This is a genomic window from Intrasporangium calvum DSM 43043, from assembly GCF_000184685.1.
GTDB classification, from domain to species: Bacteria; Actinomycetota; Actinomycetes; order Actinomycetales; family Dermatophilaceae; genus Intrasporangium; species Intrasporangium calvum.
Window position 1 is genome coordinate 508,441 of the sequence record NC_014830.1, and the last position, 115,343, is coordinate 623,783.

At 70.8% G+C, this 115,343-nt stretch carries 103 protein-coding genes and 1 tRNA gene (1 of these 104 running past the window's edge); 47 read left to right on the forward strand and 57 right to left on the reverse strand.

The features are described 5' to 3' along the window. Positions 1–379: 379 nt before the first annotated feature. Positions 380–453, reverse strand: a tRNA-Pro gene (locus tag INTCA_RS02375). Positions 454–641: 188 nt separating this feature from the next. Further along, positions 642–1,574 (reverse strand): metallophosphoesterase, encoded by a 933-nt coding sequence (locus INTCA_RS02380; protein ID WP_013491335.1) that lies wholly within the window; start codon positions 1,572–1,574, stop codon positions 642–644. Between the two features lie 76 nt (positions 1,575–1,650). Here INTCA_RS02380 and INTCA_RS02385 point away from each other — a divergent pair, with 76 nt between their 5' ends. Next, complete coding sequence (locus INTCA_RS02385; RefSeq protein ID WP_013491336.1) at positions 1,651–2,106, forward strand: GatB/YqeY domain-containing protein; 456 nt, start codon at positions 1,651–1,653, stop codon at positions 2,104–2,106. A 76-nt stretch (positions 2,107–2,182) separates the two neighbouring features. Here the strand turns inward: INTCA_RS02385 and INTCA_RS02390 are convergent, their stop codons facing one another. Further along, a complete protein-coding gene (locus INTCA_RS02390; protein ID WP_013491337.1) occupies positions 2,183–4,618 on the reverse strand; it encodes a transglycosylase domain-containing protein in 2,436 nt (811 codons plus the stop codon). Positions 4,619–4,886: 268 nt separating this feature from the next. Here INTCA_RS02390 and INTCA_RS02395 point away from each other — a divergent pair, with 268 nt between their 5' ends. Next, positions 4,887–5,192, forward strand: coding sequence for a WhiB family transcriptional regulator (locus tag INTCA_RS02395; protein WP_013491338.1), 306 nt, complete (start codon positions 4,887–4,889; stop codon positions 5,190–5,192). Between the two features lie 81 nt (positions 5,193–5,273). On the opposite strand, the gene bagB is transcribed toward INTCA_RS02395, so the two are convergent. Next, the gene (gene bagB, locus INTCA_RS02400) at positions 5,274–6,494 is read right to left on the reverse strand and encodes an ArsA family ATPase (RefSeq protein WP_013491339.1); all 1,221 of its coding nucleotides are present in this window, start codon (positions 6,492–6,494) and stop codon (positions 5,274–5,276) included. Further along, the gene (gene bagA, locus INTCA_RS02405) at positions 6,491–7,534 is read right to left on the reverse strand and encodes an ATPase BagA (RefSeq protein WP_013491340.1); all 1,044 of its coding nucleotides are present in this window, start codon (positions 7,532–7,534) and stop codon (positions 6,491–6,493) included. Before bagA ends, bagB begins: the two co-directional genes overlap by 4 nt. Positions 7,535–7,707: 173 nt before the next feature. Between bagA and INTCA_RS02410 the strand changes: the two genes are divergently transcribed. Then, positions 7,708–8,643, forward strand: a complete 936-nt coding sequence (locus tag INTCA_RS02410) for a hypothetical protein (protein ID WP_041308267.1) — start codon at positions 7,708–7,710, stop codon at positions 8,641–8,643. Positions 8,644–8,679: 36 nt separating this feature from the next. Here INTCA_RS02410 and INTCA_RS20055 read toward each other — a convergent pair whose 3' ends face one another. Next, positions 8,680–9,030: an alpha/beta hydrolase family protein gene (locus INTCA_RS20055; RefSeq protein WP_013491342.1), complete on the reverse strand. Its 351-nt coding sequence runs from the start codon at positions 9,028–9,030 to the stop codon at positions 8,680–8,682. Positions 9,031–9,316: 286 nt separating this feature from the next. Here INTCA_RS20055 and sp36 point away from each other — a divergent pair, with 286 nt between their 5' ends. The 4 genes from sp36 to INTCA_RS02430 all read left to right on the forward strand — a co-directional run bounded on the left by sp36 (position 9,317) and on the right by INTCA_RS02430 (position 11,672). Then, positions 9,317–9,475 (forward strand): Sp36 family protein, encoded by a 159-nt coding sequence (gene sp36 / locus INTCA_RS19390; protein ID WP_013491343.1) that lies wholly within the window; start codon positions 9,317–9,319, stop codon positions 9,473–9,475. A gap of 2 nt (positions 9,476–9,477) precedes the next feature. Beyond that, positions 9,478–9,948 carry a RidA family protein gene (locus INTCA_RS02420; RefSeq protein ID WP_013491344.1) on the forward strand — a complete coding sequence of 157 codons (471 nt, stop codon included), beginning with the start codon at positions 9,478–9,480 and terminating at the stop codon, positions 9,946–9,948. A gap of 4 nt (positions 9,949–9,952) precedes the next feature. Beyond that, positions 9,953–10,786, forward strand: a complete 834-nt coding sequence (locus INTCA_RS19395) for an NUDIX hydrolase (protein ID WP_013491345.1) — start codon at positions 9,953–9,955, stop codon at positions 10,784–10,786. A 127-nt stretch (positions 10,787–10,913) separates the two neighbouring features. Next, positions 10,914–11,672, forward strand: a complete 759-nt coding sequence (locus INTCA_RS02430; RefSeq protein ID WP_013491346.1) for an MBL fold metallo-hydrolase — start codon at positions 10,914–10,916, stop codon at positions 11,670–11,672. Positions 11,673–11,781: 109 nt separating this feature from the next. Here INTCA_RS02430 and INTCA_RS02435 read toward each other — a convergent pair whose 3' ends face one another. Then, positions 11,782–12,459, reverse strand: coding sequence for a Crp/Fnr family transcriptional regulator (locus tag INTCA_RS02435; RefSeq protein ID WP_041307175.1), 678 nt, complete (start codon positions 12,457–12,459; stop codon positions 11,782–11,784). A gap of 237 nt (positions 12,460–12,696) precedes the next feature. On the opposite strand from INTCA_RS02435, the gene nth reads away from it, so the two are divergent. From nth to INTCA_RS02450, 3 genes are read left to right on the forward strand one after another with little or no spacing between them, the layout of a single operon-like run. Further along, positions 12,697–13,356, forward strand: coding sequence for an endonuclease III (gene nth, locus INTCA_RS02440; RefSeq protein WP_041307177.1), 660 nt, complete (start codon positions 12,697–12,699; stop codon positions 13,354–13,356). Continuing rightward, complete coding sequence (locus INTCA_RS02445; RefSeq protein WP_013491349.1) at positions 13,353–14,099, forward strand: NUDIX hydrolase; 747 nt, start codon at positions 13,353–13,355, stop codon at positions 14,097–14,099. Before nth ends, INTCA_RS02445 begins: the two co-directional genes overlap by 4 nt. Then, positions 14,096–15,298: a MarP family serine protease gene (locus INTCA_RS02450; RefSeq protein ID WP_013491350.1), complete on the forward strand. Its 1,203-nt coding sequence runs from the start codon at positions 14,096–14,098 to the stop codon at positions 15,296–15,298. The genes INTCA_RS02445 and INTCA_RS02450 overlap by 4 nt, the downstream gene beginning before the upstream one ends. Before the next feature lie 151 nt (positions 15,299–15,449). On the opposite strand, the gene INTCA_RS02455 is transcribed toward INTCA_RS02450, so the two are convergent. From INTCA_RS02455 to INTCA_RS02470, 4 genes are read right to left on the reverse strand one after another with little or no spacing between them, the layout of a single operon-like run. Continuing rightward, positions 15,450–15,842, reverse strand: coding sequence for a universal stress protein (locus tag INTCA_RS02455; protein ID WP_013491351.1), 393 nt, complete (start codon positions 15,840–15,842; stop codon positions 15,450–15,452). Then, positions 15,839–17,362: a tripartite tricarboxylate transporter permease gene (locus INTCA_RS02460; protein ID WP_013491352.1), complete on the reverse strand. Its 1,524-nt coding sequence runs from the start codon at positions 17,360–17,362 to the stop codon at positions 15,839–15,841. The genes INTCA_RS02455 and INTCA_RS02460 overlap by 4 nt, the downstream gene beginning before the upstream one ends. Then, the gene (locus INTCA_RS02465) at positions 17,362–17,889 is read right to left on the reverse strand and encodes a tripartite tricarboxylate transporter TctB family protein (protein WP_013491353.1); all 528 of its coding nucleotides are present in this window, start codon (positions 17,887–17,889) and stop codon (positions 17,362–17,364) included. The genes INTCA_RS02460 and INTCA_RS02465 overlap by 1 nt, the downstream gene beginning before the upstream one ends. Before the next feature lie 2 nt (positions 17,890–17,891). After that, complete coding sequence (locus INTCA_RS02470) at positions 17,892–18,932, reverse strand: Bug family tripartite tricarboxylate transporter substrate binding protein (RefSeq protein WP_013491354.1); 1,041 nt, start codon at positions 18,930–18,932, stop codon at positions 17,892–17,894. An 81-nt stretch (positions 18,933–19,013) separates the two neighbouring features. Here INTCA_RS02470 and INTCA_RS02475 point away from each other — a divergent pair, with 81 nt between their 5' ends. The 3 genes from INTCA_RS02475 (at position 19,014) to INTCA_RS02485 (ending at position 22,781) form a co-directional block, all read left to right on the forward strand. Beyond that, positions 19,014–20,696 (forward strand): sensor histidine kinase, encoded by a 1,683-nt coding sequence (locus tag INTCA_RS02475; RefSeq protein WP_013491355.1) that lies wholly within the window; start codon positions 19,014–19,016, stop codon positions 20,694–20,696. Next, positions 20,693–21,367 (forward strand): response regulator, encoded by a 675-nt coding sequence (locus INTCA_RS02480; protein WP_013491356.1) that lies wholly within the window; start codon positions 20,693–20,695, stop codon positions 21,365–21,367. Before INTCA_RS02475 ends, INTCA_RS02480 begins: the two co-directional genes overlap by 4 nt. Before the next feature lie 178 nt (positions 21,368–21,545). Continuing rightward, positions 21,546–22,781 carry a S8 family peptidase gene (locus tag INTCA_RS02485; RefSeq protein WP_013491357.1) on the forward strand — a complete coding sequence of 412 codons (1,236 nt, stop codon included), beginning with the start codon at positions 21,546–21,548 and terminating at the stop codon, positions 22,779–22,781. A gap of 58 nt (positions 22,782–22,839) precedes the next feature. Here INTCA_RS02485 and INTCA_RS02490 read toward each other — a convergent pair whose 3' ends face one another. The 6 genes from INTCA_RS02490 to rffA form a co-directional block, all read right to left on the reverse strand. Next, positions 22,840–23,610, reverse strand: coding sequence for a serine hydrolase (locus INTCA_RS02490; RefSeq protein ID WP_013491358.1), 771 nt, complete (start codon positions 23,608–23,610; stop codon positions 22,840–22,842). A 71-nt stretch (positions 23,611–23,681) separates the two neighbouring features. Next, positions 23,682–24,593: an alpha/beta fold hydrolase gene (locus INTCA_RS02495; protein ID WP_013491359.1), complete on the reverse strand. Its 912-nt coding sequence runs from the start codon at positions 24,591–24,593 to the stop codon at positions 23,682–23,684. 21 nt (positions 24,594–24,614) lie between these two features. After that, positions 24,615–25,133: a phage holin family protein gene (locus INTCA_RS02500; protein WP_041307181.1), complete on the reverse strand. Its 519-nt coding sequence runs from the start codon at positions 25,131–25,133 to the stop codon at positions 24,615–24,617. Positions 25,134–25,358: 225 nt separating this feature from the next. Continuing rightward, positions 25,359–25,796 carry a YbhB/YbcL family Raf kinase inhibitor-like protein gene (locus INTCA_RS02505; protein WP_013491361.1) on the reverse strand — a complete coding sequence of 146 codons (438 nt, stop codon included), beginning with the start codon at positions 25,794–25,796 and terminating at the stop codon, positions 25,359–25,361. Positions 25,797–26,093: 297 nt separating this feature from the next. Further along, entirely contained in the window at positions 26,094–26,885 is a 792-nt protein-coding gene (locus INTCA_RS02510) for an LbetaH domain-containing protein (RefSeq protein WP_013491362.1), read from the reverse strand. A gap of 123 nt (positions 26,886–27,008) precedes the next feature. Next, positions 27,009–28,151, reverse strand: coding sequence for a dTDP-4-amino-4,6-dideoxygalactose transaminase (gene rffA / locus INTCA_RS02515; RefSeq protein WP_218916285.1), 1,143 nt, complete (start codon positions 28,149–28,151; stop codon positions 27,009–27,011). Between the two features lie 42 nt (positions 28,152–28,193). On the opposite strand from rffA, the gene INTCA_RS18505 reads away from it, so the two are divergent. Next, on the forward strand, positions 28,194–28,616 hold the full coding sequence (locus INTCA_RS18505; protein ID WP_013491364.1) for a GtrA family protein: 423 nt from the start codon (positions 28,194–28,196) through the stop codon (positions 28,614–28,616). 76 nt (positions 28,617–28,692) lie between these two features. Beyond that, a complete protein-coding gene (locus tag INTCA_RS02525) occupies positions 28,693–29,724 on the forward strand; it encodes a glycosyltransferase family 2 protein (RefSeq protein ID WP_148236456.1) in 1,032 nt (343 codons plus the stop codon). A gap of 21 nt (positions 29,725–29,745) precedes the next feature. Here INTCA_RS02525 and nhaA read toward each other — a convergent pair whose 3' ends face one another. Then, complete coding sequence (gene nhaA, locus INTCA_RS02530) at positions 29,746–31,083, reverse strand: Na+/H+ antiporter NhaA (RefSeq protein WP_013491366.1); 1,338 nt, start codon at positions 31,081–31,083, stop codon at positions 29,746–29,748. Positions 31,084–31,324: 241 nt separating this feature from the next. Here nhaA and INTCA_RS02535 point away from each other — a divergent pair, with 241 nt between their 5' ends. From INTCA_RS02535 to INTCA_RS02560, 8 genes are all read left to right on the forward strand, one after another. Further along, positions 31,325–31,504, forward strand: a complete 180-nt coding sequence (locus INTCA_RS02535) for a Flp family type IVb pilin (protein ID WP_013491367.1) — start codon at positions 31,325–31,327, stop codon at positions 31,502–31,504. 84 nt (positions 31,505–31,588) lie between these two features. Further along, positions 31,589–32,047: a TadE family protein gene (locus INTCA_RS18950; RefSeq protein ID WP_083807843.1), complete on the forward strand. Its 459-nt coding sequence runs from the start codon at positions 31,589–31,591 to the stop codon at positions 32,045–32,047. Next, positions 32,037–33,227, forward strand: coding sequence for a pilus assembly protein TadG-related protein (locus tag INTCA_RS18955; RefSeq protein WP_280513530.1), 1,191 nt, complete (start codon positions 32,037–32,039; stop codon positions 33,225–33,227). The genes INTCA_RS18950 and INTCA_RS18955 overlap by 11 nt, the downstream gene beginning before the upstream one ends. 38 nt (positions 33,228–33,265) lie before the next feature. Continuing rightward, on the forward strand, positions 33,266–34,069 hold the full coding sequence (gene cpaB / locus INTCA_RS02540) for a Flp pilus assembly protein CpaB (RefSeq protein WP_013491369.1): 804 nt from the start codon (positions 33,266–33,268) through the stop codon (positions 34,067–34,069). A 71-nt stretch (positions 34,070–34,140) separates the two neighbouring features. Beyond that, complete coding sequence (locus INTCA_RS02545; protein ID WP_244859863.1) at positions 34,141–35,235, forward strand: CpaE/TadZ family protein; 1,095 nt, start codon at positions 34,141–34,143, stop codon at positions 35,233–35,235. Further along, the gene (locus tag INTCA_RS02550; protein WP_013491371.1) at positions 35,232–36,620 is read left to right on the forward strand and encodes a TadA family conjugal transfer-associated ATPase; all 1,389 of its coding nucleotides are present in this window, start codon (positions 35,232–35,234) and stop codon (positions 36,618–36,620) included. The genes INTCA_RS02545 and INTCA_RS02550 overlap by 4 nt, the downstream gene beginning before the upstream one ends. After that, on the forward strand, positions 36,617–38,575 hold the full coding sequence (locus tag INTCA_RS02555) for a type II secretion system F family protein (RefSeq protein ID WP_013491372.1): 1,959 nt from the start codon (positions 36,617–36,619) through the stop codon (positions 38,573–38,575). The genes INTCA_RS02550 and INTCA_RS02555 overlap by 4 nt, the downstream gene beginning before the upstream one ends. Position 38,576: 1 nt before the next feature. After that, on the forward strand, positions 38,577–39,497 hold the full coding sequence (locus INTCA_RS02560; protein ID WP_013491373.1) for a type II secretion system F family protein: 921 nt from the start codon (positions 38,577–38,579) through the stop codon (positions 39,495–39,497). 103 nt (positions 39,498–39,600) lie between these two features. On the opposite strand, the gene INTCA_RS02565 is transcribed toward INTCA_RS02560, so the two are convergent. Both INTCA_RS02565 and INTCA_RS20180 read right to left on the reverse strand, forming a co-directional pair. Then, the gene (locus tag INTCA_RS02565; protein ID WP_013491374.1) at positions 39,601–40,836 is read right to left on the reverse strand and encodes a cupin domain-containing protein; all 1,236 of its coding nucleotides are present in this window, start codon (positions 40,834–40,836) and stop codon (positions 39,601–39,603) included. Next, positions 40,837–41,172 (reverse strand): hypothetical protein, encoded by a 336-nt coding sequence (locus INTCA_RS20180; RefSeq protein WP_013491375.1) that lies wholly within the window; start codon positions 41,170–41,172, stop codon positions 40,837–40,839. It lies immediately after the preceding gene. A gap of 224 nt (positions 41,173–41,396) precedes the next feature. Here INTCA_RS20180 and INTCA_RS02575 point away from each other — a divergent pair, with 224 nt between their 5' ends. Then, positions 41,397–41,651 (forward strand): hypothetical protein, encoded by a 255-nt coding sequence (locus INTCA_RS02575; protein WP_013491376.1) that lies wholly within the window; start codon positions 41,397–41,399, stop codon positions 41,649–41,651. A gap of 87 nt (positions 41,652–41,738) precedes the next feature. Here INTCA_RS02575 and INTCA_RS02580 read toward each other — a convergent pair whose 3' ends face one another. From INTCA_RS02580 to INTCA_RS02600, 5 genes are all read right to left on the reverse strand, one after another. Next, positions 41,739–42,530, reverse strand: a complete 792-nt coding sequence (locus INTCA_RS02580; RefSeq protein ID WP_041307184.1) for an NYN domain-containing protein — start codon at positions 42,528–42,530, stop codon at positions 41,739–41,741. A 51-nt stretch (positions 42,531–42,581) separates the two neighbouring features. Next, positions 42,582–43,127 carry an NADPH-dependent FMN reductase gene (locus INTCA_RS02585; protein ID WP_013491377.1) on the reverse strand — a complete coding sequence of 182 codons (546 nt, stop codon included), beginning with the start codon at positions 43,125–43,127 and terminating at the stop codon, positions 42,582–42,584. A 55-nt stretch (positions 43,128–43,182) separates the two neighbouring features. Continuing rightward, positions 43,183–43,647 carry a hypothetical protein gene (locus tag INTCA_RS02590; protein WP_013491378.1) on the reverse strand — a complete coding sequence of 155 codons (465 nt, stop codon included), beginning with the start codon at positions 43,645–43,647 and terminating at the stop codon, positions 43,183–43,185. Positions 43,648–43,761: 114 nt separating this feature from the next. Next, positions 43,762–45,132 (reverse strand): hemolysin family protein, encoded by a 1,371-nt coding sequence (locus INTCA_RS02595; RefSeq protein WP_013491379.1) that lies wholly within the window; start codon positions 45,130–45,132, stop codon positions 43,762–43,764. A 65-nt stretch (positions 45,133–45,197) separates the two neighbouring features. Continuing rightward, positions 45,198–45,635: an META domain-containing protein gene (locus tag INTCA_RS02600; protein WP_013491380.1), complete on the reverse strand. Its 438-nt coding sequence runs from the start codon at positions 45,633–45,635 to the stop codon at positions 45,198–45,200. 141 nt (positions 45,636–45,776) lie between these two features. Between INTCA_RS02600 and INTCA_RS18510 the strand changes: the two genes are divergently transcribed. Next, positions 45,777–47,093, forward strand: a complete 1,317-nt coding sequence (locus INTCA_RS18510; protein WP_013491381.1) for an HNH endonuclease signature motif containing protein — start codon at positions 45,777–45,779, stop codon at positions 47,091–47,093. A gap of 279 nt (positions 47,094–47,372) precedes the next feature. On the opposite strand, the gene acs is transcribed toward INTCA_RS18510, so the two are convergent. Beyond that, positions 47,373–49,349, reverse strand: coding sequence for an acetate--CoA ligase (acs, locus tag INTCA_RS02610; protein ID WP_013491382.1), 1,977 nt, complete (start codon positions 49,347–49,349; stop codon positions 47,373–47,375). Positions 49,350–50,041: 692 nt separating this feature from the next. Here acs and INTCA_RS02615 point away from each other — a divergent pair. The 8 genes from INTCA_RS02615 to INTCA_RS02650 all read left to right on the forward strand — a co-directional run bounded on the left by INTCA_RS02615 (position 50,042) and on the right by INTCA_RS02650 (position 56,279). Continuing rightward, complete coding sequence (locus INTCA_RS02615) at positions 50,042–50,926, forward strand: Fic family protein (RefSeq protein ID WP_013491383.1); 885 nt, start codon at positions 50,042–50,044, stop codon at positions 50,924–50,926. Positions 50,927–51,488: 562 nt separating this feature from the next. Further along, on the forward strand, positions 51,489–52,544 hold the full coding sequence (locus tag INTCA_RS18515) for a CpaE-like family protein (protein WP_052337952.1): 1,056 nt from the start codon (positions 51,489–51,491) through the stop codon (positions 52,542–52,544). A gap of 59 nt (positions 52,545–52,603) precedes the next feature. After that, complete coding sequence (locus INTCA_RS02625) at positions 52,604–53,713, forward strand: TadA family conjugal transfer-associated ATPase (RefSeq protein WP_234423896.1); 1,110 nt, start codon at positions 52,604–52,606, stop codon at positions 53,711–53,713. Continuing rightward, positions 53,710–54,516 carry a type II secretion system F family protein gene (locus tag INTCA_RS18520; protein WP_114609264.1) on the forward strand — a complete coding sequence of 269 codons (807 nt, stop codon included), beginning with the start codon at positions 53,710–53,712 and terminating at the stop codon, positions 54,514–54,516. Before INTCA_RS02625 ends, INTCA_RS18520 begins: the two co-directional genes overlap by 4 nt. Positions 54,517–54,659: 143 nt before the next feature. Further along, the gene (locus tag INTCA_RS18525; protein ID WP_052337954.1) at positions 54,660–55,148 is read left to right on the forward strand and encodes a type II secretion system F family protein; all 489 of its coding nucleotides are present in this window, start codon (positions 54,660–54,662) and stop codon (positions 55,146–55,148) included. Positions 55,149–55,234: 86 nt separating this feature from the next. Then, positions 55,235–55,423: a DUF4244 domain-containing protein gene (locus INTCA_RS02640; protein ID WP_013491388.1), complete on the forward strand. Its 189-nt coding sequence runs from the start codon at positions 55,235–55,237 to the stop codon at positions 55,421–55,423. 23 nt (positions 55,424–55,446) lie between these two features. Next, positions 55,447–55,824, forward strand: a complete 378-nt coding sequence (locus INTCA_RS02645; protein ID WP_234423898.1) for a TadE family type IV pilus minor pilin — start codon at positions 55,447–55,449, stop codon at positions 55,822–55,824. Beyond that, positions 55,821–56,279: an Rv3654c family TadE-like protein gene (locus INTCA_RS02650; protein ID WP_013491390.1), complete on the forward strand. Its 459-nt coding sequence runs from the start codon at positions 55,821–55,823 to the stop codon at positions 56,277–56,279. The genes INTCA_RS02645 and INTCA_RS02650 overlap by 4 nt, the downstream gene beginning before the upstream one ends. Positions 56,280–56,340: 61 nt before the next feature. Here INTCA_RS02650 and INTCA_RS02655 read toward each other — a convergent pair whose 3' ends face one another. The 8 genes from INTCA_RS02655 to INTCA_RS02690 form a co-directional block, all read right to left on the reverse strand. After that, positions 56,341–56,805: an RrF2 family transcriptional regulator gene (locus tag INTCA_RS02655; RefSeq protein WP_013491391.1), complete on the reverse strand. Its 465-nt coding sequence runs from the start codon at positions 56,803–56,805 to the stop codon at positions 56,341–56,343. Positions 56,806–56,999: 194 nt separating this feature from the next. After that, positions 57,000–58,010, reverse strand: a complete 1,011-nt coding sequence (locus INTCA_RS02660; protein ID WP_013491392.1) for a sulfate/molybdate ABC transporter ATP-binding protein — start codon at positions 58,008–58,010, stop codon at positions 57,000–57,002. After that, on the reverse strand, positions 58,007–58,813 hold the full coding sequence (cysW, locus tag INTCA_RS02665) for a sulfate ABC transporter permease subunit CysW (RefSeq protein ID WP_013491393.1): 807 nt from the start codon (positions 58,811–58,813) through the stop codon (positions 58,007–58,009). Before cysW ends, INTCA_RS02660 begins: the two co-directional genes overlap by 4 nt. After that, complete coding sequence (gene cysT / locus INTCA_RS02670; protein ID WP_244859864.1) at positions 58,810–59,568, reverse strand: sulfate ABC transporter permease subunit CysT; 759 nt, start codon at positions 59,566–59,568, stop codon at positions 58,810–58,812. The genes cysW and cysT overlap by 4 nt, the downstream gene beginning before the upstream one ends. A 266-nt stretch (positions 59,569–59,834) precedes the next feature. Then, complete coding sequence (locus tag INTCA_RS02675; RefSeq protein WP_013491395.1) at positions 59,835–60,890, reverse strand: sulfate ABC transporter substrate-binding protein; 1,056 nt, start codon at positions 60,888–60,890, stop codon at positions 59,835–59,837. A gap of 172 nt (positions 60,891–61,062) precedes the next feature. Next, positions 61,063–61,401 (reverse strand): hypothetical protein, encoded by a 339-nt coding sequence (locus INTCA_RS02680; RefSeq protein WP_041307193.1) that lies wholly within the window; start codon positions 61,399–61,401, stop codon positions 61,063–61,065. Between the two features lie 166 nt (positions 61,402–61,567). Beyond that, positions 61,568–64,561 carry a S8 family peptidase gene (locus tag INTCA_RS02685; protein ID WP_013491397.1) on the reverse strand — a complete coding sequence of 998 codons (2,994 nt, stop codon included), beginning with the start codon at positions 64,559–64,561 and terminating at the stop codon, positions 61,568–61,570. A gap of 171 nt (positions 64,562–64,732) precedes the next feature. Then, the gene (locus INTCA_RS02690) at positions 64,733–66,730 is read right to left on the reverse strand and encodes a DEAD/DEAH box helicase (protein WP_013491398.1); all 1,998 of its coding nucleotides are present in this window, start codon (positions 66,728–66,730) and stop codon (positions 64,733–64,735) included. Positions 66,731–66,852: 122 nt separating this feature from the next. Here INTCA_RS02690 and INTCA_RS02695 point away from each other — a divergent pair, with 122 nt between their 5' ends. From INTCA_RS02695 to INTCA_RS02725, 7 genes are all read left to right on the forward strand, one after another. Continuing rightward, the gene (locus tag INTCA_RS02695) at positions 66,853–67,236 is read left to right on the forward strand and encodes an STAS domain-containing protein (protein WP_013491399.1); all 384 of its coding nucleotides are present in this window, start codon (positions 66,853–66,855) and stop codon (positions 67,234–67,236) included. 29 nt (positions 67,237–67,265) lie between these two features. Beyond that, entirely contained in the window at positions 67,266–68,786 is a 1,521-nt protein-coding gene (locus INTCA_RS02700; protein ID WP_013491400.1) for a DUF7059 domain-containing protein, read from the forward strand. Between the two features lie 213 nt (positions 68,787–68,999). Then, complete coding sequence (locus INTCA_RS18530) at positions 69,000–69,641, forward strand: TetR/AcrR family transcriptional regulator (RefSeq protein ID WP_013491401.1); 642 nt, start codon at positions 69,000–69,002, stop codon at positions 69,639–69,641. A 67-nt stretch (positions 69,642–69,708) separates the two neighbouring features. Then, positions 69,709–71,439, forward strand: coding sequence for an ABC transporter ATP-binding protein (locus tag INTCA_RS02710; RefSeq protein WP_013491402.1), 1,731 nt, complete (start codon positions 69,709–69,711; stop codon positions 71,437–71,439). Then, a complete protein-coding gene (locus INTCA_RS02715) occupies positions 71,439–73,466 on the forward strand; it encodes an ABC transporter ATP-binding protein (protein ID WP_013491403.1) in 2,028 nt (675 codons plus the stop codon). Before INTCA_RS02710 ends, INTCA_RS02715 begins: the two co-directional genes overlap by 1 nt. A gap of 241 nt (positions 73,467–73,707) precedes the next feature. Beyond that, the gene (locus INTCA_RS02720) at positions 73,708–76,770 is read left to right on the forward strand and encodes a glycine--tRNA ligase (protein ID WP_013491404.1); all 3,063 of its coding nucleotides are present in this window, start codon (positions 73,708–73,710) and stop codon (positions 76,768–76,770) included. 142 nt (positions 76,771–76,912) lie between these two features. Beyond that, a complete protein-coding gene (locus INTCA_RS02725; RefSeq protein WP_013491405.1) occupies positions 76,913–77,923 on the forward strand; it encodes a CorA family divalent cation transporter in 1,011 nt (336 codons plus the stop codon). Between the two features lie 204 nt (positions 77,924–78,127). Here the strand turns inward: INTCA_RS02725 and soxR are convergent, their stop codons facing one another. The 13 genes from soxR to INTCA_RS02790 form a co-directional block, all read right to left on the reverse strand. Next, positions 78,128–78,562, reverse strand: a complete 435-nt coding sequence (gene soxR / locus INTCA_RS02730; protein WP_013491406.1) for a redox-sensitive transcriptional activator SoxR — start codon at positions 78,560–78,562, stop codon at positions 78,128–78,130. Position 78,563: 1 nt separating this feature from the next. Next, positions 78,564–79,127: an AAA family ATPase gene (locus tag INTCA_RS02735; RefSeq protein WP_013491407.1), complete on the reverse strand. Its 564-nt coding sequence runs from the start codon at positions 79,125–79,127 to the stop codon at positions 78,564–78,566. Between the two features lie 85 nt (positions 79,128–79,212). After that, complete coding sequence (locus INTCA_RS02740; RefSeq protein ID WP_013491408.1) at positions 79,213–80,031, reverse strand: FHA domain-containing protein; 819 nt, start codon at positions 80,029–80,031, stop codon at positions 79,213–79,215. Next, positions 80,028–81,314 carry a VWA domain-containing protein gene (locus INTCA_RS02745; protein ID WP_013491409.1) on the reverse strand — a complete coding sequence of 429 codons (1,287 nt, stop codon included), beginning with the start codon at positions 81,312–81,314 and terminating at the stop codon, positions 80,028–80,030. Before INTCA_RS02745 ends, INTCA_RS02740 begins: the two co-directional genes overlap by 4 nt. Further along, positions 81,307–82,581, reverse strand: coding sequence for a protein phosphatase 2C domain-containing protein (locus INTCA_RS02750; RefSeq protein ID WP_013491410.1), 1,275 nt, complete (start codon positions 82,579–82,581; stop codon positions 81,307–81,309). Before INTCA_RS02750 ends, INTCA_RS02745 begins: the two co-directional genes overlap by 8 nt. Continuing rightward, the gene (locus INTCA_RS02755) at positions 82,578–85,061 is read right to left on the reverse strand and encodes a serine/threonine-protein kinase (protein ID WP_013491411.1); all 2,484 of its coding nucleotides are present in this window, start codon (positions 85,059–85,061) and stop codon (positions 82,578–82,580) included. The genes INTCA_RS02750 and INTCA_RS02755 overlap by 4 nt, the downstream gene beginning before the upstream one ends. Next, positions 85,058–86,203, reverse strand: a complete 1,146-nt coding sequence (locus tag INTCA_RS02760) for a hypothetical protein (RefSeq protein ID WP_148236459.1) — start codon at positions 86,201–86,203, stop codon at positions 85,058–85,060. The genes INTCA_RS02755 and INTCA_RS02760 overlap by 4 nt, the downstream gene beginning before the upstream one ends. Before the next feature lie 125 nt (positions 86,204–86,328). After that, complete coding sequence (locus tag INTCA_RS02765; protein WP_013491413.1) at positions 86,329–87,333, reverse strand: glutamate ABC transporter substrate-binding protein; 1,005 nt, start codon at positions 87,331–87,333, stop codon at positions 86,329–86,331. Beyond that, positions 87,330–88,601, reverse strand: coding sequence for a hypothetical protein (locus tag INTCA_RS02770; RefSeq protein WP_013491414.1), 1,272 nt, complete (start codon positions 88,599–88,601; stop codon positions 87,330–87,332). Before INTCA_RS02770 ends, INTCA_RS02765 begins: the two co-directional genes overlap by 4 nt. Further along, a complete protein-coding gene (locus INTCA_RS02775; RefSeq protein WP_013491415.1) occupies positions 88,598–90,247 on the reverse strand; it encodes an AAA family ATPase in 1,650 nt (549 codons plus the stop codon). Before INTCA_RS02775 ends, INTCA_RS02770 begins: the two co-directional genes overlap by 4 nt. Before the next feature lie 51 nt (positions 90,248–90,298). Beyond that, positions 90,299–90,922: a hypothetical protein gene (locus tag INTCA_RS02780; protein ID WP_013491416.1), complete on the reverse strand. Its 624-nt coding sequence runs from the start codon at positions 90,920–90,922 to the stop codon at positions 90,299–90,301. 85 nt (positions 90,923–91,007) lie between these two features. Further along, positions 91,008–92,279: a toxic anion resistance protein gene (locus INTCA_RS02785; protein ID WP_013491417.1), complete on the reverse strand. Its 1,272-nt coding sequence runs from the start codon at positions 92,277–92,279 to the stop codon at positions 91,008–91,010. Positions 92,280–92,560: 281 nt separating this feature from the next. Beyond that, positions 92,561–93,352, reverse strand: coding sequence for a dioxygenase family protein (locus INTCA_RS02790; protein WP_013491418.1), 792 nt, complete (start codon positions 93,350–93,352; stop codon positions 92,561–92,563). 182 nt (positions 93,353–93,534) lie between these two features. Between INTCA_RS02790 and topA the strand changes: the two genes are divergently transcribed. The 3 genes from topA to INTCA_RS02805 all read left to right on the forward strand — a co-directional run bounded on the left by topA (position 93,535) and on the right by INTCA_RS02805 (position 97,880). Beyond that, the gene (topA, locus tag INTCA_RS02795; protein ID WP_013491419.1) at positions 93,535–96,327 is read left to right on the forward strand and encodes a type I DNA topoisomerase; all 2,793 of its coding nucleotides are present in this window, start codon (positions 93,535–93,537) and stop codon (positions 96,325–96,327) included. A 142-nt stretch (positions 96,328–96,469) separates the two neighbouring features. Beyond that, entirely contained in the window at positions 96,470–97,285 is an 816-nt protein-coding gene (locus INTCA_RS02800) for a PIG-L deacetylase family protein (protein ID WP_013491420.1), read from the forward strand. A gap of 127 nt (positions 97,286–97,412) precedes the next feature. Further along, positions 97,413–97,880 (forward strand): SCP2 sterol-binding domain-containing protein, encoded by a 468-nt coding sequence (locus INTCA_RS02805; RefSeq protein ID WP_013491421.1) that lies wholly within the window; start codon positions 97,413–97,415, stop codon positions 97,878–97,880. A gap of 153 nt (positions 97,881–98,033) precedes the next feature. On the opposite strand, the gene INTCA_RS02810 is transcribed toward INTCA_RS02805, so the two are convergent. Beyond that, positions 98,034–100,238 carry an NADP-dependent isocitrate dehydrogenase gene (locus tag INTCA_RS02810; RefSeq protein ID WP_013491422.1) on the reverse strand — a complete coding sequence of 735 codons (2,205 nt, stop codon included), beginning with the start codon at positions 100,236–100,238 and terminating at the stop codon, positions 98,034–98,036. 202 nt (positions 100,239–100,440) lie between these two features. Between INTCA_RS02810 and INTCA_RS02815 the strand changes: the two genes are divergently transcribed. Continuing rightward, on the forward strand, positions 100,441–101,802 hold the full coding sequence (locus INTCA_RS02815; protein ID WP_013491423.1) for a serine hydrolase domain-containing protein: 1,362 nt from the start codon (positions 100,441–100,443) through the stop codon (positions 101,800–101,802). Positions 101,803–102,028: 226 nt separating this feature from the next. Here INTCA_RS02815 and INTCA_RS20185 read toward each other — a convergent pair whose 3' ends face one another. Continuing rightward, the gene (locus INTCA_RS20185) at positions 102,029–102,826 is read right to left on the reverse strand and encodes a helix-turn-helix transcriptional regulator (RefSeq protein WP_013491424.1); all 798 of its coding nucleotides are present in this window, start codon (positions 102,824–102,826) and stop codon (positions 102,029–102,031) included. 229 nt (positions 102,827–103,055) lie between these two features. Continuing rightward, positions 103,056–104,318, reverse strand: coding sequence for an ISL3 family transposase (locus INTCA_RS02825; protein WP_013491425.1), 1,263 nt, complete (start codon positions 104,316–104,318; stop codon positions 103,056–103,058). A 137-nt stretch (positions 104,319–104,455) separates the two neighbouring features. Between INTCA_RS02825 and INTCA_RS02830 the strand changes: the two genes are divergently transcribed. Then, complete coding sequence (locus tag INTCA_RS02830; protein ID WP_041307197.1) at positions 104,456–104,644, forward strand: hypothetical protein; 189 nt, start codon at positions 104,456–104,458, stop codon at positions 104,642–104,644. Between the two features lie 97 nt (positions 104,645–104,741). Here the strand turns inward: INTCA_RS02830 and ddaH are convergent, their stop codons facing one another. Together ddaH and INTCA_RS02840 are read right to left on the reverse strand one after the other, a co-directional pair. Further along, positions 104,742–105,512 carry a dimethylargininase gene (ddaH, locus tag INTCA_RS02835; protein WP_013491427.1) on the reverse strand — a complete coding sequence of 257 codons (771 nt, stop codon included), beginning with the start codon at positions 105,510–105,512 and terminating at the stop codon, positions 104,742–104,744. Positions 105,513–105,531: 19 nt separating this feature from the next. Beyond that, positions 105,532–106,491, reverse strand: coding sequence for a LysR family transcriptional regulator (locus INTCA_RS02840; protein ID WP_013491428.1), 960 nt, complete (start codon positions 106,489–106,491; stop codon positions 105,532–105,534). A 90-nt stretch (positions 106,492–106,581) separates the two neighbouring features. Here INTCA_RS02840 and INTCA_RS02845 point away from each other — a divergent pair, with 90 nt between their 5' ends. Then, entirely contained in the window at positions 106,582–109,992 is a 3,411-nt protein-coding gene (locus tag INTCA_RS02845) for a M28 family peptidase (RefSeq protein ID WP_013491429.1), read from the forward strand. 214 nt (positions 109,993–110,206) lie between these two features. On the opposite strand, the gene INTCA_RS18535 is transcribed toward INTCA_RS02845, so the two are convergent. The 5 genes from INTCA_RS18535 to INTCA_RS02870 form a co-directional block, all read right to left on the reverse strand. Next, complete coding sequence (locus INTCA_RS18535; protein ID WP_013491430.1) at positions 110,207–110,986, reverse strand: anti-sigma factor; 780 nt, start codon at positions 110,984–110,986, stop codon at positions 110,207–110,209. Continuing rightward, complete coding sequence (locus INTCA_RS02855; protein ID WP_052338072.1) at positions 110,973–111,542, reverse strand: RNA polymerase sigma factor; 570 nt, start codon at positions 111,540–111,542, stop codon at positions 110,973–110,975. Before INTCA_RS02855 ends, INTCA_RS18535 begins: the two co-directional genes overlap by 14 nt. Positions 111,543–111,583: 41 nt before the next feature. Then, on the reverse strand, positions 111,584–112,234 hold the full coding sequence (locus INTCA_RS18540; protein WP_169312900.1) for a class F sortase: 651 nt from the start codon (positions 112,232–112,234) through the stop codon (positions 111,584–111,586). Between the two features lie 40 nt (positions 112,235–112,274). Further along, positions 112,275–113,078 (reverse strand): DUF4397 domain-containing protein, encoded by an 804-nt coding sequence (locus tag INTCA_RS02865; RefSeq protein WP_013491433.1) that lies wholly within the window; start codon positions 113,076–113,078, stop codon positions 112,275–112,277. 167 nt (positions 113,079–113,245) lie between these two features. After that, a complete protein-coding gene (locus INTCA_RS02870; RefSeq protein WP_013491434.1) occupies positions 113,246–114,589 on the reverse strand; it encodes an NAD(P)/FAD-dependent oxidoreductase in 1,344 nt (447 codons plus the stop codon). A 121-nt stretch (positions 114,590–114,710) separates the two neighbouring features. Here INTCA_RS02870 and INTCA_RS02875 point away from each other — a divergent pair, with 121 nt between their 5' ends. Then, positions 114,711–115,343, forward strand: the 5' portion of a protein-coding gene (locus INTCA_RS02875; RefSeq protein WP_013491435.1) for a phosphoribosyltransferase family protein. The gene runs 702 nt beyond the window's last position; the window shows 633 of its 1,335 coding nt (coding positions 1–633); it begins with the start codon at positions 114,711–114,713; its stop codon lies off the right edge, out of view.

A 115,343-nucleotide genomic window follows, 5' to 3' on the forward strand; every position in this document is an offset into this window, starting at 1 on the left:
AGGAGCTGGGACCGCTTGGCCGGCTTGGGCCGGAGGCTCCGCCCTCGACGCGCTCGGCCAGGAGCGTGACCGCCGCGGGCGGCGCAGTGCATCGGCAGCCCTCGTCTTGGCGTTGAACACTCCCTTCAAGGCCTTGTCGGCGCCCGACGCGTCCGGTGGCAGCAGACCAACTTGACGGGCGAAAGCCATCTGGTCGAAGACGACGGTGTTCGTCAGCGCCCGGCCGTCGCGAAGCACGAAGGGTTCACACCCGTCGATCTCGAGGTCCCTCCCGGTCCCGGCTGACGTCGGGGAAGCGCTCCACCGTCTCCTCCGTCAGGCACGGCGAAGGCCCTTCACCCGGACTGGGTAAAGGGCCTTTGACCTGCTGAAACGTGAGTCGGGGTGACAGGATTTGAACCTGCGACCTCTTCGTCCCGAACGAAGCGCGCTACCAAGCTGCGCCACACCCCGTCTTGCATCTGCCGGCGGCAACACGCTTGCGGCGCGTGCCTGAGGCAGCAAGGAGAGACTTTAGCGCAGCACCCCAGCGAACTCCGAATCGGCCGTGGACCGGACGCGGGTTGACGTCAGATCGGCAACCCCGTGGTTACCGATGTGACGTCAACCGAATCCGGAGGTGGCCCGAAGTCATCCCGGAGCTACCCTCGCGCCACCAGGGTGAGGAGGACGGCCTCGGGTCGGCAGGCGAGCCGCACGGGCGCGGTGGGCGACGTTCCGAGGCCGGCGCACACCTCGAGCCACGCTGCACCATCCGGTGCCGCGGACGACGGCTGGTGTGCGGCCCCCGGCCACCACCGCGACACCCCCTTCACCCGGGACGTGTCGAGATCGCAGTTGGTGACGAGCGCGCCGTAACCGGGCACGCACACCTGCCCCCCGTGGGTGTGACCGGCGATGACGAGGCCGGCGCCGTCCTCGACGAACGCGTCGAGCACCCGCTGGTAGGGCGCGTGCGTCACGCCGATCGTCAGCTCCGCCGAGGGATGTGGTGGCCGCCGCACCAGGTCGAGGCGGTCGTAGCCGAGGTGGGGGTCGTCCACGCCGACGAAGTCGAACCGCCGCCCTCGGATGACGAGCTTGTCGTGCCGGTTCGTCAGGTCGACCCAGCCACGTGACGTGAAGCCGTGCACGAGGTCGGACGTGGGCAGCCGCGACGTGTCGCCGGTGCCCTTGGCGTGGTGGCGGGTCAGGTAGCGGAACGGGTTCTTCACCTTCGGCGCGAAGTAGTCGTTGGACCCGAGGACGAAGACGCCGGGCCGGTCGAGCAGCGACCCGAACGCGTCGAGCACGGCCGGCACGGCGTCGTGGGCCGCGATGTTGTCGCCGGTGTTGACGATGAGGTCGGGGTCGAGCGACTCGAGGTGGCGCAGCCACTGCGCCTTGCGACCCTGGCGTGGGACGAGGTGGATGTCCGAGAGGTGCAGCACCCGCAACGGCTCGGCCCCCTGAGGGAGGACCGGCAGCTCGAACCGCCTGAGCACGAAGGCGTTGCGCTCGACGAGCGACGCCCACGCGAGGACGCCGGCGCCCGCAGCGCCGACGCCGAGGACGGTCTTGGTCAGGGCGCGCATGTCGCCCATCCTCGCATCCGCGGTGGCGCGAAAAGCAATTCCGGCTCGTCGGGTGCGACCTGAGAGACTGGGCCGCATGAGCACTCTCAAGGACCAGCTGAAGGCGGACCTCACGGCGGCGATGCGATCCCGCGACCAGGTGCGGGCCGGCACGATCCGCATGGCCCTGACCGCGGTCACGACCGAGGAGGTCGCGGGGACGCAGCACCGCGAGCTGACCGATGACGACGTCCTCAAGGTGCTCGCCAAGGAAGCGAAGAAGCGTCGAGAGGCCGCGGAGGCCTACACGACCGCCGGCCGCACCGAGCTGGCCGACACGGAGCAGGCTGAGCTCGCCGTCCTCGAGGGCTACCTGCCGAAGCAGCTCGACGAGTCCGAGCTCGAGGCGATCGTCCGGGAGGCCGTGGCCGGATCCGGTGCGAGCGGCATGCAGCAGATGGGCCTGGCGATGAAGGCCGCCAACGCCGCCGTCGCGGGACGAGCCGAGGGTGGCCGGGTCGCTGCGATCGTCCGCAGGGTGCTCGCCGGCTGAGCTCATGAGGAGGGCCCCGACACGCTCGTGTCGGGGCCCTCCTCATCGGCCGTATGCCGCTGGGCTCGCGCCCGCGTCAGCCTGCCCTCAGGCGCTGGGCTGGTCCGCGGTCGCCGTGGAGTTGGGCTTGGGGGGCGGTGGCTTCGTCGGCTTCTGGTCGGGGGGCGGCTCGATCGTGATGGTCGGCTTCGGATCGGGCTTGCCCTTGTTCGTCGGCTGGCTCGGGCCCTCGGACGTGTAGATCGTGACGACGCTGCCCTGGGGTGCCCGGGCGAACGGTGACGTGCCGGCGACGAGGCCCTTGGGGATGCTCGACCCCATCGAGCCGCCGACGTCGACGGTGAAAGCCGGCCTCCTCGAGGATCTTCGTGGCGTCGGCGACGGTCCGACCGGTGACGCTCGGGATGTCGACGAGCTCGCCGTTGAGGACCTTGTCCGACGGCTCCTTGAACCTCAGGACCGGCTCGCCCTCGAGGGCCCGGTTCATGATGCCCTTCCAGATCGGCGCCGCGATCGACGCACCGTGCATGACGGGGTAGAACTGCCCGCCGACCCGCACGTTCTTCATGAGGCGCTTGTTGCCGTCGTCGGGGGTGCCGACCCAGACGGACGTGACGAGGTTCGGCGTGTAGCCGACGAACCACGACTCGTTGTTCTTGTCGGACGTACCCGTCTTGCCGGCCGACTCTCGCCCGTCGAGCTGGTTGCGCACGCCCGAGCCGTTGGTCATGTTGTACTCGAGGAACTTGTCGGTCCCGCGGACGTAGTCGGCCTTCGCGACCTGGTCGCACTTGGTCTTCGGCGCCGCGAGGGTCTTGGAGCCCTGCGTCACCTTGGTGACGACGACCATCGAGCACTTCTTGCCGTCCGCAGCGAGGGTGGCGTAGGCGTGGGCCACGCCCTGGGGCGAGACCTCGGCAGCGCCCAGGATATAGGCCGGCGCGTACTTCGGCACGGGCTGGCCGCTCGCCGTGCGCAGGCCGAGGCGGTTCATCGTGTCCCACACCTTGCAGCCGCCGAGCTGCTGGGCGAGGGCCACGAACGCGGTGTTGGTGGACAGCGCGGTCGCCTTCATCAGGGAGATCGACCCGCCTTTGAACGGGGTGTCGTTGAGGACCTTCCACTCGGTCCCGGGCCCGCAGCCCTTTGCGAACTCGCTCGGCTGGTAGGTGGCCGGCTTGTCGCCCGCGGCCTTGGCCTTGACGCTGGCCTTGGTGCTCATCCCGGACTCCATCGCGGTCAGCAGGGAGAACGCCTTGGCCGTGGAGCCGAACTGGAAGCCCCCGGACCCGCCCCACCGCTTGTCGAGTGCCCACGACACGCCGGTCTTCCCGCGGCTCTGCTTGCCCACGGTGTACTTCGTGTTCTGGGCGAAGGCGAGGACGCGGCCCGTGCCGGGCTCGGTGACGTACGCCGCCGCGCCGACACCGGACGGGTCACCGATGGGGACCTTGCGGGTGACCTCCTCCTGGACGATCCTCTGGATCTTCGGGTCGAGGGTCGTCTGCACCGTGATGCCGCCGGTGCGGAGCAGCCGCCGCCGCGCCTCGACCGTCTTGCCGAGCTCCGGCATGGTCTCGACGTAGTTGATGACGAACTCGCACCAGTAGGGGTACGGCGAGGCGAGGCAGGTGCTCTTCGGCTGCGAGACCTTGAGGTCCTGCTTGAGCGTGCGCTTCTTGGCGTCGGTCCACTCCTTGTCGGAGATCCTGCCGAGCTCGTGCATCCGGTCGAGGACGACGTTGCGCCGCGCGAGGGCGCGCTCCGGGTAGTTCACCGGGTCGGTCGTGCCGGGGTTCTGCGTCAGACCCGCGAGGAGTGCCGCCTGCGACAGGCTGAGCTTGCTGGCCGGGATCGAGAAGTAGTGGCGGGAGGCGGCCTCGACGCCGTAGGCCTGGTCGCCGTAGTAGACGAGGTTGAGGTAGCCCTGGAGGATCTCGTCCTTCGTCATCTTCTTCTCGAGGGTGATGGCGTACTTCAGCTCCTTGAGCTTGCGCATGTAGTCCTTGCGGACCGCGGCCTGCGCCGCCGCCTTGTCGCCCTGGTTGAGCGCGGAGTACTGGAGCGAGATCTTGACGTACTGCTGCGTCAGGGAGGATGCGCCGGAGGTGGTCTGACCGGTGCGGAGGTTGGCGATCGCAGCCCGGACGACACCCTGCAGGTCGAAGCCGCCGTGATCGTAGAAGCGGTGGTCCTCGATCGCGACCTGCGCCTCGCGCATGATCGGTGCGACGTTCTTCAGCGGCACGATGATGCGGTTCTGTTCCGCCGGGGTCGCGATGACCCTCCCGTCCGCGGCGAGGATGCGCGACTGTTGGCTCAGCGGGTCGGTCTTGAACTCGCCCGGCAGCTCGTTGAAGATGTCGACGCCGCTGCGAGCGATGGCGCCGGTCGCACCGACCGCAGGCATGAAGAGACCGGCCGCGAGGAGGCCGAGCACCAGGGCTGCCGCGAGGAACGCGCCGAGCAGGCTGATGACGCCGCCGATGGACGTGGTGCGGGAGGACGACATGGGGCCAAGGGTAACCGCTGGCCCTGTGGTATCAGGCGCCGCCGCCGGCGACTCTGAGGTGCGTCCCGGTTGATCACTGCTGGTCAGCGGTGGTCTGGCGGTGACTAGTCACCGACCGGCACAAATGATGCATTCGGCCTATGTCCCCGTTCGGGGCATCGCTCGTAATGTCTCATTTGGGCCGAAGGGGGCTCGGTCAGGACCGGTGGGACGGTCTTGGTCCACCCCGGTGTCGTGGGAGGTGCCGGGCGGGGAGGGGTAGAACAGAATGAGTGTCGCCACCATTTCGACAACATGGTTCGACGAGTGGGCCAGCCAGGCGGCGTGTACGGGTAAGGACCCGGATGCGCTCTTCGTCCGAGGCAAGGCCCAGCACGAGGCGAAAGCGGTCTGCAAGACCTGCCCCGTGCTGGCGCAGTGCCTCGCTGAGGCTCTCGACAACCGGACCGAGTTCGGCGTCTGGGGTGGGATGACCGAGCGCGAGCGGCGCGCACTGCTCCGCAAGCGGCCGGACATCACATCGTGGAAGCTCGCACTGCGGGCCGGCATGGAAGCCCAGGCGAAGTCCGCCTGAGCGGCAACGGCAGGACCGGTCAGCCGGTCCCGCCACGGCAACACCACAGAGAAGACCACTTGCTGGGTCGTGAGGCGGGGCTCACGGCCCAGCAAGCGCGTTCCCGATCTCTCGGAGACTCTCCAGGTCGTGGACGTCCCGGTTCAGCGCCGGGATCTGGCGGACGGGCACGTCCGGGTGCGAGCGGGAGAACCGTTCGGCCAGCTCGCGTTGGCGCTGCGCGATGGTGACCACGGCAGCGTGCAGGCGCAGCAGCCCCGCCGCGTTCTCGGCCGACTTCGGCCCACCGCGGTCCTCGAGCGCCTCGGCGACGGACAGCGCGCGGGAGGGCGTCAGCGCCCCAGCCGACACCCGACCCATGCGGTTGACGACGAGCCCGCTCAGCGGCATACGGTCCGCTTGGAGCCGGTCGACGAAATAGGACGCCTCGCGGAGGGCGTCTCGCTCGGGGGCGGCGACGACGAGGAACGACGTGCCCGCGCGGGACAGCAGCCGGTAGGTCTCGTCGGCGCGCTCGCGGAAGCCGCCGAACATCGTGTCGAGCGCCGCGACGAACGTCTGGACGTCGGTGAGGAACTGTCCACCGAGGATCTTCGTCATGGTGCTGCTCACGAGCTGCACGCCGAGGCCGAAGACCTTCACCCCGGCGCGGCCGCTCGCCTTGGCCGGGGCGCTGAGCAGCCGGATGAACCGTCCGTCGAGGAAGCTGCCGAGCCGGTTCGGGGCGTCGAGGAAGTCGAGGGCCGAGCGGGACGGCGGGGTGTCGACGATGATGAGGTCCCACCCGTCCGGGGAGGAGCCGGCCGCGGCCTTGAGCTGGCCGAGCTTCTCCATCGCCATGTACTCCTGCGTGCCGGCGAACGACGAGCTGACCGCCTGGTAGAACGGGTTGGCGAGGATCTGCTCGGCCTTGCCGGGGTCGGCGTGAGCGAGGACCACCTCGTCGAAGGTCCGCTTCATGTCGAGCATCATCGCGTCGAGGCTGCCGCCCGCGGACGCGTCGAAGCCGACGACGGGCCGCGGCGTGTTGTCCAGCTCGCTCAGCCCCAGGGCCTGGGCGAGCCGGCGCGCGGGGTCGATCGTCAGCACGACGACCCGCCGCCCGGCCTCCGCGGCCCGCAGCCCAAGTGCGGCCGCGGTCGTCGTCTTGCCGACCCCACCGGCACCGCAGCAGACGACGACCTCGACCGACCGGTCGGCGATCATCGCGTCGATGTCGAGTCGCGGGGCGGCCTGGGCAGCCCGGACGTGTGCCGGCGAGTGGGCGGGCGGGTGGGCCGGGGTGTGCGGGGTCTGGGTCATCGCGCCAGTCCCACCTCCTCGAGCTCGTCGAGCAGGATGTCGGCGAGCTCGCGGACCGAGCCGGAGTCGACGCCCTCGGGCAGCGCCGGGAGGATCACCAGCGGGAGGCCGGTCTCCTCGAGGAGCGCGAGCTGCTCGGTCTCGAGGTCGACCCGGTGCGCGTGGTCGTAGGCCTCCTCGAGCAGCCCGTCGACGAGCTCGGGGGTGGCCGTGACTCCGGCGTCGGCGAGCTGGCTGCTGATGGACGGCTTGTGCAGCCTTCCGGTGCGGGCCTGCTCGAGCGCCACGTCGTCGAGGAGGGGGTCGCGGACCATGTTGACGAAGATGAGACCGACGCGCAGGTCCTTGGACCGCAGCTCCCGGACCGCCTCGAGGGTCTCCTGCACCGGCATCTCCTCGAGCAGGGTGACGATGTGCACGAGGGTCTGCTCGCTCTCGAGCAGGTCGGTGATCGACTCGGCCTGGCTGTGGATCGGGCCGACGCGGGCGAGGTCGGCGACCTCCGAGTTGACGCTGAGGAAGCGTCCGATGCGTCCCGTGGGCGGGGCGTCCATGACGATCGCGTCGTATGCCGCTGGGCTCGCTCCTCGGTGCCGGCCGTCCCTCCGGCGTCGGTTGGCTTCGTAGAGCCTGCCGATGAGCAGGACGTCCCGGACGCCGGGTGCGATGGTCGTGGCGAAGTCGATGGCCCCGAACTTCTCGAGGAGCTTGCCGGCGCGGCCGAGCTTGTAGAACAGCTGGAGGTACTCGAGGAGCGCCGCCTTGGCGTCGACGGAGAGGCCGAGGATCTCGCCGCCGGACCTGGTCCGGGCGATCCGCGTCTCGTCGGTGCCCAGCGGTGGGACGTCGAAGGTCTGGCTGATCCCCTGACGCCCCTCGACCTCGGCGAGCAGGACGCGTCTGGGGGTGCCGGACCCGGAGGCGAGGGCCAGCGCGAGGGCCGAGGCGGCGGTCGTCTTGCCGGTGCCGCCCTTGCCGGTGACGACGTGCAGGCGGGCGCGCTGCCACTCGGGCGCGCCGATCGCGTGGGCATCCGTCACACGGGCACTCTACGGCGCGCCCCGTGCCATCACGGGTTGATGCCACATCGGGAACCCCGGGGTTGCCGTTCTGGCATCAACCCGTTGTCCCCATCCTCTGGGCCTCGGTGCTGATGTCCACTGCGCTGCGTCGACGGGTGGCTCTGAGCCCCCGCCGCCCCGAGAGTGCCGTGGTGGACGAGAGAGTGGTGCTCGACAAGGCGCAGGGGGTCGCTGCCGACCGGGGCGGCGTGGCCTCGCGTGCCCTGCTGGCCGACGTCGGGGTGCACCGGCACCACATCCGCCAGGAGGTGCTCCGAGGGCGCTGGGCGCTGCACGGCCGGCACACCGTCGCTGTCCACACCCGCGTGCTGACGCAGGAGGAGCTGTTCTGGCGAGCCGTTTGGGAGGTCAGCGCATCCGCTGCGGTCCTCGACGGGGTCAGTGCGTTGATCGCTGCGGGGCTCAGGGGGTTCGACGAGGAAGCGGTGCACGTGTCGGTGGTGCACAACCGGCGCTCAGCGAAGGCGCCTGGCGTGCGGGTGCACCACCTCCCGCGGCGGTGCTCGGACGAAGTGATCGGTGCGGGTGTGCCGCGCGTGCGGCCGGCCCTGGCAGCCGTCAGGGCCGCCCACTGGGCCGTCTCTGATCGCCAAGCTGCCCTCATCCTCGCCATGACGGTGCAGCAGCGGTTGTGCTCGTCCGCCCAGCTGCTGGCTGCTGTCGAGGTGATCCGGGGCCGTCGCCGGCGCGCCCTGGTCAAGGGTGTGGTCCTGGACGTCGCGGGAGGCGCCCAGTCCCTCGGTGAGCTGGACCTCGCCGGGATGTGCCGTCGACACGGCCTCCCGGAGCCCGATCGACAGGTGATCCGAGAGGATCCGACGGGGCGCCGCTACCTCGACTGCCGCTGGAGATGCGGGCTCGTCGCCGAGATCGACGGTGCGGGTCACCGTTGGGGTCTGGCCGTCACCGACGACAACCTGCGCCTCAACGAGGTCGTCGTCGGTGGCGAGCAGGTGTTGCGCTTCGACACCCTCGGGTTGCGGCTTCGAGAGGGACAGTTCATGACGCAGCTCCGCGCTGGGCTGCACGCGCTCGGGGAGCCGGGTGTCGAGGCCCCCTCGGGTTGATGCCACAACGGGAACCCCGGGGTCACCGCTGTGGCATCAAACCAGACCGTCCAGGGTGACCAGGATGTGCGGCCAGGCCGGGCTCTGCGGGTCGCTGAGGCTGTAGTGGCCGGCGCCGGGGACCACGTGGAGCGTCACGTCGGCCCCGAGACGTCGCGCCTCGCGGACGTAGGCGTCGGTCACGGACACCGGCACCTCGTGGTCGAGCTCACCGTGCACGAGCCGGACCGGGACGCGGGGCGGCAGGCCCCGCACCGGATCCGCTGCCCGCCACGCCGCGGGCGCCGAGTCCGGACTGCCGAGGAAGTCCCGCACCCTGATGTCGTCGAAGGTCCCCGGCCAGCCACCGCCCGGTATCCCCGCCCGGCGGTACTCGGCGACCGCCACGTGCCAGCCGGCCGCGGCCAGCCCCGCAGCCTGCGCCGCCGCGTGCGTCGGTCGTACGCCGCCCGCCAGAACCCGCCGTGCACGACCAGCACCGTCCCGCGAGGGGCGCCGGGACCGCTCGGTCCGGCAGGGCGGGAGGAGGGGAACCGCACGTCATAGACCTGGGCGGGCTCAGCGGCATACGGCCTGGTGTCGTCCGGTGGGGGTGCCGCCCTCGCGAGGACGCCCTCGTCGTGCGGGTCCATGCCGTCATCGTGCCGGCGACCGCATGGGTAGGGTGACGAGCATGACCACGTGGGAGTACCTGACCGCCCCTCTGCTGATCCACAACACGAAGCAGATCCTCGACAACTTCGGCGCCGACGGGTGGGAGCTCGTCCAGGTCGTCCCCGGCCCGGACGGGACCAGCCTCGTCGCCTACTTCAAGCGCCCGAAGGGAGCCTGAGCATGGCCACCGTGGAGGAGCGCCTCGCCGAGCTCGGACTCACCGTGCCCGAGGTCGTCCCGCCGGTCGCCGCCTATGTGCCGGCGCTGCGCAACGGGAACCTCGTCTTCACCTCCGGGCAGCTGCCGATGAAGGACGGCGCGATGTCGGCCACCGGCAAGGTCGGGTCCGCTGACGGTCCCGATGCCGACGCCGCGAAGGAGCTCGCCGCCCTGTGCGCGCTCAACGCCATCGCCGCGATCAAGTCCGTCGTCGGCGACCTCGAGAAGGTCACCCAGGTGGTCAAGGTCGTCGGCTTCGTCGCGAGCGACCCGTCGTTCACCGGGCAGCCGGGTGTCATCAACGGCGCGAGCGAGCTGCTCGGCACCGCGTTCGGCGATCGGGGCAAGCACGCCCGCAGCGCCGTCGGTGTCGCCGCCCTCCCGCTCGACGCGGCGGTCGAGGTCGAGGTCGTCGTCGCCGTCGCGGACTGAGGTCATGACGCCGCCCCGGGACTTCCCCCTGACGCAGGTCCGCGGCCTGGGCGACGTCGCCCTGCGCTGGCTTCGCGGCGAGCGGTGGGACGAGGCGGCCCCGCGGCAGGCGAGCACCGTCATGCTCGTGCGTGACGGTGAGCGGGGCACCGAGGTGTTCATGCTCAAGCGGGTGTCGCAGATGGCGTTCGCGCCGAGCATGCACGTCTTCCCGGGCGGTGGCGTCGACCCGCGCGACGGGGACGCCGGGCTGCCGTGGGCCGGTCCATCGCCGGCCGAGTGGGCGAGCCGTCTGAGGTGCACCGCGGCCGAGGCGCAGATGTTCGTCGCCGCCGCGGTCCGGGAGGTCTTCGAGGAGGTCGGCGTCCTCCTGGCCGGGCCGTCTCCGAGCAGTCCCCTCGTCGACCCCCACGACGGGAGCTGGGCGGGGGTGCGCGACAGGCTGGTCTCGCGTGACCTCTCGCTGGCCGGGGTGCTGCGAGAGCGTGACCTCGTGCTCCGCTCGGACCTCATCGTCGCGAAGGCGCACTGGCTGACCCCGGCGTTCGAGCCGCGGCGGTTCGACACGTGGTTCTTCGCCGCGGTGATGCCGGAGCACCAGGTCGCCGACGGTGAGACGAGCGAGGCCGAGACCGCGGAGTGGGTCGTCCCCCAGGAGCTTCTCGAGGCGTATGCCGCTGGGCTCGCCTCCCTGCTCCCGCCGACGGTCATGTGCGTGGAGGAGATCGCAGACGCGCCCAGTGCGGTGGCGTTCGTCCGGCACAGCGACGACCTCCCGCTCATCATGCCGGTGGTCGTCGACACGCCCGAGGGGCCGGCGATGCGGATCGACGTCTGACCGGACAGGCGGCGACCGGGACGAGGGGTGACGAGGGGTGACGAGGGGTGACGAGGGGTGACGAGGGGTGACGAGGGGTGGCGGCGTGAAGGGTGCTGACGCGGATCCGGCGTGGGCCGGTGGACCGATGACCGCTCGGGCGGCGTGCGTGCTCTGCCCGAACCCGTCGCCGATGACCCTGGATGGGACGAACACGTGGGTCGTCGCGGAGCCGGGGTCCACCGAGGCGGTCGTCATCGACCCGGGGCCACTTGACGAGGGGCACCTGGCCCGGGTCGTCTCCGAGGTCGAGCAGGCGGACCGGCGGGTGGTGCTGACGTTGCTGACGCACGGGCACCTCGACCACGCGGAGTCGGCCGAACGGTTCCACGAGCTGACCGGTGCGCCCGTGCGGGCGTTCGGCCGCGGCCACGACGACGTGGCGCCGGGCGAGGTGATCCGTGTCGGGGGCCTCGAGATCGTCGCCGTCGCGACACCCGGGCACACGAGCGACTCCTACTCCTACCTCCTGCCCGCTGAAACGGCCCTGCTCACCGGCGACACGATCCTGGGCCGGGGCACGACCGTGGTCGCGTGGCCAGACGGCCACCTCGAGTCCTACCTCGAGTCCCTGCACCGGATCGAGGCGATGACCCGCACCGGCGACGTGGCCCGCATCCTGCCCGGGCACGGCCCCTACGTCGCCGATGCCGCGGCGGCGACGACGTTCTACCTCGCGCACCGCGCCGAGCGCCTCAACCAGGTCCGCGCGGCGCTCGCGGCGGGGGACCGGACAGCCCGAGAGGTGGTCGAGCGCGTCTACGCCGACGTCCCCCGCAACGTGTGGGGCGCGGCCGAGATGTCCGTGCAGGCCCAGCTCGAGTACCTTCGCCGGCAGCCGAGCTGACCCCCTCCCCTGATCGAAAGAGCAGTTCGTCCGCGCCGGGGACGAAGTGCTCTTTCGATGGACTGAGGGACGAAGTGCTCTTTCGATGGCCTGCGGGAGGCGCTTTTGACTACTTGGCGCGGCGCCTGAGGCGCTCGACGTCCTGGAGCAGGACGGCCCGGGCCTCGAGGCGCAGCCAGCCGCGGGACTGGAAGTCGGCGAGCGCCTTGTTGACCGTCTCGCGGGAGGCGCCGACGAGCTGCGCGAGCTCTTCCTGAGTCAGGTCGTGCGCGACCAGGAGGCCGCCCTCGACGTGTCGGCCGAACCGCTCGGACAGGTCGATCAGGGCCTTGGCCACGCGGCCGGGCACGTCGGTGAAGACGAGGTCGGCGAGGTGGGCGTTGGTCCGCCGCAGGCGCTGGGCGAGGGCGGCGAGGAGCGACTTGGCGACCTCGGGCCGGCCGGTGAGCAGCCCCGTCAGGGAGTCGTTGCCGAGGCCGAGCAGCTGGGTCTCGGCAACCGCGGTGGCGGTCATCGTGCGAGGGCCCGGGTCGAAGAGGCTGAGCTCGCCGAACATCTCGCCGGGGCCGAGGATGGCGACGAGGTTCTCGCGGCCATCGGCGCTCGTGCGACCGAGCTTCACCTTGCCTTCGGCGATGACGTAGAGCGTGTCGCCGCGGTCTCCCTCGTGGAAGAGCACATCGCCGCGCTCCATGCGCGACAGCGTCATCTGCGACTGCAGGGCAGCCGCGGCCTCGTCGTCGAGTGCTTTGAACAGCGGAGCACGCCGCACCACATCTGGGTCCACGGGGGTCAGTCTGCCATGAGACGTATGCCGCTGGGCTCGCTCTCGCCGCCACGGCGAGTTTCGGCGGGGCCGGCGCCGTCGATGATGGGGCCGCGCAGGGAGCGCGAGGGCGGGAGGGCACCCGTGGAAGCGGCTGCGCGGGAGCCAGCTGCGCGGCATACAGTGTCGTCTGTGTCTGCCCGTGCCGTCGTGACCGCCGACGAGAGCCCTGTCGCACGGACCCGGCGCGCGCGCGCGATGTACCGGGCGCTCCACGACCGCTACCCGTACGCGCACTGCGAGCTCGACTTCACCACGCCTCTCGAGCTGCTCGTCGCGACGATCCTCTCGGCGCAGACCACGGACGTCGGCGTCAACAAGGTGACCCCGATCGTCTTCGCGAAGTACCGCACCGCGGCGGACTACGCGGCGGCTGACCGGACCGAGCTCGAGACGATCATCCAGCCGACCGGCTTCTTCCGCGCCAAGTCCGACAGCCTGATCAAGCTCGGCCAGGCCCTCGTCGAGCGGTTCGACGGGGAGGTCCCGGGGCGGCTCAAGGACCTCGTCACGCTTCCCGGCGTGGGCCGCAAGACCGCCAACGTCGTCCTCGGCAACGCCTTCAACGTGCCGGGCATCACCGTGGACACGCACTTCGGCCGTCTCGTGCGCCGCTTCGGCTGGACTGCCGAGGAGGACCCGGTCAAGGTCGAGCACGCGGTCGGCGCGCTGTTCCTGCGCCGCGACTGGACGATGCTCAGCCACGTCGTCATCTTCCACGGCCGGCGCACCTGCCACGCCAAGAAGCCCGCCTGCGGAGCCTGCCCGGTCGCGCGGTGGTGCCCCAGCTACGGCATCGGCGAGACCGACCCGGAGCGCGCCGCACGGCTGCTCAAGTTCGAGCTGGCCCCGAAGTGACCGCCCCCCTGACCCCGGCACCGAGGGGAGCCCGCGTCGTCCACTCCGGAGCGACCGGGGCGATCCCGCCCGGGCCGGCGGGGCTGCCGCGGCCGCGGTGGCTCGACGAGGTGGCCGAGCGGGTGCCGTCCGTGGACGCCCACTGGTTCTCCCGCTTCCAGCCCCCGGAGGAGGGCGGGCGCGAGTCTGCGGTCCTCATGCTCTTCGGGCCACCCCCGGCGGGCGAGCCGTCCGAGGGCGAGCACGTCATCCTCATCGAGCGCTCGCACACCATGCGCACCCAGCCGGCCCAGATCGCGTTCCCCGGAGGCTCGCGCGACCCCGAGGACGAGGACAGCGTCCACACGGCCCTGCGCGAGGCGGAGGAGGAGACCGGCATCGTCCCGGCCGGCGTCGACGTCGTCGACGTCCTGCCGAGCCTCTACCTGCCGCCCGCCAACTTCGTCGTCGCGCCGGTCCTGGGCTGGTGGGCCGAGCCCGCGCCGCTCACGGTCCGTGACCCGGCCGAGGTCCAGGAGGTGCTCTCCGTCCCGATCTCCCACCTCATCCACCCGGAGACCCGGTTCACCGTGACCCATCCCAGCGGCTACGTCGGGCCGGCGTTCGAGCTCGACCACCTGCTGCTCTGGGGTTTCACCGCCGGACTGCTGAGCCGCGTCCTCGACCTGGCCGGGCTCGCCGTCGAGTGGGACGAGGCGCGCCGGCGCCCGCTCCCCGAGATCTACCTCAGGGACCGCCGATGAGCGGCGGCCTCATCCTCGACATCGCGCTCGCCCTCATCCTCGTGGCCTACGGCATCTCGGGATACCGCAACGGCCTGGTGGCCAGCGTCTTCTCCCTGCTCGGCTTCTTCGCCGGGGCGGTCATCGCGATCTGGGCGCTGCCGGTGATGCTCGCCGACCTCGACGCGGTGGCCAACGACTCGCGACTGCGCGTCCTCGTCCTCATCGTCGGCGTCGTCGTCATCGGCTGGGTCGGGCAGGTCCTCGGCAGCCTGCTCGGCGCGCAGGTGCGTCGCCGGATGGGCCAGCCCGGGGTCCGTCAGGTCGACTCGGTGCTCGGCGCGGCCGTCGTCGTCGTCGCGGCGTCGCTCATCATCTGGTTCCTCGGCGGGTCGCTCCGCACGGCGGGAAACCCGAGCGTCGCCCGGTCGATCTCCGAGTCGCGGGTCCTGCGGGCCGTCAACAGCGTGGTGCCGGAGGACGCGGGCCAGATCTTCGCCGGCTTCCGGGGCTTCCTGTCGAGCCAGGGCTTCCCGCAGGTCTTCGGCGACCTCGTGCCCGAGCCGATCACGCCGGTCGAGGCGCCAGACCCGCGGATCGGCGACTCCGGCGCCATCACCCGGGCCGCCTCCTCGGTCGTCAAGGTGACCACCGCCTCCGAGAGCTGCGGGCGCGGCCAGGAGGGGACCGGCTGGGTGCTGAGCCCCAACCGCATCGTCACCAACGCCCACGTCGTCGCAGGGGCCGACCGGCTGCAGGTGACCAGCCGCGAGCAGACGGTCGCCGGTCGCGTCGTCCTCTTCGACCCCGACCGCGACCTCGCCGTCATCAGCACCGAGGGCCTCGATGCGCCGGCTCTCGAGCTCGGCTCCGACCTGCCCCGCGGGGCGGCCGCCGCGGTGCCGGGCTTCCCGCTCGACGGCCCCTACACCGTCGTCGCGGCCCGGGTCCGACAGGTCCTCGACGCGCGGGGTCGCGACATCTACGGCGGCGACCCCGTCGTCCGGGAGATCTACTCGCTCTACACGCGCGTCCAGCCCGGCAACTCCGGGGGGCCGCTGCTCGACGCGAACGGTCGGGTCGCCGGCGTCATCTTCGCCAAGTCCCTCGACGACGACAACACGGGGTACGCGCTGACGCTCGACGAGGCGATGCCGGTCCTCGACGCGGCGCTGCAGGCCGACCGAGCGGTCGGCACCGGGGCCTGCATCCCCGGCTGACCCGCCACCGGCGCGCCGCGCGATCGCGCTGGGAGCCAGCCCAGCGGCATACGAAAAATGGGGTATGCCGCTGGGCTCGCTTCCCGGGGCAGCCGCGACTACGACACTGACCCGTCAGACGAGTCAGTGTCGTAGTCGCGGCTCCACGACTTCAGTGGGCCTTGACCGCGAGGACCGGACAGTCGGCGTCGAGGAGGAGGCGCTGCGCCGTCGACCCGAGCAGCAGCTTGCCCACGGGAGTGCGGGGGCGCAGGCCGATGACGAGCATCCGCGCATCGACTTCCCCGATGATCCGGAGGATGGCGTCGGCCGGGTCGGTCCCGTGCTCGACGCGGCGCACCTCGTGCGGGACGCCGGACTCGGTCAGCTCGGCGTCGAGCCGGCTCAGCTCGGTCGAGGCGGCGCGGTGGGCGTCGACGAGCTTGTCGTCCCGCGACATGTTGACGACGAGGAGGGAGTCGCCGTGCGCGCGGGCCTCGGTGATGGCCGCGGTGATGGCCGCCTCGCCCTGGGTGGTCGGGATGTAGCCGACGACGATCGTCATGCGGAGACCTCCGTGGGGGTGTGGTCGCGGTCGGACGGGCGCTTGCCCGGAAGCAGCCGGCCGATGAGGGGCCAGAGGATGACGCCGGCGATGATCGCGTAGCAGACCCACGCCACCGGCCCGCCGATGAGGCCGCTGATGTCGCCGCCGGAGAGCTGGAGCGAACGGCGGCCGTGCTTCTCGGCGAGCGGGCCGAGGATGACGCCGATGATGAGCGGCAGCACCGGCAGCCCGAAGCGACGCAGGGCGAAGCCGACGAGGCCCAGCGCGAGGAGGAGGAACAGGTCGAACGGCTGGGCGTTGACGGCGTAGGCGCCCATGGTGGCGAAGAAGAGGATGCCGGCGTAGAGGTACGGCCGGGGGATCTGGAGCAGTTTCGCCCAGGTGGGCGCCAGAGGCAGGTTGAGCAGGAGCAGCATCGTGTTGCCGACGAAAAGGCTCGCGACGAGGGTCCAGACGAGGACCGGCTGCTTCTCGATGAGGAAGGGCCCCGGCTCGAAGCCCCAGCCCTGGAGGGCGGAGAGCATGATGGCCGCGGTCGCGTTGGTGGGCAGGCCGATCGCCAGGAGGGGGACGAGCGTGCCGGCGGCCGACGCGTTGTTCGCGGCCTCGGGTCCGGCGACGCCCTCGATGGCGCCGTGGCCGAACTCCTCGGGGTGCTTGGCGAGGCGGCGCTCGGCGAGGTAGGACAGGAAGGTCGGCACCTCGGCGCCCCCCGCCGGAATCGCACCGAACGGGAAGCCGAGGGCGGTGCCGCGCAGCCACGGCTTCCACGACCGGGCCCAGTCCTCCCGACCCATCCACGGTCGGCCGACCGGGATGACCGTCGCGGCCTTGCGACGCAGGTGGGCCGCCACCCATAGGGCCTCGCCGACGGCGAAGATGCCGACGGCGACGACGACGACGTCGATCCCGTCCGCGAGCATCGGCTGCCCGAAGGTCAGCCGCTGCTGGCCAGTGACGAAGTCGATCCCGACGACGCCGATGGTCAGGCCGACGAGCAGCGCCGCGAAACCGCGCACCCGCGACGACCCGAGGACGGCGCTCGCCCCGACGAAGGCCACGAGGAGGATGGCAAGCAGCTCCGGCGAGCCGAGGTTGATCGCGAAGGCGACGACCTGCGGCATGACGAGCACGAGCAGGGCGGTGCCGATCGTCCCGGCGACGAAGGAGCCGATCGCGGCGGTGGCCAGGGCCTGCGCCGCCCGGCCCGACTTGGCCATCTTGTTGCCCTCGAGCGCCGTGACGACCGAGGCCGACTCGCCGGGCGTGTTGAGCAGGATCGACGTCGTCGACCCGCCGTACATGCCCCCGTAGAAGATTCCGGCGAACATGATGAGCGCCTGGGTCGGCTCGAGGCCGTAGGTGATGGGGAGGAGCAACGCGACCGTCATGGCCGGCCCGATGCCGGGCAGGACGCCGACGGCGGTGCCGACGGTGACCCCGATGAGCGCGAAGAGCAGGTTCATCGGGGTCAGGACGTGCCCGAACCCCTCGATGAGGTGGTTGAGGTTGTCCATCAGAGGATTCCCTTGAGGATGCCGGCCGGGAGGTTGACGCCGAGGCCGATGGCGAAGCCGTAGAAGGTGGTCAGCGCGAGGGCGATCCCAAAGGCCAGGCCGCGGACGTGGTGCTCGTTGCCGAGGGCGTAGGCGCAGCCCCAGAAGAGGAGGCTGCCGGTGATGACCCAGCCGAGCGGCTGGATGAGCAGGGCGCTCGCGCCGAAGACGACGATGAGGAGGCCGACGGTCTTCCAGTCGGCCCGGCTGCCGAGGTCGACGTCCTCGCCGCCCTCGGCCTGGCCGACTCCACCGCGCCAGACGTCGATGGCGTAGGAGACGGCGGTGATGAGCAGGAGCACGCCGAGGACGATGGGGACCGGCCGCGGACCGAGCGGGTCGTTGCTGCTCGTGACGTGGCGGATGTTCGCGGCGTCGACGAGCAGCAGCACGCCGAGGCCCGCGAGGGCCGCGCACACCCCGTACTGTGCGCGGTCCTCGCGGGGCTTCGCGGCGGCACCGGTGGTGTCCACCTGGGGGTCAGACATGGTCAGCTGACCAGCCCGAGGCTCGTCAGGATCTCGGCGACGGCGGTGTCCTGCTCCTTGAGGAAGGTGCCGAACTCGTCCCCGGTGACGAAGGCGTCGGTCCAGCCGCGCTTCTTCATCTCGTCCTTCCAGGCCTGCGAGTCGTGCATCTTCGTCAGGGCGTCGACCCAGACGGCCTGGTCGGCGTCGGAGATCTCCGGCGGAGCCACGATGCCGCGCCAGTTGGTGAAGAGGAAGTCGACGCCGGACTCCTTGAGCGTCGGCACGTCGGGCAGCGCCTCGATGCGCTCCTCGCTCGTCACCGCGAGAACCTTCACCTGGCCGGCCTTGACCTGGTCGAGGAACTCGCCGAAGCCGCTCGCCCCGAAGGCGATCTTGTTGCCGATGATCGCGGGGAGCAGCTCGCCGCCCCCGTCGTAGGAGATGAAGGAGACGGACTTGGGCTCGATGCCGACCGCCTTGGCCAGCCGCATCGGGAGCAGGTGGTCCGGGCCGCCGGGCGACGAGCCGCCGCCGACGTTGACCTTCGACGGGTCCTTCTTCCACGCGTCGATGAGCGAGGTGATGTCCTTGTACGGAGAGTCCTTGGAGACGACGATGGCGCCGGCCTCCTCGATCAGCTTGGCGATCGGCGTCGTGTCGTTGAGGGTGGCCTGGGACTTCTGCGTGTAGGCCGCACCGACGACGCCGAGGCCCATCTGCATGGCGAGCTTGCCGTTGCCCTTCTCGTTGACCGTGCGCTGCAGGCCGACGGTTCCGCCCGCGCCGGGGAGGTTGAAGACCTGGACGGTGCCGGTGATCTGCTCGGTCTCCATCACCTTGGCGACGGTGCGGGCCGTCGTGTCGTAGCCGCCACCGGGGGAGTTGGGGACCATGATCTGCAGGCCGGACGCGGGGGCGGCGCTGCCGCCGGTGGCGCCGCTCGCACCGGCGTTGGTGTTGGTGTCGTCCGCGGTGGCGCCGCACGCCGAGAGCGTGAGGGCTGCCGTGGCGATCCCCGCGGTGAGCAGGGACGCCTTGCGGGCGGTGGGATGTGCTCTCATCGTTGAGGCCTCTTTCGGTTCTGGGGCTGGAACGGCATGATCGTGCCCGCGCCACGAGGCCGTGTCGCTCTTGTGTCATCAATGAAGGTTGAGTTCTTTGTGGTCATGCGTCGACTGCGCCGATTCACGCTCGCCGGGCAGCTCCTGGTCGCCCAGGTGGCGATCCTGCTGACCGTGCTGATCGCGGTCGCGTTCGTCTCGCTCGCGCAGTCGGAGGCGACGTTCACCCGCACCGAGGGTCGGCGCCTCTTCGCCATCGCCGAGCAGCTCGCGAGCCACCCGCTCGTGCGTCAGGAGCTGGCGCCGCCGCAGGTCATCAACGCCCTGCCGACGGTCGTCCAGGGCACCATCACGCAGTACGGCCTGGCACTCGTGTCGGTCGCGGACTCGAGGGGCGTCGTCAAGGACTCGTCGGACCCGACGACGGAGGAGCGGCAGCTGCCGCTCGGGTCAGAGCGGGTGCGCCAGGGTGCGAGCTGGACCGGCCCGATGGAGCTCGCCGGTCGGCGGATGCTCGCGGCCCAGACGCCGGTCCTCTACTCGCCGGGCACGAACGTGCCGGCAGCCGGGGGCCTGTCGCCCGGGACCCGGCTCGGCACCGTCATGGTCGCCGTCGAGATGCCGTCGGTCATCGACCGCCTCCAGGGTGCCTCCTCCTACCTGCTGACCTACCTCGGCCTCGCTCTCGCCCTGGGTGGCCTCGGGTCCTGGCTCCTCGCCCGGCGCCTCAAGCGGCAGACCCTCGGCCTCGAGCCGCACGAGATCACCGGGCTGGCCGAGAGCCGCGAGGCGATGCTGTTCGGCCTCGCCGAGGGGGTGGTCGCCCTGGACACGTCGAACCGGATCACCTTGGTCAACAACGTCGCCCAGCGCCTCCTCGACCTGCCGGAGCGGGCGGTCGGGATGTCCGTGTCGGACCTTGCCATCGGGCCGCGGCTGCGCGAGGTGCTCCTCGGGCAGACCGGCGACGAGCCCGACCAGGTCGTCCTGCGTCGGGGGAGGGTGCTGGTCATGAACCGGATGGAGGTCGCCAAGGACGGCCGGCCGCTCGGCTCCGTGACGACGCTCCGCGACCGCACCGAGCTGGCCGCGCTCGAGCGGGAGATCGGCTCGTTCCGCAGCTCGACCGAGCTGCTCCGGGCCCAGGCGCACGAGTTCGCCAACCAACTGCACACCATCTCCGGGCTGATCCAGCTGGGGGAGTACGACGAGGTCGTTCGGTTCGTCGACTCGGTGAGCCAGCACCGGGCCCAGCTCGACCTGACGGTGGCGCGACGGATCCAGGACACGGCCGTGTCGGCGCTCGTCATGGCCAAGGCCGCCCAGGCGACCGAGCGGCGCGTGGAGCTGCGGGTCTCGGACGACACGGCGCTCGGCCGGATGTCGTCGGTGGACTCCGCCGACCTGGCCGCGGTCGTCGGCAACCTCGTCGACAACGCGGTCGACGCCGCGGCGACGGCCGGCGGCGACGAGCGGTGGGTCGAGCTGGCGATCCACCAGGATGCGAGCAGCCCGAGGAGCACGGTGGAGGTGATGGTCTCCGACTCGGGGCCGGGGGTCGCGCCCGAGCTCGTCACCGAGGTCTTCACCCACGGCTTCACGACGAAGGCCGCCGAGGCGGGGGAGCGCGGCATCGGCCTCGCCCTGACTCGGCTCATCTGCCAACGGCGGGGCGGCGAGGTCGAGGTGGAGCGGACCGAGGAGGGGGCCACCTTCATCGCGCGCCTCACGGTCGACTCCCCTGCCCTGCAGGAGTCCCGATGATCAGCGTGCTCGTCGTCGACGACGACTTCATGGTCGCTCGGATCCACCGTGGGTTCGTCTCGCAGACAGAGGGTTTCGAGGTGGTCGGGACGGCGAGCTCGGGCGGGGAGGCGCTGGAGCTGGTGGGTCGGCTCAAGCCGGACCTCGTCCTCCTCGACCTCTACCTGCCCGACATCTTCGGCCTCGACGTCGTCACGCGGCTCCGCGCGGCGGGGGAGACCTGCGACGTCCTCGTCATCACCGCGGCCAAGGAGGCCGACTCCGTCCGCGCCGCCGTGCGGCACGGAGTGGTCGGTTACCTGCTCAAGCCGTTCTCGCGCGCCGACCTCGAGCAGCGCCTCATGTCGTATGCCGCTGAGCGCGCTCGCGCTGTCGACGCCGGGGAACTGACCCAGCAGGAGATCGACGCCGCCTTCGCGTCGGGCGCGGGAGGGCGTCCGGCTGCCGTATCGCTGCCGAAGGGCCTGTCGGTGGAGACGGCCGAGGCGGTGCTGCGAGCGCTCCGCGAGGCCGACGACACGATGTCGGCGACCGAGTGCGCCGAGGCCGTGGGTATCTCCCGTGTGAGCGCCCGGCGCTACCTGGAGCACTTCGTCGCGACTGGGGCGGCCGAGGTGTCGCTGCGGTACGGCGCGACGGGCCGCCCGGAGCGCCGCTACCGCCCCCGCTGACCATCCGCTTCGCCCTCCTTCGCCCCCTGCCTCGCGGTTCGAGGTATCCATCGACTCCTGGTTGTCGTCTGTTACCTCGAATGACCAGGTTTCGTTTCAACAGGACAGGCGCCTGAGTCGAACGTAGATTTCCCTCATTCCCATCTCGACCGGGATGGGCCGTTCCAAGGGAGTCCCCATGCGCAGAACCACACTCGGCAGCGTTGCCGCTGCGGGCCTTTTGCTCGGTGGCCTGGCCGTCGCGCCCACCAGCGCCCAGGCCGTCAACACCTCCGCGGAGGCCGGCGTCATCCCGGGTTCGTACATCGTCGTCCTCGCCGATTCCGCCTCACCGCGGGCCGTCGCCGCGGAGCACGCCCGCACACAGGGCGCCACCGTCGACCACCTCTACCAGTACTCCATCAAGGGCTATGCCGCGCACATGTCGGCGACGGCGGCCGCCCGGGTGGCTCGTGACTCGCGCGTCGTCTCGGTCGTGCCGGACCGCGAGATGTCCATCGACGCACAGACCCTGCCCACGGGCATCAACCGGATCGACGGTGAGCTCAGCTCGGCGCGGGCCGGGGACGGGGCGGGCTCCGTCAACGTCGACGTCGCGGTCATCGACACCGGCGTCGACCTCGACCACCCGGACCTCAACGTCGTCGGCGGCACCAACTGCTCGACCGGCCGCAGCTACGACGACGGCAACGGGCACGGCACCCACGTCGCCGGGACGATCGGCGCCAAGGACGACGCCAACGGTGTCGTCGGAGTCGCCCCCGGCGCGCGCATCTGGGCCGTCCGGGTGCTCAACAACCAGGGCAGCGGCTCGTGGTCGTCGATCATCTGCGGTGTCGACTGGGTGACCGCTCGCGCCGGGACCATCGAGGTCGCCAACATGAGCCTCGGTGGCAGCGGCAGCGAGCCGGCCGGCAGTGGCTGCTCGACCGGTGACGCCCTGCACGACGCGATCTGCCGGTCCGTCGGGGCCGGCGTCACCTACGCGGTTGCCGCTGGGAACTCTGCCGTCGACTCGAAGGGCGCGGTTCCGGCGGCCTACGACGAGGTCATCACCGTGAGCGCGCTCGCCGACTTCGACGGCCAGCCGGGTGGACTCGGCGCGGCGACGTGCCGCAGCGACGTCGACGACACGTTCGCGAACTTCTCGAACTACGGGGCCGACGTCGACATCATCGCTCCTGGTGTCTGCATCAACTCGACGTGGAAGGGCGGCGGCTACAACACCATCTCCGGCACGTCGATGGCCTCCCCGCACGTCGCCGGTGCTGCGGCGCTCTACAAGTCAACGCACCCGACGGCCTCACCGTCCGCCGTGCAGACCGCGCTGGTCAACGCGGGCAACCTGAACTGGAACAACGTCGACGACAAGGACAAGATCAAGGAGCCCCTCCTCAACGTCGCCGGCTTCTGATCACGTAGCTCCACAACGTCGAGTGGCCCCGAAGGCACCCAGTGCATTCGGGGCCACTTTACTCGGAGGGTCCCGTCCGGGTCAGGAAGTCGATCACCGAGTCACCGACCGACCGCATCCCGGCGAGCACCTCGGCCCCCAGTTTGTCGTCGAGCTCGGGAGCCCAGTTCGCGATCGCCGTCCACGCGACGGTCCGGCCTGCCCACGTCGCCGCCCCGATGTCGGCGCGCACGCCGGGCTCGGTGCCCGTCGTGTTCCAGTAGGCCAGCTCCCCGCCGAGCGAGGCGTGGTGCGCGAGCGGGTCCACCCCGAACCGTTCGACGAAGGCAGCCCCGACCATCGACTGGTCGACGTTCGCCGAGAGCCAGCCTCGCACCAGCCGGTCCGCCGACCCACCCATCGCCGACCCACGCATGAGGCGCTCGGCGAGCCAGCACAGCTCGAGCGCCGTCCCGGAGGACGCCGACTCGGGGTCGGCCGCCCCTCGCGCCGCCCGCACCCGGTCGTGCAGCCCCGTGCGCATCAGCCCCATCGAGGCCGTGGAGTCGGCGACGCCGGAGAGCCCGACGTGGCGGAGCAGCACGTTGGTGGCGAGGTTGTCGCGCACCGCCCCGACGAGCGCGGCCACGTCGACCAGGGGCAGGGCCTCCACCGCCAGCGTCCGCCAGATCCCCGAGCCCCCCGCGACGTCCTCCGGCGTGCGCCGCAGCAGCATTCCCCCGTCGACGGCACCGTCAGCCACCCGCCGAGCCGCCGCGAGCAGCAGGAGGAGCGTGCCGACCGCGCCGGTGCGCAAGGGAACGTGCGCGTGGGGCGAGCTCAGCGGCATACGCCTGCCTTGGATGCGGAGGGCCACCGCCCAGCGAACGTCAGACGACAACGAGAAGCCGAGATCCATTGCTACCGAACGGACTTCAGCCAGCGGAGCAACTCAGCCGACACGGCGTCCGGTGCCTCCTCGGTCAGGAAGTGACCGGCGCGCGGGATCGTCACCGAACGGAAGTCCCCCGCCGCGTACTTCTCGGACCCGCGGATCGAGCTGACCAGGACGCACCCGTCGTCGGCGCCGTGCAGCTCGAGCACGGGCACGTGGATGGCGTGGCGGATCCGCCGCATGAAGAACGGCCCGTCGGGGCGCAGCTGCGACCGCCCCAGCCAGCGGTAGTGCTCCGCCGCGGAGTGCGCGACGAACGGGATCATCATCGCGTCGCCGTAGCGGGCGACGTCCTCGGGCGTGGGAAAGTCCCCACCTGGCGCCGACCAGTCGCGGAGCAGCCCGCCCACGTAGTCATGCGACCGCGTCATCGCCCGCTCCGGCCCGAACGGCCGCTGCAGCGAGACGATCCACGAGGAGGCGGCCCGCTGCTTCCGGTTGAGCCACGACGCACGCCGCATGACGCGGGGGTGCGGCATCGAGAGCGACGCGACGGCGGTCGTCTCGTCGGGCCGCAGCGCCGGCATCGCCCAAGCGATCCAGCCGCCGAGCCCCTGCCCGACGATCGTGGCCTCGGCCTCGCCGAGGGCGCGGATCACCGACGCCGCATCGAGCGTCGCCGTGTAGGTGTCGTAGCCGCGGGGTGGCTTGTCGGAGCCGCCGTAACCGCGCAGGTCCATCGCGGCGACCCGGTACCCCGCCTCGGCGAGCGAGACCATCTGGTGGCGCCACGTGTACCAGAACTGCGGGTAGCCGTGCAGCATGAGGACGAGCGGTCCGTCCCCCAGCTCGGCGACGTGGAAGCGCGCGCCGTTCGCAGCGACGTGTCGGTGCTGCCACGGTCCGTCGATCTCGACGAAGGCAGCGTCGACCGGCATGAGTGGAGGGTAGCGGTCCGATCAGGGATTGGTCGTATCGGACCTCGTCCCGTCGCTGGCTGCAGTGACGGGCGTGCCCGAGGGGAGGGTCGCGGTCGACGGCCGGTCCCACTCAGGTCGGGGTGCGGCGGCCATCGTGCCGGGGTTGGCGGTGGCGGCCTTGAGCGCGGCGACCGTCTGCTGGGCCTCGGCGACGGCCTTCTTGGGGGTCGGCTCGACGGTCTTCATCTTGCGGATGCCCGCCATCGCGAGGATGCCGGCGACGAGGAGCATGAGGACGGTGATGATGAGCCACGCCGCCCAGCGGGGGAGCCAGATGTCGAGGACCTCGACGAGCGTCGTGAAGACGAAGTAGACGGCGTAGAAGCCGAGCACGGCCGCAGCGGCGAGGAGCCCCCCGCCCTTCCCGGCCTTCTTCAGCTGGCCGGACACCTCCGCCTTGGCCAGGGCGATCTCCCCTCGGACCAGCGTCGACATGTCCTGGGTCGCGGCGGCGACCAGCTGCCCGAGCGTCCGCTCCTGCCGGGGGTCCGTGCTCATCGGTTCACTCCTCCACGTGATCGGCTGCGCGCGCGGCGCTTGCTCCTGCCACCCTACTGTGCGGTGCACAGGGGTGCTTCGGGCGACGCGCGTGCGGCCGCCCGGTGGGACCCGTACCCACAACCGGGCGTATGCCGCTGAGCTCGCTCCGCGCGCCCGTGCCGTCGGGCGCCTCCCGCCCTGGGGAGGGCCGGGCGGGCTGGCGGGCTGGCGCGGCTGGCGCCGCTAGCGGCGCGTGAAGTGGCCGGTCAGCGTGGCCGTGGCGAGCGTGTGCGAGCTGACTGCCGCGTTGAACTCGTCGAGCGTGGCGCCCGGAGGGATGTTCGGGGCCGCGATGTCCAGGGCGTGGAGCGTGAACACGTAGTCGTGCGTGCCCGACGGCGGGAAGGGGCCGGCGTAGGCCCGCACCTGGCGGGTGCCCTCCGGCAGACCACGGGCGGCGGCCCCCTCCATGAAGGTCGTCGTCGTCGGACGGATGTCGCAGACCATCCAGTGGACGTAGCCCCGGGCGACGGGATGCCAGTCCACGACGGTGAGGGCGAAGGACCGGGTGCCGGCGGGCTCATCGGACCACGTGAGGTGCGGGGAGACGTTCTGCGCTCGCTTGCCGCACTTCTCGGGGATCTCCTGGCCCTCGGCGAAGGTGGACGAGGTGAGCTTCATCGGTTCTCCCGGAGTCAGTGGCGAGTCGCCGGGTCGTGGATCGGCGACCATCTCATCTTGGCCCCTCAGCGGTGCGTGGGCCACCTGGCGCGGGGGTGCAGGAGAGTGGCCTCCACCTGCGAATACGTGCGGGCCTGCGTTACCCCCCGCATCCACGAAGGTAAGAGGACAGTGAGGCAGAGTCGGCTGCGACTCCCTCAGCCCCGGGCTAGCAGCTCATCCTGCGCGTCGGTGTTTGAGCAAGGCCGATCGGCGCGGGGGACTCGCAATTGCGTCGTGCGCTCAGCCCGCGCGCGACTACAGTGTGCTGATAGGCGTGAACTTACCGCGTTCAGGCAATAGAAACTTCATGAATTCGACTTCACTGGCAGTGCCACGCTTCGTGTAAGTGCGTGATTCGACGACGAACCAAGTGGAATTGACGTCCGATATGTCGTTGACTGTTCGCGCGATCCTCAGGTCGCTGCGGTCGCCACCATAGGCCTTGAGGTACTCCTCCATCTTGAGGAATTTCTCCTCCACGTTGACTGGCGAAAAGGCTGGGCCCGTCTTGTCAGTTATGTCGGCGGCGGGAGTTCCGGCATAAACCCGATTCTCTTTCATGTCTCGGGTGACCACGCTACCAACCATGGCAACAGAGCGGTCTTCGGCGGTAATTGGGGACACTATGCAGTGCCCAACAAACCAGACATCCTTGCCGATGCGCAAAGGCTTCTCGGACAAGAAGCGGCAGCCTTCTAGGGTGTCGCCATACTTGATATGGCTCCATAGCTGGGAGTGAGCGCCAATGCCACAGTTGTCCCCAATCGTGACCCCACCGATGGAGTCGATGATGGTGAACTGCCCGATCCACGCGTTGTGTCCGATGAGGCAAGGACTGTATCCATGAACGTTGGTGTCATGATGAATTTTGCCGTAGTCACCCAAGGAAAACTCTGGGCAACGGATTTGGACGCGCTCGCCGATATAGCAGTTGTCTCCAATTGTCACCACGTCTGCGGGCCCTCCATCCGCGCCGCAGATGACCGCAGACGGATCGATGAACGTTCCCTTGCCAATCGTGAGTTTGTTGGCCTTGATATTGTGCATCGTCGAGCCTCCCGTGATACTTCTCGTCCATGTGCGCAGTGAGGTTGATAGATCTATTGAGGTCGGTGCCCTGGCCTTCTCGGATGTTCTTTAAGTCACACGATGTCCGGTGACGATCTGGCGTCACCCATGGATCGGCACAAAGCTAGAAATTGCCGAGACGACGCGGTCGAGGTCCGACTCGGTGAGGTTGGCGTGGAGCGGGAGCCGGACGAGGCGGTGCGCGCGGTCGTCGGCGACGTCGCACGGGAAGGGGGTGCGGCCGAGGGCCTTGCCCGCCGGCGAGGCGTGCAGCGGCTGGTAGTGGAACGGGGCGACGATGCTCTCGGCAGCGAGGCTCGCGATGAAGGCCTGCTGGTCCTCGTGCGTCGGCAGGAGCAGGTAGTAGAGGTGCGCCGGGTGCTGCCGGCGCTCGGGAACGGTCATCAGGGAGACGCCGTGGTCGGCGGCCCACGCCTTGAGGTCCGTGGCGTAACGGTCCCAGACGGCGTGGCGCTTGCCCTGGATCTCCGAGTAGTGCTCGAACTGCGCCATGAGCACGGCTGCTTGCAGCTCGCTGGGCAGGTAGGAGGAGCCCTGGTCGACCCAGGTGTACTTGTCGACCTGGCCGCGCAGGAACTGCGAGCGGTTGGTGCCCTTCTCGCGGATGATCTCCGCGCGGCTGAGCAGCGACGCGTCGTTGATCAGCAGCGCGCCACCCTCGCCGCACGTGAAGTTCTTCGTGTCGTGCCAGCTCTGCGCCCCGAAGGTGCCGAAGGTGCCGAGGTGCTGCCCGTCGTAGTACGCGCCGAGACCGTGCGCGTTGTCCTCGACGATGGCGACGTCGTTGGCTGCTGCGAGCTCGGTGAGTCGGTCGAGGTCGGCCGCGACTCCGCCGTAGTGGACGACGAAGATGGCCCTGGTCCGGTCGGTGAGGGCCGCGGCGGTGGCGTCGATGTCGAGGTTGAGGGTCTCGGGGAGGACGTCGACGAAGACCGGAGTGGCGCCCCGCAGGGCGATGGCGGTCGCGGTCGACGGGAAGGTGAACGTCGGCACGATGACCTCGTCACCGGGGCCCAGGCCGAGCGCGACCGCTGCGAGCTCCAGGGCGTGGGTCCCGCTCGTCGTGAGCAGCGTCGACGTGGCCCCCGTCAGCTCGGTGAGAAAGTCACTGGCCCGCTTGGTGAACTGTCCGTCCCCGTGCCAGACGCTGGACTTCAGAGCCTCAGCGATGTAGGGCTCCTCGAGCCCGGTGCGGTATGGCGTGGAGAAGGAGATCTGGCGCACGCCCCGTAGCATCCCACGAACGCTGTGGTTAGCCTAACGACCGTGAATCGCTGGTTGTCGTCCTCGAAGCTGTCCTCGACGCTGCGCTGGACACACCAGCCGGCGCGGTATCTCGTCGTCGCCGGGACGACGAGCCTGGTGTATCTCGGGCTGGTCGCAGGGGGCCTCGCGCTCGGGCTGCACTACATCGCGGCCATCCTCGTGGCCCAGGTCATCACGATCTCCTTCGCCTTCCCCGCGTACCGGCACTGGGTCTTCGCCCCGGGCGCCGAGTGGACCAAGGACCTGGCGCGCTTCGTGTCGGTGTGGTCCTCGGGCGCCGTTGCCGGGCTGGTGATGACGCCGCTGCTCGTCGAGCTCGCTGGGTGGCCGCCGATGCTGGCCCAGGTGGTCGCGCTGGTCGTCGTGTCGGTCGGCTCCTACCTCAGCCACCGGTTCTTCACCTTCCGGCACGTCTCGCCCTGAGGGGCGCTGGAGCGGGTGTCGCCGCGGGTGTGCGGGCGGGTGACCGGAGGGTGTGGTGACTGGGCATACTGACGACGTGAAGATCTCGGTCGTCGTCCCCTGTTATCGGTCCCGAGCCACGCTTCCGGAGCTGGTGCGGCGCCTGCACGAGAGCCTCCCGGCCATCGCGGACGCCTTCGAGATCATCCTCGTCGTGGACGGCTCCCCGGACGACACCTATGCCGTCGCCCGCGGCCTCGAGCGCGACAACCCGGCCACGATGCGGACGGTGCTCCTGCGCCGCAACTACGGGCAGCACAACGCCCTGCTCGCCGGGATCATGCGGGCCAAGCACCCGATCACGGTGACCATGGACGACGACCTCCAGCACCGTCCCGAGGAGGTCGGCACGCTCGTCGCGGCCCTCGACGACCCGCTGGTCGACCTCGCCTACGGCGTGGCCGCCGAGGAGGAGCACGGGTTCACCCGCTCGTTCGCCTCGCGGATCGTCAAGGCGGGGCTGGCGGCGTCGGGGGTGCCCAACGCGAAGGACGTCAGCGCCTTCCGGGCGTTCCGGACTGATCTCCGGGAGGGGTTCGAGCACGTCGCCGACCCCTTCGCCTCGCTCGACGTGCTGCTCAGCTGGACGACGAACTCCGTGCGCCGGGTCACCGTGCAGATGGACGAGCGCGAGACGGGCCGGTCGAACTACTCGTTGCGGGGCCTCGCGCGCCATGCGATGAACATGGTCACCGGCTACGGCACCGCCCCGTTGAAGCTCGTCACCTGGATGGGCCTGCTCACCTCGGTGCTCGGGTTTGCCCTGCTCGTCTCGGTCCTCGTCCGGTACTGGGTCGGCGCGGTGGAGGTCGCCGGCTTCACGACGCTGGCCTCGATGCTCGCGATCCTCAGCGGGGCGCTCATGCTGTCGATCGGCATCCTCGGTGAGTACATCGGTCGACTGCATTTCCGGTCCATGCAGAAGCCCACCTTCCTCGTGAAGGAAGACAGCCACCGGTCGTCGACGTGGGGTGAGGTCAAGCCGGTGGAGCTGCACCCCGCTCGGGCGGACGTCGGCCCTGACGAGGTCGCCGAGGCTCTCGAGGAGCGCTACCGCCGCCAGTCCTGAGAGCCCCTCCGGCGGGACGACTCAGTCCGGGTGACCGGGCGAGGCGTCGTACACGTCGGGGATCCCGTCGCGGTCCGAGTCGCGGAGCTCCTGCTCGTGGATGCGTCGGTAGACGCGGTTGCGGAGCCGAAGGACGACCGCCGCGAACAGTGAGGCGATCAGGCTGCCGAAGAGGATCGCGAACTTCACGTGCTCGTCCCGCTCCGAGCCGAGCCCGAAGGCGAGGTCGCCGATGAGCAGGCTGACGGTGAAGCCGACCCCGGCGAGCATCGACAGACCGAGCACGTCTGTCCAGGCGAGGCCGCTGTCGAGTTCGGCACGGGTGAACCGCGACATCGCCCACGTGCTGCCGAAGATGCCGATCGGCTTGCCGAGCACGAGCCCGACGATGACCCCGAGGGCCGCCGGGTCGGAGAGCGCCGCGGAGAAGCCGCCGCCGATCACGGTGACGCCGGCCGCGAAGAACGCGAAGACGGGCACCGCGAACCCGGCGGAGAACGGCCGGATCTTGTGCTCGATCCGCTCCGCGAGCGAGTGCCGGTCCGGGTCGTCCTCGATCGCCCGGTTCACCGGCACGAGGAGTCCGAGCAGCACACCGGCGACCGTGGCGTGGATGCCGCTGGAGTGCACGAACCCCCACGCGAGAATCCCCGGGATGGCGAGGACGAACGGGTTGGTGATCTTGCGCTGCAGCAGGAACCGCCAGGCGGCGAGCGGGACGATCGCCGCGGCGAGCCAGAGCAGGTTGAGCGACTGTGTGTAGAAGATCGCGATGATCGTGATCGCGATGAGGTCGTCGACGACCGCGAGGGTCAGCAGGAAGGACCGGAGCGCGCTCGGCAGGTGGGTGCCGATGACAGCGAGGACCGCGAGCGCGAACGCGATGTCCGTGGCCGTCGGGATCGCCCAACCACGGAGTATGCCGCTGAGCTGGGTCGCGTCGTCACCGCTCGCCACCAGCGTGGCCGTGATGACGAACAGGATCGCAGGTACTGCGACGCCGGCGGCCGCGGCGACGATGGGCAGCGCCGCCTTGCGGCGGTCGGCGAGGTCGCCCGCGACGAACTCGCGCTTCAGCTCGATGCCGGCGACGAGGAAGAAGACCGCGAGGAGCCCGTCCGCAGCCCACTCCCCGAGCGAGAGGTCCAGGTGCAGGGACTGCGGGCCGACCGTGGTGTCCCTCAGCGCCGAGTAGGCCTCCCGCCACGGCGAGTTCGCCCAGACGATCGCTGCCACCGCAGCGATGAGCAGGAGAGTGCCTCCGACGGTCTCCTGCCGCAGGATGTCTGCGACGTAGCGGGACTCACGCCAGGATCCTCGTCCGAGGAGCCGGCTGGTCGGGCGGGGCGGGAGTGTCATGTCGTCCTCATGGGCAGATGGGTCATCGGACGCCGACCAGACTTCCCGGCACACCATGGCTCACGGATCATCGGAAGCCGCAGCCAGTCTACCGACGCACCCTTCGAGGGCGTGTGACGCCCGTCACCCGGACACTGTCCGGCAATTTCTTCGATTCTCGGGACAGGGGTGCGATCCGGGACATACGTTCCTCGCCGTAGGGCGACACATCGGGTGGGCCCTTCAGTCTTGTGGAGGAAACATGACCAAGCTTGCTGCCAAGCTGCAGACCCTTCGCTCTCGTGAAGAGGGCGCCACCGCCGTCGAGTACGGCCTCATGGTCGCTCTCATCGCCGTCGCCATTATGGTGACGGTCGGCCTTCTCGGCGATGCCCTCGACGGCCTGTTCGCGCGGGTCTTGGCGGCGGTAAACGCCGCCTGAGTGGTGGATGGGTAGCGCCTTCAGCAAGTGTGTCGATCGAAGCGCTACCCAACACCCCGCTCCAACGAGGAAACCCGAGGGGATATGGCGCTGACGACCCGTGCAAGTTTCTTAAGACAGAGGATTGTTGAAGGGTTCGAAGGGACGACCGAAGGGTCCGAGCGGGGGGCTTCAGCGGTCGAATTCGCTTTGGTCCTTCCCTTGCTCTTCCTCATCTTGGCGGGGATCGTGGACTTCGGGCGATTCATGTTCACCGCCTCTACGCTGACCAATGCCGCGCGGGAGGGAGCTCGTGTCGCAGTCGTCAGCGATCCCTACAGCGGCGCTGCAGTGACCACGCGAGCGAGGGCGGCCTCACAGGGCATGGACCCGGAACTGGTCAATGTAATCCCCCCTGCAGCATGTCCAGCAGATAGCGACATCGTTGTGCGCGTTACCTATCCGTTTGAGTGGATCATTCTGGGGCCGGCAGTGAGTCTATTCGGTGGGCCTGGCCCTACTGACGGCATTGAGGCGTCGGCCTCAATGCGTTGTGGAGGTTGAGTTGCCTAAGAACGTCCACCCTGAGCGGGGCGGAGTCGCAGTCATCGCTGCGGTCGTGGTTGCCTTCGTGATGCTCGGCGCTTTGGCGATCAGCGTCGACGTTGGATTCTTCAAACTGGAGCGAGGTCAACTTCAAAATGCGGCCGATGCCACCGCCCTCGCCTTGGCTCAGGAATGTGCGTCTGGCGATGACTGTGGCCCAGCGGAGGTGGACGAGGTCGCCAACCTCCTAGGGGACAATTCATGGACCGATGGGGAGACTCGGTACGACACCAATCCTGGTCGTCCCGACGGGGCGTGTGGTCGGGGCGTCGGCCTTCCGGGCTGCGCGACAGTACTTAGTCTTGACAACTTGGCGCAGTGCCCACCCCTGCCAAACTGGCTCACATTCGGGGCCGGGGCGAACATTCCCTATGTCGAGACGTATACAAATACACGAACGCGAGACGGTGGAGACGGCCTCCTTCCTTGGTTTGGAGAAGCTGACGCGGAGGTGACACAAAGCACCTGCGCGCGTGCGGCTTGGGGACCGCCCGCCGGGACCGGTCCAACGCTTCCCCTAACAATGAATCTCTGCGACTGGAATACCACAACCGAAAACGGGACTAAGTTCGCCCCTCCACCTCAATACAGCACGTCACCAGGGACGTCTCCGCTCGAGGAGGTTCCAAGCGAAGTTCTTGCCCACGTCGTTGGTCTTTTCACGCACGATTCGAAAGGGACAAAATGTTCCGGGTCGCCGGGCCAGGAGTATCCGGGCGGGTTTGCATGGCTTGACCCTGAGGGCGACTGCGTAGCTGACATCGACGACAACTCAATTGTTCCGGGTGACACGGGAGCGCCTCCGCCGGGAAATTGCAAGGACTTGCTGCAGACCTACCTCGGGTCTGAAGTATTAGTCCCAATCTTTGACTCTGTCAGTGGTACGGGCGCCAACGGCGAGTTCCACATATCCGGCGTTGCATCCTTCTATTTGGCGGGTTTCGGCAACGTTCCATCGGCGCAGCCAAGCAAGAGCACAGCGGTTTATGTAGAACCAAGCACCATTTGTGCAAACCCCTGCAATTCCTCGTCCACGTATGTTTGGGGTTGGTTCACTTCCGGCCTAGCCAAGGCCGGGTCGGGAGGCGTCGGTAGCGGCCCATCCCGCGGCGTTACGGTCGTGGTCCCCGCGGGCTGAATTGAACACTGCTGATCATCGTAACGTGAGGGATTTGAATGAACCGCCGACTCGTCGCAGTCTTGCTCGCCGTCTTGCTCGCCATTGCCGGTGCTTTACTCGTTGTCAACTATGTGCGGGGCGCCGACGCGCGGGCGATCGCTGATCAGCAGCCGGCCAAGGTCTACCTGGCTGAGAAGCTGATCCCAGCAGGCACAACGCTCAAGGATGCCCAGCGCACGGAGCTCATCGTGGAGACGCGCGTGGCTACCGTCGCCCGACCCCAAGGGGCGCTCGACGACATCAACCCGGAAAACAGCGCTCTCCTCGCACTTTCGGACATTCAGCCCGGCGAGTTCGTCATGGCCTCCCGTTTTGGAACACGCCCAGTCGGCGAGAAGGCCATCGAGGTGCCCGCAGGCATGCTCGCGATGTCGGTTGAACTCTCCGACCCTGCCCGAATCGGAAAGTTCGTGACGCCGGGAAGCGACATCGCGATCTTTGCGACTCACGGCATGAAGCTGATAGGGGAGGACGATGCGACCAAGGCCTTCAATGAACTGAACTTGAAAGGCACGACAGTGCTTCTGGACAAGGTTCAGGTCATCGCCATGGGCGATACGCCCTTGGCCGCCCCAAAGAAGGCCGAGGCAGGCAAGGCGGACGAACAGACGCCAAGTTTCTTGGTAACGGTCGCCGTCACACCGGAGCAGTCCCTGCGGCTGGCGCACGGCATCAACGAGTACACGCTGTATGCCGGTTTGCGCGGTTCGGACGTCAAGATTCCCGCGGATGGCCACACCGATGACAGCGATATCTTCAGTTACGACATGAGGCAGCTGCTCAAGCAGGTGCGCCGGTGACCATTTTGTGGGATTTGGATCCCCGCGCTCCCCAGACCTACGGGTTTGCGCTAGGTCCCGACGCGCTGCAGATGCACGCGGCCGGTCAGGTCGGTAAGGCCCTACAAGAGGGCAAACACGCCCTCGTAGTCATAGGTCCGGACATTGCTCTGGACGCAGCCTGTTCGCTGGCGGAGCTCGAGCGCGTCGACCGGCCGGAGCTCGGGGTGATCCTTCTCAGACATCGCGTGGATGTCACGACGCTAGCCCAAGCCCTTCGCTCCGGTGTGCGGGAGGTCGTGCAAGCCGGCGACCAAACCTCGCTCAGTGATGCCATCAAACGGAGCTTGGAGCTAACAGCCCAGCTGTCCGGCCATGCACACGGGCCAAGTGCAGGCGCGGGTAAGGTCATCACTATCTTTTCGGCAAAGGGAGGCGTCGGTAAGACCACGCTGGCCACGAATCTTGCGGCCTATCTTGCCTCGACCGGGGCGGAGACGCTGCTTATCGACCTTGACCTCATGTTCGGCGATGTCGCGATCAGCCTCCAAGTAGTCCCCGCCCACGACATCGGTCACCTGATCAGCATGCGGGGCCATCTCGATGAACAAGGTGTGCATTCCGTGGTGAGTCGGCACGAGGACAGCGGCCTTGCTGTCATCGCCGCTCCCTCGGACCCTGAAGTAGCCGACCGCGTTCCGGCAGCGGTTGTCGAAGAGCTCCTCCGCGTCGCCCGGGGAATGTTCGCCTATGTCATTGTCGACACCCCTCCGAACCTGACCGAGCACGTCCTTACGGCATGCGACCTCAGCGATCTGACCATGCTGGTGGCTACCCTGGACATCCCTGCGGTCAAGAACCTACGGGTTGCCATGAACGCCTTGGACACTCTCGGGGCGTCCAAGGACGGGCGTGTCATCGTGTTGAACCGATCCGACGCGAAGGTTGGGCTCAAGGCCGACGACGTGGAGGTGGCACTGCAACATGAGATCCGTGGGCAGGTGCCGACAAGCCAGTCGGTGCCGTCCTCCGTCAACCGAGGGGTGGCCCTCGTCCTCGACGAACCGCGGTCTCCGGTCGCCGTCGCGATTCGGGAGATCGCTGACCGGGAGATCCGTTCTCGATTTGGCGAGCAGGTCGAGAACGGGTCGAGACGCGGATTCGCATTGTTGAGGAGCCGGAAGTGAGCAGTCTCGCCGACCGTCTGGAAGCAGCCCGCCGTGCGCAGGTCTTCACTGTGCAGGACCAAGGGCCCGCCTTCGAGTCCGAGCGGGCACAACGTCGCGCACGTCGCGGTGTTGATCCGTTTGCCGGAGTCAAGGACCGCGTGCATCAAGCGCTGGTGGACTCTTTGGGGCCGCGCCTCTACGATCCGCACCTGTCCGAAGCAGAGCTCGCGTCCCAGGTCCGGGTGACCCTTCAGGATGTCATCGACTCAGAGCAGACCCCCCTCTCCTTGGCCGACCGAACCCGCATTGCCCAAGACGTCTCGGACGACATCCTCGGACATGGTCCTCTCGAACCGTTCCTCCGGGACCAGGACGTCACGGAAATCATGGTCAACGGTCCGGACGACATCTTCATCGAGCGGGAAGGAAAGATCTTCCCGGTCGACGCGCGGTTTTCCGACGATGCGCACCTGCGTCGCACGATCGACAAGATTGTCTCGCGAGTTGGTCGGCGCGTTGATGAGTCGAGCCCAATGGTCGATGCCCGCCTCCCTGATGGGTCACGCGTGAACGCAGTCCTCCCACCCATCGCGCTCGACGGCTCAATACTCACCATCCGCAAGTTCGCAGCTGACCCTTTCACCGACCGCGACCTCATCTCCTTCGGAACCATGTCCCCCCCAGTCAGGGACTTCTTGGAGGCATGCGTTCGCGGTCGGAGAAACATTGTCATCTCAGGCGGAACTGGCTCGGGAAAGACGACAACCCTCAACGTCCTGAGTTCCTTCTTACCGGACGACGAGCGCATCATCACCATCGAAGACGCGGCAGAACTGCAGCTGCATCAAGATCACGTGCTCCGGCTGGAGTCGCGGCCACCGAACATCGAGGGTAGAGGCGCCATCGCGATTCGCGAGCTGGTGCGCAACTCGCTGCGTATGCGTCCAGACCGCATCATCGTGGGTGAGGTGCGCGACGGCGCCGCGCTGGACATGCTCCAAGCCATGAATACCGGCCATGATGGTTCTCTTACGACCGTTCACGCGAACAGCCCGCGCGACAGTCTCTCTCGGCTGGAGACGATGGTGCTCATGGCGGGCGTGGAACTGCCGGTCCGGGCAATCCGAGAACAAGTCGCCAGTGCCATCGACCTGATTGTCCAGCAAAGCCGCCTGAAGGATGGGTCTCGACGCATCGTGGCCATCACTGAGGTTGTCGGTATGGAATCGGACATCGTCACGCTCCAAGACATCTACACGTTCGACTACTCCGCGGGTCGCGATGAGTCCGGCAGATACCGGGGACAACTGGTTCCGACCGGGATCCGGCCGAAGTTCACCACCGACTTGGCCGACGTAGGGGTCGAGCTGCCGAACCACCTCTTTGCGAGGTTCGGACTGTGACCCGTTCGCTCCGCAGGCTCTGGATTGGGCTGGCCGCGCTTCTCCTGCTCCTGTTTCTGGCTCGACCAGCGGCGGCGGCATCCATTGACGCAGTCATGAGTGACGTCAAGTCCTCTTCAGGCACAGTCACCGGGGTTCTCACAGTCAGGAGCGCCAACCCCGTCCAAGTGGACCCGGGGAGTGTGAAGGCATCCGTGGATGGAGTGATCGTCAAATCCTTCGTCTCCGAAATGACGCACACAAAGCGCACGGCGATGCTCGTCATAGACACCAGCGGGTCGATGGGGACGGACGGCATGGCCACCGTTCGTGCCGCAACTCGCGCCTACCTCAAGGAGGCCCCCGAAGACGTCTTGATCGGGGTCGTCACCTTTGCCAACACCGCCGGCGTCGACCTCAAACCCACTGTTGATCGTGCGGCCGCGCAGCGAGTCGTAAATGGCTTGGACGCCCGCGGAGATACGAGCCTGTATGCGGCAGTCCGTTCGGCGGCGCGCGCCATGCCCGGTGATGGAGATCGAAGCATGGTCTTGCTGAGCGACGGCGCAGATACGGTGAGCGACGACCGGCAGGGTGATCTCGCTGAAGCGAACAGAGAGTTGAAGCGGCGCGGTGTCCGAGTGGATGTCGTGCGTTTCAACACTGATGACCCGGATGCCGTCGTCGCACTCCGGAGCTTCGCCAGTGCGAGCGGCGGCTCGGTCATCCCGGCCACCAACGCATCGGACGTGGGAGCTGCGTTCAAGTCGGCGGCTCGCGCCCTCAGGTCCCAAGCCCAGTTCACCTTGACGCCCAGTTCCCCTCTCCAGGGCAACCACACCATCACGATCTCGGGTACGGCTGCTGGCGAGCCATTCAAGACAACTCAAACCGTGAATTTCGGAGAAGTTGCCGCAGTGATGACACCAGCCGCGCCGCCGCCGGCTGGCCCCGCTGGAGCGGCTCTACCACCCCTGCACGCTCTTACGATGCAGGCGTCGTTGATGCCGTGGATCGCGGCCGGCACCATCGGGGTGGCCATCCTGCTCCTTGCCATCGGTATCCTGACGCCTAGCTTTGCGACCCGGCGTGAGCAACGACTTGCTTCGCTCGAAAGCTACATGGGGCAGACGAGAGTCGCGTCTCGATCGGAGGGCAAGCACCATTCCGCGCCCATTGCGGAGCAGCTCGTCAACTTTGGCGAGCGCGCTATGAAGGGCCGCTCGTCAACTGCGCGAACGATGGAGCTGATCAACCGGGCCGATCTGCCGCTTCGACCGGGTGAATGGTGGGTCCTCCGCAGCGTGGCTGTGCTGAGCGGCGTAGCGATCGGCATGCTGCTGTTCGGTGGATCGGCCTTGCTCGGTGCTGCTCTGGGATTCATGCTCGGCTACTTCCTTCCAGCTTTCGTGCTTCGCTTCCTCGCGGCGCGGCGGGCGGCAGCATTCGAGCGCCTCCTGCCGCAGTCCCTGATGCTTGTCTCGACGAGTCTGCGGAGCGGTTTTGGACTGCCCCAGGCCCTTGACTCGATCGCCAAAGACGCCCCAGATCCCCTCGCAAAGGAATTCTCTAGAGGCCTGGCAGAGACCAGGATCGGCACCGACATCGCCGATGCCTTGGAACGCATGGCGGACCGCATGGGCAGCAGGTCGATGCGGATGGCAGTGATGGCGATCCGCATCCAGCGAGAGGTGGGCGGCAACCTCGCCGAGACCCTGGAGACCACGGCGAGAACCCTCCGTGAGCGGGAGTCCCTCCATCGCCAAGTGCGAGCCCTTTCTGCTGAGGGCCGTCTGTCTGCCTACATCCTGATCGCTCTCCCGATCGGCCTCTTCTTCTACATGATGTGGGTCAATTATGGCTACATCTCGCTGCTCTGGACCCACCCGTTGGGCCTGATGATGCTCGTTGGAGGAATCGTTCTTCTCATTGGAGGAATCTTCTGGATGCGGCAAGTCGTAAAGATCGAGGTGTGACGTGGCGAGTGTTTACATCGGCGTCGGCTTGATCGCCGTCGCAGTCTTCGGCCTTGTGCTGGCTCTCAGCTTCGGCTCAGGCGGACCAACCGGGGTGGCTAAGTCTTTGGCCATGATCGAGGGAGTCGTCACCCAGCGCTCCGCCGTCAAGACCGAGCTTGATGCGAAAGACCGCCTGGTCGAGCCGATCTTCAACCGGGCGCAACGGATCGCCACGGTCCTCTCGCCACAAGGGACGAGCGATCGGCTGGCTCGTGGGCTCGAGCGGGCGGGCAACCCCTCGCCCTGGACTGCCGAACGCGTCATGGGAGCTAAGGGCGTCGCATTGCTCATAGGCCTGCTGCTAGGTGTGGCTTATGGCGGATTTTCCCTGAGAGGCTTCGTCTTTGCACTGGGGTTCGGTGGAGCGGCGTTCTGGCTGCCCAATCTTCTCGTGTACAACGCCGCTTTGCGGCGGCAGGAGCAGGTGGCCACCGGCTTGGCAGAGGCGCTGGACATGCTCACGGTCTGTGTGGAGGCCGGTCAAGGCTTTGACGCCGCGCTCGTCCAGGTTGCCAGGTCGACTGATGGGCCGATCTCCGGCGAATTCGCGCGCGTCCTGTCCGAGGTCCAGATCGGCAAGTCGCGTTCTGAGGCCTTCGCCGGCTTGGGTGACCGCGTGTCCCTATCAGACGTCAAGAACTTCGTGTCGGCCATCATCCAAGCAGACAAGCTGGGCATCCCGATCGCGTCTGTGCTTCGCGAGCAGACGGCTGCGATGCGTCTCTCACGTCGTCAGAGGGCGGAGGAGAAGGCGCAGAAAGTCACGGTGAAGATCCTCTTTCCCCTGCTGCTGTGCATCTTCCCAGCGATGTTCGTTGTGATTCTCGGGCCCGGTATCATTCGAATGATCACTACACTCTTTGGCGGCAACCTCTTGTAAAGAGTTGGCCATTCAGCCGACCGGAAGCGGCCCGCAGAACCGTCCGGACTGCAGGGTAACAAGGGGCCGCGCCGACGGTCGCACCGCATGCCGCTGGGCTCGGTTACAGGGCCAAGCCGGCGGTGAGGAGGCGGCGGGCCAGGTCGAGGCCGAGGGTCGAGACAGGAGCCTCGCCCTGCGCGAGCAGCGTCTCTATCGCAGGCCGCTCGTCGGCAGTGACGGTCAGGGACCCGGCCCGGCTCTGGACCACTGCACCGCCGTCCGGACCGTCGATGACCTCCGGCCGGACGAAGCCGCGCAGCCGGATCACGTCGTCGGGGCCGAGCTGCAGGGCCCGACGTGCCTGTGCCACCGGGCTGAGAGGACCGGGTCTGGCCGCCGCACGGGCCTGCCGTCCGAGCCGGGCGGCGACGCGGTCGGGATCGATGCCCTCGACCAGGCCGGCGAGCACCTCACGCAGGCGGGTGACCTCGTCCGCAACGCCAGCCGGATTGCCCACGTCCACGCCGAGCGGCAGGGGAGCGCGCTCCGACTCGGCGTCCACGAGAGCGTGCATCGCCTCGGCGACCAGAGCCTCGGCCAGGTGCGCCCGCGTCCAGGTGTGCACGCCGAGCGTGAGGTGGGCGCTCACCTCCTCCGTGGCCGTGGCGGAGTGCAGGAAGCCGCGGGGCAGGTAGAGGCAGTCGCCGGCCCGCAGCGTGACGTCGAGCAGCGGAGGCTCAGCAGCAGCCTGACCCACCCGCTCGCGATACGCGGTCCACGGCTGGTCCCGCGTGGGCCAGAGGTGGACGGGCAGCCTGATCCGCCAGTGTTTCTCGCCCGCGACCTGCAGGACGAACACGTCGTGCACGTCGTAGTGGTCGTTGAAGCCCTGGCTCTGTCGCGGTGTCACATAGGCATTGGCCTGAACGGGGTGCCCGAGGTCCTCGGCCAGCGCTGCGACGAAGTCGCTGACCGGTGCCCAGGTGCGGTGCAGGCCCTGGAGGACGATGGTCGCACCGTCGGCGAAGAGCCGGAGCAGCTTGTCGTCACTGACCTGGTCGGCGATCCCGGCCCCGACGCCCCCACCCGCGGTGAAGGCCGAGTCCGGCAGGGTCTGCCCGTTCTTCGCCACCCGGACGAACGGAGTCCGCAGCCCGCGCCGCGACACGAGCTCGTCGACCGCCTCCAGGGAGAAGAGGTCCTCGAACCCTCCGGCGAGGTCGGCCCCGAGCGACACGAGCGGCTGTCGGCCCCAGTGGTCAGAGGCGAACTCGTCGACCGGGACCGAGACGAGCCGCGGCAGGGCCGAAGGTCGACGCGTCGGCGCCGACCCCCGGCTCTGCGTGGTCAGGGACATTCAGCGCCCGGCACCTTCGTCCGCCCCGCCGTCAGCGCCACCATCGGCCCCGCCGTCGTGCGAGCTCGTGTCCGCGCCGCCGTCGGCCGGGCCCTCGGAGCCGCCGGCCCCACCGTCCGCTCCGCCGTCGACCGCGGTGGCGTCGGCTCCGCCGTCGGCCGGGCCCTCGCCCTGCTCCGACATCGAGCCGGTCGGGCCGGCGCTCATGCCGGCGTTGTCGACGCTGCCCGAGTCGACGCCTCCGAGGCCCTGCGAGTCCGTTCCGGTGTCCGCCCGGCTGCCCATCCCCGTCGTCTCGTCCGTCTCGCCCGAGGTCATGTCGTTCGTGTCACTCATGGGTGGAGCTCCTCTCGTCGAGCGGGCACCTCGTCGTGCCCGTCCAACGGAGGAGTACCCACGCCCCGACCCCCTACGTCAACGCGGCGGTAAGAAACTGCGGTCGAGCCGTCATGAAATGGGTACTCGTTCGTCTACAAGGCAGTGGCCGCCCCCGTTGACCCCCGAATGCGGGGGCGGTCACCCGCCTTCTCCCCCCTCCACGTCAACCGAGAGAGCGAGCCATGGACGTCCTGATGCTGACCACCCCGATCGTCGTCATGGTCGGACTCCTCGCCCTCATGCAACGCATCGAGGGACACATGACCGAGCACGCCCCTGTCCGGATCACCACCGAGGACGCCCCGCGTCCGATGACCCGCGCCGACGTGGTGGCCCCCCGCACCGAGACGTCCCGGTTCCTGGCCGGCGCCCCGTTCGCGGTGCTCGTCACGACCGCCGTTCTCATCGGCGCCGCCGTCGTGCGGATGGCCGCCTGAGACCACCGGCCCCGGGGTCACCCGGCCACCGCCTGACCTGGCGCCGTCGCGGGAGCGAGCCCAGCGGCATACGGCATCGGGGTGGGCTCAGCCGGGCTGGGAGGCCTTCTTGACCGCGCGCTTCGCGGTCACCTTCTTCTTCGGCAGCGTCCGGGAGTCGGCGATCATCACCGAGCCGCCACTCCGGTCGAGCGTGAAGAGCCCGATCGCCTCGGCCAGGTCGCTCAGCTTGCCGTAGCCGTAGCGCCGCGGGTCGAAGTCCGGCGCCTGCTTGACGATGAGGTTGGCGACCGCGCCCAGGCCGGCCCAGCCGCTCTCGCCGGAGGCCGCGTCGATGGCCGAACGGAACAGGCCCACCAGCCGCGCGTCCTGGCGCAGCTCGTTCATCGACTTGCGTGCAGCGGGCGGGGTCTCGTCGCCACCGCCCGGCCGGGTCCGGAAGATCTCGGTGTAGACGAACTGGTCGCACGCCTGGACGAACGGCTCCGGCGTCTTCTCCTCACCGAACCCGACCACGTGCTTGCCGGACTCCCGCAGGCGCGAGGCGAGCCGGGTGAAGTCGCTGTCGCTCGACACGATGCAGAACCCGTCGAACGTGCCGGTGTGGAGCAGGTCCATCGCGTCGATGATCATCGCGCTGTCCGTGGAGTTCTTGCGGGCCGTGTAGGCGAACTGCTGGATCGGCTGGATCGAGTGGGTGAGCAGGACGCTCTTCCAGCTGCCGAGCTGCGGGGTCGTCCAGTCGCCGTAGATCCGCTTGACGCTCGCGACGCCGAACTTGGAGATCTCCGCGAGGAGCGGCTCGATGATCGAGGCGTCGGCGTTGTCGGCGTCGATGAGGACGGCGAGGTGGGCGTTGCCGTTCGGCGGGGTCGTCATGGGCTCATCCTGCCGTGTGCCCAACCGGCGGCCAACCGGTGCGGCTGCCGATCAGGCGGAGACGGACTCGCGCTCGCCGAGCCGGGAGGACAGCGTCTCGAGCAGGGCCGCCAGCTCGCCGCGCCGCTCGTCGGTCGCGTCGACCTCGCCCTCGGGGGACAGGTCCTGCAGGAAGTGGAGGCCGGTCGTGCCGACGACGTCGGCCTTGACGTGGGTGAGCACCTTGGCGAGGTCGGCGGCCGCGTCGGTCCCGCCGGACCAGCCGTAGCCGAGGATCGCGATCGGCTTGCTGTCCCACTCCGCGAAGAGGATGTCGATCGCGTTCTTGATCGGGGCGGGGAAGCTGCGGTTGTATTGCGGCGTCACGACGACGATGGCGTCCGACTCGAAGATCTCGCTGGCCCACTGCTGCGTGTGCGGCAGGGCGTACTTGCCGCTCTTGGGGTGCTCCTCCTCGTCGAGGAAGGGCAGCCCGCTCGGGTCGAGGACCTTGACCTCCCACTCGTCGGCGGGGGCTTGGCTGGCCACCCACTCGGCGACCTTGGGACCGATCCGGCCGGGGCGGGTGCTGGAGACGATGATGCGCAGTTGCTTCACGATTCAACCAACTGCTCGGGGGGTGCGGGCATTCCGAGGGCGGGTGTGGCGCGGGTCACACGGCGCCGTCGGGTGGTGCTCCCGCTGCACCCTTCGGCCGCTGCTCCCGGGCCTTCATCTCGGCCTCGTAGCGGTGCCGCTCCGGGTCGCCCGTCGCCGCCCGCACCTCGTCGACCACCTCGCGGAACACCCTCCAGTAGCCGTCGTCGAACGCCTCGATCATCTGGAACGTCCACAGGCCGGGCAGCACGTTCCGTCCGACGACACACTCCTCGACGACGTCGGCGCAGGCGTCGTACCGGGCGTCGCGGAGCAGCGTGACCGCCTCCTGCAGGGTCGCGTCGGCGCGCCCGACCAGCCGGTGGAACCCGTAGAGCAGGCCGCGCGCGTGCTCGACCACCTCGAGCGCCTCCGACAGCTTGCCGAGCGCCTCGACGGTCGCGTCGTCCACGCCGTCGGGGCGGGGTGGCGGCGCGTAGCCCTCCTTGGCGCTGCCGAACCGTTCCACTGCCTCGTCCACGTCCACAGTGCTCGCGTGCCCAGCCGTCCTGCCGTCCAAACCGAAGGTGCCGTATGCCGCTGGGCTCGCTTCCGGGCGAAGGTGACCTCGGGCGGCGGCTGGGGTGCGCTCGACTCACTCGGCGCGGTCGGCGTCCGCTCCGGTGTCGCGGGTGTCGGTGTCGCGGGTCTGGGTGTCGCGGGTCTGGGTGTCGCGCGTCTCGGTGTCCCCGGGGACGAGGCGCACCTCGGTGACGGCGTGGTGCCCGACCGCGGTCACCTCGATCGTCCAGCCGTCGATCTCCACGGTGTCACCCGGTGCGGTCGGGATGCGGCCCAGCCGGTGGAGGACGAGCCCGGCGACCGTGGTGTACTCGCCGTGCCGGACCAGCCCGGCGTCGACGCCGACGTCCTCGAGGTCGTGGACCGGGAACGTCCCGGGCAGCGTGATCGAGCCGTCGGCGGCGCGCTCAATGGCGAGGGAGTCGTCGTCGGTCTCGTCGTAGATCTCGCCGACGACCTCCTCGAGCAGGTCCTCCAAGGTGACGATCCCGTCCACGGACCCGTGCTCGTCGATGACCACCGCGAGCTGCTGACGCTCGGACTTGAACCGGCGCAGCGCGGCGGAGACGTTGGCCGTGTCGGGGAGGACGAGGGCGGGGGTGGCCACCTCGCCGACGAGGCGGTCGTCCTCGTCGAGGAGCAGCGCCCAGTGGGCGACGCCGATGACGTCGTCGCGGTTGCTGCCGCGGATGACCGGCGCCCGGGAGTGGCCTTGCGCCGCGAGGAGCGCCCGAGCCTCGGCGACCGGCATGGAGTGGCGGAGGAAGAGCGTCTGGTGCCGCGGGACGAGGACCTCGCGCAGCGTCCGCTCCTGGATGTCGAAGGCGCCGGCGATGATCTCGCGCTGCTCGGGGCCGAGACCTTGGTGCGTGGAGACGATCTCGCGCAGCTCGTCGGGGGTCAGCTCCTCGCTGGCCGCCTCGGCCCGGCCGCCGAGGAGACGCACGACGGTGTTCGTCGCGAGGCCGAGGGTCCAGACCGCGGGGCGGGAGAAGGTGGACAGGAGGTCGAGCGGTCGGGCGACCACTCGGGCCCAGGGCAGGGCCATCTGCATCGCGAGCCGCTTCGGCGCCAGCTCACCGAGGACGAGGGTGAAGAACGTGAGGATGAGCGTCACCCCCGCGACCGCTGCGGCCTCGGCGGCGCCGCCGAGGACGTCGAGGAAGGGCACGAGCGGCTCGGCCAGCGCGACCGCGGCAGTCGCGGACGCGAGGAAGCCGGCCAGCGTGATGCCGATCTGGATCGTCGCGAGGAAACGGTTGGGGTCCCGGGCCAGGCGGACGAGCCGGCGGGCCGTGACCGTGCCCTCCTTCTCGAGCTGCTTGAGCTGCCCCTCACGGAGCGAGATCAGGGCCATCTCGCTGCCGGAGAACGCGGCGTTGAGCAGGACGAGCACGGCGACGAGGGCGATGTTGAACCAATAACCGGACACCTGGTGCGGCACCAAGCCTTTCGTGGGCGGGCGTCCATCGTAGGCAGAGGGCTCTGCTCAGTGGGGGTGTGCGGCGGTCAGCCTGAGGGTGGGGTCGTGGGGGACTCGGACAGGACGCAGACCAGGCCGGTGTCGGGGGCGCCGAGGTCGAGGCGGCTGTCGCTGACGTGGAAGGCGTTCCAGCCCTCGAGGGCCTGGAGGAAGCGCCGCTCCTGGTCCATCGCCTCGGGCGACCCTGCAACGCGGGTCATTCCGGCACCGGTGATGCGCACGGTCTCGTTGTGGGCCTCGTAGCGGCCCGAGATCCGGTTGACGCCCGTCGTGCCGAGGACCCGGCCGTCCTCGGTGAGGGAGATCTGCGGCTTCGGGTCGATGGTCGCTTCCCCGGCGATGAACTCGACGACCCAGGCGGTGCGCGGGGCCGGGGCTGCTGGGCCGTCTGCTGGGCCGTCTGCTGGGCCGTGTGTTGGGCTGTCGGCGGGGCGGTCCGGTGGGCCGTCCGGTGGGGTGCTCATGGGGCAGTCAAGCATGCTCGCAGCGGCGCGACACACCTGTGGAAAGGTCGCACTGGTGTTCGAGGAATGTGCTTGAATGGAGGGGACAGGGAAGGCCGGGCGCGTCGCTGAGGACGCATCCGACGAGGTCAGGGGTGACCGGTGAAGGCGGAGCAGCTGATTGAGGCAGAGGGCCTCGTCGCTGCCCTCGAGCTCGCCGTCGATGTGGTCCAGCGGCTCACCTCGGACTTTCCGACGTGGTCACTTCCCGAGGCAGAGGTGAGCGCCGGTGTCGCCGGGGCCCAGCGGTTGGCCCAGCTGAGTCAGACCCTGACCGCGGTGCTGGCCAAGGAGGCCCACTCCCGCGGGCTGGGCGCCGACAACGGACTGTCCCGGATCGACTGGCTCAAGGCGCAGGCACCGACGCTCGAGGGCAGCTCGGCTCCGGCACTGGCCCTCCTCGGAGCCGCGATGAACGAGCCGCGCTGGGACGCACTGTCCGAGAAGGTCACGTCCGGCCAGGTGTCCGTGGCCGCGGCGACCGTGGTCCTGCGGCTGCACCAGGATGTCTCCCGGATCGCCGACCCGGAGCAGCTCGACGAGATCATCGCGGTCATCGTCGACAAGATCGAGCACCTGACCGTCAAGGAGCTGAACCGCGTTGCGGCCCAGGCCCGCGCAGCGCTGAAGCCGCCGAGCGAGCTCGACCGTGAGGATGCCGGTCGCCGGCTCGGGCGGTCCCTCAGCAAGATCGGGTCCACGGCTGACTACACGGAGTACCGGCTCCGCCTCGACCCCGAGGGCTCGGCGATCCTCGACGCGGCCATCGACCCCTTGGCGCGACCGCGGCCCGACGTCGAATGGACCGGCGACACCAAGGATGACCCGCGCACTCCCGCGGCCCGGCGCGCCGACGCGCTCCTCGAGCTGGTCGGTCGGGCCGTCGCGGCCCCGCAGGGCGTGACGCGCACGTCGCGCACCAAGCTCGTCGTCACGATGAGCTACGAGGCGCTGCTCGACCAGCTCCGGGGTGCGGGCGTGGCTGACAACGACGCCGTTCTCTCGCCGGGAACGGTCCGTCGGCTGGCCTGCGAGGCCGAGATCGTGCCCATGGTGCTCGGCAGCCCTTCTCAGGTGCTTGACCAGGGCTTCAGTGAGCGATATTTCACGACGGCCCAGCGGCTCGCGCTCGCCAGACGAGACCAGGGGTGTTCGTTCCCGGGGTGCTCGATCCCACCGCAGTGGTGCGACGCGCACCATATCGAGCACTGGTCCCGCGGCGGTCCGACCGACCTCGGCAACGGTGCGCTGCTCTGCGGGCGGCACCACACGATCGTGCACGAGCGCGACCTCACGGCCCAGATCGGTCCGCACGGTGTGACGTGGTTGCTGGGCGGGCTGCCGATCTCCATCGGACCGCGCGCGCCCCGGACGACGTGGCGCCCCCACGCCACCGAGGACTTGCCGCTCGGGGCCTGAGCGGACCTCGGTGGCGGAGTGCGGACAGGGCGTGCAGGTGTGGCGGGCAGGGAGCGGGGTGCGGAAGGGCAGGACGTGCAGGTGTGGCTGGCCGGGGGCGGAGTGCGGAAGGGCGGCGCGGTGTGGCGGGCTTGGAGAGTCAGGCCCGGGCCGAGCGCCGCTGGGAGTGGGGTGCGAGCGGGAGCCGGCTCAGCGGCATACGGCATGGTGGTTGGCGGTCGGACACGACGAAGGGCGCCGGGGAGTCGTGCCCTCCGGCGCCCTTCGTGCGACTCGACCTCAGTCCCCGTCGCCCTTGTTGAGTCCGGTCTTGATCAGCTCCATGACCGAGCTGTCCGCGAGCGTCGTCACGTCGCCGACCTGGCGGTTCTCGGCGACGTCGCGGAGCAGGCGGCGCATGATCTTGCCGGAGCGCGTCTTCGGCAGCTCGGGAACGATCATGATCGACCGCGGCTTCGCGATGGGGCCGATCTCCTTCGCGACGTGGTTGCGCAGCTCGGCGACGATGTCGGCGCCCTCACCCGGCTCGTCGGCCTCGGCGACCGCTTCGGACCGGAGGATGACGAACGCCACGACCGCCTGGCCCGTCGTCTCGTCCGTCGCGCCGACGACAGCGGCCTCGGCGACCTTCGGGTGCGACACGAGGGCGGACTCGATCTCCGTCGTCGACAGGCGGTGACCCGAGACGTTCATGACGTCGTCGACGCGGCCGAGCAGCCAGATGTCGCCGTCATCGTCCTTCTTCGCGCCGTCGCCGGCGAAGTAGAGGCCCTCGAACCGGCTCCAGTACGTCTCCTTGTAGCGCTCCGGGTCGCCCCAGATGCCGCGCAGCATCGCCGGCCACGGCTTGGTCAGCACGAGGTAGCCGCCATGGCCGTTGGGGACCGGCTGTGCCATGTCGTCGACGACCTCGGCGCCGATACCCGGGATCGCCCGCTGGGCCGACCCCGGCTTGGTCGCCGTGACACCGGGGAGGGGACTGACCATGATCGCCCCGGTCTCCGTCTGCCACCACGTGTCGACGATCGGGCAGCGGTCCCCACCGATGACGCGGCGGTACCACATCCAGGCCTCGGGGTTGATCGGCTCACCGACCGAGCCGAGCAGCCGCAGCGAGCTCAGGTCGAACTTGCCCGGGATGTCGTCGCCCCACTTCATGAAGGTGCGGATCGCCGTCGGAGCGGTGTAGAGGATCGTCACCTTCTTCTGCTCGACGATCTCCCAGAAGCGACCCTGGTGCGGGGTGTCCGGGGTGCCCTCGTACATCACCTGAGTCGCGCCGAGCGTCAGCGGCCCGTAGACGATGTAGGAGTGGCCGGTCACCCAGCCGATGTCGGCGGTGCACCAGTAGACGTCGCTCTCCGGGTGGACGTCGTGGACCACGGCGTTCGTGTACGCGCACTGCGTGAGGTACCCGCCGGTCGTGTGGAAGATGCCCTTGGGCTTCCCGGTGGTCCCCGACGTGTAGAGGATGAACAGCGGGTGCTCGGACTCGTGCGCCGGCGCCTCGTGGGTCGGGGCGGCCTGCTCGAGCACCTCGTCCCACCAGAGGTCGCGGCCCTCGGTCCACGGGGTCTCCTGGCCGGTGCGCTTGACGACGAGCACCTTCTCGACCGACGTGTCACCGTGGTCGAGGGCGGCGTCGACGGCCGGCTTGAGCGGGGAGGCGCTACCGCGGCGGTAGCCACCGTCGGACGTGATGACGACCTTGGCGCCGGCGTCGTCGATGCGCGAGTGCAGGGCCTCGGCCGAGAACCCACCGAAGACGACGGAGTGGGGCGCGCCGATGCGGGCGCAGGCGAGCATCGCGACGGCCGCCTCCGGGATCATCGGCAGGTAGATCGCGACCGTGTCACCCTTGCGGACCCCGATGTCCTGCAGCGCGTTCGCGGCCCGCTGGACCGAGGAGTGCAGGTCGGAGTAGGTGATCTCGCGGGTGTCACCCTCGGGCTCGCCGATCCAGTGGATCGCGACCCGGTCGCCGTTGCCGGCCTCGACGTGCCGGTCGACCGCGTTGTAGCAGGCGTTGAGCTCGCCGTCGGGGAACCACTTGGCGAACGGGGTGTCCCACTGGAGGGTCTGCGTGAAGTCCTTGCTCCACGACACGTACGTGCGGGCCTGCTCGGCCCAGAAGCCCTCGTGGTCGGCGTCCGCCTTCTCGTACAGCTCAGCCGTGCCGTTGGCCCGGGAAGCGAACTCAGGAGGGGGTGGGAAGGTCCGAGTCTCCTGGAGGAGGTTCTCGAGCGTTTCGCTCATCGGCTCACCTTTCGCATCGACATTGGTGCTGGAGTCGCGGACTCACGTTCCCCCCAACTCAAACGCACGGCTCGCTCCGCATCAATAGGGGCTGCCGTTCGTCTTACGACCTACTCCTCAGTAGCCTGTCGAGCGGTCGCCCGCCGCCGATGAGCGGTCGGGGGTGGTTCAGTGACCGTGCCTCAGGGAAAGCCGACGGGACCACGCCCCGACCCGAGAGCACGAACCGGTCGAGTCAGGGGGTCCCGACACCGTCAGTGTGGACCCTGCCGCGTCGTCCGGCATCCGGAGACGGGCAAGATGAGGAGAGCCCGGACGGTGGCCCAGGGCGACGGCGCCTGCGCAGACGGCGGCGCCACGTGCGTTGCGCCCGGCCAGGCCCGTGCAGACCAGCGGCCGTCGGCCCGGCGGCGGGATCGAAGGAGGTCCAGCGCAGCGTCCATCCGCGGGTCATGGGGCACCTCCAACAGGGCCAGACAGTCGAGCCCGCGCAGGATGTCGAAGTGCCACAGGGGCGGGTGGTGCGCTTGCGGGAAGTCGTGGCGGGTCAGTTCGGCGAGTCACTTCGACGGTGCGGGTGCACCTCGGTGCGTCGCTTGGAGGCGACGCACCCAGGTCTTGGCGACGCATCTCACGCGGCCCGCGCTCAGGGCTCCCCTCTGGCCGCCGCGGCGCACTCCTAGGCTGGACCGGTGTCCGACCCGAAGCCTGCCCGCAACCCGATCGTCGACCAGCTCGCCGCCCTTGCCGACCTCCCCGGCGTGCGCGGGAGGGCCGACGCCGTGCGGGGGGCCTGCACCAGGCTGCGCTTCCACGAGGCGCTGAGACGTCGCATTCCTGAGGCCGCGGCCGAGTCGCGAGTCCGCGGGGCCCGCGCGTCGGCAGCCCTCGACGGCGTCGACTACCCGGTCGACCTCGTCCGTGAGCTGACGACGGGCGCGCGCCCCTGGCCGGACGAGCTCACCCCGGACCTGGCCACCCTCAAGGGGGCCATCGCCGCCACCGCCGAGAGCGAGCGCGTCGCCACCATCGTCCGGACCGCTCCGCTCCAGGCGCTCGCGCGGCTGCACGTCGCAGCAGCGTCTCCTCTCGTCGGCGGTGAGCGGCCGGAGTTGCTCGGGCGGCCCCGGATCGCGGGGGAGGAGTGCACCGAGTTCGTCGACCTCGGCCCGGCCCCGGACGCTGCGGAGGTGTCGCGACGCCTGAGCCAGCTCGCGGACCTCATCGTCGCCGCCTCGGCCGCCACGAACCGCGTTCCCGCAGTGGTGGTCTCGTCAGTCGTGCACGGTGAGGTCATCGCCATCCGCCCGTTCGTGCACGGGAACGGTCTCGTCGCCCGGGCCCTGGAGCGGGCCCTCGTCCAGGCCCTCGGCCTCGACCCGACCGGTGTCGCGGTCCCCGAAGCCGGCCACGTCGCGAACGGGACGGTGACCTACACAGGGAGCTCAGCGGCATACGGGAAAGGGACTGCCGCCGGGGTGGGACTGTGGCTCGGGCAGGCGGCCGACGCGCTGCTCAAGGGCGTCGACGAGGGCGAACGGATCTGTGACGCGGTGCGCGCAGGACGCCTCAGCTGACCGTTCTGGCTTGTCCACTGTGATGGACAGAACGTGTTTTCGGCGCGTGTCAAGACTGTTGCCAAGGCGCTCGCGTGGGGTACAAAGGAGGCAGGAACCACGCATCGCCGAGAGGCGTAGGACGGATCCAGAAGGCAACACAAAGCGAGAACGAGAGGTACCCACGCGACGGCAGTTCACTTTGAACAGTCCACCCTCGGGTCCACACCGAGGCGACAATTCGAAATGCACGCTTGGTAGCCCGAACTCGTTCTCACGAGGCCCCCGACCTGGTCTGGGGGCCTCGTCCTTTTGCGGCTGTTCCTCCTTTTTCGGTGGATTGTCCCGCTGTCGTGAATTTCACCGCGCGCCACACGGCGTTTGGTTTGCATCAGGTCTCTGAAGAGCCCACCATTGGTGGCGCGCTCCCCTCAGGGTCGAGCGCCGCGGGTCTGGCGACTCCCCCCGGTCGCCAGTCTCGCGAAGGTGGCCCCTGTCTTCCCCCAGACGGGGGCCACCGCTCTTCTCGGGACGGTTCGTCCACATCCCCTGGCCGGATCGTGGGCTGTCCACAGCATTCCGTATGCCGCTGGGCCCGGTTGCGCTCGTCGGCGACGGTGGGGGCATGGGACACGTCATCGGCGTCATACCGGCCTCAGGTGGGGTCGGTGCCACCACGTTCGCAGCGGTGCTGGCCGTCCGCGCTGCGGAGACCGGACATCCGGTCGTCGCCGTCGACCTGGACTCCTTCGGTGGGCGGCTCGACGTCGTGCTCGGCGTCGAGCAGGAGCCGGGTTGGCGGTGGGAGCAGCTGCGCGGCGTCGCGGGAGTCGTCGACGGCGGCGGGCTGGCGCGTGAGCTGCCGCAGTCGGGGCCGTTGCACGTCCTCGCGGGTGCGACCCGCGCCGCCGAGCCGGAGAGGTCCCGGGCCGACGGCCACCCTGCTGCGGCCTGGGGAACGGTCGTGTCGGACGTCGTGGCCGGGCTCGCAGCGGCCCACCGCGTCACGGTTCTCGACCTGGCCCGTGACGCGGCGGTGGTCGAGTCCGTGGCGCCGCTCGTCGATGCGTGGGTCGTCGTCGCCGGCACCGGCGTCCCCCAGCTCGCCTCGGCGGCGGTGTCGGTCCCGCTGCTCCGACGTCTCGTCGACGGTGCGTGCGCGCGAGCCTCGGGTGCCGGCCGGGTCACCGCCGCCGGTGCTGGGCTGCGTCGACCGTGCGAGCCGTGGTTGGTGCTGCGCGGAGCCCGGATCGAGGACGACATCGCGGACGCGGTCTGCGACCACCTCGACGTGCCCGTGATCGCTCGGGTGCGGGACGACCTGCGCCTGGTCTCGGACGTCACGTGTGGGGTCGCCCCCGGCGCTCGCGGCCGCGGTGCCGTCGTCGAGGCCGCCGATGAGATCCTGCTGCGGCTCGTGTCCCAGCCTCCGATCGAGCTGGCCATGAGTCCTCGACCGGCGGGTTCGCGGGCGCGACCGCCCGGCGCCTCTGGTCCCGGCACCGCCTCTGCTCCCGGCGCCGCCTCTGCTCCCGGCACCGTCCCTGCTCCCGGCACCGCCTCTGGTCCCGGCACCGCCTCTGCTCCCGGTGTCAGAACCGGCGCCGACCCGTCCGAGCGCTGGGGGTGGTCCGCGTGACGCTCACCCCGGCCATGTGGCAGCGGGTCCGGGAAGGCCGCGGTCCAGACCCATCTCTGGTGACGGACGTGGCCAAGGAGGAGACCGGGGCGCTCGGTGCCCAGCGTGTCGCTGCCTCGCGGGAGGCGATCGCGGCGCGCGTCCTCGGAGCAGGGCCACTCGAGGAATGGCTCGACGATGGCGACGTCACCGACCTCGCCCTCAACGGGGACGGCAAGGTCTGGGTGGACCGGGGAGCCGGGATGGAGTGGACCGGGCACGTCGTGCCGGCGGACGACGCGCGAGGCCTGGCCGTGCGCCTCGCCGCTGGCGCCGGTCGCCGTCTCGACGAAGCCAGCCCCTGGGTCGATGGCCAGCTGCCGTCGGGCGCCCGCCTGCACGCGGTGCTGCCGCCGCTCGTCGCCGGGGGACCGCACATCACGATCCGCGTCCCGGCCCGCGACCACCTCTCGTTCGGGAGGTTGGAGGCCGGGGGCATGTTCCCGGCGCCGTGGGGCCAGGTGCTGCGGCAGGTCGTGGCGCGGCGGCTGGCCTTCGTGGTCTCGGGTGGAACGGGCGCCGGCAAGACGACGATCCTCGCGGCGCTCCTCGGCCTCGTCGACCCGAGCGACCGGCTGCTCGTCGTGGAGGACGTGCGGGAGCTGCACGTCGACCACCCGCACGTGGTCCGGCTCGAGGCGCGACCGCCGAACGTCGAAGGGATGGGCGAGGTGACACTGACGACGCTCGTCCGGCAGTCCCTCCGGATGCGTCCCGACCGCATCGTCGTCGGCGAGGTGAGGGGTGCCGAGGTCCGCGAGCTGCTTGCCGCGCTCAACACCGGTCACGAGGGAGGCTGCGGCACCGTCCACGCGAACGCGCCTGAGGACGTCATCGCCCGGTTCGAGGCACTGGGGGCGCTCGCCGGACTCGGTCCGGCTGCGGTGCGGGCCCAGCTGGCAGCGGCGGTCGACGTCGTGGTCCACGTTGCTCGACTCGGTCCGGTGCGGCGGGTGGAGACGATCTCGGCGCTGTTCCGCCGGGGCGGGGAGCCCGTCGTGGAGACCGCACTGTCCCGGGGAGGGACTGACGGTGCCAGCCGGGTCGGACCTGCCTGGCCGGCTCTCGCGCACCGCCTCGGCATCGATCCGGGTTGTGTGGCCGGCACGACGCCGGGGGCGGGAGCGTGACGGTGGCGGTGGTGGCCGGGGTCGTCCTGGCCGCCTCGGTGCTCTTGTGGCCGGTCGGTGGGCGGGTGGCGGAGGTCCGTCGCGTTCTGGGCGGGGGAGCCCTCGAGGGAAGGAACGCACCCGAGCCGGGGCCGCGCTGGGCGCAGCTGCGCGGGGTGTGGGGATCGGACCCCGTCGAGCTCTTTCACGATTGGCGCCGGCGCCGCCGGTCGGGGTCGTCGGTGTCCAGCGCAGTGGCGCTCCTCGAAGGCGTGGCCCCGGCTCTCGAGGCGGGCTTGACACCGTCGGTGGCGGTTCGGCTGTCCGGTGCGACGCTCAGGTCCTCCATCGACCCGCTGACTGCGCGTCTCGTTGCGGAGCTGACCGAGACCAGCGAACGGGGTGCTCACGTGGCGCCGGTGTGGCGCTCCTGGGCTGGGGCCGAGGGCTCCGAAGAGCTTCGCTTCGTCGCGGCGGCGTGGCAGCTGTCCGAGGTGACCGGCGCGCCCCTCGCCGACGCGGTTCGCCGGGCGGTGGCCTCAGTGCACCAGGCGCGGGAGCGAGCCCGTCGGGTGCACGTCGCCGTTGCCGGGCCTCGAGCCACCGTCGTGGTGCTCACCGTGCTGCCCCTGACCGGGCCGCTCTTCGGCCTGGCCTGTGGGGTGCCGCCGACCGAGCTGTACCTCGCTTCCCCGCTGAGCAGCGCGGCGGCCGCCCTCGGCCTGGTGCTGATCTGGGTGGGGCGTCGATGGTGCCGACGCCTGGTCGAGTCGGCGGTCTCCGTCGGTGGCGCCGACGGTGCGGGCTCGTGGAGCCGAAGGTGAGCCAGGCGGTGGTGGCGGGTCTGCTGGTGGCTTTCGCGGTCCTGGTGGCCCCCCGGAGGGGGCGTCTCGGGAGCCCTGCGGGAGGAGGAACGCATCCCGCCGCCGGGACCGGCGCCGGCAATGCGATCGGAACGGATGACCAGATGGGGGCCGCGGTCCCACGCCCGCTCGCGCGTCCCACCTCGGAGGAGGTCACGTCGGCCCTGGTCCTCCTCGCGCTGGGCTACCGGTCCGGACTCCCCACGTGGAACGTCCTCACCGCGGTCGCGGACGTACTTGCCCAGCCGGAGGCGCCGGACGGCTCGGCGGTGACACGCGACCTTCGGCAGGTGGCGGCGGCGCTGCGGTGGGGCGCATCCGACGACGAGGCGTGGGCTTCCGTGGGCGAGGTGTGGACAGGTGCCGGGCGCGCGGTGGCCATTGCCCACCGCGCGGGCATCCCGCCGGGCCCCCTGCTCCTGTCCGCGGCGGACGAGCTGCGCAAGGCGTCGCTGGAACGCGTGGAGCTCGCTGCTGCTCGCGTCGGCGTGCAGCTCGTGGCGCCCCTCGGCCTGGTCCTGCTGCCCGCGTTCTGCCTGACCACGGTGGTTCCGCTCGTCATGGCTCTGGGCGGCCAGCTGCTGAGCGGCTGAGATCCGTACTGCTGAAGCGGCCGAGGGCCGCTGACCCCGTTTTCGCGGCACCCGCCGCGAGTTCCAAGGAGGAGAAAGGACGTCCGGTGACGCAACGGATGAAGAGAAGGATGCACGGCTGGCTCAGCGAGTCGGGAATGTCGACGTCGGAGTATGCGGTCGGCATCATGGCCGCCTGCACGTTCGCCCTGGTGCTGCTCGGGGTGGTGCGGTCGGACGCCGTGCGCAGCGCCCTGACCGGCATCGTCCAGAGTGCCCTGGGACTCGCCGGGTGACGGGCGCGCGGCACGCAGGGCGAGTGCGGCGAGTGGGCCTGCCGCGAGTCGGTCGGCGTGACGCGGGGATGGTGACGGCCGAGCTGGCCGTCGCCATCCCGGTCGTCGTCCTCGTACTGGTCATCTGCCTCGCCGGACTGAGTGCAGCGGTCGCCCAGGTCAGGTGCGTCGACGCGGCGAGCGCGGGCAGTCGCGCCGCCGCTCGGGGCGACAGTCCTGCAAGAGTGGAGGAGCTGGCCCGACGCGCGGCTCCGGACGGCGCGGTCGTCTCGGTGTCGACGCGGGGCGGCGACGCGCTCGTGACCGTCCGCGTCCGCGCGGGTGGGTGGGGTGATCTCGTTCCGGCGTGGGACCTCAGCGCGACCGGACGGACCCCGGTGGAGCAGGAGCGGGGGCCATGACGCAGGGACCGTGCCGGTGCCGGGGAAGGCGGGGTGGCAGTGGTTTCCGGCGGAGTGCTGCCGAGGGGCCACGGCCTCGGGTGCTGAACCTTTCGCGGCAACCCGCCACGGAGCGTGGTGCTGCGACGGTGTTGGTCATCGGAGTGCTCGTCGCGCTGCTCGTCGTGACGACGGGAGGACTCCTCATCGCCAGTGCGGTGGTCGCAAGCCACCGGGCCCGTCTCGCGGCGGACCTGGCCGTCCTCGCTGGGGCCACCGCGCTCCGCGATGCTTCGACGGTGGAGCGGGCCTGCGCGGCTGCCCGGCGGGTTGCGACGCTCAACGGCGCCGAGCTGGGTGCCTGTCAGGCACGTGGAACGGAGCTCGAGCTGACCGTGACCGTGGCGGCGCCGCCCTGGTCGGAGCCGGCCCGGGCGCGGTCCAGAGCCGGGCCCGCCACGGAGGCATTGCGGTGAGCCGAGGCCGTGGGCGAAGCCGGGATCATCGACCGGGGGGCTTCGTGGGTGTGTACCGATTTCAGCGGTTGCGCCAGGCATCCGGCGCGGTGAGCAGCTGCTGCAGGGGCTCGGGGAGCGCACCGGTCCGCAGGGCCTCGAGCGAGGTGCCGTCGAGCACCTCGCGGAGGCTGGCGCGGACTGCGACCCACAGGCTCGGGAGGTGCTGGGCCACGCCTGCGTAGGACGTCTCGTGAGGACGGAGCCCGCGGACTTCGGCGAGCGGCCCGTCCACGGCTCGGAAGACGTCGCCGACGCTGATCTCGCGCTGTGGTCGGGCGAGCGCGTAGCCGCCCAGCGCTCCGCGCCGGCTCAGGACGAGCTCCGCACGTCGCAGGTCCGCGAAGATGGCTTCGAGGAACTTGCGGGGCAGTTCCTGTTCGGTGGCGAGCGCCTCGATGCTGACCGGACCCGATCCGCTGGCGGCCGCCTCGGCGAGGATGAGCATCGCCCGGACGGCATAGTCCACCCGCGCGGAGATGTCCATCAGACCTCAACCCCGGCGCGGGACAGGGCCAGGCGTTCCGGGGTGACGAGGTGTCGTCCCCTCGCCACCCCGGGGTCCTTGGCATGGCCAAGGGACCTGACTGGACGCCGTGGCGTGCTGTCGGCCGCTACGGTAACGCCCCTCCGCCAGATCCGGCCAGCCCCATCTCGTGCCGCCATGCGCAGCCTCCCCACTCAGATGGCCAGGGCCGGGTCGTGGTCGACGACGCTGGAGCGGTGAGCGGCACGGGCGGTGATGGGTTCACCGTCGCGCAGGTCCAGGCCGTCGGCGTCTCGGCGGGTGATCTGGGCGGCGAAGCGTTCCCCCGAGTCCGCCCTCAAGTCGACTCGCACCTCGAAGCCGAGCCGGACCACGCGCTCCACGACCGCGCGAATGACACCGGGTGAGCCGGGCACCTGGGCGTCAGCGGCGAGAGCCAGGGCATGGTCGCGCTCGAGGATGATGTCGTGGGGTCGGACGAGCTGCTCGCCCAGCTTGGAGACCGAGCCGAGGAACGACATGACGAAGTCGTTGGCGGGCCGGTCGTAGAGCGTGACCGGGTCGCCGACCTGCTCGATCCGGCCGTGGTTGAGGACCGCGATCCGGTCGGCGACGTCGAGCGCCTCCTCCTGGTCGTGGGTGACGAGAACGGTCGTGACGTGCACCTCGTCGTGGAGTCGGCGCAGCCAGGTCCGCAGGTCCGTCCTCACCTTCGCGTCCAGCGCACCGAAGGGTTCGTCGAGGAGCAGGACCTCCGGGTCGACGGCGAGCGCTCGGGCCAGGGCCATCCGCTGCCGTTGCCCGCCCGAGAGCTGGGCGGGGTACCGGTGGGCGAAGCCCTCGAGGCCGACGACGGTGAGCAGCTCGTTGACCTTCGCGTCGGTCTCGGTCTTGGGTCGCTTGCGGATGGTCAGTCCGAAGGCCACGTTGTCCCTGACGGTCAGGTGCTTGAAGGCGGCGTAGTGCTGGAACACGAAGCCGATGCCACGCCGCTGCGGGGGTTCGCCGGTGACGTCCCGACCGCCGATGCTGACGACGCCGGAGTCGAGGGACTCCAGTCCGGCGATGGCGCGGAGCAGCGTCGACTTGCCGCTGCCGCTCGGCCCGAGCAGCGCGGTGAGGGAACCGCTCGGGATGTCGAGGCTGACGTCGTCCAGAGCGGTGAAGGAGCCGAACTCCTTGCGGGCGCCGGTGACGGTGATCATCGTTCGCTCCTCTTGCGGTCGAGGACGGTCATGAGCAGCAGCACGACCAGAGCGATGCCCATGAGGAGGGTCGCCGCGGCGTACGCACCGTAGGTGTTGTGGTCGTCGATGTAGCGGGCGTGGACGAGGAGCGTCAGGGTCTGGGAGAGCCCGGGGAAGCCCGACGACACCATGATGACGGCGCCGAACTCGCCGAGGGCTCGGGCCACGGTGAGCACCACGCCGTACGTCAGGCCCCAGCGGATGGCGGGCAGGGTGATCCGCCAGAAGGTCTGCCAGGACGTCGCCCCCAGCGTCGCGGCGGCCTGCTCCTGCTCGGTGCCGATCTCGTGGAGGACCGGCTCGACCTCTCGGACGACGAAGGGCATGGTGACGAAGATCGTCGCGATCACCATGCCGGGCAGGCCGAAGATCACCGTGATCCCGACGTCGTCGAGTGCGCCGAACCACCCGCCCGCACCCCACAGCATGATGAGGGCCACCCCGACGACGATCGGTGACACGGCGAACGGCAGGTCGACGACGGCTTGGAGCAGGCCCCGGCCCCGGAAGCGCCCGCGGACGAGGGCGAGTGCCGTGACGATCCCGAAGACGACGTTGAGGGGCACGACGATGGCCACGATGAGCAGCGAGAGGTTGATGGCCGCCTGTGCCGCGGGCGTCGAGACGGAGGCGACGAAGGCGCCGACCCCCGGCGCGAAGGCCCGCCAGAGGATGACGCCGATGGGGACGGCGAGCAGGGCGATGAGGTAGCCGAGTGCCACCGTTCGCAGGGCGAGCCGGGTCCTCCGGCTGGCCCTCACGGGGCCCGCTCCTCTCGGCGCTGCGACCGGGTCGACAGCACCCGCAGCACGAGCAGGGTCGCGAAGGCGATGAGCAGCAGCACCACGGAGACGGCCGCCGCGTTGGCCGGGCGGTCCATCTCGATCTGCTGCTGGATGTACTGGGAGGCGACCTGGGTCTCCCGCGGGATGTTGCCGCCGATGAGCACGACGGAGCCGTACTCGCCGATGGCCCGCGCGAACGCCAGCCCGGTGCCGCTGAGGACGGCAGGGGCGAGGGTGGGCAGGACGATCCGGCGGAAGGTGGTCCAGTTGGTCGCGCCGAGCGAGGCGGCGGCCTCCTCGACCTCCCGGTCTGCCTCGATGAGCACCGGCTGTACCGAGCGGACGACGAAGGGGAGGGTGACGAAGGCGAGGGCCACGAAGAGGCCCCACGTGGTCGCGTTGAGCTGGACGCCGACCGGGCTGCCCGGGCCGTAGAGCGAGAGGAGCACGATGCTCGCGACGATGGTGGGCAGGGCGAACGGCAGGTCGATGAGGGCGTTGACCACTGCCTGACCGGCGAAGCGGTCGCGGACCAGCACCCAGGCGACGAGGGTGCCCAGGACGGCGTTGACAGCGGCGACGATGGCCGACACCGTCACGGTGACTCGGAGTGATGCGAGGGCGACCGGTGCAGTCGCCGCGTCCCAGAAACCACCGAGGCCGCCCTCGAACGATGCGACGGTCAAGGCGGCGAGGGGCAGCAGCACGATGACGCTGAGCCAGAGCGTCACGACCCCGATCCCGAGCGGTTGCAGCCCGCTGCGCAGCCGCCGGCGGGACCTGCCGGCCCGCCCTGGAGCCGGACCGTGCGCAGGGCTCCCCGGCCGTACGGTCCTCGCTTGGGCGGTCCGCGCCTCCACAGGGCTCGACCGGGTGCTCGACCGGGTGCTCGACCGGGTGCTCGACCGGGTGCTCGACCGGGTGCTCGACCGGGTGCTCGACTGGGTGCTGGACCGGGTGCTCGACTGGGTGCTGGACTGGGTGCTCATGTCGGCGCTCACTGCGTCACGGCGTCGTAGATCGTGGCGATCGCGCCGGTCCTGGGCTCGAAGAGGGCGGCGTCGACCGCGGTCCAACCGCCCAGGTCAGCGATGGTCCACAGCTTCTCGGGACGGGGGAAGGCTTTGGCGAACTCCGCGGCCACCTGCTCGTCGACGGGTCGGAAACCGGCTCGGGCGAGCAGACGCTGTGCCTCCGGGGTGTAGAGGTAGTCGGCGAACGCCTCCGCCACCGGGAGGTTCTCGCTCCCCTTGAGGACGGCCACCGGGTTGTCGATTCGGAACGTCTGCGGCGGCGTGACGTGCTCGACCGGGTCTCCGTTCTGCTCGATGAAGAGGGCCTCGTTCTCGTAGCTGAGGAGCACATCGCCGCGGCCCTGGAGGAAGGCCTCGGTCGCTTCCCGGCTGGACTTCGGCTGGATCCTGACGTGCTCGCTGACCAGCTTCTCGACGTAGGCCAGTCCGGCGGCCGGGTCCGCGCCCCCGTGACTCTCGGCGGCGAACGGGGCGAGGAGGTTCCACCTGGCCGACCCGGAGGAGAACGGGTTGGGGGTGACCACCTCGACCTCGGGCTGGAGCAGGTCGTCCCAGTCGGCGATTCCCTTGGGGTTGCCGGTGCGCACGACGAGGGTGACGACCGAGCCGAAGGGGACGCCGCCGTGCTCCCCGGCGTTCCAGGTCGGGTCGATCAGACCCGCGTCGACGAGGCGGGTGAGGTCCGGCTCCGTCGAGAGCTGGACGAGGTCGGCCTCGGCCCCCGCTGCGACCTTGCGCGACTGGTCGCCCGACGCGCCGTAGCTCTGCTGGAACGCAACGCCGGTCCCGGCGGGGGTCCGCTGGAACGCCGGTACGACGGCGTCGTGGGCCGGCTTGGCCACGGCATGGGCAAAGAGGTTGAGCGTGGTGGTCGGAGCCGCGGCCACCCGGGCCGCACCCGGCTGGACGACGACGTCGCTCGGGCCAGCTCCGGTGCAGCCCGCCAGCGCCAGGACCGCGAGCGCAGCGAGGCCGCGCAGGATCCTGGATCGGGGTGCCGTCGGGCGGGGGCGGGGCATCGACACACTCCTTCACCGTCGGCGCGCACGCTGCGCAGTCCTCGTCCGTGAGTGGGAGTTTTCAATAGTTAGAAGTTATCGGTCAAGAAACTATTGCTTATGTCTCAGAGTGTGGCGGACTCAAGCGTGGAAGAGCGCGCCACCAGCCCACGGGGGCCGTATGCCGCTGGGCTCAGTCTCCGGCTGACAGTGACCTCACCCGGAGGCGGGGTCCGAGCTGCGTCGACGACGGCTCGTCGACGAGGTCTCCGCGGACGGTGACCCGGGCGCCGTGCCCGACGTCGACCGCCCAACCCGGTGGGAGGACGAGCTCCCAGGTTCGGCCGTCGGGGTCTGTGAGGACCAAGGGGCCGGTCTCCACCTCGGCCCGCGTCACGGTCCCGGTGACGATGACATCGGAGGGACGTCGCTGGGTGGATGCCTCGATGGTGCGGCGCAGGTGCTCGCGCAGCTCCGCGGCGCCGAGGAACCCGGCGTCGATGGGAGGCTCGGAGGGGGAGGGGTCCCGCACCGGCTCGGAGAAGGGGTCCCCTGCGGGCCCGGTTGAGCTGCCCGCGGACTGGCCGTCGATGGGGTGGGGACTGCCTGATGAGTGCCCGGGTGGACGCGAAGCGGGGAGTCCCCGGCCGTGGCCGGGACCTCCCCGCTTGCGGTGACTCATGCCTTGCGCGCCCTCGTCACGGGACGTCGACGCGCACGATGGTCGGGTTCGGCATCCCCTCGGCGCCGGAGTAGGCGACCGAGCCGAGCCACTTGCCACTCGTCAGGCCGGTGAACCCGAGCGTGACCGTCCCGGACTGGCCGATCGTGGCCGACGTGGGCGCAGTGACCGTCAGGTTGTCCTCCGCGGCGGACCCGAGGACCCACGTGTGCAGCTTGAACGGCGAGGTGCCGGCTACCCCCCAGCCCTGGACGACCACCGTGTAGGTGCCCGCGCCCGGGTTGAGCAGGTTGACCTGCTCTGCTGACGTTCCGGATCCGCTGGAACCCACGTTCTTCTCCGTCGAGTCGAAGACGCACAGGTCGAGGTCCGTGCCGGGGTTGACGTCCGCGTCGAAGAGGGCGAACCGCGCGTACGTCGTGCCGGCCGGGACGGCGACCTCGACCTTCTGGGCGTTCGGCGAGCTCAGGGAGCACGTCGAGTCCGTCGGGTCGTCGGCGACGGTGCCGCTCGTCGCGGCCGCGGGGACGAGGCCCCGGCCCGTGGCGGCGAAGTCACCGGTGTAGCCGAAGGTGACGCCATAGCTCGTGCCCGAGGGCTCGGCCCTGACCTCACCCGGTGCCGCGAGGGCGACCGGACGCACGACGATCGGCGAGCGAACCGTCGTGGTGCCGCTCGTCCAGACGAGGTGGCCGCCGGTGTAGCTGTTGAGCGGTGCATCCTCCCGCGTGATGGTCACCGTGAAGGACTTCGTCTGCCCGGGGGCGAGGACCAGCTTCTTCGGCGAGACCTCGACGTCGAAGCCGCGCAGGGTGATTGACGCCTTATAGGTTGCCGTCGTCGCCCCGACGTTCGTCACGCGGCGGGTGATCGTCTCGGAACCGGCGAGGGCGCCGCTGGCGATCGAGGCACCGTTGAACTGGCTCGGGTCCGTCGAGTAGCCCCGACTCACCAGCGCGTCGCACGTGCCTGCGCCGACCGCGGACGTGGTGCCGCAGAGGAAGGCGAGCCAGTCGTTCCAGCCGCTGTCGTAGACCAGGCCGGCCTTCGCGGCGGCATTGGGGTTGACATGGCCGGCGCCTTGGCGGAATGCCTTGTCAGCCGTGCTCGCCTCGTCCTTGACGTCGTAGTCGGTCGTCATGAGCGCGCTCTTGATCGCCATCGGCGACCAGCCGGGGTGCCGGTCACGGAGCAGCGCCGCGAGCCCGGCGACGTGCGGGCTCGACATCGAGGTCCCCGAGATGGCGTTGTAGGCGTAGCCACCGTTGGTCACCGGGGTGTAGGCCGCGAGGATGTCCTGGCCGGGCGCGATGACGTCCGGCTTGAGGAGGTCACCGCTGCCCGCACTCAGCGGTCCGCGGGACGAGAAGCCGGCCGTGAACGGCGCGGGGGCGTTGAGGTCGAGCTCGGCCACGTTGATCGTGGCCGTCGCACCGGACGTGGCCGCATACGCCTTGACGGGCGCGCGCTCGGTCGACTCGAGGTGGACCGACGGGATCGTGTGCAGGTCCGCGTTGATCCCGATCGGCGAGGTGTTGACGAGGACCAGGCCCACGCCGCCCGCCTCCTTGACCGCGAGGCTCTTGTTCGTCCGGGCGGTTGCACCGCGGTCGCACAGGACGATCTTGCCCGCGACCTTGGCCGGGTCGAGGACGTTGCCCCCGTCGGCGCTCGAGTAGCAGAGCGCGACCTTGGTCGGGTCCGCACCAGCCAGGCCCGCCGAGGTGGAGTCGATGAACGGCGCGGTCACGGCCTCTGCCGCCAGGGACGCGCCCTCGTAGGTCGCGCCGTTGCCGAGGGTCACCGAGCCGTGGCTGGCCCGGTTGTGGGTGCCTGCCGCGACCGTGGTGATCCACGGGGACGGGTGGGCGACGGTCGAGGCGGTCGGGCCGCTGTTGCCGGCGGACGCCGCGACGAAGACACCGGCCCGGGCCGCGAAGAGGAACGCGATCTCGGCGCCGTCGGCGAAGTTCGTCTGGGAGCCGCTGATCGAGTAGTTGATGACGTCGACGCCGTCCGCCACGGCCTGGTCGATCGCCGCGACGAGGTCACCCCCGCGACCGCTCGCCGTGTCGCCGGTCTCGGTCGACCAGAGGGCCTTGTAGGCGGCCACGCGGGCGCGCGGGGCGATGCCGCTCATGCCGTTGGGAGCCAAGGCGCTGGCGATGCCGGGAACAGGCACATCGTGGTTGCCGCCGGAGGTGCTGGCGGTGTGGGTGCCGTGACCGTTGTAGTCACGGGGGGAGGTGAACTCCCAGGGCCGGTCCTTGCGGATCCCCTTGTCGCCACCCCAGCTCTCGTTGAAGTGGCGGGCGATGACGAGTTTGTTGTTGCAGGTCTTGGCGGTCCAGTTCTCCCCAGCCTTGCAGGCGTCGGCCGGGCCGTCGAAGGGTGCGTAGACGACCGGGCCCGAGGCGGAGGGCACGCCTGCAGTGGCGCGGTCCGAGAAACTGAGGTGCTCCGGCCAGATTCCAGAGTCGATCGTGCCGATGAGGATGTCCTCCCCGGCGCTTCCGGTGCCACCGAGCTGGTCCCACAGGCCGCCCTTGGCGGTCAGGCCGAGGAAGTCGGGCGTCGTCGACGTGTCGACCGTGTAGGTCTGCTCCGGGTTGACCGCGACGACCCCGGGCGCCTTGGTGAGCCGCTGCGCCTGGGCTGCCGTCAGCTTGGCCGCGAAGCCGTTGAACGAGAACGCGTAGTCGTAGATCTTGGTGCTGGTTGCCCCCACCCGGGTGAGAGCCGAGTTGTGCTTCGACTCGAGGTGGGCGACATACCTGGTGACCGCATCGGACTGCGGGTCGACCTTCGTGCCCGGGGTCGGGCTGGTGGCCGCGAGGCCCTTGATCTTCCCGTCGTACGCGACGACCGGGAGGTCCGCCATCTGCACGATGTACGTCCCGCTGGTGCTCGGTGGCACGGACTGCGTGACCGCTGCATCGGCGGCGCCTGTCCCGGCCATGGCGAGCGCAACTGGCACGGCGGTGACCGCGCCCAGCAACCTTCGCTTCATTTTTCTCCTGTGTGAGTTGCCCTACCAGGCGGCGCATGAGGGCTCCACGCCGCTGGCGGGAACGATAACCCCGAATGGGGACATTGGGGAGGGGTACTGGGGGACCGGATCGGCCTGCGCCGTTCCGGGAGGCTCCGCTGGGCGCCACTCAGACGCACTGGCGGGCCCGTCTCAACGGCGCGAGCCGGCCCGGCTCAGGGTCAGGTCGAGCAGGGTCCACCACATCGCCTTCGTCGCGAGGGACCGCGGCGGCAGGTCGAGCGGATGCTCCCCGAGCACCTCGCCACCCGGCAGCCGCCGGAGGAACGAGACGACCTGGTGCGTGACGGTGACCTGGCCGAACGAGCACCGGAGCGGCCCCCACTCGACCGCCTCGAGCTCGCGGACGATGGTGAACTCGCTCACCGACTGGGCGTGCGTCGTCCACCCGGGGTCGCCCCGAACGGCGAAGGCCGCCCCGTCGTCGAGGTCGAGCTCGGTGACGACCCACGTCTGGCCCTGGTGCAGGTGCACGGCCCCGGTGTGCACCTGGGCGTGGGCCGAGGCCTCGTCGACGGTGGCGACGACGCGCCCGGTCCGTGTCTCGACGATCCGGACCGGCTCACCGGCGCCGCGGAGCGACACGTGGTCGGCAGGGCGGTCCTCCCGCGTCCAGAACCAGCCGCGCGGCCGCTTCTTGAGGATCCCCTTGGCGACGAGGGCGTCGAGCAGGGGCCGGGTCTGCGGCCCGAAGAGCTCGAGGTCCCCCTCCGTCAGGGGCAGCTCCGCGGCGGCGGCGGCGAGATGCGGCCCGAGCACGTAGGGGTTGTCGGGGTCGACGACTGTCGCCTCGACGGCGCGGCCGAAGATGCTCTCGGGGTGGTGGACGACGAAGGTGTCGAGCGGGTCGTCGGCCGCGACGAGGATCGCGAGCGAGCGGTGCCCGGTGCGGCCGGCGCGGCCCGCCTGCTGCCAGAGCGAGGCGAGGGTGCCGGGCCAGCCGGCGAGCACGACGGCGTCGAGACCGCTGACGTCGACGCCGAGCTCCAACGCGTTCGTCGCGGCGATGCCGACGAGCCGGCGCGACCGGAGGGCGCGTTCGAGCTCCCTCCGCTCCTCCGGCAGGTAGCCGCCGCGGTATGCCGCTATGCGCGCTTCCCGGGTCGTGCTCACTCGGTCGCGGGCGACGTTGGCCACGACCTCCACGCCGGCGCGGGACCGGGCGAAGACGGCGGTCTGCACGTCCTCCTCGACGCACTGCGCCAGGAGGTCGCCGGTCTCCGTCAGCGTGCTCACCCGCTTCGGGCGGCCCTGGTCGTCGGTGCGGACCGGGGGCTCCCAGAGGGCGAAGGTCATCGGCGCCCGAGGGGAGCCGTCCTCGGTGACCGAGCTCAGCGGCATACCGAGAAGTCGGGAGGCGTGGACGGAGGGGTCGGCCACGGTGGCGGAGGCGAAGACGAACGTCGGGGAGGCGTGGTAGCGCGCGGCCACTCGCCGCAGCCGCCGGAGGACCGCCGCGAGGTGGGCGCCGAAGACGCCCTTGTAGACGTGACACTCGTCGACGACGACGTAGCGGAGGGCCCGGAGGAAAGGGGCCCACCGGTCGTGCCGCGGCAACAGCGAGTGGTGGACGAGGTCCGGGTTGGTGAGCACGACGTTCGCGTGGTCGCGGATCCAGCGCCGCTCGTCGGTCGGGGTGTCGCCGTCGTACGTGGCGGCCCGCACCGGGGGAAGGGCGAGCCGGGTGATCCGGTCGAGCTGGTCCGCGGCGAGCGCCTTGGTGGGGGCGAGATAGAGCGCCGTGGACCCGCGACCACTGGGCGCCCGAGCGCCGGTCACGACGTCGGTGAGGAGGGGCAGAAGGTAGCCGAGGCTCTTGCCGGAGGCCGTGCCCGTCGAGACGACGACGTGGTCGCCGCGGTGGGCGGCCTCCGCGACCTCGACCTGGTGGCGCCACGGCCGGTCGATCCCGGACCCGAGGAGGGCACCGAGGAGGGTCGGGTCCACCCAGCCCGGCCACTCGGCGTGGCGCGCCGGCCGAGCCGGAACCTCGTGGACGTGGAGCAGCCGCTCCGGGTGCTCGCCGACCAAGCGGTGCAGGAGGGCCTCCGGGTCGAAGGCGCGCTGGTCCCGGTCGCCGTCGTCCGACGGAGCCGGGGGTGCGTTGAACAGCGCGTCAGACCCGTTCATGTGGAGCAACCGTACGTCGCCGGGGTACCGTTACGGGCGACCCGGGGCATGGTACTCCCGCGGTCAGGGAGAAACGGGTTCGTTGCCGGGGCAACGAACGGACAAATGGGAAGGGGCCACAGGTGGATCTGTCGATCACCCGGGCCGACCACGGTGACCGCACCGTGGTGCACCTCGGCGGCGAGATCGATGTCTACACGGCACCGTTCGTGAGGGAGAAGCTCGACGAGCAGATCCACGCCGGACGCGCTGATCTCATCGTCGACCTGAGCGAGGTCACCTTCCTCGACTCGACCGGGCTGGGGGTCCTGGTCGGACGGCTGAAGTTCGCCCGGACGCGCGGGGGGTCGCTCAAGCTCGTCGGCACCTCCGAGCGGGTGCTCCGCGTCTTCGCCATCACCGGCCTCGACAAGGTCTTCGACATCCACCCCGACCTCGAGTCGGCCCTCGCCGCCCCGGACCAGGGTGAGGCGCCGATGCCGCCCACGTCGAACGCCCGGCACTGACCGGCACCTCGCTGAACCAGCCCTCCTCGGTGGTCGAGCAGTCAGGCTCCCCGTCGCCGGCACCGCCGGTCGTCGACCCAGCCCTCGTGGCCCGGTTGCGGGCGGACCTGGCCTCGGCGGGCTTCACCGTGGACGGGGTCGCCGAGCGGCTCGGACCCGTCGCGGCGGCCGCGCTCCGCCGGGAGCAGCGCCTGCCGGCCCTGCTCGCGACCGCTGCTCCGCTCGACCCGGTTGCCGCCCTGGTCCGCTTCTTCACCCTGGGGCAGCCCGTGGCCCGAGCGGATCTCGAGGCCGCCCTGCCGACGCTCCGGGTCGAGGGGGTCGCTGCCCTGCGGCTGGCCCGTCTCAAGGGGGACGAGGTCGTGGCGACGTGCGACCTGCGGCCCTACGCCGAGGACGCCCACGACTGGTGGGTCGCCTCCGACCTGTCCGAGCTGGCGACGCGCGCACCGCTCCGCCCGGACCACGTCCTCGGCATCGGCGGCGCCTCGACGACGCTCGCCACCTGGACCATCCGACATCGCGTGGACCGGGCCCTCGACCTCGGCACCGGCTGCGGAGTGCAGGCGCTGCACCTGGCCGGCCACACCGGGTCGATCGTCGCCACGGACATCTCGGAGCGGGCGCTCGCCTTCGCCCGCTTCAACGCCGCGTTGGCCGGGCTCGACGTCGACCTGCGTCGCGGAGACCTGCTGGACCCTGTTGCGGGAGAGCGGTTCTCGCTGATCGTGTCCAACCCGCCGTTCGTCATCACCCCGCGCGCCGACGACGTGCCCGTCTACGAGTACCGGGACGGCGGGCGCTCGGGCGACGCCATCGTCCGCACCCTCGTACGGACCGTCCGCGACGCCCTCGAGCCGGGTGGGGTCGCCCAGCTCCTCGGCAACTGGGAGGTGCCCCACGGTCGCACCTGGCGCGACGTCTGGGGCGACTGGCTCGCCGGGATCGATCTCGACGCGTGGGTCGTCCAACGGGAGGTCCAGGACCCGGCCGAGTACGCGGAGCTGTGGAGCCGCGACGGCGGTGTCGTCCCCGGCTCGAGCGCGCACGAGCGGCTCGGCGCGGCCTGGCTGCGCGACTTCGCCTCCCGCGACGTCGAGGCGATCGGCTTCGGCGTCGTCACCCTCCAGCGGCCGCTGACCGAGCGCCGGCCGTGGCGCTCCCTCGACGAGGCACCTGGTCCGGTGGCGGCGCAGATGGGTCCCGTCATCGAGGCGGGGCTCCGGGCCCGCACCTGGCTGGCCGAGCACACTGACGAGGACGTCCTCGCTGTGGCATGGGCGTGCGCCGCGGACGTGACCGAGGAACGGCACGGTCGCCCCGGCGCGGACGACCCGTCCGTCATCATCGTCCGCCAGGGTGGGGGCCTGCGCCGCGCTGTCCGGGCGGGGACCCTCCTGGCGGCCTATCTCGGCGTGGCCGACGGGGAGCTGGCGGCGGCCACCGCCCTCGACGCGATCGCGACGGTCCTCGGGCTCGACCCCGCGGCGGTCCGGGCCGAGCTGGTCCCGCAGATCCGCGACCTTGTCGCCGACGGCCTGCTCACCTGACCCACCGCCAATCACGATCGAAAGAGCAGTTTGTCCGCTTTCGTTTTGGGGTTGCCCTCGCGGTGTGGATGGGGACGAAGTGCTCTTTCGATCGTCAGCAACGCAGGTTCGACGGGGACGAAGTGCTCTTTCGATCGTGCGGGAGCGAGCCCAGCGGCATCCGGCGTCGGTAAAGGATTTGTGAGTGAGTGAGCACTCACTCATACTCGACCCATGGCCACCACCGCGGCGCGCGCCGCGCCCCTGCCGCCCACCGAGCGGCGCGAAGCCCTCATCGACGTCTTCCTCGACCTCGCAAGGCGGCACGGACGGGTCCCGACAACGAGCGAGATCGCCGGTGCGGCGGGGGTTGCCGAGGGGACGATCTTCCGGGTCTTCCCGAGCAAGGACGCGCTCCAGACCGCGGCCGTCGAGGCCGCCTTCTGCCCAGCGTCGGCACGTCGCGACTTCGTCGCCATCGACCGGTCGCAGCCGATGCGGGACCGGCTCGTCGCCTTCGCGGCCTCGCTCCAGCGGCGGATCCGCGACGTCCTCGACCTGATGGGCGCCCTCGGCCTGAGCCAGCCGCCGCCCCTCCACCAGCACGCCGCCTGCCTCGAGACAGGCCGGCACGTGCCCTCCGAGCCCAGCGCTGACTGCGCGGCCCTGCACGTCGACCTCTTCGAGGCGGTGCTCGACCTCGTCGACCCCGACGCGATCACGGTGACGCCACACCAGCTGCTCCACCGCATCCGGCTGCTCAGCTTCTCGGGCAGCCACCCCGGCATCGCCCACGGCGAGCTGCTCACCCCCGAGGAGGTCGTGGACACCGTCCTCTACGGCGTCTGCGCCCGCCCCGGCCCGATCCGCGACTGACCCTCACCCGTCCACCGCCGCAGATGTCGAGCCGACGCCACGGCGCCCCCGAACCGAAAGGCACCCGATGCTCCTCCGACTGCTTCGGAGCCACCTGCTGGCCTACCGGGGAGAGATCACGCTCATCGTGCTCCTCCAGCTGGCCAGCACCATCGCCTCGCTCTACCTGCCCAGCCTCAACGGCGAGATCATCGACGACGGGGTCGCCAAGGGGGACACCGACTTCATCATGAGCCACGGGGCCCTCATGCTCGGCGTGAGCGTCGTGCAGATCGCCACCGCGGTCGCCGCCACCTTCCTCGCCGCGCGCGTCGCCATGGGCATCGGGCGGGACCTGCGGGCGAAGGTGTTCGACACCGTCATCGACTACTCGGCGCAGGAGGTCTCCCGCTTCGGCGCCCCGACCCTCATCTCGCGCAACACCAACGACGTCACCCAGGTGCAGACCGTCCTCTTCATGGGGTTCGCCATCCTCGTGTCGACCCCGATCATGATGTTCGGCGGGATCATCATGGCGCTCCGCGAGGACGTCGGGCTCTCCTGGCTCGTCGCCGTCGCCGTGCCGCTGCTCGGCCTCGTCGTCGCCACGGTCATCTGGCGGATGATGCCCTGGTTCACCCGGATGCAGACCTCGCTCGACGGCGTCAACCGGGTCCTCCGCGAGCAGATCACCGGCATCCGGGTCGTGCGGGCCTTCGTGCGCGAGGGCCACGAGGAGGCGCGGTTCGGCCGGGCCAACGCCGACCTCACCGAGGCCGGGCTGCGCGTCGGCCGGCTCATGGCGCTCGTCTTCCCCGTCGTGATGTTCATCTTCAGCATGTCGACCGTGGCGGTGCTGTGGTTCGGCGCCTACCGCGTCGACAGCGGTGCGATGGAGGTGGGCTCGCTCACGGCCTTCCTCGCCTACCTCGTCCAGATCCTCATGGCCGTCATGATGGCGACCTTCATGGCGACGATGATCCCCCGCGCGTCGGTCTCGGCCGGGCGCATCGCCGAGGTCCTCGACACGGCCTCGTCCATCGTCCAGTCGGTGCAGCCGATCCCGATCCGGGTGCCGCGAGCCGGCGTCGAGTTCGTCGACGTCGAGTTCCACTACCCCGGCGCCGAGCACGCCGTCCTCAACGGCATCACCTTCGAGGCGTCGTCAGGCCGCACGACCGCGATCATCGGGTCGACCGGCGCGGGCAAGACGACCCTGCTCGGACTCGTCCCGCGGCTCTTCGACGTCCGCTCCGGCCGCGTCAAGGTCGGCGACGTCGACGTCCGTGACCTCGAGCTCGACGCGCTCTGGGCCCGCATCGGGCTCGTGCCGCAGAAGCCCTACCTGTTCACCGGCACCGTGGCGAGCAACCTGCGCTACGGCAACCCGGACGCGACCGACGACGAGCTCTGGGAGGCGCTGCGCATCAGCCAGGCCGCGGACTTCGTCACGCAGCTCGGCGGGCTCGACACCGCGATCGTCCAGGGAGGGACCAACGTCTCGGGCGGCCAGCGGCAGCGGCTCGCCATCGCGCGGGCCGTCGTCAAACGGCCCGACATCTACCTCTTCGACGACTCGTTCTCCGCCCTCGACCTGTCGACCGACGCACGACTCCGGGCTGCGCTCCGACCGGTGACCCGCGACGCGACGGTCGTCATCGTGGCCCAGCGCGTGTCGACGATCATCGACGCCGACCACATCGTCGTCCTCGACGACGGACGGATCGTCGGTCAGGGCACCCACGACGAGCTGCTCCAGACCTGTGAGACCTACCAGGAGATCGCCCTGTCCCAGCGTGCAGCGGAGGAGGTGGCCTGATGTCCGAGGGAGTCAAGACCGCCGAGGAGAAGGCCGCCGAGGCGCGGCGCGGCCCGGCCCGCCGGGGCGGGCCACCACACATGATGATGGGGCAGCCGGGGGAGAAGTCGCTCAACTTCGGGCCCTCCGCGAAGCGCCTCCTCGGCCTGCTCCGACCCGAGCGCGGCAAGGTCGTCGGCGTCGTGACGCTCGTCGTCGTCAGCGTGTTCCTCAGCGCGATCGGGCCGAAGATCCTCGGCCGCGCCACCGACCTCATCTTCGGTGGGCTGCTCGGTCGCCAGCTCGGCCAGAACGTCCCCGCGGGGGCGACGACCGAGCAGGTCGTCGCGGGCCTGCGCGCCCGCGGCGAGGAGAACCTCGCCGACATGCTCCAGCGGGCCGGTGTCGTCATCGGCCAGGGCATCGACTTCGGTGCCGTCGCCGACGTGCTGCTCCTCGTGACGGGGCTCTACGTCGCCTCGTCGCTGCTCCTGTGGGTCCAGGGCTGGATCCTCCAGGGCGTGCTCGCCCGCACGATGTACCGGCTGCGGCAGGACGTCGAGGCCAAGCTCAACCGGCTGCCGCTGCCCTACTTCGACAAGCAGCCGCGCGGCGAGATCCTCTCCCGGGTCACCAACGACATCGACAACGTCAGCATGTCGCTGCAGCAGACGCTGTCGCAGCTGCTCAACTCGCTCCTGACCGTCGTCGCGGTTCTCGTGATGATGTTCTGGATCTCTTGGGTCCTCGCCCTCATCGCCCTCGTGACGATCCCCATCTCCATCGTCGTCACCGGCCTCATCGCGAAGCGGTCGCAGAAGCTCTTCGTCCAGCAGTGGCGCAACACCGGCGAGCTGAACGGCATCATCGAGGAGACCTACACCGGTCACGGCCTCGTCAAGGTCTACGGGCGGCAGCAGGAGACCGAGGCGCACTTCCGCACGAAGAACGACGAGCTGTTCGGCGCCGCGTTCGGGGCCCAGTTCGTCAGCGGCATCATCATGCCCGTCATGATGTTCATCGGGAACCTCAACTACGTCGTCGTCGCCGTCGTCGGGGGGCTCAAGGTGGCCTCCGGCTCGATGTCGCTCGGTGACGTCCAGGCCTTCATCCAGTACTCGCGCCAGTTCACCCAGCCGCTGACCCAGGTGGCCTCCATGGCGAACCTGCTCCAGTCCGGGGTCGCCTCCGCCGAGCGGGTCTTCGAGGTCCTCGACGCCGACGAGCAGGAGGCCGAGGTCGCCGTCCCGGACGTCATCGACGACCCGCGCGGCGAGGTCGCCTTCGAGGGCGTGTCCTTCGCGTACACGCCGGACCAGCCGCTCATCGAGGACCTCGACCTCGTCGTCCGGCCGGGACAGACCGTCGCCATCGTCGGGCCCACCGGCGCGGGCAAGACGACGCTGGTCAACCTCATCATGCGGTTCTACGAGCTCGATGGCGGTCGGATCACCCTGGACGGCGTCGACATCCGCGACCTGACCCGGCACGGGCTGCGCTCGCGGATCGGCATGGTGCTGCAGGACACGTGGCTCTTCGCCGGGACGATCCGCGAGAACATCGCGTACGGCCGGCCGGGCGCCTCCGACGAGGAGGTCCTCGAGGCGGCGCGCGCGACCTACGTCGACCGGTTCGTCCACTCGCTGCCCGACGGCTACGACACCGTCCTCGACGACGAGGCCTCGAACATCTCGGCCGGCGAGAAGCAGCTGGTCACCATCGCGCGGGCCTTCCTCTCCGACCCGGCGCTGCTCATCCTCGACGAGGCGACGAGCTCGGTGGACACGCGGACCGAGCTGCTCGTCCAGCAGGCCATGCGGGCGCTGCGGTCCGACCGGACGAGCTTCGTCATCGCCCACCGGCTCTCGACGATCCGGGACGCCGACCTCATCCTCGTCATGGAGCACGGTCGCATCGTGGAGCAGGGATCCCACGCCGAGCTGCTCGCCGCCGACGGGTCCTACGCCAGGCTGTATGCCGCTCAGTTCGCGGGTGCCGCGGCTGACGTCGACGACGTGGCTGAGGTCGCCGGCCCCCCGGTCGGCTGACGCACCTCCCGCCCCCGCACCTCCCGCCCCCGCCCGGCCCGACCCCGCCCGGCCCGACCCCGCAACACACCCGCTCACCGACTGCTGGCCCCGTCTCCAGGCGGCACCTGCAGTCGGTGAGCGGGTGTGTTGCGGCGGGAGAGGGCGGGAGGGCTGGGAGGTCAGGCGCGTGCGGGAGCCGGCTCAGCGGCATACGGCAGCGGTGGTGAGGGCGACCCGAGCACGCCGGTAACCTTGGCGGGTGCCTGACACCACCACGCTCACCGTCCAAGACGCCCTGCTCACCCTGCAGAAGTTCTGGACCGACCGAGGTTGCATGGTCGTCCAGCCGTTCAACACCGAGGTCGGCGCCGGGACGATGAACCCCGCCACGATCCTGCGGGTGCTCGGCCCGGAGCCGTGGCGGGTGGCCTACGTCGAGCCGAGCGTGCGGCCGGACGACTCCCGCTACGGCGAGAACCCGAACCGCCTCCAGCAGCACACCCAGTTCCAGGTCATCCTCAAGCCGGACCCGGGCAACCCGCAGGAGCTCTACCTCGAGTCGCTCGAGGCGCTCGGCATCGACATCCGGGCGCACGACATCCGCTTCGTCGAGGACAACTGGGCGCAGCCGGCCATCGGCGCGTGGGGCCTGGGCTGGGAGGTCTGGCTCGACGGCATGGAGATCACCCAGTTCACCTACTTCCAGCAGGTCGGCGGGCAGAACCTCGACCCCGTCGCCGTCGAGCTGACCTACGGCGTCGAGCGGATCATGATGGCGCTGCAGGGCGTCGCCCACTTCAAGGACATGGTCTACGCGCCGGGGATCACCTACGGCGAGGCGTTCGGGCAGAGCGAGTACGAGATGTCGCGCTACTACCTCGACGACGCCGACATCCAGACCAACCGCGACCTCTTCGAGCGGTTCACGGCTGAGGCGCAGCGGCTCATCGACGTCCGCCTGCCGGTGCCCGCGCACACCTACGTGCTCAAGTCCTCCCACGCGTTCAACGTCCTCGACGCACGTGGCGCCATCTCGACGACCGAGCGCGCCAAGGCGTTCGGCACGATGCGCCGCCTCGCACGCGAGGTGTCCCGCCTCTGGGTCGAGCGGCGCGAGGAGCTCGGCTTCCCGCTGCTCGGCGCGGACCTGCCGCCGATGGAGGGGCGCGCGCTCATGCCGCCGTCCCAGGGGGTCGAGGTCACCCCTGAGGCGTATGCCGCTGAGCTCGCCTCGCTCGCCCCTGACGTGACGCGTCGGCTGGCTCTCGAGATCGGCGTCGAGGAGCTGCCCCCGCACGTCGTCCCCGAGGCGATCGAGCAGGTCCGGACGGCCCTGACGCAGAAGCTCGGCGCGACCCGGCTGCCGCACGGCTCGGTCGTCGTCCAGGGGACGCCGCGGCGGATCATCGCCCTGGTGGACGCCGTCGGCGTGCACGAGCCGGACGCCGAGACGCTCCGCAAGGGCCCGAAGGTGGCCGCCGCGTTCGGGCCCGACGGCGCCGCGACGAAGGCCGCCGAGGGTTTCGCACGCGGCCAGAAGGTCGACGTGTCCGACCTCGTGCGGGCCGAGTTCGACGGCGTCGAGCACGTGGCGGTCCGCGTTGCGGAGACCGGCCGCGGCGTCCTCGAGGTCCTCGGGTCGATCATCGCCGACGTCGTCGCCGGGCTGCGCGCCGACAAGAACATGCGCTGGAGCGACCCTGAGCTCGCCTACAGCCGGCCGATCCGGTGGATCGTCGCGCTGTGGGGCGACACCGTGGTTCCCGTGACGGTGTCGGGGCTGCGGTCCGGGCGCACGACCTACGGCGAGCGGACCGAGGCCGGGCCGCTCATCGAGGTCGAGAACGCCGACGTGCTCCTGCCCAAGCTGGCGGAGCGCGACTTCATCGTCGACCCCGTGGCGCGGCGCGAGAGTGTTGTCTCCCAAGCGAAGTCGCTGGCCGCGTCGGTCGGCGGCGCTGTCGACGTCGAGGGCGAGGCGGCGCTCGTCGACGAGATCACCCACCTCGTCGAGGCCCCGCACGGGATCCTGGGGTCCTTCGAGGAGCGCTACCTCGAGCTGCCCGAGCAGATCCTCACCACGGTGATGCGCAAGCACCAGCGCTACCTGCCCGTCCGGTCGGGGGACGGAGCCCTGCTGCCCTACTTCGTCACGATGGCGAATGGCGAGTGCGACGACGACCTCGTGCGCAAGGGCAACGAGAACGTGCTCCGGGCCCGCTACGAGGACGCGGCGTTCTTCTACGCTGCCGACCTCAAGGTGCCGCTCGAGGAGCTGCGGGCCGGCATCGCCAAGCTGACCTTCGAGGAGCGCATCGGCTCGGTGGCCGACCGCGCCGACCGGATCCGCGACGTCGCCGCGGCGCTCGCCGAGCTCGTCGGGCTCGACGCCTCCGAGGGGGCGACGCTGGCCCGGGCCGGGCAGCTCGCGAAGTTCGACCTCGCCTCGCAGATGGTCGTCGAGCTGTCGAGCCTCGCCGGGTTCATGGCGCGGGAGTACGCCCTCAAGGCGGGGGAGACGCCCGAGGTGGCGGCGGCGCTCTACGAGATGGAGCAGCCGCGGACCGCCGGTGGCCCGCTGCCGGCGTCGCGGGCCGGGGCGGTCCTCGCGCTGGCCGACCGGTTCGACCTGCTCATGGCGATGTTCGCGCTCGGAGCCAAGCCGACCGGGTCGTCCGACCCGTTCGCGCTGCGGCGGGCCGCCCTCGGCGTCATCGGCATCCTCCGCTCCCAGCCGACCCTCGCCGGCCTGACCATCGAGCAGGGACTGCACGCCGCGGCGGACCAGCTGCGCCAACAGGGACTCGACGTCAGTGCCGAGGCGATCGCCGACGCCGTCGAGTTCGTCACCGGCCGCTTCGGCCAGCAGCTGCGCGAGGAGGGCGTGCCGTCGACGCTCGCCGGCGCCGTCCAGCCCCTCGCGGGGACGCCGGGCAAGGCGGAGGTCGCGCTCCGTGACATCGAGACGGTGCGTGGGCGCGAAGGCTTCGCCAAGCTCGTGGAGGCCACCCAGCGCATCACCCGCATCGTCCCGGAAGGCAGCCCAGCGGCATACGACCCGCAGGTGCTGCGCGAGGAGGCGGAGCGCGAGCTCAGCGTCGCCCTCGAGACGATCCCCGACCTGTCCGGAGCGGCCCTGCCCGAGTGGGCCGGCGTGGCCGTGCGGGCGGTGCCGGCGCTGGAGCGGTTCTTCGACGAGGTGCTCGTCATGGCCGAGGACCCGGCCCTGCGCGCGGCCCGGTTGGGGCTGCTCCAGACCTTCGTCGCGCGGGCGCCCCGCGGCATCGACTGGCGCGCCCTGCACAGCGCCCTCGCCGGCTGAACACCCTTCACCCTGATCGAAAGAGCAGTTTGTCCCCCTGGCTGACGCGCCCCACGCCGAGCTCGTGACGAGGGGAGGGACAAACTGCTCTTTCGATGGGGTGGAGGCGGCCACACTGGTGTCACCGAGACCGGGAGGCGCCATGATCATCGACTGTGCCCTGTACCGCGACGGGCGACGCCAGCAGGAGGCCGCGCTCACGCTCGACACGGCGGCCGCGCTGCACCAGGACGGCAGCGAGGGCTTCGCCTGGCTGGGCACCTTCGAACCGGCGCCTGACGAGCTGGAGCGCATCCGCGACAGCTTCGGTCTGCACGAGCTCGCGGTCGAGGACGTCCAGACGTTCCACCTGCGGCCCAAGATGGAGCAGTACGACCACGGCGTCGAGCTCGTCATCCTGCGCACTGCCCGATACGACGACGAGCGCGAAGAGGTCGACTTCGGCGAGATCAGCGTGTTCATCGCGCCCACGTTCGTGATCACCGTGCGACAAGGCGTGGCGAGCGAGCTGCACACGGCGCGCACCAACCTGGAGGCGCGGCCGGACCTGCTCGCCGAGGGCAGCCCGGCGGTGCTCTGGGCGATTCTCGACCAGGTGATCAAGAGCTACGGTCCGGTCGTCGCCGAGCTGGAACGCGACATCGAGCAGGTCGAGAGCACCGTCTTCGCCGGGGAGGCCGCACCCACGGAGCGGATCTACTTCCTGCGGCGCGAGGTGACCAACTTCTACCGCGCCGTCCACCCGCTGCTCACCGTGCTCACGACGATCGAGCGCACGTACCGGGAGGGTCCGCTCGCGCCCTACCTCCACGACGTCCACGACTACCTGCGGCTCATCAGCGACGAGGTGGCCGCCCAGCGCGACCTGCTCGCGACGATCCTCGAGGCGAACATGGCCGTCATCTCCGTGGAGCAGACGCGGCTCGGGATCCGGCAGGGTCAGACGATCGAACGGCTCACCGTCCTCGCCACCGTGTTCCTGCCGCTCACCTTCGTGACCGGGTTCTTCGGCCAGAACTTCCCCTGGCTCGTCGAGCACCTCGACGGGTTCGGCCGGTTCGTGGTGCTCGGCATCGGTGGGCTGGTCCTGCCGCTCGTCGTCCTCTGGGTGCTCCTTCGACGGGACCGCGGGCGCCTCGACCGGTCCACCTGACCCACCCCGGCCCCCGTCGAAAGAGCAGTTCGTCCCCCCGGCTGGTGCGCGACGCTGAGCGCTCGTGACGGGCGAGGGGACAAACTGCTCTTTCGATGCGCGGTAGGCAGGTGCGGGGAAGATGCGGGCAGGTCAGGCAGGTCAGGCAGGTCAGGCAGGGCAGGCAGGGCAGGCAGGGCAGGCAGGGCAGGCAGGGCAGGCAGGTCAGGGGTCGAGGCGGTGCGGTCCGGGCCCGACCGAAGCCATCTCGTCACCCGGGTTGTTGAGCGCGCACGTCTCCAGGCTGAGGCAGCCGCAGCCGATGCAGCCGTCGAGGCGGTCGCGGAGCAGTTCGATGCGCCGGATCTGTTCGTCGAGTCTCGCCCGCCAGGCCGAGGACAGTCTGGCCCAGTCGTGGGACGTCGGGGTGCGCGAGCCGGGCAGGGTGGCCAGGGCGTCCCGGATCTCCTCGAGTGACAGACCGACTCGTTGGGCTGCCCGGATGAAGGACACGCGCCGGATCGTGGGCCGGTCGTAGCGTCGCTGGTTGCCGGTCGTGCGGCCGGAGGAGATGAGCCCGAGGGCCTCCCAGTAGCGCAGCGCGGACGTCGCGACGCCGGTGCGCTCCGCGACCTGGCCGATGGTGAGCTGTGGGCTCATGTCAGCGGATCCTTGCCTCCGCCAACCGGTGGAGGATCTCGTCCACGGTCTCGTCCGGCGTCTGCTGCGAGCTGTCGAGCCAGAGGCCGATCTTCGGCGTCTCGGTCCGCACCTTGAGGTCGAAGTCGCGGATCGACCACAGGTCCCCGTAGCCCGTCTTGGTCCGTTCGGACTCGCGCCGCATCACCGTCGAGACGTCCGGCGCGAGCATGACGAGGCTCACCGGCTCGGTGAGCTGGGCCAGGAACGGCTCGAGGGTCGTCCCCACGAAGAGGTCCTGGACCACCACGGTGAACCCTGCGTCGACGTAGATGTTCGCCGTGTGCGCGGCGAGCCGGTGGCGCAGGGCGAGCTGTCGCTCGGCCTCGAGGTCGCCGTGGGGGCTGAGGTCGACGCGTCCGCGCACGACGACGCGCCGGAACTCGTCACCGCGCAGGTGCACGGCCCTGGTGAAGCGCTCGGCGAGCAGCTGGGAGACAGTCGACTTGCCAGCGGCCATGACGCCCGTCACGACGATGGTCTGCGGCGTGTCGACGGAGGCCGGGAGGGGGAGCCGATCCGTCACAGGGCACACCTTAGATCGAGCCGAGGCCACGTGGCGCGCTGGTTCACGAAAAGTTCAAGTTGCCTGCAAGATGAGTCCGGCTCGGTCAACCGTGGGCCTCGACCTCTTCCGGGGTGGCCCGGCGCACGACGACGCGGCTCCAGGCTCCGACGTAGAGTCGGTCGTCGTCATCCAGCTCGGTCCGCGGGCCGACGCTGATCGGGTCGTCGGGCAGCGGTCCGGACGCCGGCCCGACGAACGTCCCGTTGGAGCTGCCGAGGTCCTCGACGAACCACCGGGTGCCGTCGGTGCTGAGCTGGGCGTGCCGCCGACTGACCCCGGGGTCGGAGGAGAGGTCGATCTCGGGATGGGTGTTGCGGCTCTGGCTCACGCGTCCGAGCAGGACACTGCGCGAGCGGAGCGGCACGATCAGCGGCAGACCCGGCGAGGGACAGGGGTCCTCGACCTCCTGCGTCTGGTACCAGTCCGGGTCGACCCAGACCTCGGCGAGCCAGTCGAAGCCCTCGGGGGCCGGCACGTTCTGCACACTCGACGGGGTGGGGGCCGGCGCGTTCTGCACACTCGACGGGGTGGGGGCCGGCACGTTCTGCGCGCTCGAACGTGGCATCGCCCCGGTCGTGAAGTCGTAGCCGCACGCCTCGCAGAACAGCGCACCGGCAGGGTTCTGCGCCTGGCAGTTCGGGCACTCCAGCGACTCGGCACCCGCCACGGAGGACGTCTCAGCCGGAGCGGCTCCGGGCGCCGCCGTGGGAGCGGGCCCAGCGGCATACGGACCGGTGGGGCTCGCCGACCCGCTCACGGAGGCCGCGTCACCCGACCCGGCGCCCGCCTCGATCGGCGACCCGCACACGTCGCAGTAGTCGTCGGCCTGCGACGGGTGGCCGTTGGGGCACGTGACCGTCATCGGCGCACCCGGCTCGTCTTCGTCGAGGCCGTGTCGAGCGACATCTCGTCGAGCTTGGAGACGCTCTTCTTGAGCCGCACGGTGCCGGTGTCGGCGTCGTCGATCTCGACGACCTTCTTGAGACGGGTCGTCATCTCGTCGTTGCCGGTCTGGCCCGCGAGCTGGACCGCGCGACCGAGCTTGGCCGTGGCCACCTCGTCGTGGCCGGAGGCCTTGGCGGCGAGCCCCTCCTGGATGACCTGGGCGAGCTCGGCCTGGCCCGTGTAGGCGGCGACGGCCGGGTCGATGCGGGTCGTCAGGGCGTCGTCGTTGCTCCACCTGGCCTTGACCAGCCCCTGGCAGACGGGCTGGTCGCCGAGGCCGAGCGAGACCCGCGCCGCGAGCTGCTCCTGCCCGAGGGTGCGAGCGGGCAGCCGCACGGCGACGTGGTAGTCCCGGCTCTCGTCCGACCAGGCGCCCGTGGGGTAGGCACCGGTCAGCGGGTTGACCTGGGACCGGCGCCCGGTGAGGTCCTCGAGGGTCGGCGAGACCTGGCGCACGAAGAGCAGCTCGGCGCCCTGCGGCACCCAGACGCGCAGCTCGGCGCTGGCCACCCCCCGGGACATGGACGCGCGCATCATCGCCTGGAACTCGGCGGCCAGCTCCTCAGGCTCAGGCACGAGCCCGACGGTGCCGAGCAGGGCCGAGGCGATCGCGCGGACCTCCTCGACGCGCCACTGGTCCCCGACGCCGCGCGCGTCGCACTGGAAGACGCCGACGCACGACTGGACCGCGGCCTGCAGCGACGCGGGCGTCTCGCCCTCGTTGACGCCGTCGGTGAGGAGGATCGCGTGGCGCTTCTGGACGTGGGGGACGGTCTCGAAGATCTGCCGCGCGAGCGTGAGCCAGGTGCCCATCGCCGTGCCGCCCTGCGCCCGCAGGCCCTCGACGGCCCGGCGCGCCTCCGCCCGGGTGTGCGACGACATGACCGCGAGCGCCCCCTGGTGGGCGTAGGGGTAGACGATCTGCGCGGTGCCGTTGCCGGAGACGACGGCGAAGAGGGTGCCGTCGACGATCTCGTTGAGGGCGGCCTTGGCGGCGTGGCCCGCCTCCATGACGCCCCGTCGGCCCATCGAGCCGGAGGTGTCGATGAGGATGACCTCAGCGGCCGAGCCGGGGTCGACGACGCCCATCGACGTCGCGGCCGAGGCGCCACTCGAGGTGATGCGCACGATCGCGTGGACGTCGGTCCCGCCGTCGGGGAGGAACTCGTTCTGGAACACCTCGGCGGTGAAGTCAGCCATGGATGGGGTCACCTTCCTGTGGCGCGGCCTCCGCGCCGGTCGTCTCCTGAGATCCTTGCCCACCCAGTCGAGCGAGGGCAACCGTGATGTTGTCGCGTCCGCCCTGCTCGTTGGCGAAGTCGACGAGCGCCTGCGCCACGGCCGTCGGGGTCGGGTCGGGCCCGGCCTCGGTGACCATGTTGTGCACGAGGACCCGCATGTCGGCGGCGGCGGAGCAGTAGTTCCACAGTCCGTCGGAGCAGACGAGCAGCCACCCGGCGGTGGTGTCGTCGGCAGCGAGGGTCGTGAGGTGCGGGGTGAGGTCGTCCGGGGCGTCGGTGCCGAGCCAGCGGGTGATCGAGTGGGCGTGCGGGCCGTTCTCGGCGGCGTCGCGCGGGACGCCCGCCAGCATCTGCTCGTGGGCGTAGGAGTCGTCCCGGCCGAGCTGGCGCGGCGGGAGCTCCGGGCGGTCGGGCAGCCAGTAGACGCGGCTGTCGCCGACGTTGCCGGTCACGACGGCGCCGTCCTCGATGACGGCGGCCGCGATGGTGCACGACGGCGGGTTCTCCTGCTCCCCCTCGACCGCGGAGCGGACGGCGTCGTTCGCCGTGGCGACCGCAGTGGTCAGGGCCCGGGCGGCGGCCGCCTCCCACGCGTCGCGGGTCCCGGCTCCGCGCGGGAGTGGCTGGTCGAGGACGGCGCGGGCGGCACGGGCCGCCGCGAGGGAGGCGATGTGGGAGTCGGTGGCCATCGACACGCCGTCGCAGACGACGAGCACCGCGCGGCTGCCGGGGGCCTCGGTGGCGGTCAGCGCCATCGCGTCCTCGTTGCGGGCGTGCCGTCGGCCGATGTCGCACACCCCGCCGACCCACGGGGCCGGCGACTCGGCGAAGTGGTTGCGCGGGTCCGGCGGGGGTGACCCGCAGTGGTCGCAGTAGCCGTCGACGTAGTGGCCCTCCCCGCAGCTCTGGCAGGGCTGCGCCTCGGCGCCGGTGGGCTGGGCGGGCCCCGTCGCGGTGGAGGGGACGGGCCCGGTCCAACCGACGTCGAGGGGGGACTCCTCGCCCGTCGGTGCCGTCTGCGGGGTGGCTGGGGAGACCACGCCGCCGTATGCCGCTGGGCTCGCTCCCGCTCCCTGCTGCCCGGGTGCCAGGCCGGCTCCGCAGGCCTCGCAGAAGCTCGCGTCGGGGGGATTGGGGGTGCCACATGACGGGCAGGTGGGCTCCGGCCCGGTGGCCTGGGGGAACTGGGTCGCCTGCGGCAGGCGGGGCGGCGAGGCGTCGGTCACCAGAGGCTCCAAGGTCGGACGGTGTTGGCTTCGTCGACGAGCGCGACGCGCTCGGCGGTGTCAGGCGTGCGGCTGGCGAGCTCTCGGAGGGCCTGCTCCAGCCCGACCCTGAGGGCGGGCTCGGTCGCACGGTGGGTGCCCAGGTGCAGATCCGGCTGCGCGCCGGCTTCGCGCACCGAGGCGAGGGCCTCGCGGTAGATGTGGGTCGTCACCTCGGCCCGCCGCCGGGCCGTGAGCGAGGTGTCCGCCAAGGTGCGCAGGGCCTCGGCGAGGTCGGGCAGGCCCCGGTTCGCCCGGGCGAGCAGCTCCGCGAGCCCGGCCCGGGCGGTCCGGTAGGCGCTCGACTGGGTGGGGACGAGCCGGTAGGCCGCCACGGCGCCGTCGACGTCACCGCGGGCGGCGCGGATCCGGGCCAGCCCGAACGCGGCCATCGGCACGTAGGTGGAGTCCGTTCGGGCGCAGGCGACGTAGAGGTTCTCGGCGACGGCGTCGTCACCGGCCTTCTCGCTGGCGTGGGCGAGGGCCAGCTTGGGGGCGAGCTCGCCCGGGACCTGCCCGTAGACGGCGTTGAAGGCCGCCTGCGCGGAGGGGGCGTCGCCCCGCTCGAGTGCCGCCAGGCCCTGGATCCACACGGCGCGCCACTCCCACGGGTCGTTCGTGAGCAGCTCGGTGGCCGCCGCCTCGGCGAGGTCGCGCTCACCGACGCTGAGGGCCGTCCGGGCCAGGTCGAGGAGGACCTCCGCCGTCCGCGCCGGCGCGTCGCGGAGGATGTCGAGGCGCTGCTCCGGGCTCCCGCTGATCGTGTGCAGCCAGTTCGTCTGCGCGTCGTGGGGGTCGCGTCGGAGGGCCGGCAGGTTGCGCCAGTCGTCGGCCTCGTCGCCGGGCGTCGGGGCGTCGAAGAGGAGCGACCCGACGGTCGTCGTCGCTGCCCCCGAGCCCCGGTCGATGGCGACGACCTCGCGGAGCACGCCGACCATCTGTGAGCGCAGCTCGTCAGCCGACACGAACCGGTCGTCGCGGTTGGGGGCGCACGCCTTGGAGACGAGCCGGTAGAAGGAGTCGTACTTCTGGAAGACGGGGCTCGAGTCCTGTGGGGGCAGGACGTTGAGGTAGGTCGACTGGTAGCCGCGGAACTCCATCGTGAGCACGACGAGGGTGCGCCCGATGGTGTAGATGTCCGAGGCCACCGAGGTGCCCAGGTCGGCCACCTCCGGCGCCTGGTACCCGACGGTCCCGAAGATCGCCGAGTCCTCGTCGTCGACCCGCCGCACGCCGCCGAGGTCGATCAGCTTGACCTCGTCGCCGACCTGGATGATGTTGTCCGGCTTGAAGTCGCAGTAGACCAGGCCGAGGTCGTGGAGGTACTGGAAGGACGGGAGGATCTCGAGGATGTAGGCGAGGGCCTGGTCGACCGGCAGGGGATCGTAGAAGCCCGCGCGCTGCATCCGCTGCTTGAGGATCGACTTGAGCGACGTGCCGCCGACGTACTCCATGACGATGTAGCCCGCGTCGTCGTGGGTGACGAAGTTGTAGATCTCGACGATGTTCGGGTGGGACACCTGGGCGAGGAAGCGCTGCTCGGCGATGGCCGCGGCGAGCGCGTCGGGGTCGGCCGAGTTGAGCAGGCCCTTGAGGACGACCCATCGGTCGGAGACGTTCTTGTCCCGAGCGAGGTAGATCCACCCGAGGCCGCCGTGGGCCAGGCAGCCGGCGACCTCGTACTGGCCGGCGACGAGGTCACCGGACCGCAGCTTGGGGTCGAAGGAGAACGGGTGGCGGCAGTTGGCGCAGAAGCCGGTGGTGCGCCCGGGCTGGCCGTCACGCCCCCGGCCGACCGGCTCGCCGCACTTGGGGCAGAAGCGCTTCGCCTCGGGGACGACCGGGTCGGTGAGGAGTGCCTTCTCCGCGTCGATGGTCGGGGCGGGCCGCACCGTGGTGATGCCGCCGCCGAGGCGGGCGCTGCGGAGCCGCTGCGACCCGCTGGTGCGCCGGGTGACGGCCGAGCCGGTCTGTCGGGCGCGCTTCGAGCCGAGCGCTGCCGAGGCGAGCATGCTCGAGGCTGCGGACCGGGTGGAGAGCTCCGAGCCCATGCCGGCTGGTCGGGTCACGGCCGAGTCGACGACCTGGACGACCTCCGCCTGGTGTGCCGGGGTGCCGCAGACGTTGCAGTACCCGTCGTCGATCGCGCCGGTGCAGCCGGGCTGCGCGCACGGGGTGCCGTCGGGAACGGTGGCCAGCGCGGTGTCCAGGGATGTGTCCAGGGATGTGTCCGGGGATGTGGCCGGGGATGTGGCCGGGGAGGTGGCCGGGGGTGGCCCTGGGTCGGCGAGGGACCGACCGCCCGGGGCCGCGGGAGACGTGGGCGCCATGCCGCAGGTGTCGCAGTAGCCGTCGACGATCGTGCCCGCGCAGCCGGGCTGCGCGCACCGGAGCCCGGTGCTCGTGGGCGGGGTGCTCGTGGGCGGGGGGCTCGTGGTCACTGCTGGGCCCTTCCTGGTCGGGACGGCGGGCGGGTCACGGAGTCGACGTAGGACTGGAAGGCGGCCGCCAGGGCCCGGGCTCGTGTCGTCGGCATCGGGGTCCGGCCGAGCACCGCCTCGAGCCGGGACCGGATCGCCTCCAGGTCGTCCTGGACCTCGTCGTCGGGCGGGTGGGCCGCCAGTCGCGCCTCGAGCATCGCCCCGACCGCCCCGGCGAGGCCGATGATCTCGTCGCGCTCGGCGAGCGCGGCGGCATACGTCTCGTGGGCGAGGTCGAGCGCGCGGGCGACCCGGTCGAGGCGTTGGCGGTAGCCGGCGAGCCCGGCGGCCTCACCGGGCACCGGGCCCAGGGCGCGGACGTTGGGGATGGCGAGGTGCGGCGCCGGTGTCACCGCGGCGATGCAGCGGCGCTCGAGGGACCGGATCGCCTCGGCCCGCGCGTCCAGCTCCTCGACCTGCTGCCTCGTGTCGGCGCGGTCCTGCGCAGCGTTGGCTCGTTCGGCGGCGGCGACGATGAGGTCTCGCTCGAGCACCGCGAGGTCGATCTCGAGCGGACCGATGAGGCCGCCGACGTCGGCCCCACGCCGGGCCCGCTCGACGAGGTCGCCGACCCGGCGGTCGAGCCGCGCCAACCGCTCCGCGGCGTCGTCCCGATCGGGACCGGCGGGCACGAGGGGCACCTGGTCGCGGACCCGCTCGGCCCCGGCCCGCAGGACGGTGATCCGCTGGGTCGCCTCCGCGGCACCGGGCGCGAGCGACGCGCGCGCCTGGAGGGTCCGGGTGAGGGAGTCGAGCAGGCGACAGGCCTCGGGGAGGCTCACCGCGAGCGATCCGGTGGCCGGCAGCGACAGGTGCTCGGTCGTGTTGGAGTCGAGCCGCCCGTGGATGAGCGTCGAGAGTCGCTCGGCCTCCTTCGCCCCGACTCGGCCGCCGTCGAACGTGGTCTCGAGGAGCGTGAGCCGGTCGTTGATTGCCTTCCAGAAGGTCAGCGCGACGGTGAGGTCGGTGGTGATCGCCGTCTGCTCGGCCGATGAGAGCCGGAGGATCGCGGAGTCGACCTCGCTGAGGTCCGCGCGACGCTGGGCGACCCACTGACGCAGCGCGGTGAGGTAGGTCTGGGCCTCCGCTGCGGGGACGGGCACGCCGAGGCCCCCGGGAGCCGCCGGGGCAGCGCTGCCACCGGAACGCGTCCCCGCGGGGCCGGCTGACGGTGGTGTCCACTCGGGTGGCCGTGACGAGGGCGGTGGCGGGACGGCCCCGGACAGCGTCATGGGCGGGCTCTTCCGTGGACCCCGACCGGGGGAGCGGGTGCCGGGCCCAGCGTGTCGGCCAGCCACCGGTTGTAGGTCGCCTTCCACCGGCCGTCCGCCTTGAGGTCGGCGAGCACCCGGTTGACGTAGCGCACGAGGTAGACGTCGGCCTGGTTGAAGCCGAGGCCGTAGGGCTCGTCGGTGATGGCCGGCGCCGACGAGACCACGGTGTACGGGTCCTGCGCGGCGAGGCCGGCAAGGACCGTGTCGTCTCCGGTGATCGCGTCGGCCCGGCCCTGCTGGAAGAGGACGAGGCAACCGGTGTGGTCGGCGGCGGGCACGGCTTCCACGCCCTTGACGGAGCGCAGCTTCTCGAGTGTCGACGTCCCGCGGGGAGCGCAGACGCGCTTGCCCTTGAGGTCTTCGATCGTCGTGTCCGGCACCGCGCCGCTCGGGTCCTTGGCGACGAGCAGCTTCTGGCCGGAGTGGTAGTACTCGCTCGAGAAGGCGATCTGCTCCCACCGGGCGCAGGTCATCGTCATGTTGCGGGCGACCATGTCGACCTCCCGCTTCTCGAGGACCTCGATCCGGTCGGCCGCCGTGATGACCCGGAACCGGACCTTCGACGCACTGCCGAGCAGGCTCTGGGCGACGGCCCTCGCGATGTCGATGTCGAAGCCCTCGATGCGGTTCGTGAACGGGTCCCTGGCGCCGAAGAGGTACGTGTCGGCCGACACCCCGACGGTGAGGTGGCCCCGCTCGAGGATGGCTCGGACCGAGCCGTCGGTGATGCTGCTGGAGGCGGGGAGCGAGGGCAACGGGTCGTAGGACTGGGTGGCGTTGGTGCAGGCCACCGGGGTCCCGGTCGGCGCGGGGGGCGTGGACGTCGTCGCCGGGGCGGGGAGGGCCGTCTCCTCGTAGGTGACGCCGGTGCAGCCGGACAGCGCCAAGGCGGTCGCCACGACCAGGCCCGTCACGAGTCCGCGGCGGGAGCTCGTGCGGCGAGGGGGCCGGGGTGTCATCGGTACTCCTTGATCCGCTGGCCGACGCCTCGGACGATGAGCCACGAGGCGATGAGGGACACGAGCCCGACGAGAACGGCCCAGACGGTGCTGCCGCCACCGAGCGAGCCGAGCTGCTCGATCGCCGACCGGCTGGCGGCGTCGCGCTGCTCCGTCACCTGCTGGTCGAACGCCCTGAAGGGGGCCGTGGTTCCGGCGGCACCCGTGCTGGTGGCGAGCTCGACCGCCTGCTCCCACCGTCCGTCGTTGTCCACCCCCCGGATCTCGGCGTGGGCGAGCGCGTACTTCTGCCAGGCCGATGCGAGGCCCGGGGAGCCGTCGACCCGGTCGAGGGCGGCCCGGATCGTCGTGTCGTTGGCGAGCCAGGCCTGCTCGTAGCGGTCCCCGCCGCCCCGTTGGATGAGGGTGAGGCTCTCGTTGGCCCGGGCGTCGTTGGCGGCAGTCCGGATCTCGGCGAGGTCGACCGCCCGTCGGTAGTCGCCGGAAGCCACCTGCGATGCCGCCGTGCCGATGCCACCGATCGCCGAGGACGCGACGAAGAGCCCGACGACGAGGAGGACGACCCCGAGGGCGAAGGACGGGTTGACGTAGCGGTGGGTCCGACGGGCCAGCCACACGGCCACGAGGACGAGGACGACGAGGGCACCGACGCCGAGGTAGAGCTGGAGGCTCGAGTTGGTGCGCTCGAACTCGCTCTGGGCGCGGCCCTCGTTCGCCTGGACGAGCTGGACGACGACGGGGATGGCGGACGTGCGCAGGGAGGCGCTGGCCTCGGTGAGGTAGCGGGCGCCGACCGGCAGCCCGAGCCGGTTGTTGGAGCGGGCCTGCTCGACGAGCGCCGCATAGGTCTGGACGTGCTCGGCGAGGGCACCGAGGGCCGTGGCGTCCGCGGGCTGCGCGGCGGCTCCCGCGGCGACGGTCCGGATGACGCTGGCCATCGCCGCGTCGTACTGCGCTCGGCTCTCGGCGGTCTCGAGGCCCCCGACGAGGAAGGCGTTCGTCGCCAGGGCGTCGGCGCGGAGCAGGTCCACGTGGATCGACTGCATCCGGACGACCTGCTGGGTGTTGTTGGCGGCCCGCTCCGCCGCCGCCTCTGACGCGAGGACGGCGTTGGTCGCGGCCCCGCCGAGCAGGAGCGCGGCGAGGACGCCGACGACTCCCATGAGGCGCATCCGGCCGGGCGTCCCGCGGAGCAGCCCCTTGACCGCTGTCTGCAGCGTGGCGCCGGACCCCCGGATGGTCGCCGGCGGGGTCTGCACGATCGTCATCTGGGCTCCTCCATCGGCAGGTCCTCCTCCGAGCCTGCCGGAGGGCTGCCCGGCCGGCCATCGGGGTCGTCCCTGACCGGGACCTGAACGGCGTCCTCAGCAGCTTCGGGGGCCGCCGTCGGCGGAGTCGCCGGCGGCTCGTCGGGCTGCTCGACGACGTCGTCCTCGGTGAGGAGACGCAGGTCGTCGCGGGTCGGTTCCACGGCGTCCTGCAGCCGCCAGGCGTGGCGGCCGACGGCGTGCTCGAAGAGGTTCCGGACGAAACGTCCGTTGCCGAAGGCGGGGGTCCGCGCCGTCGCCTCCAAGGTGTGTCGGACCCGCCGTCGGGCCGCGTCGGTCAGCTCGTACTCCGACCTGTCGGCGATGGAGTCGAGGATCGCGAGCAGCTCGTCGTCCGTATAGTCGTCGAACTCGATCGTCGTCGTGAAGCGGCTCGCCAGGCCGGGGTTCTGCGCGATGAAGCGCACCATCGGCTCGGGGTAGCCGGCGACGATGACGACGAGGTCCTCGCGGTGGTCCTCCATCTCCTTGACGAGGGTGTTCACCGCCTCCTGGGCGAACTGGTCGCCGGTCAGCGCGTAGGCCTCGTCGATGAAGAGGACGCCGCCGACCGCCTTCGCGCAGACCTCCGCGGTCTTCATCGCGGTCTGCCCGACGTAGCCGGCGACGAGCTCCGAGCGGTCGACCTCGACGAGCTGCCCCTGGGGCAGGAGGCCGAGCGCGCGGTAGATGGCGCCGACGAGTCGAGCCACTGTCGTCTTGCCGGTGCCCGGGTTGCCGACGAAGACGAGGTGCCGGCTCATCCGGGCGGCCTTGAGCCCGGCGTCGACGCGCATCCGCTCCACCTTGAGCAGGGCGACCTGCCGGTGGATCTCCTTCTTGACACGCCCGAGACCGATCATGGCGTCGAGCTCGGCGAGCAGCTCCTCGACCGACTTCTCCGGCTCGGCGGGCTCCGCCGCCTCGGCTTCCGCAGCGGGTGCGGCGGAGTCGGCCGGCGCGCCGGCGGGATCGGGCCCGGGCCGTATGCCGCTGGGCTCGGACCCGCTCGGCGGCTCGCTCCCGACGGGGCGGGGCACCGGCTGGTACCCCCACTGGCGCAGCACCGCATCGGTCCCGACCCCTGGCGGCAGCGGCGGGAGCCCGTGGCCTCCGGGGCGTGCGGACGGGCTCGCGGACGGGCTCGCGGACGGGCCGGCGGACGCGATGGTGGACGCGCTGGTGGACGCGCTGGTGGCGGCGGCGAGGTAGGTGGCGCTCGCGGCCGTCGCATTGGCAATGACCCAGATCGGCGCGGTGCCGAGCATGACGGCGTCGGAGGCGATCTCGGTCAGGGCCTCGGCGTACTCGCCGGCCAGGGGGTGGCGGGCGCCGGAGAGCGCCACGAGGAGGTCGGTCGGGTGCTGCCGCCACCGGCGCCCCCTCGAGGCTGCCGCGAAGAAGGCCTCGTTGATCGCGGCGGTGTCGGTGACAGCGGGCAGGGCCACGGCCGCCCACTCCCGCGCGGCCCCGGGAACCGACTCTGCGAGGGCGGCCGCGACGCGCAGGCCCTCGTCGCGGGCGGCGCCGGCGTCGATGCCTGCGAGCCGGGCGACGTCGACGAGCGCGTCGAGACTGTCGGCCAGCGCTGTCTCAGCAGTGGTCATGGTGTGGGCCCCCTGCGGGTCGGTCGGTCGGCGCCGGGTCGGTCGGGGCCGTCACTCGGGTGGTTCCAGCGTCGGGTGCTCCGTACCGTCGATCGAAAGAGCACTTCGTCCCCCTCCCGCCCCCGGGGGACGAGGTGCGGTCTCGGGAGGAACTGCTCTCTCGATGGGGGTGAGGCCGAGCGAACCACCGGCTGCTGCGTGGCCGAACTTCTCCTCGAGGAAGGCGCCGTGGACGATGACCGCCTCGGCGTCCGAGCGGTTGATGGCATCGGCCACCTGGTCCATCGTCGCGCCGAGCAGGTCGAGCTGGTCGACGAGCAGCATGACCGAGCTCTTGCCCGCCGCGATGGGCCGCGTGTCGGCCCAGTCCCGGGGCAGGCGCAGGTAGTTCCCGATGGCGACGGGCAGGTAGTCGGTCGCCGTGGCCATGACGCTGTAGCCCTGGGCGCTGCCGATGCCGAGCCGCTCGAGCCGGGGGATCGACTCGCGGACGACGCGAGTCACCCGCAGCAGCCGGGAGAGGACGACGCCGGGGACCCGGCCCTCCCTCGCCTGGATCTCGACGGCGTCGAGGGCAGCGAGCAGCTGCTCGGTCGTCGGCGGTCCGGGCGGTCCAGACGTGGGCGAGTCCGATGCCTCGGGCCGGTCGAACCCGAACCACAATCGGATCCCCACGTCTCACGTCCCCTTCGTCGGCGGCCTCGTCCCGCTCATCCTGCCCGCCCCGTCAAGAGCCCGGACCATCGCGTGCGCGGGCCGTTCAGATGCCGGGGCCGAGGTCGAGGGCCCCCGGAGCGGCCCCCGCTGCGCGGCGCGCGTCCTGGGCCGAGACGCGCTCGAGGTAGCTGCGCGACTTGGCCACCTCGGTCTCGAGGGAGCCGATCGTCGCGGCCATGTTGTCCAGGGCTCGCACCTTGAACTGGTCGATGCTGTCCATCGTGTCGTAGATGTTGGCGAACGCCTTCTGCAGCGACTCGATGCTCAGCGTGGAGCTCGCGGACTGCTCCTGGATCCGGGCCGAGTTGGTCTTGAGCAGCTCGGAGGTCCGCTCGATCAGCCCGGAGGTGGTCGCGTTGAGCGCGGTGATCTGGTCGAGGACGAGCTGCTGGTTGTTCAGCGCCTGGGCGACGATGACGGCGGTGCGCAGCGCCGACACAGTCGTCGTCGTCGCCCGGTCGACGCCCTTGATGAGCTCGATGTTGTTCTTGATGATGATGTCGATCGCGAGGTAGTTCTGGATCGACACCGCGAGCTGGGTCAGCAGGTCCTGGTGCTTCTGGCGCACATAGAACAGGACGTCCTCGCGCAGCGCCTTGGCCTTCTCCGGGTCGGTCGTCTCGAGGGTTGCGACCTGGGCGGCGAGCCGGGAGTCGAGTCGCTCGGCGACGTAGACGTACTGGTTGAGCCGGCCCATCGAGTCCCAGAGCGACTTCTTCTCGAGGTTGAGGGCGACGTTGTCCTTCTGCAGCTCGTCCTGCCCCGACTGGAGCGAGTGGAGGATGCCGTTGAGGTGCGACTGGGCGGACTGGTACTTGCGGAAGTAGTCGGTGATCCGGTCGCCGAACGGGATCATCCCGAGGAGCTTCTTCGTCCCGGTGGCCTGCGACGGGTCGAGGTCCTCGACGGTGCGCCGCAGGTCGAGGAGGGTCTGGCCGACCTTCGAGCCCTGCGACAGCGAGCCTTCGTTGAGCGCCTTGACCGGCATCTGGAGCATCCGGTTGGACGACTCCGCCGCGAACCGGATCTCGTCGGTGCCCATGGTGCGCACGTCCGCCGCGCGGGCCTCCCACTCGGGCGACTTCGTGGCGGCCTTGAGCAGCGAGTCGAGGTAGGTGTCGACCTTGGCCTCGAGCCCGGGCAGTGCGGCCTCGGGAACCGCGGGGGCCATCCTCGGTGCCGACGTCTCCGCGACGGCGGTCACCGCGGGCGGCGGGGTCAGGGTCAGGTGGGTCTCCGACACCGGGGGCTCGAGCGGCGCCGGGGCCGCCTGGGCTGCGGCGGGGGCCTGCTGGGCAGCGGGCTGGTCACTCATCGTCGAACGGGTCCTTCCCCTATGTCCCGGCCACGGAGAGACGAGGCCGGTGTCCCATGAGCCCGCTCAGCGGCATACGGCTGGACGGGCGTTAGCCACTCTACGTGGCGCCCGTCTGGGACGGACCAGGGCTTTCCCCGGTTCCCGTGCGCCGACCTCGGTCACCGGTTGGGCACGGGGGCGGCCGCAGCGCTGGAGTCAGGGGAGGTTCCGCGCTGCGGCCGCGTGCGTGGGGCGCCCACACTCCGTCAACGAGGGGGTGCGGGTCGGGGTTCCCGGTCTCAGTTGAACTGCCAGGACCGCTTCGACAGGCCGAACCAGAAGCCCTCGATGACGCTCTGGTTGTCGAGGCTGCCCGACTCGTAGGCGGCGCCGAGCGTCACGAAGAGCGGCGCGAAGTGCTCGGTGCGGGGGTGGGCCTCGCGAGCCGCCGGGGCCTTGGCGAGGAAGTCGAGGATGCTGTCGATGTCCTTGGCCTGCATCGTCTCCTGAGCCCAGTGGTCGAACTCCGCGCTCGCCATCGGGGGAGCCGCGTCGGCGCCGGCGCGGGGGTTGAACCAGCGCAGGTTGTGCGTCGTGAAGCCGGACCCGACGATGAGCGTGCCCTGCTCACGGAGCGGCGCGAGCTTGCGGCCGATCTCGAAGAGGCCGCGGGGGTCGAGCGTCGGCATCGACATCTGCAGCACCGGGACGTCCGCCTCGGGGAACATCTCCTTGAGGGGGACGTAGGCGCCGTGGTCGAGCCCGCGGGACTCGTCGCGGTGGACCGTCGTCGAGCTGGCCTGTCCCGGCGCGGTGAGCAGCCGGGTGACGTCGTCCGCGAGGTCGGGCGCGGCGGGCGCGTCGTAGGTGACCTCGTAGTACTTCTGCGGGAAGCCCCAGAAGTCGTAGACGAGCGGCGCGCCGGTCGTGGAGCCGAGGGTCGTCGGGGCGTCCTCCCAGTGGGCGGAGACCATGAGGACGTTCTTCGGCTTCTCGATCTGCCCGGACCAGTCCGCGAGCTCGCGGGTCCAGCGGGCGTCGTCGGCGAGCGGCGGCGCGCCGTGGCTGAGGTAGATGAGGGGGGCAGTCATGGTGGCTCCTCCGAGGTAGTTGACTAGTAAACTATCACCTCCAACGCCGGGATGCACCCCGTTGTTCCGTGGCGACCACGCTGTGCCCCGCTTTGACAGGGGCTGTTACGGTCGGGGCGCGTCCACGACCACGCAGCGACGAATCCGCTGCCGTTGGATCTGCAGGAAGACACAGGTGAAGCATGGCCGCAGGAAAGGGCCGCAAGCTCGTCATCGTCGAGTCCCCGGGCAAGGTGAAGTCGATCGCCTCCTATCTCGGTGGGGACTACGAGGTCGAGGCGTCGATCGGGCACATCAGGGACCTGCCCAACCCCTCCGAGCTCCCGGCCGAGATGAAGAAGGGCCCCTTCGGCAAGTTCGCCGTCGACGTCGACCACGGCTTCGAGCCGTACTACGTCGTCGACGCGGACAAGCGCAAGAAGGTCGCCGAGCTCAAGCGGAAGCTCAAGGACGCGAGCGAGCTCTACCTCGCAACGGATGAGGACCGCGAGGGAGAGGCCATCGCCTGGCACCTGCTCGAGGCGCTCAAGCCGCGGGTCCCCGTCAAGCGCATGGTCTTCCACGAGATCACCCGAGAGGCGATCCAGCGCGCCGTCAACGACACCCGCGAGATCGACCAGGACCTCGTCGACGCGCAGGAGACCCGGCGCATCCTCGACCGGCTCTACGGCTACGAGGTCAGCCCGGTGCTCTGGCGCAAGGTGCGTCAGGGGCTCTCGGCGGGCCGGGTCCAGTCCGTCGCGACCCGGATGGTCGTCGAGCGCGAGCGCGAGCGGATGGCCTTCGTCCGGGCGTCCTACTGGGATGTCGAGGGCGACTTCACCCCGGACGGCGCGACGCAGCAGTTCACCGCCCGGCTCTCCGGGGTGGACGGGGCGCGGGTGGCGACCGGGCGCGACTTCGCCGACGACGGGCGCCTGACGGGCCGCAACGTCGTCCACGTCGACGAGGCGCTCGCCCGGCGGATCGCCGAGGCCTGCCTCTCCGTCGGCCAGGGCGCCACCCGCGTCACCGACGTCCAGGAGAAGCCCTACACGCGTCGCCCCTCCGCACCATTCACGACCTCGACGCTCCAGCAGGAGGCGTCCCGCAAGCTGCGGATGAGCTCGAAGAACTCGATGCGCGTCGCGCAGCGCCTCTACGAGGGCGGCTTCATCACCTACATGCGGACCGACTCGACGACGCTGTCCGACGCGGCGCTCACCGCGGCCCGCAGCCAGGCTCGGGACCTCTACGGCGCCGAGTACGTCCCCGACGCGCCCCGCCGCTACGAGAAGAAGGTCAAGAACGCGCAGGAGGCGCACGAGGCGATCCGGCCGGCCGGGGACCGCTTCCGCACCCCCGCGATGGTCGCCGGGCAGCTCCGCGGGGAGGACTACGCCCTCTACGAGCTGATCTGGAAGCGCACCGTCGCCTCGCAGATGGCCGATGCCCGCGGCTCGACCGCCACGGTCAAGCTCTCCGTCGACACGGCCGTCGAGTCGGCCCGGCAGGTCGAGTTCAGCGCGAGCGGCACGGTGATCACCTTCAAGGGGTTCCTCGCGGCCTACGAGGAGGGGCGCGATGACGAGGCCCTGGCCCGCGCCGACGCCGCCGCCGAGGAGCGCCGGCTGCCCAGGCTGTCGAGCGGGGTCGCCCTCCAGGTCGTCCGCGCCGAGGCCGACGGGCACGAGACCGCCCCGCCCGCGCGCTACACCGAGGCCACCCTGGTCAAGGCGATGGAGGAGAAGGGCATCGGCCGTCCCTCCACCTACGCCTCGACGATCGGCACGATCCAGGACCGCGGCTACGTCTACAGCAAGGGTCAGGCCCTCGTCCCGACCTGGCTCGCCTTCGCCGTGACCCGCCTGCTCGAGGAGCACTTCAGCGAGCTCGTCGACTACGAGTTCACCGCCTCCATGGAGGAGGACCTCGACCGGATCGCCGGCGGAGAGCTGGCCCGGGTCGACTGGCTCAAGCGGTTCTACTTCGGCGACGAGGCCTCGACCGCCGAGGGCCTCAAGGAGCTCGTCGACGACCTCGGTGAGATCGACGCCCGCGAGATCAGCACGATCCCGCTCGGCGACGGGATGGTGGTGCGGGTCGGCCGCTACGGCCCCTACGTCGAGGAGACCGCCCCGCATGGCGTCGACCTCGAGACCGGTGAGCTGGCCGCCGGAACCGACGCCGCCGAGGTCCCGACCACCCCGCGGCGGGCGACCATCAACGACGACATCCCCCCGGACGAGATGACCCCGGCCAGGGCGCGCGAGCTGCTCGAGGCCGCCGCGGACGACGGCAAGGTGCTCGGCCGCGACCCGGAGACCGGCCGAGAGATCATCGCCAGGGCCGGACGCTACGGCCCCTACGTCACCGAGGTGCTCCCCGAGCCCGAGCCGGAGCTGACGGCGAGCGGCAAGCCGAAGAAGGTCGCCAAGGCCAAGCCGCGGACCGCGTCGCTCTTCAAGGACATGGACCTCGGGACGATCGACCTCGAGACCGCGCTCCAGCTGCTCAGCCTGCCGCGGGTCGTCGGCACCGACGCGGACGGCGTCGAGATCACCGCGCAGAACGGCCGCTACGGCCCCTACCTCAAGAAGGGCACCGACTCGCGGTCGCTCCAGTCCGAGCAGCAGCTCTTCGACATCACGCTCGACCAGGCCCTGGCCATCTACGCGCAGCCCAAGCAGCGCGGGCGCGGCGCGGCGACCGCCCCGCTCAAGGAGCTCGGCGAGGACCCGGTGAGCGGCAAGCCCGTCGTCGTCAAGGACGGGCGGTTCGGCGCCTACGTCACCGACGGTGAGACCAACGCGACCCTCCGCAAGGACGACGACCCGGCGACCATCACCCCTGAGCGCGGCTTCGAGCTGCTCGCCGAGAAGCGCGCCAAGGGTCCGACGACCCGCAAGCGCGCGACGAAGAAGACCGCGAAGAGGGCCACCAAGAAGGCGCCCGCGAAGCGGGCCACCAAGAAGGCCACCACGAAGAAGGCCTGACCTCCGAGCGCGACCGGGCTCAGCGGCATACGGCGTGGTCCGTATGCCGCTGAGCCGGCTTCCGGGGTCCGCGCCGGTCGCGCTGGGGCCGGCAGCCCGTCACGACTTTGACGGTGCGGGGGGATCGGGTGAGGCTGGGGCCATGGCAACCCTGGTCTTCGTCCACGCCCACCCCGACGACGAGGCGTCCCAGACCGCGGGTTCGATGGCCCGGGCCGTCGACGAGGGCCACCGCGTCGTCCTCGTCGTCGCCACCAACGGGGACCACGGCGAGGTGCCGCCCGACCTCGCCGACGGGGAGACCGTCGTGGACCGCAGGCGCGTCGAGATGGCCGCCTCCGCCGCCGCGATCGGCCTCCACCGGGTCGTGTGGCTCGGCTACGCCGACTCCGGCATGAGCGGCTGGGACCAGAACGACCACGAGGCGAGCTTGGCGCGGGCGGATCTCGAGGAGGCCGCCGAGCGCGTTGCCGCCGTGCTGCGCGAGGAGCAGGCGGACATCGTCACGGCCTACGACTGGCACGGTGGCTACGGGCACCCGGACCACGTGAAGGTCCACGCCGTCGTGCGGCGGGCCGCAGAGCTCGCCGGGACGCCGCGCGTGCTCGAGGTGACGATGAACCGGGACGCGGTCCGACGGCAGTTCCAGGTGGCCGCCTCGGCGGGCCTGCCCGGCGCCGTCGAGTGGGACCCGGACCGCCCGATGGACGACGGGAACCCGCTCGGCACTCCGGAGGCCGAGCTGCACTGGGCGGTCGACGTGTCGCGATGGCTCGGGGTCAAACGGGCCGCGCTGGCGAGCCATGCCAGCCAGACGAGCGATGCGGGGATGATGCTCGCGATGCCCGACGAGGTGTTCGCGGCGATGTTCGGCGTCGAGTACTACGTCGAGGCGGGCCGGCCGCCCGGCGTGGTGGCCGGCTGGTTCCTCGAGGCGAGCGAGGCCGAGAGCGCCTGACGGACGTGCGCGGACCGGAGGTGACGGCGGGAGGGGGTCGGCGGGAGGGGGTCGGTTTCCGGTGCCGGTGACCGGCCGGTAAGTTACCTCAGGTAACCACGTCCTCACTCGCAGGGAGAGCATGCCCATGACCCCCACCGACCTCAGCAGTGCGACCCCGGAACAGTTGCGCGAGCTCCCGGCCACCGACCTCGTGTCCGGCCTCCTCGCCCTGTCCGACCAGGAGCTGCACGCCCTGCTCACGAGCGACAACCGCAGCGACGTGATCTCCGCAGTGTTCCGCGCGATGCCCGGGCTGTTCCGCCCCGACCGCGCCGGCTCGGTCACGATGACGGCTCACTGGAGCATCACGGAGCGGCCCGACGGCGGCTCCGACGACTGGACCATCCGCATCGCGGACGGTGTGTGCACCGCGGCCCCGGGCCACGAGGGCGACGCCACGCTCACCCTGACGATGGGGCCGGAGCCCTTCACCAAGCTGATGACCAAGCGGGGCAACCCGGTCATGATGTTCATGACCGGCAAGATCAAGGCGAAGGGCGACCTCAGCCTGGCGGCCAACTTCGGGAGCTTCTTCGACACCCCGACGGACTGACCAGTCGAAAGAGCAGTTCGTCCCCCCGTTTGCAATCGAAAGAGCAGTTCGTCCCTCGCGTATGGGGGACGAACTGCTCTCTCGATTCTCAGGGAAGGGGAGGAACTGCTCTCTCGATTCTCAGCGAAGGGGAGGAACTGCTCTCTCGATGGGTCAGGCGAGGGAGGCGATGATGCCGTTGAACGTCTGCGACGGGCGCATCACGGCGTCGACCTTGTCGGCGTCGGGCTTGTAGTAGCCGCCGATGTCGGCCGGCTGCCCCTGGACGGCGATCAGCTCGGCGTCGATCGCGTCCGCGTTCTCGGTCAGCTGCGCCGCCACGTCGGTGAACGCCCCGGCCAGCTCGGCGTCCTCGGTCTGCGCCGCGAGCTCCTGGGCCCAGTACACCGCGAGCCAGAAGTGGCTGCCCCGGTTGTCGATCTGGCCGACCCGGCGCGCTGGGGAGCGGTTCTCGTCGAGCACCTTGCCGGTCGCCCGGTCGAGCGTGTCGGCGAGGATCTGGGCCTTGGCGTTGCCGGTCGCGCCGGCCAGGTGCTCGAGCGACACGGCCAGCGCGAGGAACTCGCCGAGGCTGTCCCAGCGCAGGTAGTTCTCCTTGACGAGCTGCTGGACGTGCTTGGGGGCCGAGCCGCCGGCGCCCGTCTCGAAGAGGCCACCACCGTTGATGAGCGGGACCACCGAGAGCATCTTGGCCGAGGTGCCGAGCTCGAGGATCGGGAACAGGTCGGTGAGGTAGTCACGGAGCACGTTGCCGGTCACGGAGATGGTGTCCTCGCCGCGGCGAATCCGCTCGAGGGAGAAGGCGATCGCCTCGGTCGGCTTGAGGATCTGGATGTCGAGGCCGTCGGTGTCGTGCTCCCCGAGGTACTCGGTGACCTTCGCAATGAGGTTCGCGTCGTGCGCGCGGGCCTCGTCGAGCCAGAAGACGGCCGGGTTCCCGGTTGCCCGGGCCCGCGTCACGGCGAGCTTGACCCAGTCCCGGACGGGGATGTCCTTGGTCTGGCAGGCGCGCCAGATGTCGCCCGCCGACACCTCGTGCTCGAGCAGTGCGGTGCCCGACCCGTCGACGACGCGCACGACACCGTCCGCGGCGATCTCGAAGGTCTTGTCGTGGCTGCCGTACTCCTCCGCAGCCTGCGCCATCAGGCCGACGTTCGCGACTGAGCCCATCGTGGCCGGGTCGAAGGCGCCGTGGGCGCGGCAGTCGTCGAGGACGACCTGGTAGATGCCGGAGTACGAGCTGTCCGGCAGCACCGCGAGGGTGTCCTCCTCCTCGCCGGCGGCGTTCCACATGTGGCCCGAGGTGCGGATCATCGCGGGCATCGACGCGTCGACGATGATGTCGCTCGGCACGTGCAGGTTGCTGATGCCCTTGTCCGAGTTGACCATCGCGATCGCCGGGCCCTCGGCGAAGCCCTTCTCGAACGCAGCCTCGATCTCGGCCCGCTTGTCCTGGGGCAGAGCCTCGATCGACGAGAGGACGGCACCCAGCCCGTCGTTCGGGGAGGCGCCGACGGAAGCGAGCTCAGCGGCATACGTCTCGAAGACGTCGGGGAAGAAGGCGCGCACGGCGTGCCCGAACATGATCGGGTCGGAGACCTTCATCATCGTCGCCTTGAGGTGGACGGAGAACAGGACGCCCTCGTCCTTGGCGCGCTGGACCTGGGCGGCGAGGAACTGCCGCAGCGCGGCGGCGTTCATGAAGGTCGCGTCGACGACCTCCCCGGCGAGGACCGGCAGAGACTCCTTGAGGACGGTCGTCGTGCCGTCGGCGGCGACGTGCTCCATGCGCAGCGTGTCGTCCTGAGCCAGGATGACGGACTTCTCGTTGTGCGCGAAGTCGTCCGCGTCCATCGTCGCGACGTTCGTCTTGCTGTCGGGGGACCAGGCGCCCATCGAGTGCGGGTGCCTGCGCGCGTAGTTCTTGACGGACGCGGGGGCGCGACGGTCGGAGTTGCCTTCACGCAGAACCGGGTTGACCGCGGAGCCCTTGATCTTGTCGTAGGCGGCGCGGGCGGCCTTCTCCTCGTCGGTCGTCGGGTTGTCCGGGTAGTCGGGGACCGCGTGGCCCTCGTCCTGGAGCTCCTTGACGGCGGCCTTGAGCTGGGGGATGGAGGCCGAGACGTTCGGCAGCTTGATGATGTTGGCCTCGGGGCGCTTGGCGAGCGCGCCGAGCTCGGCGAGCGCGTCGTCGGCGAGGCCGAACGCGGCGAGGATGCGGCCGGCGAGCGAGATGTCGCGGGTCTCCACGTCGACTCCGGCCTTCGACGCGAAGGCCTGGACGATCGGCAGCAGCGACGCCGTGGCGAGCGCGGGGGCCTCGTCGGTGTACGTGTAGATGATCTTCGAGTCCGTCACCTGTGCTCCATTCCGAGGGTTCTGAGAAAGAGATCGGGAGAAATCTTGATATCAAGATATCGGATGCGACGCGCGCATGGAGACGCGATCCCATCCTGCCGGGGTGCCGCAACCCACGCCACCGGGTGGGGCGTCGTCTTCGCCGCTGCCGTATGCCGCTGGGCTCGGTCTCCGGCGTCCCCGGCCTCACTAGGGTGGCCGGGTGGACAGCGACACTCCCGACCCTGCGACCGGCCGGCACCTCGACCGGCGGCTCGCCGCGATCCAGCGCGACTCACGGCTGCCGTCGGTGGCCGCCGGCATCGTCCGCGACGGCCGACTCGCGTGGGTGCGGGCCGTCGGCACCCTCGACGGTCGCGCCACGGGTGAGCCGGCCGATGTCGACACGCAGTACCGGATGGGATCGATCACCAAGACTTTCGTCGCCGTGGCCGTCATGCGGCTGCGCGACGCGGGACGGCTCGACCTGACGGACCGCTTCGAGGTCCACGTCTCCGGGTCGCGGCTCGGCGACGCGACCATCGCCCAGCTGTTGTCGCACGCGGCCGGCGTCCAGGCGGAGACGAACGGCCCCTGGTGGGAGCGCACACCCGGTGGGTCGTGGGACGAGCTCGTCGCGTCGCCCGTCCTTCAGCGGTTCCGGGCGGGACGGCGCTTCCACTACTCGAACGTCGGCTACGCGGGGCTCGGGGAGCTGCTCGCCCGCGCCCATGGGGAGAGCTGGTTCGACGTGGTGCGCCGCGACCTCCTCGCGCCCCTCGGGATGAGGCGAACGACCACCCGGCCCACCGGCAAGGCGGCCCCCGGCTGGGCGGTCCATCCCTTCGCCGACGTGCTCCTGCCCGAGCCGGAGCACGATGCCGGTGCGATGGCCCCGGCCGGGCAGCTGTGGACCACGGTGGGTGACCTGGCGGCCTGGGCCGCGTTCGCCGCCGGGGACACCGGTGACGTCCTGGCGGCCGACACCCTGGCCGAGATGATCGAGCCGCACGTCGTCGGCGACACTCCCGGGCAGCCGTGGACCGTGGCGCACGGCCTCGGCTGGCAGGTGTGGAACGTCGAGGGTCGCCGGCAGGTCGGGCACGGCGGCTCGATGCCGGGGTTCCTCGCCGGCCTGCGGGTCGACGTCGAGTCGGGGGACGGGCTGGTGTCGTTCACGAACTCCACCGCCGGGCCGTTCGGGCCGCAGGTGAGCGTCCTGCTGGGCGACTTCATGGAGCGGGAGCCGCGGATGCCCCAGCCCTGGCACGCAGCCGGCGACGGATCGGTGCTCGACCTGCTCGGGCTGTGGCACTGGGGCCCGACCGTGACGACGGCCAGGGCGGTGGGGGAGCACCTCGTCCTCGGCGAGCCGGGGGAGGGGCGTGGTTCACGCTTCGCGCGAGTCGGGCCGGACGAGTGGCTCGGCCTCGACGGCTACCACCTCGGCGAGCCGCTGCGCGTCGTGCGGCGCCCGGACGGGAGCGTGGCCTCCCTCGACCTCCAGTCCTTCCGGTTCACCCGCACGCCCTACGACCCTGAGGCCGACGTGCCGGGCGGGGTCGTCGAGACAGGCTGGCAGTAGGGCCAGGAGATCCGCCGCGAGACTCATGGCCGACGACGACGAGGCGGTCGCCGGCGTGGGGGCGGCCGTTGAGGTGACGGGGACCTGCTCGTGCGTCCGGCGTGTCCGGTGTCAGGGAGCCGTCTCGGTCCTGGCTCAGCTCCCACTGTGGCCGCGGGCAGGCCGACCGCGCGCCGCTGCCGCGCTGACCCGGCCCGGCTCACGTCGGACCCCCGTCAGGAGCAGGTCACGCCCCGGGCTCTGACCAGTCCGCGCCGGCAAGGGGAGCCGGCGCGTAGTGGGCGGCCACCACGGCGGCACGGCGACGGACGCCCAACTTCGCGTAGATGTGCTCGAGATGCTTCTTGACCGTGCTGGGAGAGACCCAGAGCGCGGTGGCGATCTCGGCGTTCGTGCTGCCTGAGGCGACCAGCTCGACGATCTCATGCTCCCGACGCGTGAGCGCGGAGAACCCGAGGCCGACGTCCTCGCCGGTCGCGGACTCACGCTGGTAGCGCTGCGCGTGGCAGACGGAGCGCCGGACCAGCTCACGCAGGTGGGCGGTTCGCTCGAGATTTCGAAGGTGCGGCGTGAGCAGCTCGACAACCGCACGGTCACGTTCGGAGAAATCCTTCTCACCACTCGCTCGCATGAACACCAGGGATCGTATTCTGTCGGCCCCGGCTGACAGTCCGAGATCCAGGATGTACTCGACATTGGCGGGTCGGAAGTAGTCCCGGTAGAGGGGCAGCTGGTGCCAGCCTCGCACATCGATCAGATCGGAGTTTCGCACCGCTGCCAGGTCGCCCGTCCGCGCCCGGTGCTCCTGGGTCGGGCAGGGGCCGAGGAGCAGGTAGACCTCTGGGCCTGGTTCGCCCTCGTCGGGACCCACCCCGTTGAAGTCGACGAATTCTTTTGCGTCGTGGTCGATGTCCTGATATGCGACCCACGTCGAGCGAACGAGTCCCTGGAGGCCGGTGAGTAACTCGGTGGAGTAGAGCTCGGGTAGGTCCAGCTCGGCGGCGTCGGCAATGAACCCAAGCATTGCTTCCGCGTCGGACCACGGGAGATCCACCTCCGAAAGATACGCCTTTCGGCGAATAGGAGCAAGGTCGCCAAGGGGTCAGAGTTAGCCCTGGGAGGGCAGCGGGACCGGGCGAGATGCGTCTTTCTTGCTGAGATTTCCGACCGTCTTTCGGAATGCTCAAGAGTCGAGGAAAGGAGTTTTGAGATGGTGCACAAGGCTTATTTGGCTCTACTGACTGATCCGTGGGTCAGTTCCGGCCGGGCAGGACGGGGCGGTGACCGCCGAGGCTGAGCATGGCCAGGGCGATCAGGGACTCTGGCGAGCGGAACCCGAATGCGATGCGCGTGATCAGGCGGACTTTCGTGTTGACCGACTCGATACGACCGTTCGAGAGGCCGTGCTCGATCGCGGCGAGGATGGAGTCGCGGTGTTTGACGATGCGTCGCTGCAGGGTCACGAACGCCTCGATGCGGCACCGTCGGGCCCACGCGACCCACCGGTCGAGCGCTTCGGCAGCCTGCTGGTGGGGCAGCTGGAAGACGAGCCGCAGGCCCTCCTTCAGCAGGTATCCGCGGTAGAGCCGCGGGTCGGTCCTGGCCACCCACGCGAGCTTGGCCTGCTGCTTCTCGGTCAGATTGCCCGGGTTCTTCCACAACGCGTACCGGGCCCCCTTGAGGTCCTTCGCGTGGCCGCTGGCCCGGCCCGCCCGGCGCCGGGTGACCGCGCCACGCGCCTGGTTCCACGCGTCCCGGCGCACCTCGTCGAGCGCGTCGGTGGCCCAGGAGACGACATGGAACGGGTCAGCGCAGCGGACCGCCTGCGGGCACCGCTGGGTGACGACCTTGGCGATCCAGTCCGCGCCGTCCGCGGACACGTGCGTGACTGCGGCGCAACGCTGCTCACCGAGGGCGTCGAAGAACGCGTGCAGGGTGGCCTTGTCCCGCCCGGGCGCGGCCCACACCAGTCGGCCGCTGTCGTGGTCGACCACGATGGTCAGGTACCGGTGACCGCGCTTGTAGCTGATCTCGTCGATCCCGATCCGTTTCAGACCGGCGAACCGGTCGAACTGCCTCTCGGTGTCGGCCCACACCCTCGTGATGATCGACCCGACCGTGCGCCAGGCGATCCGCATCAGCTGCGTCACGGTCGTCTTCGAGGCCTGCGTGGCCAGCCACGCGACCTGCTCGTCGAACGCGTACGTGTGCCCCGCCCCGTGCCGCGCCCACGGCACCGCCGCGACAACCACCCCGTGCTGACGGCACGAGACGCGAGGCGCGTCCGCCTCCAGCACCACCTGGACGGTGCCCAGATCCAACGCCCGCCACCGCCGCCTGCCCTCACCGCCGTCGTAGCCCGGACACGACCGTCCACACACCCCGCACCGGCTCCGAGCCCGACTCCGAGGACGCACCTGCGCGACCAGCAGCTGCTCGTCCTCGTCGAACTCGACCTGTTCGATGACCGTCTTGTCGACGCCCAACAGGGCACGCCATAGGCTGGCATCACGCACGCCGTTCTCCGCTCCAATGGTTCTGGACCTTTAGACAGCCCAAAACCTATGCGGGAACGGCGTGCCCCCGTTCAGCCAGCCCGAGAACCACCCACGGAAGGGTCAGAGGAGCCGCTTATTTGTCATTGGCCATTGCCGTGAGTCTCACGACAATCAACTCAGGGGCGGCGTTCGCCGAGGCTCCGCACCACGTGATGCTGCCTGACGCCGCCTGCAACACGGGGACCACGGCGGCGCGAGTCATCTCGGGTAACGGGATCGTCCCGATGTACATGTCTCGCGAGCCGATTGGGTGCATGACCATGCCTGGGGCCTTCCAGCCCTGACGCGCGGCGGGCCCGGGGATGGCGGGACCGCTCGAGTGAACGGCGTGGAGGGGAGGAAACCCAGCGGCATCCGTCCGCGCGCTGGTGGGCGAGCGCGTCAGCCGCGGAGGCGGACCGAGAGGCAGGTGACGCAGCCCTCGAGCTTCTCGAACTCGGAGATGTCGACCATGCTCACGTCGTGCCCCCGGCCCTGCAGGAGGTGTGCGGTGCGAGGCGCCGCGGCGGACATGAGGACCGACATCCCGCCGAGGAGCACGACGTGGGCGCCGGCCTCCTCGGGGACTGCGAGGAAGTCCGGCCACTGGCCCGGGTCGTCCACTGTCGTCTCGTGCCCGATGACCGTTCCGAGGGGGAGCGCCGTGACCGCGGACTTGAGGTGCAGCGCCCGGGTCACGGGCACCCGACGAACCGTGACGCCGAAGCCGGCAAGCGCGCGCGCCAGCTGCGCGATGCCCGACTCGTTGGACCGGCCGCCGGAGCCGACCCATGCGGTGCGGCCCCACTTGAGCACGTCGCCGCCGTCAAGGGTTCCCGGCGCCTCGATCTCGACGCAGCGATAGCCGACCCGCTCCAGGATCGGCCGGAGCCCGACCTGCTCGGCCCGCCGTTCCGGGGCGCCGGATCGACAGAGCACGGCCAGGTCGCCGAAGACGACGACCTGGTCCTCGATGAACACGCCGTCGGGGCAGTCGTCGACGACGGGCGCCTCGATGAGCTCCCAGCCGCGGCGCTCGAGGGCCGCACAGTAAGCCTCCCACTGGCGCAGCGCCAGGTCGGCGTCGACCGACGAGGACCGCTCGATGTGGGTGACGATGCCGTCTGCGAGGAGCGGCGAGGGGCGGCGGACCAGGGCGAGGCGACGGTGCACACGAGTGAGCCTACGGGCCTCAGAGGCTCGGCCGGTGCGCCGGGAACTCCTCCCACCACGGCTGGAGCATCGCGGTCTCCTCGAGCTCGCGCAGGAAGGTGGCCCGGGCGGCGCTGACGCACACCTCGGCCTCCTCCTCGGTGACCCGCGTCGGTTTCCAGCGCACGACCCGGGTGCCGACGACCGGGTGGCCCGCGAGGGGGCGCAGCACGACCCCCTCGGCGGGCACGTCGCTCGGCATGGCCAGGGCCACGGCACGGCCGGCCGCGATGTACGCCCAGAAGTCCGGCAGGCTCTGGCGGCCGAGGGGCGAGGCCGGTGAGATCTCGGCGTGCCGGAAGGCGTCCATCAGGGCTGCGTAGGTGCCGTCCGGTTTGCCGGGAGGCAACAGCCACTCGTCGTCCCCGAGCGCCGCGAGCCGGACCTCGCCCCCCGCGGCCAACGGGTGCGACGCGGCGAGGGCGACGAAGAACGGTTCGCTCCGGACGACGACGGCCTGGCGCAGACCGTCAGGGCACACGTCGTCGAAGCCCACGTGGACGCCGGCGAAGGCCACGTCGACCTCACCGCCGAGGAGGTACTCGGTGATGACGGCGCTCGACGTGTCGACGCAGGGCCGCACCTCTCGGGCGAAGCCGAGCTGGTCGAGCTCGAGCAGGAAGGCCGAGAAGTACCTCGACGTGTTGCAGCCGACCCGCAGGGGGCCCACGTCGGAGGTCTGGCGCCGGGCCTCGCGGAGCATCCCCTCGAGGCCGTCGACGAGGTCCCGGGATCGGTCGATGACCAGCAGCCCGACCGAGGTCGGGCGCACGCCCTCGCGGCTCCGGGTGAAGAGCGGCCCGCCGACGGCGTGCTCGATGCGCGTCAGCTGGGCGCTCAACGACGGCTGCGACACGCCCAGTCGGGCGGCCGCGGAACTGACACTTCCGGCGTCGGCCAGGGTCAGCAGCACGCGCAGGTGTCGGACGTCGAGCTCCACAACGCCGAGGTTATGGCCAAGTGGGATTACCGGCACCTCGAACTTGGCGCGACCCTCGTGAGCACCCTACTCACGGAAAGGTTGATCTCAATGACGAGACCACTACCTCGCCGGCTCGGGCGGCTCGTCGCACTCGGTTCCCTCGCCGGGCTCGCGACGCCCCTCGCCCTGCAGGCACCCCTGGCGGCGGCGGTCCCGCCGCCGCTGGCCGGGAACGCGCCACCGGCCACCGTCGGCTCCGCGCTTGCCGGGCAACCGTCGAAGGACAAGGCCCTGGCGGCCGCCGACGCGGCGATCCAGCGCAGCCTGGGCGCCGTCGCGGCCTCCGGAGGCGAGGCCTTCATCCGCCAGACTGCCAACCCGGGACCGGGTGGCCGGTACTACGTGCTGTACCAGCGCAGCTGGAAGGGACTGCCCGTCATCGGGGCCGACGCCATCGTCACGGCCGACGAGACCGGAGCGGTGCGCGACATCACGCACGCCACCGACCGCGTCCCGTCGGTCGCCTCCACCCGCCCGTCGGTCAGCGCCGGCTCGGCGGCCGCGGCGGCCACTGCCCTCGTCGCCACGGTCGACCACGTCGAGGGTCCCGACCTCGTCATCTTCATGGGTGACGGCAAGGCGCCTCGCCTCGCCTGGCACGTCCGCGTCGAGGGCGAGCGCGCCTCGGGCCGGCCCGCCGTGCTGGAGGCCTACGTCGACGCGCGGTCCGGCAAGGTCATCTCCGCGGAGGACCTCGTCCGGGAGGCCACCGGCTACGGCCACCACAACGGCACCGTCTCGATCACGACGACGGGCTCCGGCTCCTCCTACTCGATGGCGAGCACGTCGGCGCCGGGCCTCAAGTGCCAGAACCAGAGCGGCACCACGTACACCGACTCCGACAACGTGTGGGGCAACGGGTCCGGGACGGACCTGCCGACCGCCTGCGTCGACGCCGTGTACGGCGGCGAGCAGGAGGAGCTGATGCTCGCCGCGTGGGCCGGCCGCAACGGCATCAACGGGTCGGGCAGCAACTATCCCGCCCGTGTCGGCCTCGCCGACGTCAACGCCTACTGGAACGGGTCGTACGCGAACTTCGGGCACAACCAGGCCGGCACCAAGCAGGCCACCCCGATGGACGTCGTCGCCCATGAGTTCGGGCACGGCGTGTTCCAGTTCTCCGGTGGCAGCGGCGGTTCGGGCAACGAGGCCGGCGGGCTCAACGAGTCCACCGGTGACATCCTCGGCGCGGCGACCGAGTTCTACGCGGGCAACGCGAGCGACCCGGGCGACTACCTCGTCGGCGAGGAGGTCGACCTCGTCGGCCAGGGGCCGATCCGCAACATGTACGACCCCGCTGCCCTGGGCGACCCGAGCTGCTACTCGGCGGACATCGTCAACACCGAGGTCCACGCGGCTGCAGGGCCGCAGAACCACTGGTTCTACCTGCTGGCCGAGGGGAACAACCCCGGCGGCGGCAAGCCGAGCAGCCCGATCTGCACCGGCGGCCCCAGCTCGGTCACCGGGATCGGCGTCCAGAAGGCGACGAACATCTTCGTCAACGCCATCCAGCGCAAGACCTCCCCGTGGACCCACGCCAAGGCCCGCGTGGCGACGCTGCAGGCGACCAAGGACCTCTACCCCGGCTCGTGCACCGAGTTCAACACCGTCAAGGCGGCGTGGCTGGCGGTCGCCGTCGGGCCGCAGAGCACCGAGCCGACCTGCACGGCCAGCTCGCAGGACTTCGCGATGACCCTCTCGCCGACGTCCGGGAGCATCGACGCGGGGGCGAGCGCCACCGCCACCGTCGCGACGACGACGACGTCCGGCTCCGCACAGTCCGTGACGTTCTCGGCCACCGGTCTGCCCAGCGGCGCAACCGTGGCGTTCTCCCCGCAGACGATAACCTCGGGCGCGAGCTCGACGATGACGATCGCGACGTCGACGTCGACCCCGGCGGGCACCTACACCGTGACCGTGCTCGGTGACGGGGCGGCCATCGACCGGACTGCGACCTTCACCCTCGCCGTCGGCGGTGGGACCCCGGGCCCGACGGCACCCGACATCGACGTCGAGAAGGTCAAGGCGCACCTGTCCGCGCTCCAGACCATCGCGACGAGCAACAGCGGCAACCGGCGCGCCGGCTCCCCGGGCTACACGGCCTCGGTCGCCTATGTGAAGGACAAGCTGACCGCAGCCGGCTTCACCGTGACCCTGCAGCGCTGCACGAGCTGCACCTACCCGTCCGACAACATCATCGCCGACTGGCCGGGCGGCGACCCCAACCGCACCTACGTCTTCGGTGCCCACCTCGACAGCGTCTCTAGCGGGGCGGGCCTGAACGACAACGGCTCCGGGTCGGCCGCGATCCTCGAGACCGCCCTCGCGCTGGCGCGGCAGAACCCGACCATGGCAGGCCACCTGCGCTTCGCCTGGTGGACCGACGAGGAGCAGGGCCTCAACGGCTCGGACTTCTATGTCCGCAGCCTCACCTCGACGCAGCGGAGCCAGATCAAGGCCTACTACAACTTCGACATGGTCGCCTCGACGAACGGTGGCTACTTCGTCAACCACGTCACCTCGGCCGCGGCTGCACCGATGAAGGCCTACTGGGACGGCCTGGGGCTGGCGCCCGAGGAGAACACCGAGGGCGCGGGTCGCTCGGATGACTACTCGTTCGAGGCGTACGGGATCCCGACGTCGGGCTACGCGATGGGCGCGAGTGCGCGGAAGACGAGTGCCCAGGCCCAGAAGTGGGGCGGCACCGCCGGGGCGTCCTACGACCCCTGCTACCACTCCTCGTGCGACACCTACCCGAGCAACGTCAACGCGACCGGGCTCAACCGGGCCGCGGACGGGATCGCGCACACGGCGTGGGCCCAGGCCGTGGGAACCGACACCCAGCCGGGTGACGACTTCTCGGTCTCCGTCTCGCCGACCGCGGGCTCCGTCGAGGCGGGGTCGTCGACCACGGCCACGGTGCGCACCGCCGTCACGTCGGGATCGGCGGTGACCGTCACGCTGAGCGTGTCCGGCCTCCCCGCGGGGACGACGGCGACGTTCTCCCCGGCGACGGTCACGGCCGGCGGCAGCTCGACCCTGACGATCTCGTCGTCGTCCAGCACGCCGGCCGGCACGTCCAACGTCACGGTCACGGCCGTCGGCGGCGGGAAGTCGCACACCGCCGGCTACGCGCTCACCGTCACGTCGACGGCCTCCGGCTGCGGCGGCTACGACGTCGTCCAGAGCGGAACCGTGACCTCGGGCGGCACGACCTACCTGCCATACGTCTACGACTCGACGGCGGGCGTCATGACCGCCTGTCTCGACGGGCCGAACGGGGTCGACTTCGACCTCTACCTGCAGAAGTGGAACGGCTCGTCCTGGTCGACGGTCGCGAGCTCCACCACGTCGGCGCCCGACGAGACGCTGACGTACTCCAACACGGCCGGCTACTACCGACTCGCCGTCAAGGCGTACTCGGGCTCGGGCAGCTTCACCACCGGGATCAGCGGCTGACGCAGCACCACCTCCATCGGCGCGCCGCCGGGCTCCGTGCCCGGCGGCGCGCTGGCGTCCGCGATGAAGGGCGAAGGGGTGACGCAGGGTGTCGAAGGGGGTGGAGGTGACGTATGCCGCTGGGCTCGGTCCGCGCCCACCGGTCGCCACCGGTCGCCACCGATCGCCACCGATCACCACTGATCGCCCTGCGGGCGTCCCGGGTTGGCGGTGGTCAGGTCTGGGCGGGGAGCGCGCCCCGGAGCAGGCTGTCGCCCGAGTGCTCGGGCTGCTCGTCGAAGGGCTCGCGAGAGATGTCGACGACGAGATAGCCCTGGTCGAGCAGGCTCTGGCTGATCGGGAAGGTGCCGGACTGGGTGTCGAGCACGCCGACGGACACCATCCGCTTGCCGTCGCTGTTGATGAGCCAGACCTCGAGGTACCCGTCGCGCGGGTCCAGGGTCGTCGTGGTGGCCACCTGCAGGTTCACTCCGGCATCGGAACGCACCACCGCGGCCTCGCCCAGACGCGCCTTCATGTCGAGGGTGTCGAGCTCGGCCCGGGCGACCGTCGTGCTCGGCGGAGGCGTCTCGTTCCAGAGCGCGCGCCCGGTGAGGAGACCGACGGCGAGGCCAGCCGCCGCCAGCCCGGCTGCCCAGGGCCACCCCTGCCGGCGTCGGGACGCGGTGAGGTCGAGCCGCGTCACCTCCGCGCGGTGGGCCGGCACCGGGGCCGGAGCCGGGGCTGGACTCGGGGCTGGACCCGGGGCCGGCACCGGGTCGCGGTCGGCGATGGCCGCCGCGACGCGCTGCCAGACGTGGGGTGGGGGCGACTGCCAGGCGGCGGGGGAGGGGATGGTGGCCGAGCCCTGGGACAGGAGCACCGTCGTTCGGCGCAGCTGGTCCACAGCGCGTCGGCACTCCAGACACTCCCCGAGGTGCTCGTGCGTCCCGGGCGGCGGCTTGTCGACGTCGAGGGCGACGTCGGCCAGCAGCTCGTCATCAGGATGAGACACGGTTCACCTCTTGGAGTCTCTCTCGTAGCTGCAGCAGGCCGCGCCGGACATGGCTCTTGACCGTGCCGAGCGGCAGGCCGAGCGTGTCGGCGATGTCGTCGTGGGACCGGTCCTCGAGGAAGGCCATCCGGATCACGGCGGCTCGTGGGTCGCCCATCCGCTCGAGCTCGTGGACCAGGAGCAGTCGCTGGGCCCACTCGGTGTCGTCCGTGACGGGCGGGGTCGCCGCCGACTCGAGGGCCACGGCCTGGACGTTGCGGTGGTTGCGGTACCGCTGGGTGCGCAGGTCCGCGACCCGGTGCCTGGTGATCCCCACGAGCCAGGCCTGGATGCTGCCCTGGTCGGGCCGGAAGCTGTGCCGGCCGTTCCAGGCGGAGACGAAGACCTGTTGGGTGACGTCCTCCGCGTCGGCGGGGTCGCCGAGCGAACGGAGCGCGATCGTGTGCACGAGGCCCGACCACTGCCGATAGATCTCCTCGAGCGCGTCGGTCGACCCGGCAGCCAGCGCGGTCGCCAGCTCCCCGGAGTCGACACCCGGCTCGTCGTGCACGTGCACGAGGACACCATAGCCAGCGGCGCGGGTCGGGACAGCCGTGCTCATGGGATCGGCACGCCGACCACCACGAGGTTCCTCTCGTAGGTCCGGGCCCGGAGGTCGAACCGGCCGCTGCACGTGACGATATGGAGTCGGGGCGCACCCGTCCGGGAGAAGATCGCGTCGAGGTCCAGCGTCTCCTTGTCGAGCTGGGTCACCTGGGTCACCCGGTAGCGCCGTACCGTCCCACCGGATCTCACGGTGAGCAGGTCACCGACGTCCAGGCTTTCCAGCCGCGCAGCGGGCCCGGTCCCGTACTCCGGCATGTCCCGGTGCGCAGCCATGACGGTGGCGCCTTCGGGGTCCCCGGGTCGAGCACCGTGCTCGTACCAGCCCATCACCGCTGGACTGGGCGGCAGGTCCATCTGCCCGTCGCCGGCGACGCCCACCGGCCGCACCGGCATCGAGATCCCCAGCTGCGCCACCTCGAAGCGCGCCGGCGCGGCGAGTGCCCGAGTGCGCACGGAGTCCGGCCGGGCGTCGCGCGCAGTCGTCCTCACCGCGGGCTGCGTGAAGGGCTCCCTGAAGCGCTCGGTGGGGGCGCGCAGCGGAGAGGTCACGGCATGGCTCGGCGTCCCGCCCCGCTCCGACCGAGCGCCGGCCAGGTCGGTGGCCCACGCTGCGGTCGTGCCGGCGAGGAGGGCGGCGGCCAAGGCGGCCGCCACCCTCGCTCTCGAGCCGGACGCGTTCATGTCAGGCGCGCGACGTCGCCCGACGCCGGGTCACCAGCACGAGACCACCGGCGAGCGCGGCGGAACCCGCGATGAAGGCGTAGCGGCTGGCGTCGTCGGTGCTCGTGCCGCCACCAGCGGGGACCCCACTGGGTGCCGAGTGCATCCCGCTCACCGTCTGCACGGCGAGGTCGAGGTTGTCGTCCGCGGCGCTGCCCCAGGCGTAGACGATCGTGTTCGTGCCTTCCTTGAGCTCCACGTCGGCCGGGCCGATGGCCACCGTGTCGGTGCCGGCGAGCACGACGTCAGCCGAGATCGTGCCGGCGGGCAGCTCGGTCTTGACCTCGTCCGGGTTCGTCAGCCCGTCGAAGGCCACGTCACCGTTCGCGCGGACGTCGACGGCCGGCGCGGCTGCCGTGTGGCGGACGGTGATGCGGGCCTGACCGGCATCGAGGGCCTCGGTGTCGTTGACGAACGGGGTGAGCACCGGGCTGCCCGAGGCGTCGAGGTGGGCGACCACGGTGATGTTGGCCCCCGCCGGGACCGTGACGTCGTTCGCCTCGATGACCGCGTCGCCGTCCGCCCCCGCACCGGCCGCGGTGACCTTGAGGTCGTACTCGCCGGCGGGCAGCATGACCGGGTCCGTGAGGGTGCCGGGCTCGAAGTCGGTGAGGAGGGAGTCACCGTTGGCGTAGACGTCGACCGTCGCGCCGGGAACGCCGTGCAGGATCGAGACGGTCGCCTCCTCGGCGGCGTGCGCCGGGAGGGCGAAGGCGGCGGGGGCGAGGGCGAGGGTGAGGACGGCGGAGGTGCGCAGGATCTTCATGGTGGTGTCCTTCCGGGACGGGCGGTCGGGTGGTTCTTCGAACCGGACGGCGTCTTCGACACCGTCCTTGCCCCTACTTCCGCCCGAACACCAAGGTTGGATGCACTTTGGACAAAGATTCTCCAAACTTTTGACAGCAGGCCTATGCCGCTGGGCTCCTCGCGCTGTCAGCGCCCCGTCCCGAGGTGTCGGGCGACCACCTCGGCCGTGCGGTTCCCGGAGACGAGCGCACCCTGGATGGAGGCCGTGTCCCGGTGGTCGCCGCACACGTACAGCCCGTTGCCGAGCGAGACCTCCGACCGCGGTCGCAGCGGGGGCGGCACGGCCGGGAGGGCCGACTCGATCCGGTGCCGGACCACGACCTCCCACCGGCTCGGGTCGCAGCCGAAGATCTGGCCGACGTGGCGCCGCACCGCTTCCTCCGGTGCGTCGCCGTCGGGCCGGTCGAGCAGCGTGGTCGCCTGGACGAGGTGCCGTCCGGGGGGTGCATAGGTCGGCGCCGCGTTGCTGACGACCGCGGTGTTCCAGACCGGTCCCGGACTGCCCCGGAACCGCCCCGCGCGCTGTCGGCCGTCGACGGCGAGCAGGGCCTCGGTCGTCGGAGCCTCCGGGGCGGCGAACCACCAGGTCACCAGACCCTTCGTCGCGGGGGCGGCGATGGGGGCCAGCGAAGCGGCCGTGACCGGGTCGGTGGCGACGACGACGGCCCGGGCGCGCGTGGTCCCCGACTCGTCGCGCACCGTCATGAGCCCGGTGCGGCCGGTCTCGGCGGCGCCACTGGCTCCTGGGGCGGTGCCGGTCCCGGAGGACGGGCCGGGCTCCACCGCGACCACGCGCACGCCGAGGTGGACCCGTTCCCCGAGCGGCCCGGCGAGCTGTCGGGGGAGGGCGCCCATCCCGGCGGCGGGCAGGCCGGGCCGACCGAGCGCGAACATCCGGAGGAGCACCTTGGTGAAGCTCGCTGACGACGTGCCGTGACTGTCCGCGAGGACGCCGGCGAGGAACGGCTCGAGTACCGCACGGCGGATCGGCCCCCGCACGCCGGCCGCGTCGAGCGAGCTGGTCAGGTCGGTGTCGGCTCCGCGCAGGACCGCCTTCGGGTCGACGAGCACCCGCGCGGCCCACCGCGCCAGGGCGGCGAGCTCGAGCGGCTGGAGCAGCCCGCTGCGCAGCGTGGCGGGCAGGAGCCCGGGCTCTCGGACCGGGTCGGCCAGGGTGGCGAGGCGGTCCTCGGTGCGCACGAGGACCCCGGCGCGGAAGGACTGGAGCTCGAGGGCGTCGAGGTCGACCCAGCGGCGAACGGCGGGATAGGCCGGGTTGAGCACCTGGAAGCCGCGGTCGCACCGGAAGCCGTCGACGAGGTCGGTCCGCACCCGCCCGCCCACCTCGTCCGCGGCCTCGAGGACGAGCACCTCATGTCCCAGGTCGCGCAGCCGCCGCGCGCACTGCAGCCCCGCCAAGCCGGCTCCGACGACGACGACCTCGGTGTCCATCGAGTTCACGGAGTCCATGATGACGTCCCCTTGCCGAGGATGGGCCCGTTGGCCTCGCCCTCGCGGGCCGGGGGGACGATGCTGGAGGAGAGGGATCGACGCGCGACGCCCCCGGGTCGGGGCGAAGGAGGAGGCCGTCATGATCAGGTTCACCGACCGGGTCGACGCCGGTACGCAGCTCGCCGAGAGGCTCGAGTCGTTGCGGGGTCAGGAGGCGGTCGTGCTCGGGCTGCCCCGGGGCGGCGTCCCGGTCGCTGCGGCGGTCGCCGCCGCCCTGGACCTGCCGCTCGACGTCATCGTGGTCCGCAAGCTCGGTGTCCCCGCACAGCCGGAGCTCGCGATGGGGGCGATCGGGGAGGACGGCGTGCGGTTCCTCAACACCGCCCTCATCGAGCGGGCGGGGGTGAGCCCGGCCCGGCTGGACGCGGTGGAGCGTCTGGAGCGCGCCGTCCTCGACAAGCGGGTGTCGCGGTTCCGGCGCGGTCGGCCGCGGCTCGACCTGAGCCGGAAGGTCGCCGTCATCGTCGACGACGGCATCGCCACGGGGGCCACGGCGCGCGTGGCCTGCCGGGTCGCCCGCCGCCTCGGTGCCGCGCGGGTCGTCCTGGCCGTGCCGGTCGCGGCCGCCGCGTCGGTCCGCGAGCTGCGGGCCGGCACCGAGGCGGACGAGGTGGTCGCGGTCGGCGCGCCGGAGAGCTTCTCCGCCGTGGGGGCGCACTACGAGGACTTCCGGCCGACGACCGACGACGAGGTCGCCGTCATCCTCGACCGC

Coding starts and splice junctions, on each gene's coding strand:
- INTCA_RS02865 (WP_013491433.1), bottom strand. CDS start 113,078: ATGAAGATCCTGCGCACCTCCGCCGTCCTCACCCTCGCCCTCGCCCCC.
- INTCA_RS02510 (WP_013491362.1), bottom strand. CDS start 26,885: ATGCACAATATCAAGGCCAACAAACTCACGATTGGCAAGGGAACGTTC.
- INTCA_RS02580 (WP_041307184.1), bottom strand. CDS start 42,530: ATGACGACCCCGCCGAACGGCAACGCCCACCTCGCCGTCCTCATCGAC.
- INTCA_RS02455 (WP_013491351.1), bottom strand. CDS start 15,842: ATGACGATCGTCGTCGGCTACATCCCGACCACCCAGGGCGAGGCGGCC.
- INTCA_RS02385 (WP_013491336.1), top strand. CDS start 1,651: ATGAGCACTCTCAAGGACCAGCTGAAGGCGGACCTCACGGCGGCGATG.
- INTCA_RS02725 (WP_013491405.1), top strand. CDS start 76,913: ATGATCATCGACTGTGCCCTGTACCGCGACGGGCGACGCCAGCAGGAG.
- INTCA_RS02575 (WP_013491376.1), top strand. CDS start 41,397: ATGGACGTCCTGATGCTGACCACCCCGATCGTCGTCATGGTCGGACTC.
- INTCA_RS02870 (WP_013491434.1), bottom strand. CDS start 114,589: ATGGACTCCGTGAACTCGATGGACACCGAGGTCGTCGTCGTCGGAGCC.
- INTCA_RS02770 (WP_013491414.1), bottom strand. CDS start 88,601: ATGACGATCGTGCAGACCCCGCCGGCGACCATCCGGGGGTCCGGCGCC.
- INTCA_RS02785 (WP_013491417.1), bottom strand. CDS start 92,279: ATGAGTGACCAGCCCGCTGCCCAGCAGGCCCCCGCCGCAGCCCAGGCG.
- INTCA_RS02715 (WP_013491403.1), top strand. CDS start 71,439: ATGTCCGAGGGAGTCAAGACCGCCGAGGAGAAGGCCGCCGAGGCGCGG.
- INTCA_RS02765 (WP_013491413.1), bottom strand. CDS start 87,333: ATGACACCCCGGCCCCCTCGCCGCACGAGCTCCCGCCGCGGACTCGTG.
- INTCA_RS18530 (WP_013491401.1), top strand. CDS start 69,000: ATGGCCACCACCGCGGCGCGCGCCGCGCCCCTGCCGCCCACCGAGCGG.
- INTCA_RS02380 (WP_013491335.1), bottom strand. CDS start 1,574: ATGCGCGCCCTGACCAAGACCGTCCTCGGCGTCGGCGCTGCGGGCGCC.
- INTCA_RS02675 (WP_013491395.1), bottom strand. CDS start 60,890: ATGCCCCGCCCCCGCCCGACGGCACCCCGATCCAGGATCCTGCGCGGC.
- INTCA_RS02460 (WP_013491352.1), bottom strand. CDS start 17,362: ATGGACAACCTCAACCACCTCATCGAGGGGTTCGGGCACGTCCTGACC.
- acs (WP_013491382.1), bottom strand. CDS start 49,349: ATGAGCGAAACGCTCGAGAACCTCCTCCAGGAGACTCGGACCTTCCCA.
- INTCA_RS02420 (WP_013491344.1), top strand. CDS start 9,478: ATGGCCACCGTGGAGGAGCGCCTCGCCGAGCTCGGACTCACCGTGCCC.
- INTCA_RS02740 (WP_013491408.1), bottom strand. CDS start 80,031: ATGACGGTCACGTGCCCCAACGGCCACCCGTCGCAGGCCGACGACTAC.
- INTCA_RS02650 (WP_013491390.1), top strand. CDS start 55,821: ATGACGCAGGGACCGTGCCGGTGCCGGGGAAGGCGGGGTGGCAGTGGT.
- INTCA_RS20180 (WP_013491375.1), bottom strand. CDS start 41,172: ATGAGTGACACGAACGACATGACCTCGGGCGAGACGGACGAGACGACG.
- cpaB (WP_013491369.1), top strand. CDS start 33,266: ATGAACCGCCGACTCGTCGCAGTCTTGCTCGCCGTCTTGCTCGCCATT.
- soxR (WP_013491406.1), bottom strand. CDS start 78,562: ATGAGCCCACAGCTCACCATCGGCCAGGTCGCGGAGCGCACCGGCGTC.
- INTCA_RS02505 (WP_013491361.1), bottom strand. CDS start 25,796: ATGAAGCTCACCTCGTCCACCTTCGCCGAGGGCCAGGAGATCCCCGAG.
- INTCA_RS02490 (WP_013491358.1), bottom strand. CDS start 23,610: ATGCCGCTGAGCTCGCCCCACGCGCACGTTCCCTTGCGCACCGGCGCG.
- INTCA_RS02805 (WP_013491421.1), top strand. CDS start 97,413: ATGACCCCCACCGACCTCAGCAGTGCGACCCCGGAACAGTTGCGCGAG.
- INTCA_RS02430 (WP_013491346.1), top strand. CDS start 10,914: ATGACCGCTCGGGCGGCGTGCGTGCTCTGCCCGAACCCGTCGCCGATG.
- INTCA_RS02480 (WP_013491356.1), top strand. CDS start 20,693: ATGATCAGCGTGCTCGTCGTCGACGACGACTTCATGGTCGCTCGGATC.
- INTCA_RS02775 (WP_013491415.1), bottom strand. CDS start 90,247: ATGACCACTGCTGAGACAGCGCTGGCCGACAGTCTCGACGCGCTCGTC.
- INTCA_RS02845 (WP_013491429.1), top strand. CDS start 106,582: ATGACGAGACCACTACCTCGCCGGCTCGGGCGGCTCGTCGCACTCGGT.
- INTCA_RS02690 (WP_013491398.1), bottom strand. CDS start 66,730: ATGAACGGGTCTGACGCGCTGTTCAACGCACCCCCGGCTCCGTCGGAC.
- INTCA_RS02475 (WP_013491355.1), top strand. CDS start 19,014: ATGAAGGTTGAGTTCTTTGTGGTCATGCGTCGACTGCGCCGATTCACG.
- INTCA_RS02545 (WP_244859863.1), top strand. CDS start 34,141: ATGCACGCGGCCGGTCAGGTCGGTAAGGCCCTACAAGAGGGCAAACAC.
- INTCA_RS02790 (WP_013491418.1), bottom strand. CDS start 93,352: ATGACTGCCCCCCTCATCTACCTCAGCCACGGCGCGCCGCCGCTCGCC.
- INTCA_RS20185 (WP_013491424.1), bottom strand. CDS start 102,826: ATGCTTGGGTTCATTGCCGACGCCGCCGAGCTGGACCTACCCGAGCTC.
- INTCA_RS02485 (WP_013491357.1), top strand. CDS start 21,546: ATGCGCAGAACCACACTCGGCAGCGTTGCCGCTGCGGGCCTTTTGCTC.
- topA (WP_013491419.1), top strand. CDS start 93,535: ATGGCCGCAGGAAAGGGCCGCAAGCTCGTCATCGTCGAGTCCCCGGGC.
- INTCA_RS02655 (WP_013491391.1), bottom strand. CDS start 56,805: ATGGACATCTCCGCGCGGGTGGACTATGCCGTCCGGGCGATGCTCATC.
- INTCA_RS02495 (WP_013491359.1), bottom strand. CDS start 24,593: ATGCCGGTCGACGCTGCCTTCGTCGAGATCGACGGACCGTGGCAGCAC.
- INTCA_RS02565 (WP_013491374.1), bottom strand. CDS start 40,836: ATGTCCCTGACCACGCAGAGCCGGGGGTCGGCGCCGACGCGTCGACCT.
- nth (WP_041307177.1), top strand. CDS start 12,697: ATGTACCGGGCGCTCCACGACCGCTACCCGTACGCGCACTGCGAGCTC.
- INTCA_RS02600 (WP_013491380.1), bottom strand. CDS start 45,635: ATGAGCACCCCACCGGACGGCCCACCGGACCGCCCCGCCGACAGCCCA.
- INTCA_RS02685 (WP_013491397.1), bottom strand. CDS start 64,561: ATGAAGCGAAGGTTGCTGGGCGCGGTCACCGCCGTGCCAGTTGCGCTC.
- nhaA (WP_013491366.1), bottom strand. CDS start 31,083: ATGACACTCCCGCCCCGCCCGACCAGCCGGCTCCTCGGACGAGGATCC.
- INTCA_RS02500 (WP_041307181.1), bottom strand. CDS start 25,133: ATGAGCACGGACCCCCGGCAGGAGCGGACGCTCGGGCAGCTGGTCGCC.
- sp36 (WP_013491343.1), top strand. CDS start 9,317: ATGACCACGTGGGAGTACCTGACCGCCCCTCTGCTGATCCACAACACG.
- INTCA_RS02470 (WP_013491354.1), bottom strand. CDS start 18,932: ATGAGAGCACATCCCACCGCCCGCAAGGCGTCCCTGCTCACCGCGGGG.
- INTCA_RS02390 (WP_013491337.1), bottom strand. CDS start 4,618: ATGTCGTCCTCCCGCACCACGTCCATCGGCGGCGTCATCAGCCTGCTC.
- bagB (WP_013491339.1), bottom strand. CDS start 6,494: ATGACCCAGACCCCGCACACCCCGGCCCACCCGCCCGCCCACTCGCCG.
- INTCA_RS02395 (WP_013491338.1), top strand. CDS start 4,887: ATGAGTGTCGCCACCATTTCGACAACATGGTTCGACGAGTGGGCCAGC.
- INTCA_RS02465 (WP_013491353.1), bottom strand. CDS start 17,889: ATGTCTGACCCCCAGGTGGACACCACCGGTGCCGCCGCGAAGCCCCGC.
- INTCA_RS19395 (WP_013491345.1), top strand. CDS start 9,953: ATGACGCCGCCCCGGGACTTCCCCCTGACGCAGGTCCGCGGCCTGGGC.
- INTCA_RS02535 (WP_013491367.1), top strand. CDS start 31,325: ATGACCAAGCTTGCTGCCAAGCTGCAGACCCTTCGCTCTCGTGAAGAG.
- INTCA_RS02710 (WP_013491402.1), top strand. CDS start 69,709: ATGCTCCTCCGACTGCTTCGGAGCCACCTGCTGGCCTACCGGGGAGAG.
- INTCA_RS02745 (WP_013491409.1), bottom strand. CDS start 81,314: ATGGCTGACTTCACCGCCGAGGTGTTCCAGAACGAGTTCCTCCCCGAC.
- INTCA_RS18950 (WP_083807843.1), top strand. CDS start 31,589: ATGGCGCTGACGACCCGTGCAAGTTTCTTAAGACAGAGGATTGTTGAA.
- INTCA_RS02800 (WP_013491420.1), top strand. CDS start 96,470: ATGGCAACCCTGGTCTTCGTCCACGCCCACCCCGACGACGAGGCGTCC.
- INTCA_RS18515 (WP_052337952.1), top strand. CDS start 51,489: ATGCCGCTGGGCCCGGTTGCGCTCGTCGGCGACGGTGGGGGCATGGGA.
- INTCA_RS02450 (WP_013491350.1), top strand. CDS start 14,096: ATGAGCGGCGGCCTCATCCTCGACATCGCGCTCGCCCTCATCCTCGTG.
- INTCA_RS18525 (WP_052337954.1), top strand. CDS start 54,660: ATGGGGGCCGCGGTCCCACGCCCGCTCGCGCGTCCCACCTCGGAGGAG.
- INTCA_RS02660 (WP_013491392.1), bottom strand. CDS start 58,010: ATGATCACCGTCACCGGCGCCCGCAAGGAGTTCGGCTCCTTCACCGCT.